Below are 114,537 nucleotides of genomic sequence, written 5' to 3' on the forward strand. Positions count from 1 at the left end.
CATGCCTATCCTTATCGCCATCCTTACAACTATCTTTTGACATGGTGACCTCGTGACGAAACAATCCACGAGATCTTCCTAGCCGACCAGATCAGCCCTCAGTGCGTGGTCGCCGGATGACGCTCACGTTACATGTGCAGATCGCCGACGCCTGGGCGGGCGACAACAAGCATGCCGCCGACCTGATCCGCCGCACGTTGGTGCTGCTCGCCGATCACGAATTGAATGCCTCGACCTTCACGGCGCGCTGCGCCGCCTCGACCGGGCTCAATCTCTATGACGCCGTCATCGCCGGGCTCGCCGCGCTGAAGGGTCCGAAGCACGGCGGCGCCGGCGTATTGGCGTCACGGCTGGTGAAGACGCTCGTCGACCAGGACGTCGAACCCGTGATCCGCGAGCGTGTCGCGCTCGGCGAGCGCTTCGCCGGTTTCGGCCATGGCGTCTACCGGCGCGGCGATCCTCGTGCGCAGTCGCTGTTGGATGCGCTCGCACGCACCGGCGCCGCGCGCAAATTCACCAGGGAGGTTCCGGAGCGGATCGCGGAGGCGACCGGCGAGTTCGTCAATATCGACTATGCGCTGGCCGTGCTGGTGCACAGCCTGCGGCTTCCGGTCGGCAGCGAGCTTGCGCTGTTCGCGATGGCGCGCAGCGTCGGCTGGATCGCGCATGCCAGCGAGCAATTGCAGCACGGCCGGCTGATCCGCCCGCGCGCACGATATGTCGGGCCGGCGCCCGGACGCAGCGCGGCCGCCAAAACCATTTGAGATGCGTAGCCCGGGTGAAGCGCCAGCGTAACCCGGGACCGCCGGCGACCATTGATAGGGATGTCCCCGGTTGCGCGGAGCCTGTCATCGGGCGCGCGTTCGCGCGACCCGTTGGCTCCACCCAGGCTACGTGCCGGACTTTGCCGCTGGCTCGATCACGCCGCGCCGGCGGCGGATGATCCAGAGCACCAGCGTCAGGATCAAGGCGCCGCCGATCACCGCCAGGATCCAGATATGCTTGCCGACATGATGGTGATACGGCAGCCCGCCATACTCATGCAGCGCCGAGATCGCGAGCACGCCCGGCAGCACATGCACCGGCGCCCAGAGCAGGACCGCGGGGATATTGACGCTGTAGAAGCGCACCGGCGGCATATCCAGCGCGCCGGCGGTGAGCGGCACGAAGGCGCGGAACGGCGGCACGAAGCGCGCAAAGAACACCGCGAGCGTGCCCCAACGGTGGAAGAATGCCTCGCTCTGCTCGATCAGGCGCGGATAGCCGGACAGCGGCCATGCGCTCAGAATCTCGCGCTGGCGGCGATGGCCGATCCAGTAGGCGGAGCCGTCGCCGAGCAGGGCGCCTGCGGCGGTGGCCGCCAGCACGGGCCAGAGCTTCAGCTCGCCGCCGGGGATCAGCGCGCCCATCGCCAGGATGATGGTCGAGCCCGGCACCAGCGACCCCGCCACCGGAACCGCCTCCAGAAAGGCGGCCAAAAACAGCGTCAGATAGGCAAGCCACGCATGGGCCGAAACGAAAGTGATCAGGGGGTCGAGGAATGTGGTCACAAAATTCCCGCAGCTCACGGTCTTGCCTGACCTCCAGAGCTAACAACTCGCCGCTGGCGTGGAAAGGGATCGCGGCAGGCCCTCGCGGCAAAGTGCAGCGCGATTCGCAGGGCAGCCCTCCAAAAACCGCGTCCAGCACCTATCTTTATGAAAGGACAACGGAACTTTGATCGTGCCGCGGGCTTCTGCCGGCGGTTGCACTCTGCTAGGCTTGTGCAGAGCACCCAATCCGCAGCCAAACGAATAATCTGGTTTCGGGATTCCCGGGACCTCGGAGGACGAATGACGACCGCCGCCCAGACCACATTGGAAGACACCGTCGGCTTGCCCGACATGAAAGTATCGGTCCGGCAGGTGTTCGGCATCGATAGCGACCTTGAGGTGCCGGCCTATGCGGAAGTCGACCCGCACGTGCCGGAGGTTGATGCGGATTACCGCTTCGACCGCGCCACCACGCTCGCGATCCTCGCCGGCTTCGCCAGGAACCGCCGCGTGATGGTCACCGGCTATCACGGCACCGGCAAGTCGACCCATATCGAGCAGGTTGCAGCGCGGCTCAACTGGCCCTGCGTGCGCGTCAACCTCGACAGCCATATCAGCCGTATCGACCTGGTCGGCAAGGACTCCATCGTGGTCCGGGACGGCAAGCAGGTCACCGAGTTCCGCGACGGCATCCTGCCCTGGGCGCTGCAGCACAATGTCGCGCTGGTGTTCGACGAGTATGACGCCGGCCGGCCTGACGTGATGTTCGTGATCCAGCGCGTGCTGGAGGTCTCCGGCCGGCTGACGCTGCTCGACCAGAACAAGGTGATCAAGCCGCATCCGGCGTTCCGTCTGTTCGCGACCGCCAACACGATCGGCCTTGGCGACACGTCGGGCCTCTATCACGGCACCCAGCAGATCAACCAGGGCCAGATGGACCGCTGGTCGATCGTCACCACATTGAACTACCTCGCCCATGACGAGGAAGTCGAGATCGTGCTCGCCAAGGCGAAGCACTATCGCAGCCAGGAAGGCCGCGACATCGTCAACAAGATGGTGCGGCTCGCCGATCTCACCCGCAACGCCTTCGCCAATGGCGATCTGTCGACGGTGATGAGCCCGCGCACGGTGATCACCTGGGCGGAAAACTCCGAGATCTTCGGCGATATCGGGTTTGCCTTCCGCGTCACCTTCCTCAACAAGTGCGACGAGCTCGAGCGGCCGCTGGTGGCTGAATTCTATCAGCGCTGCTTCAATGCGGAGCTGCCCGAATCCGCTGTCAACGTAGCGCTCAGCTAAGGACCAACGATGTCGTCCCGGACAAGCGAAGCGCGATCCGGGATCTCCCGAGCGAGCGCTCGCGCTCGTCGCGATAACCCCAGGACGTGGTTGTTGCGAAGATTGGGGCCGCCATCGCGCTCAACAACTTCTTCCTGTGGTTATAGGTCCCCGCCTTCGCGAGGACGACGGTGAGATCGAGATGACCATCTCCAACTCGAAATTCCGCGGAACGAAGGAAGCGCCGACCGAGCCGTTCAAGCGCGCGGTGACCTCGTGCCTGAAGGCGATCGCGAAGGCGCCGGAGCTCGAAGTCTCCTTCGCCGCCGAACGCCCGGGGCTTGCGCCCGGCAAGGCGCGACTGCCGGAGCCTGCGCGCAAACTGACCAAGCGTGACGCCGCGATCGTGCGCGGCCACGCGGACTCGATCGCACTGAAGCTCGCCTGTCACGATCCCAAGGTGCATCGCAAGCTGATCCCGGGCAATCCGCAGGCGCGCGGCGTGTTCGAGGCGGTCGAGCAGGCGCGCGTCGAGGCGATCGGCTCGCGGCGGATGGCGGGCGTTGCGAAAAACCTCAACGCGATGCTCGACGATCATTTTCACCGCGGCAAGTATGACGAGATCACCGACCGCGCCGATGCGCCGCTGGCGGATGCGCTGGCGATGCTGGTGCGCGAGCGGCTGACCGGACTGGCGCCCCCTCAGGCTGCGCGCAAGATGGTCGACCTTTGGCGCCCGCTATTGGAAGACAAGATCGGCACGCGGCTCGATAAACTGGCGCGATTCACCGAGGACCAGGCCAGGTTCGGCGACCTCGTGCATGATCTGTTGTCGGCGCTCGACCTCGGCGACGAGCGCGACATGGACTCCGACGAGGACGACAACCAGGATGAAAATCCGGATGGCGAGAGCGATCAGTCCGGCGCCGAAGGCTCGCCTGATTCCGACGCCGCGCAGGAGATGAGCGCCGACCAGGCGCAGACGACCTCGGAAGAGATGTCCGAGAGTGCGATGGAAAGCGCGCAGGCGTCCACCAGCGACACCTTCGACGACGGCGAGCTCGGCGACGACGAAACGCCGGGCGAGGCGACGCGGCCGAACACGCGTGGCGGCAACGAGCCGCGCGGTCCCGAATATCACGCCTTTGCACCGAAATTCGACGAGATCGTCGCGGCCGAAGACCTCTGCGACCATGACGAGCTGGAGCGCCTGCGCTCCTATCTCGACAAGCAGCTCGCGCATCTGCAGGGCATCGTCGCGCGGCTGGCCAATCGGTTGCAGCGCCGCCTGATGGCGCAGCAGAACCGCGCCTGGGAATTCGACCTCGAAGAGGGGATTCTCGATCCCGCGCGCCTGTCGCGCGTCGTCACCGATCCCTATCACCCGCTGTCGTTCATGCGCGAGAAGGAAGCGACCTTCCGCGACACCGTGGTGACGCTGCTGCTCGACAATTCCGGCTCGATGCGCGGCCGTCCGATCACGGTCGCCGCCACCTGTGCGGATATCCTCGCGCGCACGCTGGAGCGCTGCGGCGTCAAGGTCGAGATCCTCGGCTTCACGACGCGCGCCTGGAAGGGCGGGCAGTCCCGCGAAGCCTGGCTCGCCGCCGGCAAGCCGCCGAATCCCGGCCGGCTCAACGATCTCCGTCACATCATCTACAAGTCAGCCGACGCGCCGTGGCGGCGGGCGCGGAAGAATCTCGGCCTGATGATGCGCGAGGGCTTGCTCAAGGAGAACATCGACGGCGAGGCGCTGGACTGGGCGCACAAGCGCCTGCTGGCGCGTTCCGAGCAGCGCAAGATCCTGATGATGATCTCCGACGGCGCGCCGGTCGATGATTCCACGCTGTCGGTCAATCCCGGCAACTACCTCGAGCGGCATCTGCGCCACATCATCGAGGAGATCGAGACCCGCTCGCCGGTCGAGCTGATCGCGATCGGGATCGGCCACGACGTCACGCGCTACTATCGCCGCGCCGTCACCATCGTCGATGCCGAAGAACTCGGCGGCGCCATCACCGAGAAGCTCGCCGAGCTCTTCAGCGAGACTCACGGCCCTGCTCCCGCGGAACGCCGGCCCAGGCGGCTGCATTCTTGAACATCATGACATGACGCGCCGCGCCAACGGATCGTCTCATCCCGAGGAGCGGCGTCGCCGCTGCCCCTCGGACGACGAGGAAGCTGCCGGGCCTCATGGTTCGAGACGGCGCGAATGCGCCTCCTCACCATGAGGGATGGAGATCTTTCCCGCCGCCGCTTCCTGGGCATCGCCGCGGCGGGTCTTGCGACCACGGCGCTGCCATCCGCGGCGCGCGCGCAGACCGTTATCGAGCCGCCGACGAAACCGATCCTGCCGAGCGAGTCCACGGTGGCGGCGCCGGTCTCGATCGATGTCAATGCGCGGCCGCTGGCTTCCTTCGACATCCGCGATCGCTCGCATGTCAGGTTCGGCACGCTGGAGTATCGCAGCGGATTGGTGCTGACCTCCTCGTTTCGCGGCTTCGGCGGCCTGTCGGCGTTGCGGCTCGATGCAAAGGGCGAACGCTTCATCGCCGTCAGCGACCACGGTAGCTGGTTCACCGGCCGCATCGTTTACAAAGGCCGCGAGATGACGGGGCTCGCCGATGTCGAGGCGGCGCCGCTGCTCGGCCCGGATGGCAGGCCGATCACCGCGCGCGGCTGGTACGATTCTGAATCCATGGCGCTCGACGGCTCGTTCGTTTATGTCGGGCTCGAGCGTGTCAACCAGGTGCTGCGGTTCGATTTCGCCAAGGGATTCACGCGCGCACGTGGCGAGGTGGTGCCGCTCCCGCCGGCCGCGAAACGGCTTCCGAACAACAAGGGGCTGGAGGCGCTGGTGATGGTGCCGCAAGGCCAGCCGCTGGCGGGAACGCTGATCGCGATCTCTGAGCGCGGCCTCGATGCGCGGGGCAACATCATCGGCTTCCTGGTCGGCGGCAAGACGCCGGGGCAGTTTTCCGTTCGCCGCACCGACAGTTTCGACATCAGCGACGCGGTGCTGCTGCCGTCCGGCGACCTGCTGCTGCTCGAGCGCAAATTCTCCTGGGTTGGCGGCGTCGGCATCCGCATCCGCCGCGTCGAGCTTGCGTCCGTGATGCCGGGCGCCGTCCTCGACGGTCCTTCGGTCTTCAACGCCGATCTTGGCAACGAGATCGACAACATGGAGGGCATCGACGCCCACACCACGGCCGAAGGCGACACCGTGATCACCATGATCTCCGACGATAATTTCTCGATGATCCAGCGTACGCTCCTGCTGCAGTTCACGCTGGTGGAATAGGAGACTGGTTTCGGGGTTGGCAAACCCGGCGGCCAGCGGAACGGTTCTTGCAGCGCCGCGGCGTCAATCGAAATCGAGAGCCATGATGCGCAAGTTGTTTTCCATTCTCATCGCCGCGAGTTTGTTTGCCGCAGTTGCACAGGCGGAGACCTGGCCCTCGCGCCTGATCAAGGCGACGATCCCGTTCGGCGCGGGGAGTGCCACCGATGTGGTGCCGCGCCTGGTGTTCGATCGGCTATCGGCCGAGCTCGGCCAGCCCTTCGTGATCGAGAACCGCGCCGGCGCCGGCGGCACGCTCGGCACCGGCCTCGTCGCCAAGGCGGAGGCTGACGGCTACAACGTGCTTGCGCATTCCTCGGCGCTGACCATTGCGCCGGCAATCTTCCCGAATCTCTCTTTCGACGCGACCAAAGACCTTTCATCCGTGCTGATGATCGGCTCCAGTGCCAATGTCATGATCGTGCCGAAAGAGCGGCCCTGGAAAACCATCCAGGATTTCATTGCCGACGCCAAGGCGAAGCCCGGCTCGATCTCCTTTGGTTCGGTCGGCGTCGGCAGCGCCGTACATATCAGCGCGGAGAAATTCCTCCTCGCCGCCGGCATCGAGGCCACCCACGTGCCCTATCGCGGCGGTCCCGAAGTGATTGCCGACATCCTGGGCGGGCGCATCGATCTCTATTTCTGCCCGCTCGCGACCGCGCTGCCCCTGATCCGCGACGGCCAGGTGAAGGCGCTGTTGGTGTCGACGCCGAAGCGCGCCGCCGATTTGCCCGATGTGCCGTCTCCGTCGGAGATCGGTTTGACCGGCGCCGACAGCATGAGCTGGTTCGGGATCTTCGTGCCGGCGAAAACGCCGCGCGACATCATCGACAAATTTCACGCTGCAGGCATGAGGGTGTTGAATGATCCGGCGACGCAGGCAAGCCTGAAGAAGCTCGGCGTCGAGCCGATGCCGATGACATCAGACCAGATGGACGATTTCATCAAGCGCGAGACCGCCGCTAACCTGGAGTTGATCAAGGCGGCCGGAATCAAGCAGTAGCTGACAGCTTGAGACGGGGCCGGGGCGTCGCTAGATGAAAGGGCAGTTTCCCTCCTATCCGGATCCCCACATGAGCGCCCTGTTTTCCCCGATCGAGCTGCGCGGCCTGAAATTACCCAATCGGATCATGGTATCGCCGATGTGCCAATATTCGGCAGAAAACGGCGAGGCCAATGATTGGCATTTCACGCATATCAACATGCTGGCGCTATCGGGCGCGGCGATGTTCTGCATCGAAGCCACCCATGTGGAGGCCATCGGGCGCATCACGGCCGGCTGTCTTGGTCTCTACAACGACGCCACCGAGGCCGCGCTGAAGCCGATCCTGGCCTCGGTGCGCAAACATTCGAAAGCAGCGGTCGCGATGCAGCTTGCGCATGCCGGCCGCAAGGGATCGAGCCATCGGCCCTGGGATGGTGGGCAGTTGATCCCGTTGTCCGAAGGCGGCTGGCAGACCGTGGCGCCATCGGCGGTGCCGCACAAGGAAGGCGAGGCGGTGCCGCTGGCGCTTGATGAGGCCGGGCTCAAGCGCATCCGCGACGATTTTGTGACGGCCGCCAAGCGTGCCGACCGGCTCGGCATCGACGCGCTCGAACTGCATGGCGCGCACGGCTATTTGATGCATCAGTTCTTGTCGCCGATCTCGAACAGGCGCACCGACCAGTATGGCGGTTCGCTCGAAAACCGCATGCGCTTCCCGCTTGAAGTGTTCGACGCGGTGCGTGCCGCATTCCCGGATCGCAAGCCCGTTGGCATCAGGGTGTCGGCGACTGATTGGGTCGAGGGCGGCTGGGACGTCGCGCAGACGATCGAATTCGCCAAGGAATTGAAAAAGCGTGGGGTCGACTGGATCGATGTGTCCTCCGGTGGTGTTTCGCCATTGCAAAAGATTCCGCTGGGCCCGGGCTATCAGGTCCCGTTGGCGCAGGCCGTGAAGGAAGCAACTGATGTCACCACGATGGCAGTCGGCCTGATCACGGAAGCCAAGCAGGCCGAAGAGATCGTCGCTTCCGGCAAGGCTGATATGGTCGCGCTGGCCCGCGGCATGCTCTACGACCCGCGCTGGGCTTGGCACGCCGCCGCTGAACTCGGCGGACAGGTTGACGCACCGCCGCAGTATTGGCGTTCGCAACCGTCGACGCACAAAGCGCTGTTCGGCGCGACGACGTTCGGGGCACGGTAAATCTTCACCGTCATTGCGAGCGAAAGTGAAACGGCTATTCCGCTCTGCAATGACGAAAGCCACTATTCCGCCGCAACCGGGGTGGGTACTCTCGCTTGTGCATGAGATGCGACGGCAAAGTCGCACCAGAAACAAGCGAGAGGAAAGCCATGGAACTAGGATATTTCGCGATGCCCTCGCATCCGCCGGAGTGCGGATTGAAGGAGGGCCACGATTGGGACCTGCAGGTGCTCAGGTGGCTGGACGAACTCGGCTATCAGGAAGCGTGGATCGGCGAGCACCACACCGCGCCCTGGGAGCCGCATCCGTCTCCGGATCTGTTGGTCGCGCAGGCGTTGCTGCAGACCAAGAACATCCGCATCGGTCCCGGCGGCTTCCTGCTGCCCTATCACCATCCGGCTGAACTCGCGAACCGCGTCGCAATGCTCGATCATCTCTCCAATGGGCGGCTCAATTTCGGTGTCGCTGCAAGCGGCCTGCCGAGCGACTGGGCGATGTTCAATGTCGACGGCATGTCCGGCCAGAACCGCGACATGACGCGCGAAGCGCTCGAGATCATCCTGAAGCTTTGGACCGACGATGCTCCGTGGACATACAAGGGCAAATACTGGACGGTGACGAAACCGGACACGATGTTCGATTTCCTCAAGCCCCACCTCAAGCCGAAGCAGGCACCGTATCCGCCGATCGGGGTCGCCGGCCTGTCCAAGAACTCTGACACGCTGAAGCTGGCGGGCGAGCGCGGCTTCATCCCGATGAGCCTCAACCTCAACCCGGCCTATGTCGGCAGCCACTGGGATTCGGTGGAGGCGGGCGCAGCGAAGACTGGTCGCAAGCCGAGCAGGCAGGATTGGCGATTGGTGCGCGAAGTCTTTGTCGCCGACACCGACGAGGAAGCCTGGCGTCTGTCGACCGGCGACATGATGGGGCGGATGATGGGCGAGTATTTCCTGCCGCTGCTCGGTCACTTCGGCTTCAAGGACTATCTGAAAGCCACGCCCGACGTGCCGGACAGCGACGTCAACGTCGAATATTGCGCCCGCCACAACTGGATCGTCGGCTCGCCCGCGACCGTCACCGAGAAGATCGAGAAGATCTATCAGGAAGTCTGCGGCTTCGGCGTGCTGCTCGTGTTCGGATTCGACTACAAGCACAAGCCGGAAGCCTGGCACCACTCGCTGCAACTGTTGAAGCAGGAAGTGCTGCCGCGGCTCAAGCATCTCGGCAGCGAGTTCGGCCGCGCAGCGTAGCAGAAGCGATCGCAGAGCATAGCGTGGGCAAAGGGACTACATCCACCGCAGCTCACCACAAGTGACGATGAAAGCGTGCCCACCATTGCGAGCGGAATGCTCGATGGTGGGCACGCTGCGCTTTGCCCACCCTACGAGAGCTGCGAGTCTGCAGAAAATCGATAATCGCGGTAACTAATCGCCGTTATCAGCGCAATTTGCGGTGAACATGGGCCGCCGACATGTGCAGCGCCACATGCGAACGGTATCTTTCACGCTATCGGAAAGAGGCGTAGCCTGATCATTATCATGGGGGATCGGCACGATGCGGTCCCGCGTACGAAAGTTCGCCCATGTTCTCGAGCGCCTTGGCCTTGCCATGGCGGGAGCCGCGAGCGGCCTGTTCGTGGCGGCCCTTGTCGGGTCAGGCATCTCTGCCTTTACGTCGCAGGGATTTCTTCTGCTCATGATGATCTGCGGCGCAATCGGCTTCTATCTCGGCATCGACACGCCGCCACTGCCATTCCAGCCGCCGAGCGATCAATCCTCGCGCGGGAATATCGATGCGGCGGAATTCATGAGTGCGGTCGGGACGTTTCTTGCGGCACTGGTCGCCTTCGTCTCGGTGGTCCTCATCGTGCTTCGCATCGAGCCGCATGTCGCCTGGACGGTTGCGATCATGATCGGATGGGTGTTCGGCGTCGCCATGCAGATTGTCGCCGGCACGATCGCGCGTATGCGCTAGGTCGAAGCTGCCGACGGGGCTCGGATGCATTAATTGTATATAATATCAATGACTTAATTTCTGAAGCGGCGGCTGCCTGTCGATCGGGCATGTGCGCTTTCGGTCCTTGCGAAGATATTTCTTGAGCGACGCTCATTTTCGCGCTATCAAATGAGCATTGCTCAAATTCATCCGGAGGCCGCTCACATGGAAACACTTGTCCTGCAACTGACCCGGCAACTGACCACGACCTTCTTCGAGGATGTCCTCAAGTCCGTCCTGGAATTTGGCAGGTCGATCGCCCGCGTCATCACCGCGCCGATCAATCGTATTGCCAACGCCTGCGACGTTGCCGGCGTGCTCGAACGCCGCCGGTTTGCAGCACAGATCCGGCGTCGTGCGCGGCAAATGCAGCGTCCCCGCGGGCGCTGGCCGTTCGGTTCGCTCAGCGAGCTCACCTGAGACGGCCGAACGGTCCAATTCGCCTCGATTGCGGAGCCGGTTCCTAACCAAGAAATCACCATGCTCCGCATTGTCGCCGGCCAACATGGCCGCACCACAACCAGGCACAAGGTCTCGTACATCTTTGCCGTGCATGGTCAGCCGATGCCGCGACTTGCGACGTCGAACCGCGAGGCAATCAAGAACACTAATAGCAACGGCATCACTGCTTAACTTTCGCTTTTCCTGACCCCGATAACCCCAAAACGAATTTTACAAGGCCAAGGACTTTCGGCCGAACTGCCCAGGAACCGGTTATGATCAAACAGTTGATGTCGTCCCGCCGTTTCGCGCCATTGTTCTGGGCGCAGTTCTTCTCGGCCCTTAATGACAACGTCCTGAAGAACGCGCTGGTCATCATTCTGCTCTACGGCGCGACCGCCGGCGAGAATGCGTCGCTGGTAACACTTGCCGGCGCCGTTTTCATCTTTCCCTTCTTCGTATTGTCGGCGCTCGGCGGTGAGCTCGCGGACAAGTATGTGAAATCGGTCGTCGCCCGGCGGCTGAAATTCCTCGAGATCTTTGCTGCCTGCTTTGCGGCGGCCGGCTTCTTCCTGCATTCGGTGCCGCTTCTGTTCGCCGCGCTGGCGCTGTTTGGCACGGTCGCGGCGCTGTTTGGTCCGGTGAAATACGCGATCCTGCCTGATCAGCTCTCGGTTGGCGAGCTCGCCACCGGCAACGCGCTGGTCGAAGGTGCAACTTTCCTGGCAATCCTGATCGGCACCATCGCCGGCGGCCTGTTCGTCGCGGGCGCGAGCCACATGGGCTGGATCTCGCTTGCCGTGGTCGGCCTGTCCGTCCTGTCCTGGGCGTTCGCCGCGCGCATTCCCGCCACCACGCCGTCCGCACCCGAACTCGCCATCACCGCCAATCCGTGGACGTCCACGGTGCGGCTGCTCAAGTCGCTCTATGCCGAGCCACGTCTGTGGGACGGCATGGTGATCGTGTCCTGGTTCTGGCTCGCCGGCGCGGTCGTGCTGTCGCTGCTGCCCGCGCTGATCAAGGAAGGCGTTGGAGGCACCGAAGGCGTCGTCACTTTGTGCCTTGCGACCTTTGCGATCGGCATCGCGACCGGCTCGTTGATTGCGGCACAGCTCAGCCACGTCAGGCCCAATCTCGCGCTGGTGCCGATCGGCGCCATCATCATGGGCGTCGTTGGTCTCGATCTCGCCGCGGTGATCGGCGCGACCGTGCCGGGCAACGGCGTGACCGCGGCAGCGTTCGCGACCTCGTTTGGCGGGCTGCATATGCTGGTCGGCTTCTTCCTGTTCGCCATCGGCGGCGGCCTGTTCGTGGTGCCGGCGTTCGCCGCGGTGCAGGCCTGGACCGCGCCATCGGAGCGCGCCCGGATCATCGCGGCCGGCAACATCCTGCAGGCCGGCTTCATGGTGGTGGGCTCGCTGTTCGTCGCGCTGCTGCAATATGCCGGGCTTTCGATCGCCTGGATCTTCTTCGGCCTTGCCGTCGCGAGCTTCGGTTCGGTGTGGTTCGTGCTCAAGAAGTGGGGCAAGGAGGGTGTGCGCGACTTCGGCGCCTTGCTGTTCCGTGCGCTGTTCCGCGTCGAGGTTCGCGGCATTGAGAATCTGCCGCCCGCGGGCACGCGCATGCTGATCGCGCCCAACCATGTCAGTCTGGTCGACGGCCCGCTGCTGCACGCGACGCTGCCGATCGATGCCAGCTTTGCGGTCGATACCGGCATCGCGAAGGCGTGGTGGGCCAAGCCGTTCCTGAAGATGGTCCGTCACATTACCGTCGATCCGACCAAGCCGCTCGGCGCGCGTGATCTGATCAAGCTGGTCGCCTCCGCTGAACCTGTCGTGATCTTCCCCGAGGGCCGCCTGACCGTGCATGGCTCGCTGATGAAGGTCTATGACGGCACCGCGATGATCGCCGACAAGGCCGATGCCGTGATCGTTCCTGTCAGGATCGAGGGCGCGCAGCGCTCGCATCTCAGCTATCTCAAGAATGGCGAGATCAAGCGCTCCTGGTTCCCGAAGGTGACGATCACGATTCTGCCGCCGGTCAAGCTGCCGATCGACCAGTCGTTGAAGGGCAAGGCCCGCCGCAATGCCGCCGGCGCTGCGCTGCAGGACATCATGATCGAGGCCATGGTGAAGAACGCCATGCTCGATCACACCCTGTTCGAAGCGCTCGCCCATGCCCATCGTGACCGCGACACCGGCAAGGTGGTCGTTGAGGACGCGCTGGGCACGAAACTCACCTATCGCAAGCTCATCCTTGGCGCGCAGGTGCTGAGCCGCAAGCTCGAGCAGGGCACTGCCGTCGGCGAGAACATTGGCGTGCTGCTGCCAAACTCGGCCGGCGTCGCCGTCGTCTTCATGGCGCTGCAAACCATCGGCCGCGTCCCGGCGATGCTCAACTTCTCCGCCGGCCCCGTGAATGTGCTCTCGGCGATGAAGGCGTCGCAGATCAGGACCGTGCTCACCTCCCGCGCCTTCATCGAGAAGGGTAAGCTCGACAAGCTGATCGCGGCGATCGCTCCGGAAGCCCGCATCGTCTATCTCGAAGACATCCGCGCGACCGTCAACGCGCTCGACAAGATCCGTGGCCTCTTGGCTGGCACCGCGCCGCGTGTCGCGCGCAGGGCGGATGATCCCGCCGTGATCCTGTTCACCTCGGGCTCGGAGGGGACGCCGAAGGGCGTCGTGCTCTCCCATCGCAATATCCTGGCCAACGCGGCGCAGGCGCTGGCGCGGGTCGATGCCAATGGCAACGACAAGGTGTTCAACGCGCTGCCGGTGTTCCATTCGTTCGGACTTACGGGTGGCATGATGATGCCATTGCTCGCAGGGATTCCGATCTTCATGTATCCGTCGCCGCTGCATTACCGCATCGTGCCGGAACTGATCTACCAGACCGGCGCCACGATCCTGTTCGGCACCGACACATTCCTCACCGGCTACGCCCGCTCGGCGCATGCGTACGACTTCCGCACGCTGCGGCTGGTGCTGGCGGGCGCGGAGGCGGTGAAGGACCGCACGCGGCAGGTCTATATGGAGCGCTACGGCATCCGCATCCTCGAAGGCTATGGCGTCACCGAGACCGCACCGGTGCTCGCCATGAACACGCCGATGGCGAACCGCCCCGGCACCGTCGGCCGGCTGTCGCCCCTGATGGAATACCGTCTCGATCCGGTCCCCGGCATCGAGGAGGGCGGCCGGCTCTCGGTGCGCGGGCCGAACGTGATGCTCGGGTATCTGCGCGCGGAAAATCCCGGCGTGCTGGAGAAACTCGTCGATGGCTGGCACGACACTGGCGACATCGTCACCATCGACGCCGCGGGCTTCATCGCCATCAAGGGCCGCGCCAAGCGGTTTGCGAAGATCGCGGGCGAAATGGTGTCGCTGTCGGCGGTGGAAGCGATGGCGTCCGCGTTGTGGCCGCAGGCGATCTCGGTCGCGGTCTCCATTCCCGATGCGCGCAAGGGCGAACGCATCGTGCTCCTGACCACGCAGCGCGATGCCGAGCGATCTGCGATGCAGCGACAGGCCAAGGCGACAGGCGCCTCCGAGCTTGCCGTGCCGGCCGATATCCGCGTCGTCGACAAGGTGCCGCTGCTCGGCTCCGGCAAGACCGACTATGTCGCGGCGATCGCGTTCGCCAAGGAACTCGCTGCCGCGGCGCCGCCGCCAGCAGAGCCGATGGCCGACGTGGCGTAAGGTCTGCTTCATTGCGAGGAGTTCCGTAGCCCGGATGGAGCGCAGCGAAATCCGGGCCGCTCGATCCGACGGGATGAATCCCGGATTGCGCTGCGCTCCATCCGGACTACGATTCGACCAATCAACAATGATGCCGGCCAACGAAACGGCGGCCGGAACTCCGGAGGAACTCGATGCCTCTCCCGCTTGATCCCGTGATCGAGAAGATCATCCCGCTGCTGCCGCTGCGCGACCCAAAGGTCATGACGCCGCAGAGTGCGCGGCAGCAACTCCGCGATCTCGCTGCCGCGCGCGCCGCGATCCCGCCGCCGCTGGTCGAGCATGTGAAGGATATCAACGTGGCCGGCGGCGCAGGTCCGCGGCCGGCGCGGGTCTATCGCAACGGCAGCGGGACTGCACCAACGGTCGTGTTCTTCCACGGCGGCGGCTGGGTCGCGGGCGACCTCGAGACCCATGACCGGCAGGCGCGCAACCTTGCCATCGAAACCCGCGCGGTGGTGGTCTCCGTCGACTATCGCCGCCCGCCGGAGACGCGTTTCCCCGGCGCGTTCGAGGATGCCTTTGCCGCGGCGCGCGACGTGGTCGGCCGCATCAAGGAATTCGGCGGCGACGTAGCTCGCGTCGGCGTCGCCGGCGACAGCGCCGGCGGCAATCTCGCAGCCGCCAGCGCGCTCGCCTGCCGCGATGCCGGGATCAGGCTCGCCGGCCAACTGCTGGTCTATCCCGTCACCGACGTCGTCGGCAATTTCGCCGACGCTGCGGAGAATGCGCGGTTTCCGTCGCGGGCCGAGAATGCGGAAGGATACTTCCTGTCGCGCGCGGTGATGGAGTGGTTCTGCGGGCATTATCTCGAAGAGCGCGCACACGGCGCGGATTGGCGGGTCTCGCCGCTGCGGGCGAAGGAGTTGAAGGGCGTCGCACCCGCCGTTGTCACCACCGCCTGGTTCGATCCGCTGCGCGATGAGGGCGTCGCTTACGCCAACGCGCTGCGCGAGGCTGATGTGCCGATTACGCACCATGACGGGCAGGGCCTGATCCACGGCTATTTCGGCCTCGTCGACGCCTCCGAGGCCGCGCGAGCCGAGGCGCAGCGCGCGCGGACGGACTTCAAGGCGCTGCTCGACAAGGGCGCATATCATTAACCGACGGCGCGAACGCCCTTCGCGAATGGGCTGAGGCCCAGCCATTGCTGCATCGAGCGGGCGATCGCCTTGTCGCCGGTGAGCTCGATGCCGCCGTTTGCCACCTCGCGCTCGAGCGTCGAGATCCCCATCCACACCGCGGTCATCGTGCGCAACGGGCACGTCACATAGAGATCGACCTCGTAGCCGGGATCGGTCAGGCAGAGGTCGACGATGGCGCCGTCGATCACCAGCCACCAGGATCTGCGGCCCGACAGCTCCGGATAGATGAACTCGATGGTGCAACGGCGCGGCGGCAACGGCTCGGGGCGCAGATTCCGCCGCATGTCCCACATCAATAGCGACGGATCGAGATTCTTCAGCGACAGCGAGGACTCGACCCAGCGCTGGGCCCAGAAGCCGAGCGACATGATCACCTCGCGCAAATCCTCGCCGGCCTGCGTCGGCCGATAGTCCATCACGCCCGGTTGGCCCGATGGCGTCACACTGATCAGCCCGGCCACCTCCAGTTCCTTCAGCCGCTTCGACAGCAGCGAGGGCGACATCCGCGGCACGCCGCGGCGGAGGTCATTGAAGCGCGTGGTGCCGCACAGGAGTTCGCGCAGCACCAGCACGGTCCAGCGGTTGCAGACGATCTCGGCTGCCATCGCGACCGGGCAAAACTGCCCATAGCTTCCACGCTCGGTCCTGTCAGGCAATCGGCTTCTCCTGAAATGCGGTAGTACAAATATGCTAGCGCGGACCCGGCACCAGGCCGGAAGACGCGGCGGAAAATGTAAGCAATTCAGACGTGCTCTCGCCCCTCTCGGCGGTCACGGCGTCGCAGTACAGTTCCTGAACTGGAGCGCCCTTTGCGGCGGAATTAGGCTCTCTCACGGTGGATATTCTCAACGATGGAGAGTGTCATGAGCAGCAACGCAGCACACAGTCTCGATGCGTCAAAATCGCGCAGCGCGGTCGAGATCGCAGAGGAGCTTGGCCCGATCTTCGCGCGACGCGCCGAGCAGCAGACGGATGAGGACAGGTTCGTCGCCGAGGATTTCGCCGACCTGAAGGCCGCAGGCCTGGTTGAGGCCGGCGTGCCGGCCGAGCTTGGCGGCGGCGGCGCCGATGTCGACGAACTTGCCGAGATGCTGCGCACGCTGGCCCATTACAGCGGCTCGACTGCGCTCGCCTTCTCCATGCACACCCACCAGGTCGCGATTCCCGCCTGGCGCTGGAAGGTGCAGAAGGCGGCCCCCGTCGAGCCGCTGCTCCGGCGCATCGCCAATGAGCGCATCATCCTGTTGTCGAGCGGCGGCTCGGACTGGATCGGCGGCTCCGGCCGCGCGGAGAAGGTCGACGGCGGCTATCGCATCACCGCGCGCAAGGTGTTTTCGTCAGGCTCGCCCGCCGGCGACCTCTTGATGACGACCGCGGTGCTGGAAAGCGAAGGCGAGCCGGCAACGGTGCTGCATTTTGGCGTGCCCATGAACTCGCCGCATGTGAAGGTGCTCGACAATTGGCGCACGCTCGGCATGCGCGGCACCGGCTCCAACGATGTTGTGATCGACGGCCACATCGTGCCGGAGGCCGCGGTCGCGGCGAGACGCAAGGCCGGCGAATGGCATCCGCTGTTCCAGATCATCGCGACCACCGCGTTCCCGCTGATCTACTCGGTCTATCTCGGCGTTGCCGAGAGCGCCCGCGACATCGCGATCGCAACCGCGAAGCGCAAGACGCCGGACCAGCATGCGATCCGGCTCGCCGGCCGTATGGATACCGAGCTCGCGGCGGCGCGGCTCGCGCGTGAATGGATGCTGGCTGCCGTGCGTCTCAACGCGCCGTCGGCTGCGACCGTCAACCAGGTGATGATGGGCCGTCAGCTCGTCGCGCGGCATGCGATCGCGGCGGTCGAATATGCGATGGAGCTCGCCGGCGGCGCCGGCTTCTATCGCGCCACGGGGCTGGAGCGGCGCTTCCGCGACATCCAGGCGGCGCGCTACCATCCGCTGCAATCGGGCCCGCAGGCGCAATATGCGGGATCGATGGCGCTCGGTCTGCCGGTCGACCGGGTGTATTGAGCACCGCGTTGATGACGACAACTCGCGGTCGCGCCGCGCTCGTTGTCGCGAGGCAGGCAATCCGTCACGCCGCCGCCGGCGTCGAATGGATTGCCGCCGCACTCGCGCAACACATGATGATGACGGCCCATGCCGGCGCGACGTTTTCGCTTCTGATGTCAAAGAGCCGAGGGGACGCGCGCCGTCGTCCTCGCGGCGGAAGACGTCCGAGGCTTGCGGCCGTTTCACCCTCTTGAGGAACGAATCGTAGGGTGGGCAAAGCGAAGCGTGCCCACCGCCACGAGCCGAGTACGGAGGGTGGGCACGCTGCGCTTTGCCCACCCTACGCTTCTGATTTGCCCGTCGGGCAATTACACACCACCGTCGTTCCCGCGAAAGCGGGGACCCATAACCACAGGTGATTGTTGTGGCGCGAGCAAGCGGTTGCGGCGGAGCAGACTACAAACGCTTGTGGTTAGGTGTCCCGAGTCCCGGCTACGCCAAGGCTTCGCTGCGGCGCGCAAGCCCGGGACGGCGGGAGAGGGCTCGGTCGGCTGCGTCGACCGTGGCTGCCTCCCGGTTTTGATCCTGATCGAGCTCAGCAGCATCGCGGCGACGATCATCACCAGGATTCCACCAAGGCTGAGCGCAATCTGCATTGCAAGCCCATCCGAGATGTCGAGCAGCGCCACGTGGCTGGCGAACGCCAGCAGAACGCCGAGGCAATAGATTGGAAGCGAGTTCGCGCCACAGCGTATCGCGCCGCGCATCACCGGCGTCGCCAGCCCTCGCCAATTGTGAGGCACAAACCATGCAGCCAAAACCGCAAGAGCCAGAAAATGCAGCAGTCGCAATGGACTGAGATTCGATTTGTCCATTGGGAAAAGCAGATTCGTCAGGGTCTGCGGGAGCAGCGGTTCCAGCGGCTTGATGCTCGAGCTCAATGCGACGATCAGGCTGAAAACCAGATAGAGAACGGCCAGGACCAGCGCCGCGCGCGAGGTCACCCACGGCCGGAATCTGTTTCCCTCGATGACCCACCAGGCGCCAAGCACAAGCAGAAGCTGCCAGGCAAGGGGATTGAAGAACCAGACGTTGTGCGGCCAGGCGGGCACGGTCCAGCCGAAGACGTGCACGAGCCCATAAAGCAACACCGAGGCGCCAAGCGTCACGTTCGGTACGCGCAACAGCAGCCACAGAAGCGGCGCGAACAGGACGTGATAAATCACGAAAACCGGCAAGATGTCGGTGTTGACGGGACGGTATTGCAGGATCGCAGCGTGCGCGAGCGCCGCGCCCGGATGCTCCAACAGGATGCGCGTATTGGTCGCGTCGGCAAGATGGTCGCTGCCTGCAAGGTAAACCATGATGACGCAAGCGAGCGTGAGCAGCAAAGATGCAGCATATATGTCCCATCCTCGCCGCAGCGAACGGCTGAGCACGCCGCTCCAGCCCTCGCGCTGACGCGCCCTGCCGTAGGCCAGCGCGCAGGTCACGCCCGACACGAACATGAATACTTCCGCGGCATCGCTGAAGCCGTAGTGGCGCAGTGTCAGCCAACTTCCGATGTTGTCGGGGACATGGTCGAGAAAAATGCACCATAGTGCGATGCCGCGGCAGGCATCGATCCGCAGGTCGCGGCCAAACCCCTCGAGTTCCGGCGGCGACTCGTCAGCCAATCGCTTCGAGATGTGAGTTCGATCATGCATCTGGTTACTCTGTCCAGCGTGCGAGCGCGCTCTCGGTCGGACACAGGTCGACGAGACAGCCGATGCGGTTACGAGGCCCGGCTATCGGATGGCTTGGGCTTCTTTCGTGGCGGGGCGGTCGTCCCCACCGCTAACCCGATCACCAGGGCCGGCAGGATCGCCGGCGTCGCAATTCGCTTCCCGGATTTCGTCGTTCGCAACCGGGATCAGAAGCTGCTGTCGCATTTCGGCGAGGCGGGCGCGGCAATATTCGCGGTAAAGCAGGTCTAATATGATGGACATGATCGAATCCTCGCTTGATCATCACCGTCGACATCCCACGCATTTCGCCCGCGGCCGAAAATGACCTGTGCCGGGGGAGTTGGTTTCCGACGAGATCTGATGACGATTTTCGCGCCGCCAAAGTACGAAACGAAATCGGTATCAGCGGACATCCAAGTGCTGCAGATCGATCTGCACCGCGGATCGTTGAGTTCGATCAATCGCGAACAACGTGGTAAAGCTGAACCAGCGCTTGCAGGCACCGGCGATTTCTAAAAATGGGCGTGATGGCGGCAACGAGAAATAGAGTTGTCACGGCTATCTCTCCTTAAAGGAGATTTTTGACGTCGACTTTCGCAATAATATTATGGGTCTAATTTTCTGGCCGCCAAGTGAGCCAATTCACATCAGCATCGATCACGGGTGAGTGAGACTAGCAGGCGGACGCTGTGGTTTCTTGGACTGCTGCGCACCGCATAAACGAAGGTTGGTGCGCGAATTGCAAACTACACATGCCGGCATCATTGTTGGAGCGCTTTATCCGAATGTTTTATCAACGCTGGGAGAGTGGCCATGTCTACCGGCGCAACCGATTTCGTATCGTATCGATTCTCGACGCGCGAGCTCCCGGAGCGGATTCGCATCCCGATGTGGCGCGAGAATTTTGGTCGAACCATAGTCCACGCCGATATCGAGCCTTCATCGGAGGTGCCGTTTCAGGCCGAAGCGACATTACACGCCCTTCAGGGGTTGCGCATGCTCTCCTTGAAGGGTTCAGCAATGCGCTTCAAGCGGTCGCAAACGAACATTGTTGATGGTGATGACTCGATCGGCCTCATCGTCAGTCTGCCCGGCAGGAGTCAGCTATCGCAGCGCGGCCAGGAGTTCGAGCTCCGCGGCGGCGATGCAACGGCGATTCTGCATTCGGAGCCCGTCGCTGTCACCTATCTGGAAGGATTGCAATTTGGTCTGGCCTTGCCGCGCGATGCGCTTGCGTCGCGCGTGACCGAGGTCGACGACCTCACCATGCGGCCGATTTGTCGCCGAACCGAAGCGCTCCGACTTCTCATGACTTATGTGAAGTTGGCATTGAAGGAGGACGCTCTAGCTGCCCCTAAGCTACGTGATGCGATCGTTAGTCACATCCACGATCTCGCGGCGCTCGCAATCAGCGAGCACGCTCCCTTGGGCGAGAGCAACGCGAGCGCAGTCATGGCTGCGCGCCACAGCGCCGCCCTCGACCATATCGCGGCGCACTTTCAGGACCCGGAGCTCACCCTGGAGGTGGTAGCCGATAGGCAGGGCATCTCTCCTCGTTATCTGCAGCGCCTGATGGCGTCATCCGGAACGTCGTTCACGGGGCGCGTGAATGAGTTACGGCTCCAAAAGGCGTTTATGCTGCTGTTCCAGCCCCAGGACAACGCGCGGCGAATTTCCGACATCGCGCTGGAAGTCGGCTTCTCGGATATTTCGCATTTTAACCGGCTATTCCGCGCCCGCTTCGGCGATTCGCCACGCCGCGTGCGCAGCCGGAGGGGGTAATGGTGCGTGACACGTGACCCCGATCCGCGGGTGCCGCGAGCAGTGCGGCGCTGGCGTCGCGCAACACTTGCATCTGTCGTAGGGTGGGCAAAGCGCAGCGTGCCCACCGCCACGAGCGGAGTGTCGATGGTGGGCACGCTTACGCTTTGCCCACCCTACGCGGCTGCGCTCACTCAATCATTGCCGATGGTTTCGCCGAACAGCTCCCAGGTTTCGCCATTGAAGCGCTGCAGGCGCATGGCTTCGATCGGGAAGTAATCGGTCGGTGATGTCCTGAGCTTGATGCCGGGCAGCAACATCGGCAGCGTCACGTCGAGATTGGCGGCCTGCTTCATGATGTTCTCGTGCGTCAGCTCGTCGCCGCACTGCTTGAGCACCTGCACGGTTGCTTCCGCCACGACATAGCCGTAGACGATGAGCTGGTCCTGCATGTTGCCGTCAGGAAAATAGGTCTTCATGAACGCAAGCCATTCCTGGACGTCCTTGTCGTCCTTCCACTGTGGATCGTTCGGATCCTTCAGCGAGTAGGACGAGATGATCCCTTTCGCATGGTCGAAGCCGGCGGGCTTCAGCACCGAGGAGACCGAGGTCGAGGTCGCGGCCAGGAAGAACATGTCCGGCTTCCAGCCGATCTCGCCGACCTTGCGGATCGCCTGCGCCGCCTGTTTCGGGATCGCATGCATGAACAGCACGTCCGCGCCGGATGATTTCAGCTTCACGATCTGGCTGTCGATGGTCGGATCGGTGGATTCATAGGTCGCTTCCGCCACGATCATCTTGGCGTGCTCCGGCCCCAGCCCCTTCTTGAAGCCGTTGCCGTAATCCTTGCCGGCGTCGTCGTTCTGGTAAAACAGCGCGATCTTCGCGTCCGGCTTGTTCTTCAGCACGTATTTTGCGTAGACCGCGGTCTCGGCCTGGTAGGAAGGCTGGAAGCCGATCGAATAGGGGAAGTGCTCGTGGTCGCCCCACAGCGTCGCGCCGGCGCCGACGAAGAGCTGCGGCACCTTCTTGTCGTTGAGATATTTGCGTACGCTCAATCCCGTCGGCGTGCCCAGCGGGTTGAGGATCGCGGCCACTTCCTCCTGCTCGACCAGCTTGCGGGTCTGCTCCACGGTCTTGGGCGGGCTGTAGGCATCGTCGAGGCTGATCAGGTTGATCTTGCGTCCGTTGAGGCCGCCCTTGTCGTTGATCATCTTGAAATAGGCGAGCTGGGTCTTCGCGATGACGCTGTAGGCCGAGGCCGGCCCGCTGTAGGGCGAGGTCTGGCCGAGCCGGATCTCGGTGTCGGTCACCCCCGGACCATATTTCTTCTCCGCCGCCGCGGCCGCCGATGTCACGAGCGCCGCAATCGCGACGAGCGCCTGCCATTTCATTGTCTCTCTCCCTTGCTCTTTGTTCTGCTTGTTGTCGGATCGAGCCCGCCGCACGCGCGGCGTGTCGACACGATGAGCAAACCAGCCGGCGGAGACCGTGACAAGCGCGCGGGCAGGGAGGTTGCGTCGCGGCGGATGCATGCGATTACCGGCGCATGCCGCGGGAAGGAATTACGCTTGCGCCCGTCATTCCGGGGCGCGCGAAGCGCGAGCCCGGAATCCATTTCGCCGTCTACGCCTGCGGCCCGATGGATTCCGGGCTCGTCCTTCGGACGCCCCGGAATGACAAGCGCGGTTTGCGGGTCGAGCCGGAGACGACGGCGCCACACCTCACGCCGCTTCCGGCGGGGCCTGCTCGGTCGGCGCTTCCGGCATTGGGAAGGTCTTGTACTGCTTCGGCAGGTTGATCGGCCGATAGTCCTTCACCGCGTCCATGCGCTTGATCACGGATTCGTGGATCACGGCATCATCAGGGATCAGCCGCGGCTCGGCGTCGGGGATGTAGAAGCCGAAATGCGATTTGCGCTCCGGCCATTCCTTGTAGGTGGCCTTCTTCGGCAGGTATTCCATCATGCGCCAGCCCCAGGTCATCGGGTCGTGCATCTCGCCCGCGACGTCGGGCTTGACGTAAGTGAACGGGCTGCCCCTGCGCTGCACGCCCCAGGCGAGCTGCTTCACCATCTGCATGTTCACCGTGAGCCCGGACTTCGTGGCCTCCTCTAACATCCAGAGCAGCGGATATTTCGACAGCGCGCTTTGCGCTTCCGGATAGCCGCCGCCGATGTCGCCATGCGCGCCGGCGAACCACACCTGCAAAATGTCCTGAGCTTCGGCCTTCTCATCGGGGATGAAGCGGTTGCTGAAGAAGAGCTGCGGCTCGTCATACTTCTTCAGGCGGAACATGCAGCGCCGCTCGTCGATCGAGATCGCCTGGCGGAAGATCCTGATGCTCGGATTGTGCAGCGTGAAGGCGAGCTCTTCCAGGCTCGGCCAATAGAGCCGGTCCGGCCTCGGCACGAAGACGCTCGCGACCGTATCCCAAACGCCGACGAAGCGGATGGTCGGCCAGCGCACGGAGAGAATGCGCGCGAACTGCGCCGCATTGTCGTAGCGGTCCTTCGGCAGCGGCCCGAACTCGTCGCTCGCCGGCCGTTGCAGCCTGGCGTCCGTGCCCGCTTTGCCGTCATCGGAGAACTGCTTGTAGGCGGTGAGCCCGCTGCCGGCGAGGTTGACCTGTTCCGGCGAGATCAGCCCGATCTTGTGGATCAGCCCGGCCAGCACCCGCACGGTATAGGCGCCGCGCGAGAAGCCGAACAGGTAGACCGCATCGCCGTCCTGGTAATGGTGGACCAGGAATTCATAGGCCGCGAGCACATTGTCATCGAGCCCGTAGCCGGTGGTGAGCCCCAGGATCGCATTGAAATCCTGCTTCAGCTTGCGCCACGGATCCGGCCGCGCCAGCGTGCCGACGCCGGGATCGTAATAGACGAACTGCCGCGGCGACGTCTTCTCCGTCTTGCGCAGGCAGCGATAGAGCTTCAGGACGTTGGAAATGTTCTCGTTGATCTCGTTCCCGGTCCCATCGCAGCAAATCACGATGTTTCGCATGGCGTGCCCTCCCCTGCTACCTCAGCGAGTATAGCGCAGATTCGGGAATTTGGATGACGCCGCTTGCCCGCGATCGGTGCGTCCGGCGCAAGCGCAACGCGATCCCCCACGAACGATTCTCCGAATTTGCGGTTGCGGTGACTTGTCAAGACAACCAAGCCGGGGCAAGTAGTAGATCTTACGTGGTGGCAGGGGACAAAGCTTAATCCCGAACGTCTTGTTTGGCGGATTTGGTTTGACGGATTTCATGGATGGCGTGAGGTTCGAGCGCTGCGGTTTCTGGCGCCGCGCGCTGGCGTGGCTGATCGATGCCGTCATCGTCGCGCTGATCGTGCAATTGCTGGCTTATGCGCTGTTTCCGCTGACTGGTGGGCGGGTGCAGTATGTCAGCGGCTTTGCCTTGAGCTATTGCGACAACCTCGATGCGGTGCCGGACGGCGTCGCACTGCCGATCGGCTTCAAGGTCGCTTCGATCACCGCTTGTTCGCACGGCGTGTTTTCGCTCACCTCGGCGCGCATTCTCACGATCTCCGAGGTTCAGCAGGATCGTGCGGTGACGGTGAGGCAGATCCTCCATCTGCTCGACGAGCAGGGCAAACCGTTCATTGGGCCGACGCTTGACAGCGTGATGGTGGTGGTCCTGCTGCTGTTGCGTTTCTGGTTCGATCTTGGCCGCGGCACGCCCGGCCGCCGGATCTGCCGCATTCGCCTCGCGGATGCCGTCAGCGGCCGGCGTCCGCCGGCACTTGCGGCGGTCGGCAAGCGCTATGCCGCGCAGGCGCTGCCGCTGTTCCCGCTTGTCATCTGGGAATCGCTGCGGTGGCTGATGATGAGCGACCCGGAACAGATCGGTCGGGTGTGGTCGACCGTGTACACTTTTGCACCCGCCGTGGCCGTGTTGATCGCGCTGACCCAGGCAATCCCCGCGATCGTCAGTCGCAGGGAGGCCTACTATGACCGCTTCGCGGCAACCAGCGTGCTACGCCTCGATACGAGTGGCGCGTTGATCCCGCTTGCCGTCGTCGGCCCGCTTGTGCCGCCGCCATTGCCGCTGCCGGGCAGCTATTTCGTGCGGCACTGGCGCGGCCAGCTCTCCCTGCCAATCGCCTATTGGGTCAACGGCACCATTCTTGGAATCGTTGTCGCCATCATGACCCGCATGTTCAGGGCCGCCGTCGTTTTCTATGCGGACGCGCATCCGCTGGCGTGGCTGGCGGCGGTCGCCGGGGTATTGCTGCTGAGCCTTCTGTTCACGGTATGGCAGTTCGTCGGCATCTGGCGCTCGGCGACACGCTACATCGAAAGCGGCCGGGGGTTCTGGGGCGGCGCCGCCAAGACGATGATAGTGCTGGCCGTGTTGCGCCTTGCCTATGATCTCCTGTTCATGACCGGGCCGCAGCTTGCCGGTACTTACGAATACGTCGTGGACGACAGGCTGGTCGGCCCGCATCAGTTCGAGGTGGTGGCGGACGGCGAGGGGCTGGAATTCACCGGCGGTATCACCTTCGGCGTCGCAGACGAGCTTCAAAACCTGCTCGATGCGGGCAAGGTGAAGTGGGTGGTGCTCAATTCGAACGGCGGCCGCATCCGCGAAGCGCAGAGGATGTCTGACATGATCAAGGCGCGCGGACTGTCGACGTCGGTCGCGGAAAGATGCCTGTCCGCCTGCACCATCGTGTTTCTCGGCGGCAAGGAGCGCATGATGAACGACGACGCACTGCTCGGTTTCCACCAGCCGACATTCCTCGGCATGACCGCCCGCCAGCGCCGCGACGCGATCGCCGAGGAGGTGACGCGCCTGCAGAGCCTCGGCCTGAGCCGCAATTTCGCCGAACGCGCCAATGTCATGCCGCCAAGCGGCATGTGGTATCCCGAACCCGACGAATTGCTGCGCGAGAAGGTAGTGACCCTGATCATAGGGCCGCCGCCTGAGCTCGCATCGCCTCCGCCATCGACGCGCAGCCCATCCTGGGCGCTGACCGCACCACCCGCGTCGCCATCGGTGTTTCCGCCGCCCGGTGCCGTGCAGATTCCGGCCGACGTGATGAAGCGGCTGACGCCGGATGCCGCGTCGGACGGAATGAAGGCCGGCGAGGGCACGGCGAAGTAGCGAAGCGGAGTGTTTCGACTGCTTAGACCGGGGCGCATACCGAGTAGTCCCGGGTGCAGCCGTTCACAACAAAATGGCCGGCTCCTTCGAGCCGGCCATTCGAAACTCTGAGCCGTTAAGCTGGCGTAACCGAGTCTACGCTCAGCTCGCCTTCTTCTCCGCAGCCGCTGCCTGCTTCTTCTCGATCTGCCGCTTCAGCTCAAGCGCGCGCGGCGAGAGATGTGCCGCATTCGCCTTCCGAAGGAACGCATCGAGGCCGCCGTTGTGGTCGACGCTCTTGATCGCATTCGAGGAGACGCGCAGGCGGATGTTGCGGCCGAGCGATTCCGACTGGAAGGTGATGTTGCAGAGGTTCGGCAGGAAACGCCGCTTGGTCTTGATGTTCGAGTGGCTCACCTTGTGGCCCACTTGCGGGCCCTTGGCCGTCAGTTCACAGCGCCGCGACATTGTTCAAATCCTCTTCCATCCCCGCTTAACCAACAGCGCGCGCCGCGCGCGGCGGGGGTCCAATTCAACGTCCATTTTCCAGGAACGGCGGACGTATAGGGGGTGAGCCGCAAAGCGTCAAGGTTTTATAGCTTTCAGAGCCTCGTTCCCTGGCTCCGAAACCCTTAGTTCGGCACGTTTTCTTTGCGCCAGCCGGTAAAACGCTATGGAGCCCAAAACCTGCACGTTCACAAGGCTGTTCAGCGGTTTAACCTACCATATAAAGGGCGTATTCAGGCTCGTAAGGTGGTTCCGTTTTCGCCCGCGTTGCTTGCCGGTCATTTCTTCCCAAATGATCTCTGGCGCCGACGACAGGATCGTTAAGTTTGTGAGCATTTTCAGCAGTTTTCTGCCCTCCGTGAGGGAATCCTGGCTGTTGTGCGCCGGCGCGCTGTTCATGCTGTTGCCGGAGGGCGCACTCGCGCAGGGCCGGCTGGATGCGCAGTACGAGGCCTCGCTGGCCGGTATCGCTGTCGGCAAGGGAAGCTGGACCATCGAGATCGGCGACGACACCTTTTCCGCGATGGCGCAGGGCGGTACCGCCGGGCTGCTCAAGGCGTTTGCCGGCGCCGGCGGGGTGGGCGGGTCCCAGGGGCGCGTGGTCAATGGCGCGCTGGTGGCATCGGGCTATACCGTCAACTACAACAGCTACAAGAAATCCGAGGTCATCCGGATGGCGCTCGGCGGCGGCAACATCAGGGAAACCGTGATCGAGCCGGAACCGCCGGTCGATCCGAACCGGATCCCGGTCACCGAGGCCCACAAGAAGAACGTGTTCGATCCGATGACCGGCTCGCTGCTGCGAGTGCCGGGCACGGGCGAACTGATGAGCCCGGATAGCTGCCGCACCAGCGCGGGCATTTTCGACGGCCGGCTGCGCTACGATTTGAAGCTCGATTTCAAGCGCGTGGAAATGGTCAAGGCGGAGAAGGGCTATCAGGGCCCGGCGCTGGTCTGTGCGATCTATTTCACGCCGATCGCGGGCTATATCCCCGACCGTCCCGTGATCAAGTATCTCGCCGAAGCGCGCAACATGGAGATCGCCTTCGTGCCGATCGCGGGCACGCGCATCCTGATCCCGTACCGCGTCAAGATCCCGACGCCGTTCGGGCTGGCCATGCTGGAGGCGACGTCGTTCGTGACGTCGGCCACGCCGCCGCGGGTGGCGAAGACGCAGTGAGGCTGCGCACCGTCATTCCGGGGCATCGCGAAGCGATGAGCCCGGAATCCATTTCTCCGCTGGTGCATGTGGCCCAATGGATTCTCTGATGTGCAAGAGCACATCATAGCTCGTCCTGCGGACGCCCCGGAATGACGGAGAAACAGGAATCCTGTTGACTCTTTGCCGCTTCTGATTCGACTCCGCGTCTTAACGATTTTAAGGAATTTGCCCGGGCCGTGACCATCCTCAAACCCCATCTAGTGCTGGAACTGAAGCGCCGCCGCGACATGTTGCGGTGAACGGAGGAGAACAGCAGTGGAGTCAGCGATTCGGCCGCGATTCGTTCTAGACTCGTTCCGAAGCTTAAGCCGCGGCGGAGGGGCCGTCGCATTGTGAGACAATTTTTTGCGGAAGTGCCGGCACATGAACAGCTTTATCCCCCTCACCCTGAGGAGGTCGCGCGAGCGACTGTCTCGAAGGGCGAGGGCCCCCGATGCCTATGGCAAGCGGGAATGCATGGATATATCCGGACCTCATCCTTCGAGACGTGCGTTCCGCGCTCCTCAGGATGAGGAACTGAGATAGCGTTCGCGGCCGACAAGCACCAAGAAAAGTACCAAGAACATCATGGCTCTTTCCTCTCCTCCCTTCGCCCATGAGCGCGCGCCCGGCGCCGGCGTCACCGCCGTGCTCGGGCCGACCAATACCGGCAAGACGCATCTCGCCATCGAGCGCATGCTTGGGCATTCGTCCGGGCTGATCGGGCTGCCGCTGCGGCTCTTGGCGCGCGAGGTCTACAACAAGATCGCCGATCGCGCTGGGCCCGAGAGCGTCGCGCTGATCACCGGCGAGGAGAAGATCAAGCCGAAGTCGCCGCGCTTCTGGGTCTCGACGGTCGAGGCGATGCCGCGCGATCTCGACGTCTCGTTCCTTGCGGTCGACGAGATCCAGATCGCGGCCGATCTCGAGCGCGGGCATGTCTTCACCGACCGCATCCTCAATCGGCGCGGCCGCGATGAGACGCTGCTGCTGGGGGCTGCGACGATGCGTCCCATCATCGAGCGGCTGCTGCCCGGCGCCTCCATCATCACAAGGCCAAGGCTCTCGACGCTCGAATTCGCCGGCGACCGCAAGATCACGCGGCAGCCGCGGCGCACCGCGATCGTCGCGTTCTCGGCGGACGAGGTCTATGCGATCGCGGAATTGATCCGCCGCCAGCATGGCGGCGCGGCGGTCGTGCTCGGCTCGCTCTCGCCGCGCACGCGCAATGCGCAGGTCGCGATGTTCCAGAACGGCGACGTCGATTACCTCGTCGCCACCGACGCCGTCGGCATGGGGCTGAATCTCGACGTCGATCACGTCGCCTTTGCCTCCGACCGCAAATACGACGGCTATCAGTTCCGCCGCCTGACGCCGGCCGAGTTCGCGCAGATCGCCGGACGCGCGGGGCGCGCGACGCGCAATGGTACCTTCGGCACCACGGGACGCTGCGCGCCGTTCGAGCCGGAACTGGTGAACGCGCTGCAGAACCACACCTTCGACAGCGTGAAAATGCTGCAATGGCGCAATTCGAAGCTGGATTTCTCCTCGCTCGGCAGCCTGCAGGTCTCACTGTCGCTGCCGCCTTCGCATGAGGTGCTGACGAGGGCGCCGATCGCGGAAGACATGCGCGTGCTCGACCATGCCGCGCGCGATGCCGAGGTGCGCGACATGGCGCATGGCGCTACCGCCGTCGAGCGGCTATGGGAGACTTGTCAGATACCCGATTACCGAAAGCTGTCGCCGGCTGCCCATGCCGAGCTTGTGACCACGGTTTACGGCTTCCTGATGCAAAAGGGGCGTATTCCCGATGCATGGTTTGCCGCCCAGGTCGATCAGGCCGACCGCGTCGACGGCGACATCGACACGCTGTCGGGCCGGATTGCTCAGGTGCGCACCTGGACCTTCGTGGCGAACCGGCCGGACTGGCTGTCCGATCCCGAACATTGGCAGGGGATCACGCGCGAGCTCGAAAATAAATTATCCGATGCGCTGCATGAACGGCTCACGGAGCGTTTCGTTGATCGGCGTACCAGTGTATTGATGCGCCGCCTGCGGGAGAACTCTGTTTTGAATACTGAAATCGGCAAGACCGGCGAAGTCATCGTCGAGGGGCATGTGATCGGCCGGCTCGACGGATTCACTTTTGCGCCTGACGCGGCGGAAGCGGGCTCAGATGCCAAGGCGCTGCAGGCCGCAGCGCAGCAGGTGCTGGCGCGCGAGATCGACACGCGGGCCGAGAAACTGAGCGCCGCACCGGACGAAACCTTCGTGCTGACCTCCGACGGCACCATCCGCTGGACCGGCGATGCGGTGGCCAAACTCGTCGCGGCCGACGACGCGCTGCATCCGCGCTTGCGCATCATCTCCGACGAGCGGCTGACCGGCGCGCCGCGCGAGGCCGTGCAGAACCGGCTCGATCTCTGGCTCAAGACGCATATTACGAAATTGCTCGGGCCGCTGTTCGACCTGTCGAAGGCGGAGGATCTGCAAGGCATTGCACGCGGCATCGCGTTCCAGCTCGTGGAAGCGCTCGGCGTGCTGGAGCGGACCAAGATCTCGTCCGAGATGAAGGATCTCGACCAGCCCTCGCGGGCGACGCTGCGCAAGTATGGCGTGCGGTTCGGCGCCTATCACATCTACTTCCCGCAGCTCCTGAAGCCGGCGGCGCGGGCGCTGGCCTCGCTGCTCTGGGCCGAGAAGCAGGACAATGTCGATCTCTCGGCGCTCTCCAATGTGCAGCATCTGGCGTCGAGCGGGCGCACCTCGTTCCCGATCGACAAGGCACTGCCGCGCGATGCCTATCGCGTGCTCGGCTACAAGCAGTGCGGCGAGCGCGCGGTGCGCGTCGACATCCTGGAGCGGCTGGCGGACCTGATCCGTCCCGCGCTGGCCTGGCGCGAGGGCTCGGCCGGCGAGAAGCCCGCGGGCGCGTTCGACGGCCGCGGCTTCGTGGTGACGCAGGCGATGACCTCGCTCACCGGCTCGGCGGGCGAGGATTTCGCCTCGGTCCTGCGCGCGCTCGGCTATCGCATGGAACGCCGCCCGCCCCCGCCGCCGAAGCCGGTGGAAGTGGTCGAGACAGTGTCCGCCGAGACCCCGCCGGTGGAAGCGCCCGCCGAGGCTGCGGCGGAGGCACCGGTGGAAGAAGTAGCCGCCGAGCTGCCCGCGTCCGATGAGGTTAGCCCGTCAGCGGCGCTCTTGCCCGAAGTTACCCTGGCGCCCGCGCCGAGCGAGGAACCAGCGGCTGCCGCCGCAGAGCCCATCGCTGAAGCGCAGCCGGAACCGGAAGCGACTGAGGCGCGGGCAGAGCCGGTGGCTGAAGCGCAGCCGGAGCCTGAGGCGATCGAGCCGCAGGCAGATCCAGTCGCCGAAGTACAGGCGGAGTCAGCCATTCCCGTAGAGGTCCCTGCCGACGCGTCGGCAGAGCCGATGCCAACGGAGGCTATAGCCGAGGCTGCAGCCGGTGCCGAGGAAGCCGCACCTGCCGAAGCAGTCGCCGCGCCCGCCGCAGCCGAGACCCCGGCCGAACCGCAACTGGTCGAAGTCTGGCGCCCCGGCGGCCGCTCCGAGGAGCGTCGCCCGCGCCATGACCGCAACCGCCACCGCCATCAGCCGCGCGAGGGCGCGCAGGGCGCGGCCGCAGCGGGCGAAGGTGCCGATGGCGCGCAGCGCGACCAGCAGCGCCGTGGCCGCCGCCATCACGAATTCCGCAAACCCCGTGAGGACGCGCCCCCCGCGGAAGCAGCCGCTGCAGCCGCCAGCAATGGCGCCCCGCGCGAGGACAAAGGCGGGCGCCGCGAGCGCTTCGAGGGCAAGGGCCGCGACCGCGACAATGATCGCCGCCGCGATAAATTCTCCGGCGACCGCAAGGATCGCGACCGTGGCGACCGCGAGCGCGGCGGCCGTGATTTCCGCGACAAAGGCGGCCGCGACAAGGGGCGCGAGAGCGGCCCGGCGCTCCGCCAATATGCGAGTTCGGCGCCGCGCGAACGCGAGCGCGCGATCGATCCGAATTCGCCGTTCGCAAAACTCGCGGCGCTGAGGGAACAGCTCGCCGGCAACCGCAAGGATTGAGCCGCGCCAAACAGAGAACATGAGGCCGATTGGAGCGTCAGCGTCTCGATAAATGGCTGTGGCATGCGCGGGTGGTGAAGGCGCGCACCAGCGCCGCCGCGCTGGTCGAGGCCGGCCATGTCCGCATCAACGGCGTGCGCGAGAGCACGCCCGGACACGCGGTCAAACCGGGCGACGTGTTGACCATCGCGCTCGATCGCAGCGTGCGCGTGCTGAAGGTGATCGGCTTCTCCGAGCGGCGGGGCGACGCCACCGCCGCACGGGTGCTGTATGAGGATTTGCAGAGCCGCGCCGAGTGATTATCTCGGGGAGGCGATCAGTTGCCTGAAAACACGGCGCCGAACCGGCTTGCTTATCTTGCAGCAGCGGTTCTCCTGCGCTACGCAATTTTTGAAACGCAACCCTGAAAGAATGAATCCGCTTTCGGAGTCTTTGGTTCGGAGTCCTGGATGACCTACGTCGTCACTGAAAACTGCATCAAGTGCAAATATACTGATTGCGTCGAGGTCTGCCCCGTCGATTGTTTCTACGAGGGTGAGAACATGCTGGTCATCCATCCCGAGGAATGCATCGATTGCGGCGTCTGCGAACCGGAATGCCCGGCGGATGCGATCAAGCCGGATACCGAGCCGGGCCTGGAGAAGTGGCTCGAGGTCAACAGCGAATACGCCAAGAGCTGGCCCAACATCACCCAGAAGAAGGACTCGCCCCCGGACGCCAAGGAGTTCGACGGGCAGGAGGGCAAGTTCGAGAAATATTTCTCTGCGAACCCCGGAAGTGGCGACTGATTCGCGCGCTGCCCTGCCGGATCGATACCGTATTCAGGCGGGGAATCGCGCCATCGTTTAACCCTAATGACAGGGTTATGACCGTTAGCATCTGCAGGCGGCAGGATTCGGCCCTAAATCATTGATTTTTGCGGAAAATGTGCTATATTAGGCACATTGCCAGAGCCGAACCCGGCCATCCCCGATCCTTGGCCCCGTTCGTTTCCGCAAAAACATCGAACAGGGGCGTGGCAGTTTCCGCGCGCAGGCTGTGTCACAGAAAACGCGTAAAAAGAGTGCTTCCAAATCGTCAAAGAAAGCCGCTGCAGTTGCCCGCAGCGCAGTCAAAGGTCGTGCCAGGGCGTCCGTGAAGGAGGCCCGTAAGGCTGCGGCTACAAAGTCCTCGAAGAACAAAAGAAGCGTGATGCCAGAAAAGACTGCCAAAACTGCCGCGAAAGCGACAGCTCCCAAGACCATTGCTTCGAAAGTCGCCGCCAAGACCGCCCCTAAGGCCGCAGCGCCTGCGCCAAAGGCCGCCGTCAAGCCGGCCGCGAAGCCGGTTGCGGCCCCGCGCGTCGAGGAGCCGAAGAAGGTTGTCACCCAGCGCCAGGGCTTCAAGGCCAACGAATTCGTGGTCTATCCGGCCCATGGAGTCGGCCAGATCCTCGCGATCGAGGAGCAGGAGATCGCGGGCGCCAAGCTGGAACTTTTCGTCATCAGCTTCATGAAGGACAAGATGACGCTTCGCGTGCCCACCGCGAAGGTCGCCAATGTCGGCATGCGCAAATTGTCCGACCCGGCGCTGGTCAAGAAGGCGCTGGAGACGCTGAAAGGCCGTGCCCGCGTCAAGCGCACGATGTGGTCGCGCCGGGCGCAGGAATACGAAGCCAAGATCAATTCGGGCGATATCGTCGCGATCGCGGAAGTGGTGCGCGATCTCTATCGTTCGGAATCGCAGCCCGAGCAGTCCTACTCTGAACGCCAGCTCTATGAAGCGGCGCTCGACCGGCTGTCGCGCGAGATCGCGGTGGTGCAGCACTCGACCGAGACCGAAGCGATCAAGGAGATCGAGAGCCAGCTCGCCAAGAGTCCGCGCCGCGGCGCGGCCAAGGCTGAAGAAGCCGGCGCTGAGGGAGACGGTGAAGGCGATGCCGACGATCTCGACGGCGACAGCGACGACGCGACCGTCGCCGATGAGGCGGCATAAGCAGCCAGCAAAGATTTGCAGCGAAAAGCCCGGCCAAGCGGCCGGGCTTTTTGTTTGAGTGTCGCGAATTGAGGCCGAGGGGCCTACATCCAACTTCGCCTTGGAGCCCGCCCAGTTGCGGGACCAATCACCTGTACCTTGTCAGGCGGCCGGTCGCTGTGCGGCGGCCGGAAGAACATTCTGATTTAGCCTGAACAGGTTGCCGGGATCGTACTGCGCCTTAAGCGCCGCGAGACGAGCGTAGTTCGGGCCGTAGGCGCCGGACACGCGATCGCTCTCATCCTCCGGCATGAAGTTGACGTAGACGCCGCCGGTTGCGTGCGGCGCTGTTTCAGCAAACAGCTTGCGCGCCCAGGTAATCGAGCGTTGCTCGTCGCCCGGGTCACGCCACCGCGTATGGACGTTCATGACAAATCTGGCGTCGCGGTGGGGGAACGCCGTCGCGTCGACAGCCACGCGGCTGGTGGCGCCGCCGAGCTGACCAATGAAAATCTCGCACTCTCCGGTCGGCAGGCTCTTCGTATGGCTTACGAGCGTGTCGAAGAGGCCGTCGCTGAGCTCGGTGAAATTGTGCGACTTCCAGTAATTGTAGGCTCCGGGCGTGAGCAACGGGTCGAACGCGCTCTGCCAGCTCGCGAAGGGCTGCATGCCGATCACGTCGGCAACCGGCTCCCCAAGCGCGCGTAACGGTTCCAGGGCGCGGTTACCCTCGTCCTCGCCACCCGTGTAGCAGACGGCGAACGCGACGATCTCCTTGCCGTGCATCTCGGCAGGCAAGAATGGCAGCGGTGGCGCCTGTCGGAGCACCACCCAGATCGTGAGCTCGTCCGACGCCTTGGCGGCGACGTCGCGGTAGCCCGCAAGGAGCTCGTTCGCCCGTGCAAAGGGATGGATGATGAGTCCAGCCAACACCATTGGGCCGACCGGATGCAGGCGAAACTCGAACGAGCTCACCGCGCCGAAATTGGCACCGCCTCCGCGCAGCGCCCAGAGCAGGTTAGCGTCCTCGGCCTCGCTCGCCCGCACGAGTCCGCCGTCGGCCGTCACCACGTCGGCCGAGATGAGGTTATCAGCGGCAAGCCCCAACTTGCGGCTGAGCCAGCCGAAGCCGCCGCCCAGCGTTAATCCCGCAACGCCAGTCGTCGAGTTGATGCCGAGGGGGGTGGCAAGGCCAAAAGCCTGCGCCTCCTTGTCGAATTCGCCAAGCGTTGCGCCTGGCTCTACGCGCGCAGTGCGGTTAAGCGGATCGATCCGGACCGAACGCATCAGCGAAAGATCGATCAGCAGCCCGCCTTCACAAACGGCATTGCCTGCGATGTTGTGACCGCCGCCACGCACGGCGAGCAAGAGTCCGTGGTCGCGCGCAAACCGCACGGCGCGCATGATGTCTGCAGCTCCTTTGCAGCGTACGACTGCGCCCGGGTGGCGGTCGATCATCGCATTCCAGATCGTGCGTGCCTCCTCGTAGCCCGGCTCGTTGGGCAGGCAGACATCGCCCCGCAATGTTTGCCGAAAGGCATCTATCGCATCGCTTGCAAACGCAATCGCCCCGCCCTGCAGCGAGGCCAGCCGGATCTCCGTCATGGCATCTCCTCCGTAACTAGCGGTGACTGTTTTTCGGGCCAGCATTTTCTGGCCGAGATCAATAAAGAGGCGGGCGCCGCTGATAGCTGTCATTCACAGCCGAGGTAGCGCAGAAACGTCTTTTGCCGTCCGTTCGACACAGCGAACGGAGAATTTCCGCCTGGACGTTAGTCCAACCCGGTCAAGGAATGGTTCAACGACGGAATGCATCGCCCGGACGAGATGTGGCGGGGCTTTTTAGCGCGGAGGCAAGCTGCACAGGCGCAACGAATGGCAGTCGCTTGGCATCAACCGGCTTCATGGTGCTCTCTTCTCTATCGATAACGCGGTCAGCTTTTTCCCGAGGTCTACGCGCGCGTTCTGCGACAGGGATGCCGAAGTGATCTTGAAGATGCCGCAGAAACACGGCGGCGATGGCACAAACCGCATAGTCCGAAGTGTCAGAATATCTGCCACTTCTTCCCGAAACAAAAACCGAGTGTTGCTGTTCTGGCACAAGTTTCGCGGGTGAAATCTTCTATGCTCGCGGGTGGAATTGGAATGCAGACACAACCGTCGCAACAAGTCCATCGGCCGTCCGATCCTTAAGCGACGCCGAAGAGGGGGAACGATATGAAGAAGTTTTTGCTGGGCACTGTAGGTTTGATTGCACTCGGCGCGACCGCTCCGGCGCTGGCCGCTGATATGGCGGTCAAGGCGCCACCGGCTCCGCTTCCGGTGATTTACAACTGGAGCGGCTTCTACGTCGGCGCCAATGGCGGCTGGGCCCAGAGCCGCAATTGCTGGAATTTTATCGACGCTTTCGGTGGCGTGTTCAGTGACGGGTGTCGTGAGCGGTCCGGCGGCGTGGTCGGCGGGCAGATCGGATATCGGTGGCAGTTTGGCGGCGGCTGGGTGGCCGGCGTAGAGGCCCAAGGGGATTGGGCCGATCTCCGGAACACGCGCGCCAGCCTCATCGATCCGTTTTTCTCGACGCGCGTGAAAACCGACGGCATCGGCCTTTTCACCGGCCAGATCGGCTATGCCTGGAACACATCACTGCTGTACTTCAAGGGCGGCGCGGCGGTGACGAGCAACCGCTTCAGCGTACTCGACACGCTTACCGCCTTTGAATTTGCCTCGTTCAGTTCGACCCGCTGGGGTGGTAGCGTGGGTGTCGGATATGAGTATGGCTTCGCACCGAACTGGTCGGTCGGTGTCGAGTACGACCACCTTTTCATGGGCAATGCGAACAATTCGTTCTCGGTGGTCAATCCCATCGTTGTCGGCGCGATCAATCGGATCAGCCAGGACGTGGACATGGTCACGGTGCGCGTGAACTACCACTTCAACTGGGGCGGCTATGCCCCACCGGTTGCTGCCCGTTACTGATGGACTGTTAATCTCCAGCAAACTTTAAGCCCCGGGCATTTACCGGGGCTTTTTGTTGAGCCGGCCCGCTGTTTGCCCCGCGCCGGCGACGACAAAAATCTTGATCTATATCAATTGCATCCCCGCCTCGCGCACAAAGCTATTGGAAGGAAGACGGCCTCGGCGCCGGTCCGTCGGCTCATTGCCTTGTGACGGCTTGGCTGTCGAGGTTCGCGCAGGGGGGAGACGCGGGTTCTGCCGATGAGAATAGGCATGGACGCAATCAAGCTGCCGATCTGGCTGCGCATTGCTGTGGTCGCCGGGCTGCTTGCTCTGGCCGCGGGTGCAAGTCTGTTCGCGTACCGCTGGTATGTCCGGCCGGTGACACTCTCGATCGCGGTCGGGTCTTTGGATGGCGAGGCGCCAAGAGTTGTATCCGCGCTCGCGAGCCGGCTCACTGAGGTGAACGCGCCGGTCCGGCTCAAGGTTGTCGAAACCACTGGCGCACTCGAATCCGCCAGCGAGTTCGCCTCGGGCAAGACTGACCTCGCGGTGGTCCGCGGCGACGTCGGCGACCTGTCGCAGGCGCAAGCAATCGTTGTCCTGGCTCAAGCGGTGGCGTTGCTGGTCGCACCACCGGGATCGTCGATTACCGACATGACCGGCCTGAAGCGCGTCACTGTGGGGGTGGTTGGAGGCGAGACCAATCAGAAGATCGTCAGCGTGCTGACCAAGGAATACGCCCTCGATCGCGCCAATGTCGTGTTCAAGAACCTTGCGCCGGCGGACACGCGCCGGGCGGTCGATAGCAAGGAGGTGCGCGCCGTCCTGTTCGTGATACCCGTGACCGAGAAGTATTTGTCGCTGGTGCGAGGGCTCTTCACCCAGAGCGGGAAAGCCGCTCCGGTTCTGATCCCGATCGACGCTGCGGGAGCAATTGCCGAGAAGGAACGCGCGTACGAGAGCTTCGACATCCCCAAGGGTACGTTGCGGGGCTCCCCTCCGATTCCGGCAGATGATGTCACGACGCTGAAGGTTTCGTTCTACCTGGTTGCCAAGAAGTCGCTTGATAACGACCTGATTGCTGAATTCGCGCAAGCCTTTACGAACGCGCGAAGAGACCTGTCGGGCGAACTGCCGATCCTGGCGCAGATGAAGGCACCTGACACCGATCCCGGCGCCTATCTTCCGGTTCATCCAGGCGCCGCAGAGTTCTACAACGGCACCCAGCAAAGCTTCCTGGACAAGTGGAGCAACGCGATTTTTCTGACTCCAATGGCACTGGGCGCGCTTGCCTCAATCCTGGCGGCGGCCTGGAAATTTCTCCGATCAGGCGAACTCAAGACCAAAGAAGCGGCGCTGGATTCGCTTTATGTGTTGGGACAAAGGATCCGAAAGGCTGAAACGGAATCGGAGCTGTTCGAGATTGAAAATCAAATCGACGAGGTCCTGCGTGCGCAGCGTGCCAGAGCGGGAACGGACGACGAAAGCGCGCTTGATGCGGCTACGCTCAATGTCGCCGCCCATCGTCTGGAGAACCTCATCCATGATCGCAAGGCGGCGCTGGCTGCAGAAAGCCCAGAGCCCAGGTTGAAAACCAGGCCGTGAGGGTTTTGGCAACCGGGTCTGAGTTCGTCGCCATGGATTGCATTGGCGACGGTGCGTGAGTGTCTTCAGCTCCTCATGAAGCCTTCGCACTCGGCTTCCGCCCATGCGAGGGTCTTCTCCATCGCTTCACCTTGCGAGTAGCGTAGGCACATCTTGGTCAGCGTCGCCTGCGAGTAGATTTGCTGCGCGACTTTGGGCGGTGCTGGCGAGGCCGCAATTGACAGCTTTTGATGGTTATAGGGATTTGGATAATGATAGAGCGTGCCCTTCGGCGGCTCCGCTTCCGCCCAAACCTCCAGCGTCGTGAGGTTCGCGTAGGCCGGCAGGTCATAGCCGCCGCTGGCGACCACCAGCCTCTCAATCGATGACGGCTGCGAAAGATGCACCAGCAAGCTCTTGGCGGCCGCCTTGTTCTTCGAGAATTGCCAGATGGTCCAGAAGAAAGGCACGTAAGGCGCGAAGCGGCCCCTTGGGCCGGACGGAAAGCCGTGGGTCCAGCATTGCTTGGCAACTTGCGGAGCGTCGCGCTTGGCGACCGCCCAGGCGCTCGGCGGGTTCATGATCAGCGCGCCCCTGCCGGAAATCAGCCATTTGTTGTTGGAGGCGTCGTCCCACGCCGCGACGTCTGATGGCAGGAAGGCGATCAGCTTCTTGTAGAAATCGAGGGCCTGCCGAACGGCGTCCGTCTTGACAGTCAGGTTGCCCTTGGCGTCGACGAGTTCTGCGCCGAACGACTGGAAGACGGCCCCGGCGGTATCGGTACTGTCCGCGGTCTCGCCGAGACCGATGCCGAAGGGGAAGCCGCCCTTCTGGCAGGCCTCGGCAGCCTTGAGGAATGTATCCATGGTCCAGTTGTCCGCTTTCGGCGGGCTGCCGGCCGGATACATCTCCTGCACGTCGATATCGGCGTATTTCTTCATCAGGTCGATACGCGAGCAGGGACCCTTGATCTGGCTGCCGACGCAAGACGGAACGCCGAGCCACTTGCCGTTGGCTTGGCTGAGATATTCGACCGTGTAGTTGACCGCGCCGTTCTGCTTGACGATCGGCGCCATGATGTCGTTGACGGGCTCGAGGAGTTCGGCATTCGCATGCGGCAGCCAAGTCGCCATAACCAGGACATCGTGGCCGGATCTGGCTTGCGCTTCGGCGGAGACGGTCAGGAGGATCTTGTTGCCCTGGCTGGTGATGTAGTCGATCTGAGCCTCGACCTTTTCCTTCGCGGCCCATTCATTGACGAGATCGGTCAAGGTCTTGTTAGCGCCCGGCACCCAGTGGTCCCAGAAACCCATCGATAGTTTGCCGGCGGCGTAGGCGCCGCGCACATATGGCGCAGTGATGAGCGCTGCGGACGACATGGCAGTCGCACTTACAAATTGTCGTCGCGAAAGCTTTCGTGACATTGTTCCCTCCATGCTGGCCAATTGGTGTTTGTTTTTTTGCGCTTCGTCGCAATGCGCGGAAAAGCGAGCGCGCAAGCCTATGGTGACTTGCTTCGCGTGAGATTGAACAGAATTGATTGATCAAAACACTGCATCGCTAAACGACCCGCGGCAGCAGCGCATTATTGCGGAATTCAATGCCTAAAGTTGTATTGGAGCAAGCTGTATAATCCGACAGCCACTCTGTCCCAACGTTTCTTTCCGTCATCGGATCGCTTCAAAACCAAGAAGCGAAAGACTTACAGCTCCGATTGGGCTGCGCCGCGTTCTGCCTGGTCGCGATGGAGGAACGGTCGCTCGCCGGCCAGTCGAGATAACGGGGAACCTTGCCATGGCGGCTGCGCCCGGGCGACTGTGCCGGGGTCAAGCCATGCCTTTCCAGGACCTGTCCCTGTTGGCCCCGGATCAGATCAGAGGCCTTCTCGGCTATCATGAGAACACATGCATTTATGTGCCCAGATACGATTGTTGGCATGACTGACGCGTCGACGATCCGAAGCGAGGTCGCGCCAAGGACGGAAAGCTGGCTGTCCACGACGCGACCGATTCCGCAGGTGCCGCACGGATGGTTTGCGGTGATCGCCGTGCTTCGAATCCACTGTTCAACGTCGCCGTCCGATTGGACGCGCGAAGGTCCGGCTGATTTTCCCGCCAGCGCGGCAACCGCCGGATGAGCGGCCAATTCGAGACCGATTTTTGCTCCGCGCAGCAACGTCGCGAGGTCGTCCGGGTGCTGGAGGAATCCATTGCGGATCCTCGGTGCATCAAGCGGGTTGGTCGATCGCAACGCGACCTCGCCGCGACTTTTTGGATGCAGCAATGTTGGACGGATCGCAAAGCCGTCTTCAAAAGCCGGACGAATCCCCGGGAACCAGACGTAGGGCTGAGCGGCCGTCCCCCGAAACATGAATTCGATGTCCGGCGCCTCGAGCGAAGGATCGGTCTTGACGAACCCGAAGAGATACCTGGGAAGCATTGTCCCAGGTCCGGTCCCAAATAGATAAGCTCGGACCAGGGCTAGCGAAATTCGGTCAAGGCGCATCGTCCTGTGGAAGGCACCCGGCGTGGGGCGGCTCCAGTTGAACCATGCAGCAAGGTGATCTTGCAAATTCTGGCCTACCGGCAGATCGATAAGCGTTTCGATCCCAAGAGAGGCGAGATGCTTCGTCGGCCCGATACCCGACAACATGAGCAAATGTGGCGTGTGATACGCGCCCGCACACAGTATGACCTCTCGATCCGCCATCACGTAGGCGCTTCGCCCACCGCTGACGTACCGCACTCCCACCGCTCGGGTACCCTCAAAAACGATTTGAGTCGCTTGCGCTCTGGTATGAAGTACCAGATTTGCGCGCTTCAGCGCGGATCGAAGGTAGGCTGAGGCTGTCGTCTCTCGACGGCCTTTCCATGTGGTATTTTGGATTATCCCGAACCCCTCGTGCGTTTCTCCATTGAAGTCGTTCGTGAATGTGAAGCCGAGGTCGCGCGCAGCGGCGAGCCAGGCGTCGAACAGCGGATCGCTTGAGCGCGAGAACTCGACGTGTATCGGCCCCGATCCGCCGCGCAAGACGCTTCCTCCTTCCTGCCACGTTTCACAACGTTTGAAGTAAGGGAGAACATCGCTGTAGGACCATCCTTGGGCGCCCGCGCGAGCCCAGCCGTCATAGTCGGCACGATCGCCGCGCGTGAATGCCATCACGTTGATCGAGTGAGATCCGCCCAACACTTTCCCGCGCTTTGCGGGAATCACGCGGCCATTGAGCCCGGCATCAGGCTCGGCCATCAGGCCCCAATCGTAGATCCCATACTCATGAAGCTTTCCTAGTCCGATCGGAATGCGGACCAGCGGATTTCGGTCGTATCCACCTGCCTCGAGCAAGAGAACAGTTGAATTAGCATCCTCGGAGAGACGGCTCGCCAATACACAGCCCGCGGAGCCTGCTCCAACAACGATATAATCGTACGATCGTCGTTTCAATTTTTCGACCCTCCAGAGCGCGATGCTCGCACAAAGCAATGCAATGGCCCTGTCGTCAGAAGTAATCGATCATCAAGACTCAACAAGCCAGATGCCGTAGCGTTGAATGCGACGTCCTATGTGAATCGTCATTCGGATCGATTTCCACTTTGCAGGTTACGTTTCAGATGTAACGGAGCTTGGTTCCGGACGCCGAAACGGAAAGCTCCTCGGACAAGCCGTCCATAAGAGGAACGACCGCTCGCCGGTCAGTCGAGATGACGAAATGGAGGAAACTACCGGCGCACAACGAGCGCTGATCAGTTGAGCTCGATGCGGACGCCTTTGGCGCCGTTGAGCAGCCGCCTCAAATGATAGCTGGCGAGCGGATCATCGGCATGCGTCCCGACCAGTGCGGCGAAAGCCGGCATGGCCGCGGCGTCGCCCGACTCGAGCTTGGCAAAGGCGATCGCATATTGCGTTGTGGCTGGCGCATCGAATTCCGTCGCCGGTAAAGGCTCGTGGGCGCGCAACGGCTCGCTGCGTCCGCGCAGGACAAGATCGCCAACGGGGCGTCCCTTGAAGTCCTGCGCCGCGCTTGCGACCGCGCCACTGACGCAGATCCGCGTGCCCAGCGCCTTGTTCGCGGCTTCCAGCCTGGCGGCGGTGTTGATCGTGTCGCCGTAGGCCGTGTAATCGAAGAAGCGGTCGCCGCCGAAATTGCCGACCAGCGCGGGACCGGCGTGCACGCCGATCCGAGTGGCGCCGAAATTCACGCCTCTCTGTTTCCAACGCCCGCGAAACGCCTCCGCCCATTCGTCGAGCGCCTGTGCGCAGGCGATCGCGCGGGTCGCGTAGTCGGGCTGGTCGCCAGGTGCATTGAACAGCACCTGGATTGCATCACCGATCACCTTCGCCACCGTTCCCTCATGCGCGAAGACGACATCCGTCAGGCCGCCGACATATTCGTTGAGCATTGCCGCCAGCACCTCGGGTACCGCCGTCTCGACGAGCGAGGTAAAGCCCGTGATATCGGTGAAGATCACGGCGATCTCGCGCCAGCGCACCTCCATGTCGTTGCCGGCGTCCCCGGCGGCAAGGCGCTTGGCGATCTCGGGCGAGAAGTAACGCGACAGCGAAGCGTGGGCGCGCTCCGCTTCCATCTGACGGCGACGCGCCTCGCGCAGGATCTCGATGTGACGCATCGTCTTCCGGATCGTCGTTTCCAGGTCGACGAAATCGATGGGCTTGGTCAGGAAGTCGAATGCTCCGCGATTCATCGCGGTGCGTATGTTGCTCATGTCGCCATAGGCCGAGACGATGATGGTCGACTTCTTGTCCTCTGCCTCCTGCAGTCTCGCCAGCAGCGACAGGCCATCCATGCGCGGCATGGCGATGTCGGAAACCACAAGATCGACATGGGGATGCTGCTCGATCGACTGAAGGGCTTCAAGGCCGTCACGCGCGAAGACGAAGCTCACCAGTCCGTCGCGGATCTGCCGGCGGAATTTCTGGAGCACGAGCGCCTCCAGATCCGGCTCGTCGTCGACTACGAGGATGGTGGCGGTCATGCGGATTGTTCCAGCCTCGCGTCGATCTCCTGGCGGACCTCACCGAAGTCGATCGGCTTGGTCAACAGGCCCTCCGCGCCTCGCTCCAGCGCCCTCTTGCGCGTCGCGGCGTCTCCGTAGGCCGTGATCATGACCACGGGAACGTCAGGCCGCCGGGCGCGGACCTCCGGCAGCATCTCCAGCCCGTTCATCCCGGGCATATTGATGTCGGAGAAAATGAGAATCAGCGAGTGCTCGCCGACGTCGGTGATGCGTCTCAGGGCTTCCGACGCCGACCCCGCGAAATCCATCACAAACCGCTGGGCGCGAAGATCACGGCGAAATTGCTGGCGGAACAAGGCCTCCACATCGGGCTCGTCATCCACCACCAGAACCATCACACTCACGGCTAACCTCTGTTACTATCCGAAAAATTGCTTCTGCGCGGCAGCAGGATGGTGAACTCGGTAAACTCGCCGGGCTCGGTCTCTACATTGATCGTGCCGCCATGCTGCTTCACGATGATGTCATGGCTCATGGAAAGTCCGAGGCCGGTGCCTTCCCCTGGCGGCTTGGTCGTGAAGAACGGGTTGAACATCTTCTCTTTTACCTCGGGCGGAATGCCGACGCCGTTGTCGCGGATGCGGATTTCGACGTATTCGCCACGGCGGAGTGTGCTGGCGCTGACCTTCGGTTCAAATCCAGGACCATTTTCGCTGCCGCGCTTGGCGACCGCATAGAAGCCGTTGGAAATCAGGTTCAGCAGCACCCGAGTGATCTCCTGCGGGAACACCTCGATCGTGCCGGCGTCCGGATCGAGGTCGCGCCTGAGGGTAACGTTGAACTGCGGCTTCTCGGCGCGCGCGCCGTGATAGGCGAGGTTGAGACTCTCCTCGACCAGCGCGTTCACGTCGGTCGGCCGGTGGTCGCCGCCGCCCTCTCGCGAATGTAGGAGCATGTTCTTGACGATGGAATCGGCGCGTTTGCCGTGCTGCACGATTTTTTGCAGATTGTCCTTCAGGAGCCCGCTCAGTTCATCGATCTCGCCGCGAATGCTGTCAGCGAGTGACGCTGATGCCAGCAAATCGCTCAGCTCGCCCGTCAGTTCCGTGGAAAGTGCGGCAAAATTGTTGACGAAGTTGAGCGGATTCTTGATCTCGTGCGCAATGCCGGCCGTGAGCTGACCGAGGGAGGCGAGCTTCTCGGTCTGGATCAGGCGCCCCTGCGCGGCGCGCAAATCGTCGAGGGATTTTGCAAGTTCCCTGGTGCGGGCCTGCACTTGCTCGAACAGCCGCACATTGCCGATCGCAATCACGGCCTGGTCGGCGAAAGTCTGCAGCAGTGCGATCTGCTTGTCGGTGAACGGGTGCACCTCGTTGCGGCGGAGCACGATCGCGCCGATGCTTTCGCTCTCGCGCAACAGCGGCACGCTCAAGATGGTGCGGTGGCCCATCCGGAGCGCAAGCTCACGACCTTCCGGGAAGTCGGCATCGTTACGCAGATCAGCGACGTGCACCGGGGTCTGGTCGATGAAGGCGCGGCCTGCAGTCCAGTTGCGATTGATCGGCCATTTCTCAAGGTGAATCAGAATCGGCCCGTGATGGGCGCAAAATCGCAGGTCGTCGCCGTCCTTTAGCACCACGGCGGCGTCATAGGCATCGCAAAGCTCGCAGGCGCTTTCGACGATTGCCTTCAATGCCGGTCCGACATCTGTCGGCGAGGAGGCAATCACCTTCAGGATGTTGGCGCTGCCGGTCTGATGGGTGAGGGCTTCCTGGAGATCGCGAGTCCTGGCCTGCACTTCGTTGAACAGCCGCGCGTTTTCGATCGCGATCACGGCCTGATCGGCAAACGTCCTGAGCAGTGCGATCTGGTTGTCGGCGAACGCGCCCGCTTCGGCGCGCGAAACACCGATCGTGCCGATCGCAACGCCTTCGCGCAGCATGGGCACGACAATGATGCTTCGATATCCTCTGGCGCGTGCCATGTCCCTGACGGTCTGGGGGACATCGGGTTCGGTTTCGATATCGGTGCGAAACGCGATGGTTGAGCTCTGCGCGACCCGGCTGTGAATCCCCGAGGATGTGAGCGGGGTGGGGAATGAATTCTCGATCTCCCTGTCTCCGGCTTCGCTTCCAGCAGTACGAGCTGCGAGATGAAGCATGTCGCCGACAACGCGTGTGACAAGCCCCGTTTGGCCCCCGAGCAGCCGCCTCGCACTTTCGGCGATGGCGTCGAATACCGGCTGCACGTCGGTTGGCGAGCTCGCGATGACGTTGAGAATTTCGGCTGTCGCGGTCTGCCGTTCCAGCGCTTCCCTTGTCGCGTTGAACAGGCCGACATTCTTGATCGCGATCACGGCCTGGTCGGCGAAGGTCTGCAACAGCCGGACCTGGTGCGCGCTGAACGTGCCGGTCGCCCGGCGCGTGGTGATGATGATACCGATGACCTCGCCCTCGCTCACCAGCGGGGCGAACAACATGCTGCGATAGCCGCGTGCACGGGCGACGTCCCGTGCGGCCGGCTCGAGCTCGGTGTCGGGCAGTTGCGCGGCCGTACCGCCCGCCACGAGCTGGTAGGGCGGGAATTGAGCGAAGGGCATTGGAAACGCCGCCTGCAGCGCAAGGTCGCCGGCGGGATCGGTGGGGGTGAAGGCCGCCAGATGGGCGGCGCCGCTCGCATAGCGAAGCACCGCGGTGGAAAAGCCGCCGATCAGCCGGTTGGCGTTGGCCGCGATGGCCTCGAACACCGGCTGCACGTCGGACGGCGAGCTTGCCATCACATTCAGGATATCGGCAGTGGCGGTTTGCCGCTCCAGCGCTTCCCGTGTCTCGTTGAACAGACGCGCGTTCTCGATCGCGATCACGGCCTGATCGGCGAAGGTCTGCAGCAACTGCACGTGATCGGCGGCAAACGCGCCCGGCTCGGCACGCGTGACGCTGATCATGCCGACGGGCGTTCCCCTGTTCATCAGCGGCATGAACAAGACGCTGCGGAAACCGCGCAGCCTTGCCAGCTCCTTGTTCAGTTGCGGGACATCGTCGGCCTCGCTGTCCGGAAATTGAACTGTCTTGCCACCGCGAACCAGGGCAAAGGTCGGAAAGTCCGCGATCTGTCGCGGGAATGATGACTTCAATCCTTCGTCCGCTGCGGGACTGATCGGCGTGTACGCCACCAGATGAAGCTCATCGCCGATGAATTGGAGCACGGTGGCGGAGAAGGCCCCGAGCAGGCGCTTGGAGCTGGATGCGATGGCCTCGAACACCGGCCGGGCATCGGAGGGAGAGGCCGCGATGGTGCGCAGGATCGCAGCTCCGGCGCTCTGGCGATCACGGGCAATCGCAAGCTCGCTTTGCAGGCGTGCATTCTCGGCGGCACCCGATCGCAATTGCTGCTCCAGCTCGTCGATCCTGCGCCTCAATTCGGCGGTCATATCCTGGGAAAGCGCGGTCATTCGTGATCCGGTTCAGCACCGCTGCGCAAGCTGGCGCAATGCACGGCCGACGGAGGCCGGCCAGCCAAGGTTGCCGCATTATCACACCCCGCCCGGCCGGGGGCCAGTGCCCGCGGCGTGCCGGCATCTTCGCTCGAAAGCGCTCCGGTCACCTCACCTGGCGCTTTTCCAGCTTTCGGGCCAGGGTCCGGCGGTGCATGCCGAGCCGCCTTGCGGCTTCGGAAATGTTGAAATCGGTTTCGATCAGGGTCTGGTGTATGCGTTCCCATTCCAGGGTCTTGATCGAGGTGGGACGCGCGGCCACTTCGACATCGGCGTTGCCCTCGGCCTTGCGGAAGGCGGCTTCGATGTCGTCAGTGTTGGACGGCTTGGCGAGATAATGGCAGGCGCCGAGCTTAATGGCTTCCACCGCGGTGGCGATGCTGGCAAATCCGGTCAGCACGACGATCAGCATCTCGGGATCGTGCACATGCAGCGCTTCCACGCAGGCCAGCCCCGAGGCGCCGCCCAGCTTGAGGTCGACCACGGCATAGCCGAGCGTTTTCTCTTCAAGCACTTTCCGGACCTCGTCGAGCGAGGCCGCCACGACGACCTGATAGTCGCGCCGCTCGAACGAACGTTTGAGCGTGCGGGCAAAGCCCTCATCGTCCTCCACAATCAAAAGCAGCCGTTCATCCGTCAAGGCTGCCTCCGATCGCAAGCGTTGCCAGGGGCAGTTCGAGGCTGATGGTTGCGCCTCCCTCTGCATTGTTTCGCGCCGTCACGACCCCGCCGAGCTTGCGCACGACGTTGACGACCAGGAACAGGCCGAGGCCGCTTCCCGGGCGTCCCTTGCTCGACTGGTAGGGCTTGCCCAACTGCGCCAGCATTTCCGGCGCAAAGCCCGGTCCGCGATCGGTGACCGACAGGACGAGCCGGTCATCGGCGCGCTCGGCCGCGAGCTCGATCCAGTCGCGCGACACCTCGGCGGAATTGTCGAGGACGTTGAAGATCGCCTGCTTGAGCGCGACCTCGGAGACAACAGGCAGGTCGGTGCCGAACTCGTTCCGGAAGTACAGCGTGGCGGACGGGCGCGTGGTGCGCCACTCCTGGACCAGCGCCGCGAGAAATGCAGTCACGGTCGTCGGCGACGATTCTTCGCCGCGCGCCTCGCCGGCCGAGACGAGAATACCCGTGACGATCGACTTGCACCGTTGCAGCGACGTCTCCATCTCGAAGAGATCGTCCGAGAGCTCCGGATTCGATGTGAGGGCCGGCATGCGGCGCCAGTCGCTCAGGATCACCGACAGCGACGCCAGCGGGGTGCCGAGCTCATGCGCCGCCCCGGACGCAAGCAGGCCCATCCGGACGATGTGATCCTGCTCGGCGGCATGCTGGCGCAGCGCGGCCAAATTCGCATCGCGTTTCCGCAGGTTGCGGTTGATGCGCGTCACGAACACCACGAGCAGGACGGCATTGAGCGCAAAGCCGATGAACATGCCGGCAACATGAAGGCTGAACGGATCGCTGAAGCCGTACTGCGGCAGCCCGAGCGGGCGATGGGCGACGGTCAGCCCGGCGAAGCTCAAACAGGCCAGTCCGACCAGCGACCCGGTCGAGCGGGCGTCGAGCAGGACCGCGCCGAGGGTCACCTGCAGAAGGTAGAGCGATGTGAACGGATTGGTCGCCCCGCCGCTCAGATAGAGCTGGCCGGTCAGTGCGGCGACGTCAAGCATCAGCGCGAGCAGGAGTTCGCGATTGTTGATTTCCGCCCGATACCGTACCCAGACCAGGCTCAACAGGTTGAGCGCCACGAGGGCTGCGATCACGCCGGCCATCGGCAGGATCGGCAGCGCAATGCCCAGCCACCGGTCGACGAACGCGATCGTCACGATCTGGCCGATCACCGCGGTCCAGCGGAGCTGGATCAGCAGCGCCATGTTCTTGCGGTTGGTCGTGTCGTCGGTCGATTTTGGAGCATCCAGCGCGACCGGGGCCGTGCCAGCGCCGGCCCTGGCCGGCAGCGTCATGGCCTCGTCCGCCGTTTTCCCGTGGTCATGCTGATCCGATATGCGCTCGAGCATCTGGGCCCGTCTTGCGAGATAAATTGCGTGCGGCGGCCACCAGGCTCCGCACGGCATCGCGCCGCGCATCGAAGTCGCGGACATGGTCCCTGCCGCGCAAAGCGCGCAGGAGTGCAGCCGCCAGCATAATGGCCATGGCGAACCATGTCAGCGCGTAAATCAGGTGGTTGTTCGGGAACCTGACCACGGTTAGCCCGCCGATCGGGTAGCCGCCGGGGTTGGGGGCCGCGTCGGCATCGATGAAGAATGGCGCGACCTGCGACAGTCCGCGCGCTGTGGCGATCGCAGCGACATCGCGCGAGTACCAGCGGTTTGCCGCCGGGTCGTTCGTGCGCAGGAAGGCCCCCTTTGGCTCGGTGATCCGCAGCAGGCCGGTGATGCTCACCGCGCGGGGCGGATTTCCCTCGCGCCGCGTTGAAGGATCTCGCCGCTCCGGGGGAACAAAGCCGCGATTGACCAGGACCGTGGCTCCGTCCGTCGTCTGCAGTGGCGTCAGGACCCAGAAGCCGCGGCCATAGTCGGTCACGGCCGCCACCAGCGTCTCGCGCTCATGCAGGAAATGGCCGCTGACGGTCACGCGCCGGTATTCGTCGCTTGACGCGGTGATCGCGTGCCACGACGAGGGCGAGGGCAGCGGCTGAGGGGCTGCATGCTGGCGCTGCTCGACCCGGTCGATCAGCGCCAGCTTCCACGTCCTGCGCTCAAGCTGCCACACGCCGAGCGCGGTCAGCGCGACGACGCCCAGCGCCGCGAGGGCGACCAGTAGCAGCGAGAGGGCAGATGGGCGCGCCGTCACTGCATGGTGCTCATGTCATGCCCCGGCATCATGTTGACGTTGAGGTGATGCATGACCCACAGCGTTCCGGTCAGCCCGATCACCACCATGATGATGGTGAAGATCAGCGCCATCATGGTCCAGCCGCCCTCGGAGCGGGTATTCATGTGCAGGAAATACACCATGTGGACCACGATTTGGATCGCCGCCAGCACCGTGATCGCAAGCCCGGTGAGCTGCTTGTCTCCGAGCACGCCGCTCATCACCAGCCAGAACGGGATGGCGGTGAGGATGACGGAGAGGCCGAAGCCGATCAGGTAGCTTTCGCGCGAGCCGCCGGCATGGTGCTCGCCATGGCCGTGCGCGTCGGGTGCGGGTTGCAGGGCGTGAGTGTCGGATTTCATCGGAGCATTCCCATCAGGTAGACAAAGGTGAACACGCCGATCCAGACCACGTCGAGGAAGTGCCAGAACATGCTGAGGCACATCAGGCGCCTGCGGTTGGCCTCGATCAGGCCGTAGCGGGCGACCTGCACCATCAATGTCACCAGCCATACCAGGCCGAAGGTGACGTGCAGGCCGTGGGTGCCGACCAGCGTGAAGAAGGACGACAGGAAGGCGCTGCGCTGCGGCGTCGCGCCCTCGTGAATCATGTGGGCGAATTCGAACAGTTCAATGCTGATGAACGCCAGGCCGAACAGCCCGGTTATCACGAGCCAGGCCTGCATCGCGCCGACGCGCGACTTCTCCATCGCCAGCATCGCGAAACCATAGGTGATCGACGACAGCAGCAGCATCGAGGTGTTGACCGCCACGAGCGGCAGGTCGAACAGGTCCTTGGGCGCCGGGCCTGCCGCGTAGTTGCCGCCGAGCACGCCAAAGGTGGCGAACAGCATCGCGAAGATGAGACAGTCGCTCATCAGGTAGATCCAGAAGCCGAGCATCGTGCTCGCGCCTTCGGGATGATCGTGCTCGTCGACGACGTAGAAGACCGGTTCGGAGCTTTGTGGAGGGACGACGGCGAGTGTCATGACTTGGCTCCAGCGGCAAGCGCGTGCGTGCGCGCATCCTCCACCCGGACGACCTCATCGGCCGGAATGTGATAGTCGCGGTGATAGTTGAAGGTGTGGCCGATTGCGACCGCGAGCAGGGCGATGAAGCTCACTGCGGCCAGCCACCAGATGTACCAGATCAGGCCGAACCCCATCGCCGTGGCCAGCGCGGCGAGGATGACGCCCGTGCCGGTGTTGCTGGGCATGTGGATCGGCTTAAACCCGGTGAGCGGACGCCGATAGCCGCGGCGCTTCATGTCCCACCAGGCGTCGTTGTCATGGACGACGGGGGTGAAGGCGAAGTTGTAGGCCGGCGGCGGCGACGACGTCGCCCATTCCAGCGTGCGTGCATTCCACGGGTCGCCGGTCACGTCCTTCAGCGCTTCGCGCTTGAGCACGCTGACTGCGATCTGCACCAGGAAGGAGATGATGCCGAGGAAGATCAGGAACGCGCCAATGCCGGCGATGACGAACCAGATCTGCAGGCTTGGGTCATCGAACACCCGCAGGCGGCGGGTGACGCCCATCAGGCCGAGCACGTAGAGCGGCATGAAGGCGAAATAGAAGCCTGTCACCCAGAACCAGAACGACAGCTTGCCCCAGAACGGATCGAGCCTGAAGCCGAACGCCTTCGGAAACCAGTAGGCGATGCCGGCAAATGCGCCGAACACCACGCCGCCGATGATCACGTTGTGGAAATGCGCGACCAGGAACAGGCTGTTGTGCAGGACGAAGTCGGCCGGCGGTACCGCCAGCAGCACGCCGGTCATGCCGCCGAGCACGAAGGTGAACATGAACGCGACCGTCCACATCATCGGCAATTCGAAGCGGATGTGGCCGCGATACATCGTGAACAGCCAGTTGAACATCTTCGCTCCCGTCGGGATCGAGATGATCATGGTGGTGATGCCGAAGAAGGAATTCACGCTGGCGCCCGAGCCCATCGTGAAGAAGTGATGCAGCCAGACCAGATAGGACAGGATGGTGATGACGACGGTGGCGTAGACCATCGAGGTGTAGCCGAACAGGCGCTTGCCGGAGAAGGTCGAGGTCACCTCGGAGAAGATGCCGAACGCCGGCAGCACCAGGATGTAGACCTCGGGGTGGCCCCAGATCCAGATCAGGTTCACGTACATCATCGGGCTGCCGCCGAAGTCGTTCGTGAAGAAGTTGGTGCCGATGTAGCGATCGAGCGACAGCAGGGCCAGCACCGCCGTCAGCACCGGGAAGGAGGCGACGATGAGGACGTTGGTGCACAGCGAGGTCCAGGTGAACACCGGCATCCTCATCATCGTCATGCCGGGCGCACGCAGCTTGACGATGGTACAGATCAGGTTGATGCCCGAGAGCGTCGTGCCGACGCCGGCCACCTGCAGCCCCCAGATGTAGTAGTCGACGCCGACATCAGGACTGTAGCCGATATTCGACAGCGGCGGATAGGCGAGCCAGCCGGTGCGGGCGAATTCACCGACGAACAGCGAAATCATCACCAGCACCGCGCCGCCGACCGTCATCCAGAAGCTGAAATTGTTCAGGAAGGGGAACGACACGTCGCGCGCGCCGATCTGCAGCGGCACCACATAGTTCATCAGCCCGGTGACCAGCGGCATGGCGACGAAGAAGATCATGATCACACCATGGGCGGTGAAGATCTGATCGTAGTGGTGGGCGTTGAGATAGCCTTCGGAGCCGCCAAAGGCGATCGCCTGCTGCACGCGCATCATGATGGCGTCGGCAAAGCCGCGCAGCAGCATCACGATGCCGAGGATCATGTACATGATGCCGATGCGCTTGTGGTCGACGGTGGTGAACCACTCGCGCCACAGATAGCCCCACAGCCGGAAATAGGTGACGGCGCCGAGCAGGGCGACGCCGCCCAGCGCCACGACGACGAAGGTGCCGACGACGATCGGTTCATGCAGCGGCAGCGATTCCAGTGTCAGGCGGCCGAAAATCGCTTTGGCGAGGGAGGAAGTATCGAACATGCGGCGCTCTTTAGGAGTCTGATTTCGGACGCGGTCCGAGAAGAAGGGAACTTGAGGATGGATTGGCGGGCGAGAACAGCGGACGCTTGAGGCCGGCCCCGCGCAGCGGCGTCGTGTCGAACGGGACGGTGCTCTCCGGCTCGGATTGCCCCTTCAATTCGTCGACCGAGCAGATGCCCGCCACGTAGGTCGGCTCGGGCCCGAACACGGCGCCGCGGCGGGCATATTTGTCGTAAGTCAGCGGCAGCGTGTTGTTCAGTCCTTCGCGCCCAAGCCCACCCTTGGCGTCGATCGCCATCATCTCGCTCGCGCACATCTTGCCGGGCTCGACGCACATGTTGACGATCGCCTTGAACAGGTCGCCATCGACCGAGCCGTAGCGGCGAACCGGTTCGTTGGAGCTCGGACGTTCGAGCGCGAGATATTCGTTGCGGCCGAGCATGTCGCCGCTTGCCTTCACCTTCGCGATCCATTTGTCGAAATCGGCCGCCGTCAGGCTGTGGAACGCGAAGTACATCCCGGAGAAGCCAGCGCCGCTGTAATTGGCGGAGAAGCCTTTGTAGACGCCGGGCTTGTTGGTCACGGCGTGCAGCTTCGTCTCCATGCCCGGCATGGCATAGACTTGGCCCGCCAGCGCCGGGATGTAGAAGGAGTTCATCACGGAGGAGGCCGTGATGCGGAAACGAATCGGGCGGTCGACGGGAGCTGCGAGCTCGTTGACGGTCGCGACGCCGTACTCCGGATAGATGAACAGCCATTTCCAGTCGAGCGCGACCACCTCGACATTGAGCGGCTTGTCCTGGGCCTCGATCGGGCGATCGGCGTCAATGCGGCCAAGCGCGCGGTAGGGGTCGAGCAGGTGGGTGGCCATCCAGGTCAAAGCGCCCAGGCAGACGATGATCAGGAGCGGCGCCGACCAGATGACGAGCTCGAGCTGGGTGGAATGGTCCCAATCGGGCTCATAGCGGGCTGATGTGTTCGACTGCCGGTAGCGCCAAGCGAACAGCGCGGTCAGCGCCATCACCGGCAGGACGATCAAGAGCATCAGAACGGTGGAGATCACGACCAGGTCGCGCTGTTGCACGGCCACGTCGCCGGCCGGGGCGAGCACGACAAAATCGCAACCTGAAAGAGCGGCTGCGAGTGGCAGCAACGCAAGAATCCTCAAGACACGCACGGTGGAACCTTGTTGGAAATTTCCTATGTGAAACAGGGGGTAGCTGCGATGCAACAAGGAGGACATTGGACAATTTGTCCAATGTTGCAGTGCGCAATGGCGGCTCAAACAGCGCCTTTGAGGTCGCTAACGGCAAGACCGCCTGGCGGCCGCCTCAATCAAGAACGGCATAAGGCATAAGGCGCGATGGCGATGACACAGGCCCCTGCAATGGCTCACGGCCACCCGATGACGGCAGGTCACGAACCGGCGCGCCCCGGGGAGATCGCCATCGGCGTCATCATCGGCCGCACGTCCGAATTCTTCGATTTCTTCGTCTATGCGATCGCGTCAGTGATCGTGTTTCCGCGCCTGGTGTTCCCATTCGCGAACGAACTGACCGGGACACTTTATTCTTTCGGCATCTTCGCGCTTGCCTTCGTGGCGCGTCCGCTCGGGACCGTCATCTTCATGACGGTCGACCGCCATTACGGCAAGAGCGCGAAGCTGATCATCGCGCTGTTCCTCTTGGGGACTGCGACCGTCGCACTCGCCTTCCTGCCCGGCTACGACACGATCGGCGTCGCCGCGATCTGGCTGCTGGCGCTGGCGCGCGCCGTCCAGGGCCTGGCCTGGGGCGGGGCCTGGGACGGTCTTGCCTCGCTGCTCGCTATCAATGCGCCGCGGCATCACCGCGGCTGGTACGCCATGGTGCCGCAGCTCGGCGCGCCGCTTGGACTGATCGTGGCGAGCGCCCTGTTCGCGTTCTTTGCCGGCAACCTGTCCGCGGAAGATTTTTTCGACTGGGGCTGGCGCTACCCGTTCTTCGTCGCGTTCGCGATCAACGTGGTCGCCTTGTTCGCACGGCTGCGCATGGTGGCGACTCCGGAATATGATTCGGCATTCGAAAGCCGCGAGCTGCAGCCGGCCCGCATCGTCGACACGGTTCGTGACGAGGGCCGTAACATTCTGCTCGGCGCCTTCGCGCCGCTGGCGAGCTTTGCGCTGTTCCACATGGTCACGGTGTTTCCGCTCTCCTGGGTCTTCCTGTTCACCCGCGAAAGCCCAGTGCGGTTTCTCATCATCGAGATGATCGGTGCCGCGTTCGGCGTCGTCGCGATCGTGGCTTCGGGAGTGATCGCCGATCGCGTCGGCCGAAAATTACTGCTGACCGGTTCGGCGATCGCGATCGCGGTCTATAGCGGCTTCGCCCCGCAACTGCTCGATGCCGGCGCCGTCGGTGAAACCATCTATATGGTGCTCGGCTTCATTCTGCTGGGCCTGTCTTTCGGCCAGTCTTCGGGAGCGATCGCCTCCAGCTTCGCGCCGATGTACCGCTACACCGCCTCGGCGCTGACCTCGGACCTCGCCTGGCTGTTCGGCGCAGGATTTGCGCCGCTGGCCGCGCTCTTGCTCGCGACCCATTTCGGCCTGATCTCCGCCGGTGCCTATCTCTTGTCCGGCGCGGTGTGGACGCTGCTGGCGCTCTGGCTGAGCGGGCTGCGCGAAAACATCATCGAGTAAAGGGCGTCGGGGAAGGGCTGTCACTCCACCACGATCTTAACGCGATCGCGAGGCTTGACCTGGGCGTGGGCGTCCAGCCCGTTGAGGACGCGGAAGCGCTCGGCCGGGTGGTCGACGCCGCCCATGCGGTGCGAGAGCGATTCCACGGTGTCGCCGGGCTGCACGGTGATGACCTTGATGCGCAGCGGGCGCGCGGCCTGGATTTCCTCGAGCGTCAGGCGGCGGAACGAATTGACGGTCTCGCGCGCATTGCGCTCGCTCTCGGTCGTCTTCTGCTTGGCCGCGAAGATGAAGCGATAGACGTCGCTGCCGAAGCGCAGCGCGTAGACCTTGAACTGCCATTGGTCGCCCCGCGCGGTGGCGGACGCCGCCGGGAAGCCGTTGACGGTGATATCCTCTGTGGAAGCCTTGTCGACGCCTTCCATCCAGCCGGAGTTGAGATAGTCGCCGAGCGACTGCTCCGCCGGCACCCGCACCACGTCGAACCGCATCGCCTGCGAGCCGCCTTCGCGCACGCCGATCACCGCCTGCGCAGTGTTGTCGAGCGTGAAGTTCTCGGGTGCCTGGAAGGTGAAGGCGAGCTTGGGGTGCAGGAAGCGGCGGCCGCGGACGAAACCTTCGCTCGGATCTTCGCCGTAGACGATGTTGTCGATCGCGGCGAGATAGGTCTCGCGGTCGCGCTCGGCACCTTCGGGCGCCGTATATTGCCGCGCCGCGGCCTGCGCATTGGAGACGCGTTCGGGCGTTGCCGGATGCGAGGACAGGAAATCCTGCGCGCGCGGATCGAACGAGGTCTTGCCGACCTTCAGCGCCGCATTGCGCTCCATCGCGGTGAGGAAGCGCGAGGCGCCATAGGGGTCGAAATGCGCGCGCGCGGCGATGCCGACGCCGATGCCGTCGGCCTCGAATTCCTGCTGGCGCGAGAAGCTCGCCATCGTGAGCTTGGTCTTGGCCAGGGCCAGCGCAGTGAGGTCGGGATCGTTGCTCATGTCGGTGACGACACGCGTCACCACCGCCGCCTGCCGCGCCTGGTCTTCACGGATGGAGGCGTGCTTAGCCAGCACATGCGCCATCTCGTGGCTCAGCACGGACGACAACTCCGAGGTGTCGCTGGCGAGCGCGATCAGGCCACGCGTGACATAGAGCTGTCCGGTCGGCAGCGCGAAAGCGTTCACCGCGCCGGAATTGAGGATCGTCACCTTGTAACCCTGGTCGGGACGGTCGGACGCGGCGACCAGCCGATCGACTGTCTTGCTGATCAGGCCCTCCAGCTTTGGGTCGTCATAGGCGCCGCCATAGGTGGCAAGGATCCGCTCATGCTCGCGTTCGCTCGCCGGCGTCTGCGCCACCGTGGGCTTCGGCTTTGCCGGTTGGGGCGTCGCGACCGGAGCTGCGGTTTCGAACCGGCCGATGCCGAGGTTGCCGCAGGCGGACAGCAGGGTCGCCGCGCACAGGAGCGCCGGCGCAGCCGAAAGGCCGCGGCCCGTCCTGTCCCGCCGTCCCACACCCTCAATCACGTCAGCTACTCTCAAGCTGCCGGAAGATATCATGGTCCGACCGGCCGGATCATGACCCCATCCCTGTTTGCGCCCTGTTTGCGCATGATCTCTTGGAAGAACGAGCCTCCACGTCCCGGATCATGCTCTCATCTGTTTGCTTGAGCACGATCTTTTCGGAGAACCGCTTCCCCTTTTCATGCCCTTAGTTCCCGCCAAGCACTTCCAACTGCCCCACCCGGAGCAGTTCGATCCGTGGCCCGTTGCGCGCTTCGACCCAGCCGCGGACACGAATCCGTCGATTTTCCAGGGACTTAGGCGCAAGCCCGGCGGCCTCGAGCGCGGGGATCATGCGCCTTGGAATAGTCACAGCAAAGTCCCGTGTCCAGTTCCGGCCAAAGTTGAGGTAGGTGGTTGCTCCCGCCTGACGGACGGACAAAACCTTCCCCTCGACCACCGCAAAGCGCCCGATCCCCGCCAAAATATCGCCCGGACTTTCCGCGTTTTTTATGGCAGAGGCGTCGGCCCAAGTTCCCCTTTTGGCCTGCCTCGCCTCGGCCTCGGCCGCAAGCAACAGGGTGGCGCAATCCCGGTTCGAGACATCAGGCGATACCATCGCCTGGCCCTGCTTCAATAGTTCGCTTTGTACGGCCGCGTCGGACCCCGAGACAAAGACGAAGGCCGCCTGGCGTCCATAGCGGTCCGGCACGTCGTCCTCGCCCTGCAGCGAGATGTCGCGTCCCATCACCAGCGCCGACAGGGCTGCGGCCCCTTTCTGCCGGTCCGCAATCTCGATGCCGGCGAGGCGGATCTCGCGGCCGTCCTCAAGGCGAAAGCTGCGCGCGTCGGTCACGGACACGACCCGGCCCTCGCCCTGGGCTTCGAAAGCGCATCCCGCCGCGCGGGCCGAATCGGTTACCACTGTACTGATGAGGCACAACAGCAACATTTGTGCACAAAATTTCGTGTGATGCGCTGTCACTTTGTGGCCCCGTGTCATGACGCCGCTGCTAGCCGACTGAATTAGGACATGATTTTCCGCAACGACGTCGGTCTCCGTCCGACACTATCCCCGGGGCATTTTGACTTGAGGCCGATTGCGAGCATAAGTAGCACCCCATCGGCGGGGACCAGCAATGAAGCCGGAGCGCTGGGTTTCGCGCAAGCCAGTCTTGCCGCGCGTCCCGGCACAACAGGAAAGATAAGTGCTGCATGAACTCGTTTTTTCGGCGGCAGTTGACCGATTACGTTGAATACCATCGTGACCCCTGGAATTGCGTGATGCATGTGTTCGGCATCGTGTTCCTGTTTCTGGCGGCCATTCTCCCCCTCAGCCTGTTGTCCTTCACCCTGTTCGGAGTTGAGGTCAGCGCGGCCGTGATCGCTGTGCTGCCGGTCCTGTTTTATTGGTTCTTGCTCGATCTGGCGCTTGGCGCCGGAATCTTTTGCGGGGCTGTCGTTCTGCTGTCACTGGCCGCCTGGATCGTCAGTCATGTGACCATCACCGGCCTGTGGTCGCTTACGGCGGTCCTCCTCGTCGTGGGAGTCGCCTCGCAGATCATCGGGCACCAGGTGTTCGAACGCAGGAAACCCTCGATGGCTGACCATCCCACCCATCTGCTGCTCGGACCGATGTTCGTGATGGCGAAATTATTCATCGCGCTGGGCTTTCGGCACGATCTCGCGAGTATTATCCAGCCTCCGCAAGATTCCCTGTCGTATTCCCAGTAGCTCCAGCCGTACTGCATCCCACCGCATGACACGAATCCTGGTTACAGGCGGTAACGGCTTCATTGGCAAGCACCTGGTCTCGGCGCTTGTCGCGCAAGGCAGCGACGTGCGCGTGCTTGATCTGCAGCCGCCGTCGCGAGCGTTACCGAAGGTCGAGTATGTCAAGGGATCGGTGCTTGACCGCGACCTCGTGCACAGCGCCATCGACGGCGTCGACGAGGTCTATCACCTTGCCGGGCTGCCCGGGATGTGGCTGCCGCGGAAGGCCGATTTCCACGACGTCAACTGTGGCGGCACCGAGGTCGTGATCGGGACCGCGTGCAAGCGTGGCGTGAAGCGGCTCCTGCACTGCTCCACCGAATCAATCCTGTTCCGCGCCTCGCGATCGGACGATCGCCTGGCCGACGATGCGCTATTGCCCGACAACATGCCGGGGCCCTATACGCGCTCGAAAATGCTCGCCGAGCGCTACGCGATGCAGCAGGCGGCATCGGGATATCCTGTCGTCATCGGCTGCCCGACGATGCCGATCGGGACCCACGACCACAATTTCACGCCGCCGACGGAGATGCTCCGGCTGTTCCTGAACCAGCGCGTGCAGCTCTATCTGGACTTCGTCGTGAACCTGGTTGACGTGCGCGATGTCGCGGCAGGGCTTATCCTCGCCATGGAACGCGGGCAGTTCGGACATCGCTACATTCTCGGCGGCGAAGGCATCGCGCTGAAGCAGGTGCTGCGGATCATGGCGCATGTCCGGGGCCGCCGCACGCCGCGCCTTGCGATGAATGGCCGCCTCGCTGAGATCACCGCGGGCCTCCTGGAGTTCGTTGCCGATCACGTGACCCACCGGCCGCCATCCGGTACGGCTGAAGGGGTGCGGATCGCGCGGCGGGCCGAGGCGCTGTCGATCGAAAAAGCGCAGCGTGAACTCGGCTATGCGCCGGGGCCGGTCGAGCCTGTGCTTCGCGAAACCATTGCGCATCTGCTTGGCTCCGGTCACAATCAGGCGGAATGGGAACCGGCGTCGAGCCCGGGCGCCCAATCGTTCAATACCACGCGCCGGTTTGGCGTCTGATCCAATCGCCTGATACGGTTGCAATATGTCGCAAGACCCTGGTCAATGGTTCGCGTTTGTCTGGAGCGGGTGGACCGCCACCTGGCCCACCCAATTGCTCGCCATTATCTGGATTCTGTGGGTCACGAGCTGGGTCGTGGCGTCGGTGTGGTCCGGCCAGACCAAGAAGCATGTCATGACCTCGGAGTCGCTGAGGTACCGCATCCCCATCCTCCTGGGCGCGATCCTGTTCCTGCCGTGGACCGGAAGGATCCTGGGTGAAAAGCCGCTGTGGCAGTTCGGCAGCCTCGGCATCTATGTGATGGCGGTCCTGACGCTTGCCGGAATCTCCTTCACGTGGTGGGCGCGAATCCACCTCGGACGGTTCTGGTCGAACGCTATCACGCACAAGGAAGGCCACCACGTCATTGACACCGGGCCGTATGGCCTTGTGCGCCACCCGATCTATACCGGCCTGATCGCAGGAATGCTGGTCACCGGCATTGCCGTCGGGACGGTGACGGCGATCCTCGGGGCAGTGCTGATCTCGCTCGGCATGGCGCAGAAGGCCCGCATGGAGGAGGTATTTCTCAGCGCCGAACTCGGCGCGGAGGAATATGGCGCCTATCGCCGGCGCGTTCCGATGCTGATCCCGTTCATGCCGGCCGGCTAGCGCAGGATAGTTTCTGCCTAAATCGGCGTGCCGTAGCCCGGGTGGAGCGTCAGCGTAACCCGGGACATCTGCTTCAGCGTTTGCGAGTGGCCCCGGGTTTGCGCGTTCCGCTCCACCCGGGCTACGTGCAGAAATCCGTCACCGTGGTCGCGGCGAGGACTTGTCGCCCGAAGCCTGGCCCCGCGACGAGCGGGGAGCGGGACTTGTCGGTCGCTTTGCCGGCTCCGCAGCCGTCGCCGTCGTGGCGGGCTGCTGTGCGATCGGCATCAGGTGACGCGGAATGACGATGCGCTGACCGGCGGTCAGCGGGGCGTTATCCGGTAGCTGATTGGCCTGGGTGAGCGCCCACAGCGGGACGTGGTTCGCCGTGGCGAGGCTCTGCAAGGTGTCGCCGGCGCGGGCGAATTGTGGAATCCCGCTGTCCCACAGCTCGAGCGGCGCATCCGGCGGAACAAGGTAGCGCAGCGGTGCCGTCTCACCCTTGACCTGCATCGGTGTCGTGCCGAGTTGCACAACCGCGTTCACCAACTGGTCGTGGATGGTGTCCATCTTGTCGATGTTGATGTGGGTGACTTCCTTGTGGTCCTTCATGTCGTAGCTTGCATAGTGACCCTGATAGCCTGGCTCCGCGACGACATCGCCGCCCCCGAGCACGCTGTCAGACATGAAGATATTGATGAAGCGCTCGACATTGAGCGGCACGTTCCCCGTTGCGTGCGCCGGATCGATGATGACAATCAGGCTGACCGGGATGTTTTCTTCCTGCAGGACTTCGGCCAAGATCACGGAGCAAAGCCCGCCCATCGAGTGCCCGATCAGGACGATCGGAAGAGGATCTTCCTTGTATTCGCGAATCGCCTTGGCGGCGACGAGCCGGCAGATGGTGAACTCATAGACGTCGGCCTGGACGCCGACTTTCTCGAGGCGGCTGGTCAACCAGTCCATCCCGCGCGAAAAGATCGGACCCATGGCACCGCGGAAAAGATAGGCGCGCACGCGTGGCGTCGGCGCGGGCTGCTCCGCGGCAGGTGGTGGCGGCGGCGTGGCCACCGCCGTAGCCGTATTGGTCTGTTGTTTTGCGTATGCGGTCGGGCCGGCGAGCGTCAAGTTGCAACTGGCCGACAGAAAGCAGGCTACTAGGATTACCCGGAACACAATGGCCGCAATCGGTCTCGGATTGATCATGCGCCTTTTGCCCGTGATTTCGGCGCGCAGATACGCCGGCTCTCGATCGCCGGCAGGCCACTTGCCCGCGTTCACGATGAACTAGCGCGCTGGAATTGGCGGAATTGCGGCGCAACCTGCGCGCCGCAACCCGATACGCCGGGGATCAATTCCGGGCTGCAGCCGCGCTGGCTGCCCGTGGTGCGGCGGTGCCGGCGCTTGCCTCACTCGGCTGCCGTCGCCTCGTCGGCGATGCCGGACTCGGTCGACCGAAGACGACGGCGTCAATCTCGCCGATCACCTTCTGCTGCATGATCTGGTTCTTTTCGATCGTCAGGTGCCCGACACCCGGCACGCTCGCCACATTGACGTTCTCCAGCGTGCCCTGGAATCCCCTCGTCCGTTCGACCGGCGTGCCGGCGCCGTTGGCGACGTAGAAATTGACGTATCGTCCGACGCGTCCGGAAAGGCTGGTGTGGAACACCGAGTCCAGCCCGATTGCGAGCTTCACGGGAACGCCGAGCTGGTCCAGCCTCCCGACCATGTCGGGCAGGGAGGTCGCGCCCGAGGAGTGGCCGACCAGGATGATGGTCTTGGTCTTGCCGCTTCGGTATTCGGCCGCGGCCTCGTTGGCGAGCGACGACCAGAATACGTAATTGCTGATGGTCACCTGGATGCCCTGGGCCTGCAGCTTGGCGGCAATTTGATCCAGTCCCAGCGAGAAGATGTTCAACACCCCTCGGAGCATATAGACGTGCGCGGTGGAGGCGCGAGCGGCCGCCGATTCCGGCGCAGCCTGCGCCGGGCTTGCGACGACCGGAAGCAGCAGCAGCAACAGCGCGGTCGCGATGGCGCGCAGCCGCGGAGACAAATGCCGGCCGACCAGTCCAGTGTGGCCGCGATATGCGTTCATGGCTCCTCCTCGAAGCGCTACCGAATATTGCCGATGACCGTAACCCCGGCGCGCTCGCAACCGCAACAAAAGCGGTACGCGTAGCGTGGCTTTACTGTTGCGGCGTGTCTCGGGAGCAACACGATCTGCGGGATTCGTTAATGTTTGTCGTGAGCTAGGGGAATGGGCGGGAACTTGGCGAGAACATGGCGACCGTCGGGAGGCAAACGAAATTAGCGGCCGGGCACGCGCTTTTGATTGCGGCATATCCGGCGCGCTTACGGGCTCGATTTACAAGCCGCTGCTTGGGGCGGCGATCCGCGGTCAAAGCGCTGCTTGGTCCGGCCGCCGCGACCACAAACTTCGATGAACATCGAGATATTTCGTGCGGCTGACAACGCCGAAGATCATTCCGCTTAGCGGAAAACCAAAGATGGATTCATGCGTTGCCGCGGCTTGCTGCCATCAATCCCATGCGGCATGATCGCGCCGCAAAATGGTAGACCACAGTCAATGTGGCTGACGAACCGGGAGGGCTTCATGAAACGAATTCTGTCAGGCGCGTTCGCCTGCATGCTGGCGGTCTCGGCCACCGCGGCGCTGGCGCAAAGCAAGCCGCCGCCGCTCAAGATCGGTGGCATCCTCGACATGTCGAGCCTCTACGCCGACATCACCGGCCCCGGCAGCGAAGCCGCCGCCAAGATGGCGGTGGAGGATTTCGGCGGCGAGGTGCTGGGGCGCAAGGTCGAAGTCGTCGTCGGCGACCATCTCAACAAGGCCGACCTCGCCGCGAACATCGCGCGCGATATGCTCGACAACCAGGGCGTCGAGATGATCTTCGACGTCGCGGCTTCCGCCACCGCGCTTGCCGCGGGCGAGATCGCCAAGGCGCGGGGCAAGATCATCATCTTCAACGGCCCCGGCTCGATCCGCCTCAGCAACGAGGCCTGCGGGCCCTACACCGTGCACTATGTGTTCGACACCTTCGCGCAGGCCAATGTGACGGGTCTCGCGGCGGTGAAGTCCGGCCTCGACACCTGGTTCTTCCTGACCGCCGACTACGCCTTTGGGCAGGATCTCGAGAAGGACACGACCAATGTCGTGGTCAAGACCGGCGGCAAGGTGCTGGGCAGCGTGCGCCATCCGCTCAACACATCGGATTTCTCGTCCTTCCTGCTGCAGGCGCAGGCCTCGAAGGCCAAGGTGGTCGGGCTTGCCAATGCCGGCGGCGATACCATCAACGCGATCAAGCAGGCGGCCGAATTCGGCCTGGCCAAGAGCGGCCAGAAACTCTCGCCGCTGCTCGCCTTCGTCACCGACATCGACAGCGTCGGGCTCGACACAGCTCAGGGGCTGCTGCTTGCCGAAGCCTTCTATTGGGACCTGAACGACGAGACCCGCGCGTTCACCAAGCGCTTCATGGAGCGCACCAAGCGCGTGCCGACCTCGGCGCAGGCCGGCGTCTATTCTTCCGTCACGCATTACCTGAAGGCGGTGAAGGCGGCGGGCACCACGGATTCCGCGGCTGTCATGAAGGTGATGAAGGAGACCCCGATCAACGACATGTTCGCCAAGAACGGCAGGATCCGCGAGGACGGCCGCATGGTGCACGACATGTATCTGTTCGAGGTGAAGAAGCCGTCCGAGTCGAAGGGACGCTGGGACGACCACAAGCTGCTCGCGACCGTTCCGGGCAACGAGGCGTTCCAATCGCTGGAGAACTCGCGCTGCCCGCTGGTGAAGAAGTGACGCGAAACGTGGTCGTCATTGCGAGAAGCGCAGCGGACGAAGCAATCCATGCCTCCGCAAGCGGCGAGATGGATTGCTTCGCTTGCGCTCGCAATGACGGCGGGGGATATGATGTCGAGAACCAACAACCAAGAAAGCGAATCCCATGACTGAAAACAGCATCGTCCTGCAAAACCTCGACAACGGCCTGCTCACCATCACCATGAATCGTCCGGAGCGGCGCAATGCGCTGAACCCGGATATGACGCGCGGCCTGGTCGAGGCGGCGGGGCGGGCGGCCGAGGATCACGAGGTGCGCGCGGTGCTGATCAAGGGCGCCGGCGGCACCTTCTGCGTCGGCGGCGACGTGAAGTCGATGGCGGAGGGCCGGGCGCCGCTGCCGTTCGAGGCCAAGCTTGCCAATCTGCGCCGCGGCATGGAGGTCTCGCGGATCCTGCATCAGATGGCAAAGCCCGTGGTGGCGCAGCTCGATGGCGCTGCGGCCGGCGCCGGGCTCTCGATCGCGCTGTCCTGCGACCTGCGCGTGGCGAGCGAGTCCTGCAAGATCACCACCGCTTTCGCCAAGGTCGGCTTCTCCGGCGATTATGGCGGGACCTATTTCCTGACCCAGCTCCTCGGCAGCGCGAAGGCGCGCGAGCTCTATCTGACCTCGCCGGTCCTCACCGCACAGGAGGCGCATGCGCTTGGCGTCGTGACAAAGGTGGTGCCGGATGCGCAGATTGACGCCGCCGCACGCGAGCTTGCGATGTCGCTGGCACAGGGACCGTCGATCGCGCTCGGCTTCATCAAGCGCAACATCAACAATGCCGAGCATCTGTCGCTCGAGGATTGCTTCGATGGCGAGGCGATCCATCACACGCGCTGCGGCGAGACCGCCGACCACAAGGAAGCGGCCAAGGCGTTCGTCGAGAAGCGCAAGCCCGTCTTCAAGGGCGAGTAGGGATGGCCGGCTATCTCGGGCTGCGCCAGATCTGCCTGGTGGCCCCACAGCTCGGGCCCGTGATTTCTGACATCGCCGACATCATGGGCCTGAGCGTCTGCTATCGCGACGGCAATGTCGCGAAATATGGGCTGGAGAACGCGCTGCTGCCGGTCGACACCATCCTGCTCGAAGTGGTGGCGCCGTTCCAGCCGGGCACGGCCGCGGGCCGCTTCATCGAGAAGACCGGCGGCCGCGGCGGCTACATGGCGATCTTCTGCTGCGACGATCCCGACGCGCGTGGCGCGCATGCCAATGCCATCGGCGTGCGCACCGCGAACGTCATCACGCATGCACCCTATCACGGCGTGCAGCTCCACCCGCGCGACTGCCGCGCTGCCTTCATCGAGTTCAACCACACCGATGGCAGCGACGATGTTCTGGGGCCTTATCCCCCGGCCGGGCCGGAGTGGCAGAAACACATCCGAAAAGATGTGACGCAGGCGCTGACGGAAGTCGAGATGCAGAGCCCGGAGCCGCAAGCGCTGGCGCAGCATTGGGGGCGGATTCTTGATTGGCCGGTGAACGGCGAGGCCGAGTTACGCCTGCCGAATTGCAGCTTCCGCTTCGTCAACGGCGAAAGCGAGATCATGAGCGCGCTCACGTTCAAGGTCGCCGATGTCGCGAAGGTCCGCGACGCTGCCGGGAAGAAAGGTCTGAACGTCGCCGGCGATGAATTCTCGTTGGGTGGGGTAACGTTCCGCCTGATGCACTGACTTGTAGGGGTGGGCAAAGCGCAGCGTGCCCACCATTCACGGTCTGTGCAAGAGAAGGTGGGCACGCTGCGCTTTTCCCACACTACGCGTCGGCGCAAGCGGCGTTACCGCCCCTTGAAATTCGCGATGCGGCGCTCGGCGCTGGCTTTGACGCCTTCCTTGAAATCTTCGGTGGTCCGCAGCCTGGTCTGCTCGATCAGTTCATGGTTGGTGGCTGCGAGCACGCGGTCGGCAAAATCAGCGCGCATGGTGGCGCGGGTGGAGATGAGGCCGAGAGGGGAGCATTCGGCGATCTCCTGTGCGAGCTTGAGCGCCTCTGATCGTACCTGGTCCTGCGGCACCAGTACATTGGCGAGCCCCCAGCGATAGGCCTCCTCGCCGGTGACGCGGCGGCTGGTGTAGAACATCAATTCCGCGTTGTTCTTGCCGATCAACTCAGGCAGCGTGAATGTCAATCCGAAGCCGGGATGGAAGCCGAGCTTGGTGAAGTTCGCCGAGAAGCGCGCCTCGGGGCAGGTGACGCGGAAGTCTGCGGAGACGGCAAGTCCGAGTCCGCCGCCGATGGCGGCGCCGTGGACGGCGGCGACGATCGGCTTCTTGTTGCGGAAGATGCGCACCGCCTGCACATAGAGATGGTTGATCGGCAGATTGGCGGCCGGATCGGACTCCGCGCGCGCTTCCTGCTCCTGCCGTGCCGGATCGCTGAAATTGGCGCCGGCACAGAACGCCTTGCCTTGGGCGGCGAGCACACTGCTGCGGATCTCGATGTCGCGGTCGAATTCCTCGAGCGCATCCGCGATCTGATTGATCAGCGCGACGTCGAAGAAGTTCAACGGCGGTTTGCGGATTTCGATCAGGCCGACATGGCCCTGCTTCTCGACGCCGATATCGGTATATTTGCTCATGAGCGTTCCCCTTTGAATTAGCGCAGGCCGGCCGCGCGCCTAGCGCAAACCAAGTCCGCGCGCAACGATGCCGCGGAGCACTTCCGTGGTGCCGCCCTGGATCGTCAGTTTCGGCGCCGTCCTGATCGCGAACTCGAGCTGCTTCTCCAGCGTCTCGCGGTTGGATGCGGTCTCCTCGACGAAGGCGGCGAGGTCGCGCACCCGGTGCGGCAATTGCTGCTCCCATACGGTGCCGATGTCCTTGACGATGGACGCCTCCACCACCGGCTCCTTGCCGGCCTGCAGCATGCCGGCGACCGAGACCGACATGCGGCGCATGGTGTGTAGCTGCGCCACCAGGCGGCCGATGCCTTCGGCGCTGCGGGTGTCCGGCTTGTCGCCGACGGCGCGCACGAGTTCGGTCAGCACGTAGTAAGTCTCGAGGAAGCGCTCGGGGCCGCTGCGCTCATAGGCGAGCTCGCTCGTCGCCTGCTTCCAGGCGCCGTCAATCTCGCCGAGCACGTGATCGTCGGGCACGAAATAGTCGGTGAAGACGACTTCGTTGAATTCGTACTGCCCGGTGATCTGGCCGATCGGATTCACCTGAATGCCTGGTTGCTTCATCTTGACCAGGAACTGGGTCAGGCCGTGGCGGCGATTTTCCTTGGTCGGCGGCGAGGTGCGGAAGATCGCGATCATGTAGTCGGCGATATGCGCCGAGGAGGTCCAGATCTTGCTGCCGTTGATCAGATAGCCGCCATCGGTCTTGGTCGCGCGCGTCTTCGCCGCGAACAGGTCCGAGCCGGAATTCGGCTCGCTCATGCCGATCGCAAAGCACAGCTCGCCGCGGCAGATGCGCGGTAGGATGTCCATCTTGACATGCTCGGGCGCATATTTCAGCAGCACCGGTCCGCTCTGGCGGTCGGCGACGAAGAAGCGTCGTGTCGGCGCGTTGGCGACTCGCATTTCCTCGGTCACCACATAACGCTCCAGGAACGAGCGCTCCTGGCCGCCATATTTCTTTGGCCAGGTCATGCCGAGCCAGCCCTTGGCGCCGACACGGCGCGAGAATTCCGGTGCGTCGGTATCTTCGCGGTTGGGCTTGTTCGGATCAAAGGTGCCGGCGGCGATCTCTTCGGCAAGGAAGGCGCGCACCTCTTTACGCAATCGCTCGCATTCGGGCGGCAGGCGGATCGGATCGAAACGTAGGGCTGCAGTCATGGCTCTTTCCGTAAATCAGCGCGAGGCCACCAGCGGCCACAATTCGTCGGCGCCTCTGGCGGCGACGCGCTTGCCGAGCTCAACCGCCCAATGGCTTTCCGAGCCGAAGTCGTCGCGCCAGGCCAGCGCGCGCAGCGAATAGCGGTGCAGGATGTGCTCGATGGTGAAGCCGATCGCGCCGTGCACCTGGTGCGCGATGGCGCCGCCTTTCTCCGCCGCCTCCGCGCAGCGGATCTTGGCGGACGCTGCTTCGAGGTACACCGCGTCGTCGAAGGAGGTCGCGTTCGCGATGGCGTCGGCGGCAGAGGTAGCGGCGGCGAGCGCGGCGGCCGATTCGCCAGCGAGGCGTGCGAGATTGTGCTGCACCGCCTGGAATTTCGAGATCTTCTTCTCGAAGGCGACGCGCTCATTGGAATAGCGCACGGAAATGTCGAGCATCGCTTCCAGCGCGCCCGCGATCTGCAGGCTGCGGACCACGCCGCCCATCAGCATCAGCGTCGCTTGGCCAAACCCCTTGGGCGCCGGCTTGATCGTAACAGGCTCGACCTTGTCCAGCGTCACGGTGTCCGAATTGTCGTAGCCGACATTGAGGCCGGCCTCGATCCGGCCTTTGGCAGCGTCGACCAATGCGATCGAGATGCCGCCATTGTTGCCATGCGCCAGCACCGCGAAATGCTTTGCTGCTTTGGCAAACGGCACGCCGCGGGCGCGGCCGGACAGGCTGCCATCGGCATTGAGCGTGATGCGATCCTTTGGGCTCCCGGGGATCACCGTCATCTCGCCGTCGGGAGAAGCGATCTTCGCTTGCGCGAGCAGCCAGCCAGCCAGCATGGTCTCGGCGAGCGGGACCGCGACCGCAAACCGGCCGGCGGCGTTGAGCACGGCAAAACCATCGGCCAGACTCGCGCCGGAGCCGCCGAGATCGTCCGGCACCCAGGCAAGCGGCAGGCCGGCCTCGCTCAGCGCCTGCCAGAGTGGCGCTTTCCAGCTTCCCGTCTTGTCACTGTTGATGGTCTGGGCGTCGGCGAGATCGGCAAAGATTTTCTCTGCGGTCTCGACGACGATATTCTCACTCTCCGCCACGGCGTTCCTCAAGTTATGGAATTTGGCACGTCTCGGACGCGCCAAACTGTCGCGCCAAGTGCATTCCGTTCTTGCGCTTTATGATGCGGAAAAGCCATAGCCGTGACAAGCGCTGTCCGCAGGGCCGCCTGCGGCGGCGGCATGCGAGCCATAGTGCGGAAAGAGAAATTCCACGCAACGGAGTTCTGGCTTGTCGCGCTGGGTGCGCGATATGGTATGCCAGCGCCGGAACGTTTTGAGCGCAAAAGCTAAAGAGGGAGTGCGGATGTCGAAGGATGGTTTGTATGCAATCGTAACGGGCTCGGCGTCCGGCCTTGGGGCCGCGACCGCGCAGATCCTGGCCAAGGTCGGCGGGCGCGTCGTCGTCAACTATTCCAACAGCAAGAAGGAAGCCGAGGAGACCGCCGATCTCTGCCGCAGCGCCGGCGCCGAGGTCGTGGTGGTGCAGGGCGACGTGTCGCGCGACGAGGACTGCCGCAAGATCGCTGCTGCCGCGGCATCCTGGGGCAGGCTGGATGCGCTCATCAACAATGCCGGCACCACCAAGCATGTCGCGCACGACAATCTCGACGGGCTCTCGGCGGAAGATTTCCAGCGCATCTACGCGGTGAACACGATCGGGCCGTTCCAGATGGTGCGCGCGACCCGTCCGCTGCTTGAAGCCGCCGCGAACGCGTCGGGGCGCGCCTCGGCGGTGGTGAATGTCTCGTCGGTCGCAGGCATCTCCGGCGTCGGCTCCTCGATCGCTTATGCTGCAAGCAAGGGTGCGCTCAACACCATGACGTTGTCGCTGTCGCGCGCGCTCGCGCCGCTCATTCGCGTCAACACGGTCTGTCCCGGCTATATCGATACGCCCTGGTTCACCAAGGGCCGCGGCGAAGCCGGCGCCAAGCAGGTGCGCGATGCTGTCGTGGCGAGGGTGCCGCTGAAGGTCGCCTCAACGGCCGAAGATATCGCGCAGCTCGTCTGCTTCCTGGCGACGCCGGCCTCGGGCAACATGACCGGCGAGTGCGTGCGCATGGATGCGGGGATGCATCTGATCGCATAATCGTCGATTGCGAGAGCACTGCGGTGGGGTGGGCAAAGCGCAGCGTGACCACCATCCACGGACCGTGCGAGAAAGGTGGGCACGCTGCGCTTTGCCCACCCCTACGTGCGCGCTCAAAGCGGCGAACGACTACCGCCTGCCGGGATCGGGAATGACGCCGCTCGCCACCAGCCGGTTCCAGATGAACAGCACCACCAGCGCGCCGATCGTGGCGGTGATGAAGCCGGCGCCCTGGTCGGGGCTGTAATGGCCGATGGCCTGACCTATCCAGGTTGCGAGGAACGCGCCGGCAATGCCGAGCACCGTGGTCAGGATAAACCCGCTCGGGTTGTTCGGTCCCGGCGACAGGAACCGCGCGATGATGCCGGCGACAAAGCCGACGATAATGATCCAGAGAATGCCGCTCATGGCGGTCGTCCTTTCCTGAAACGAGAGATCACCGCTTCACACGGTCGCAATTAGATCCGCCTCGAGATTTCATCGTCGTTCGGCAACCGGCCGTCCGGCGTCAGATGATTGATGGCGTCGGGCAAATACTGGCTCAAGCCGCGGAGCAGGTCGTCGCGCGACATTCCGCTCTGCGCGGAGATCTGGTCGATCTGGTCGGCACCCAGCGCATTGGCGAGATCGCCCGGCGCGACCTGCTTGTTCGGGCCGTTGCTGACCCAGGAATCGGCGTGGTCACCAAGGCCCTTGTCCTGGAGTTGCTTGAGGAGATCGCCGAGCCCGCCGCTCAGGACGGTGCCGGCCGCACCACCCGCGAGCAGTCCGCCAAGGCCGCCCTTGAGAAGGTCGCTCAGTCCGCCGCCGGCGGGACCGCCGGGAAGGCCTGCGGCTACGACGTTGCCGGGCGAGGGAGCGGGTGTCTGAGGTGGCGTCGGCGTCGGCGCCTGCCGTGGGGCCTCGCCGGGCTGATTGGTGAAATGCTTGACCGCCTTCCAGGCCAGCAGTGCCAGGATGGCCATGGTCATTGGCGACATGCCGCCCTTGTCGGATTCGGCGCTCGGCGTGCTGGGCCCGCGCGGGCCATTCTGCATGCCGTTGAGTACGTCGAGTAAACCCATCGTCTTCTCCCGCGTATCTGCCCCGCGCCGAAAACATAACGGCGGCCCATGACGGTTACAAGGCACGGCCGCAAGCTGCGGCTTCCGTTCGGTAGGCACAAAATACCAACTCTGCTATCGATTATGGTCACGAGGTTGAACGGCGGATGAATGCTTTAGATCGACCGATCGGGATCGCCGGCGCCGGCAGCATCGGCTGTTTTGTCGGCGGCATGCTGGCTGCCGCCGGCCGCAAGGTGGCGCTGTTGGCGCGGCCGCGCGTGATCGATGAAATCAGGGGTAACGGGCTGCGGCTGACCGGCTTCGACGGGTCGGAGCAAAGGCTTGCCGCGAATGAAATCACGCTGTCGGACGATCCCTCGATTTTTGACGACGCCGGCACGGTGCTGGTCACGGTCAAGAGCGCGGATACCGCTGATATGGCCGACATCATCGCCGGCCACGCGCCTGAAGACGCTGATATCGTCAGCCTGCAGAACGGCGTCGGCAATGTCGGCCTGTTGCGCCAGCGTTTGCCCGGGCGAAAGGTGCTGGGCGGGATGGTGCCGTTCAACGTCGTCGGGCTCGGCGAGGGCAGGTTTCACCGCTCGACATCAGGCGCGATCGTCGTCGAACGGGATGCGGCGGGCACGGCGCTACGATTATCGGTGCCGGGCCTTGCGATGCGCGCCACCGACAATATTGACCGCGTGCAGTGGGGCAAGCTGATCGTCAATCTCAACAACGCGCTGAATGCGCTCTCCGACGTGCCGCTGCGCCGGCAGCTCGCGCAGCGAAGCTGGCGAAAGCTGTTCGCCGACCAGATGGCGGAGGGGCTCGCGGTAATCAAGGCGGAAGGCATCAGGCCGGTGTCGCCGACGCCGATTCCGCCTGGGCTGATGCCGCCGCTGTTGCGGCTACCTGATGCGATCTTCGGGGCACTGCTCGGGCGCACCATGAAGATCGATCCGCAGGCGCGCTCCTCGATGTGGGAAGATCTCAAGCGCGGGCGCCGCACCGAGATCGATTATCTGCAGGGCGTCATCACAGATATCGCCGACCGGCGCGGCCTGAAGGCGCCGCTGTCGCGGCGTATCGTCGAATTGGTCAAGCAGGCCGAGGCGGCGGGCAAGGGCTCGCCTGGGTTGACGGTCGAGCAGATCCGAGGCTGATGCCTTGAAAAGGCGCCGGTCCCGCACGAATTTCAATGAGGACATGATGGAGGAGGATCGATGAGACGGATCGCCACCGCAGTGTGGTCGGTTGCGGCCGTGGCTCTAGGTTCAGTCGCGGCGTCCCATGCCGCGCCGCCGACGGTCGTCCCTTCGCCGGGCTATGACGCACGATTGCAGGAGAGCCGCGCGGCATCGCGGGCGCCGACCTTTGATCCGGTTGCGCCTGCCCGCAAGCCGGTCGCGCCGCACCGCGCCAAGCGGACCCATCCGCGCTAGTTAGGGCACGTCGTAGCCCGGGTGGAGCGAAACGCAACCCGGGATCTTTGCCTTAGGCGGGGGCGGCCCCGGGTTACGCTTTCGCTTCACCCGGGCTACTACAATTCCGAATGGATCAGCTCCGCTGCTTCGCCTTGGCGGGCGGCGCCGGCGGCTGCGGGGCGAAAATCTTCTTGAACTCGTTCCAGCTCGCGGAGACCCGCGGCCAGTCGCAGGAAAACGAGTCCTTGGCGCATTTTGCGGCTCTGATGCGCTCGGCCCGCTTGACCGGGCTTGCCACCGGCACCGGCACCCGCACCGTCTCGGTCCGCAATGTCACCTTCTGGACGTCCGGCTGCGCGGGCGGTTGCATTGGCGGTTGCTGCGCTTGCGCTTCCTGCTGCTGCTTCAAGGCGAGCGCCGCGGTCATGCTCTCGCGGCGCTGCTTTTCCAGATAGCGTGCATATTCCTGGTCGATCTTCTTCTGCTCCTCCGGCGTCGGGTTGGGGCCGGAGATGTCGAATGAGCGGTCCTGCAGGAAGTCATAATAAGTGTAGCCGCCGCCGGGCTTGCGGCGGCCGGCGAATTTCGCGTTGCAGTCGCCAAGCTGCGAGGTCTTGTCTTCCTTGGTCTTCGCCTTCTCGGCGACGTCGGCGCATTCCTCGAAATCCCTCGGCGTGCCGCGCCACCATTGCGCGTCGACGCGCGCGGGCGCAAGCACGGCTGCACCGGCGGTGGCGGCAACACTGAGCATTAGCAAACGCGAGGCGATCACAGAGGCATTCCCAGCCAGATTCGGACGGGCGAGAGAGTTGGGCGGATTGTCGTCATTTTGATGGCGCTTGTCACGGTGGAACCGTGCGTCCACAGGGTGTGGGCGAGGTCTCATAGCGCACCCGGTCACGCTTGGCTTCGATTAAAATTTTCAAGAAATTTCAAGGCGAAGGACGGCACGCAAGCTGGCCGCGGTCGTTGTCGCCGCGATTCACACAGTGGGCTTGGGTCCGGATGGAACCCACGCGACAGCGACGAGGATTTCGCTTACCTCGCCCGGCCGCCACCGTTTTCCGCCCCGCCCAGGATGCAGAACCACAGCGGCGTCTGCTCGGAACGTTCTCAGGCGGCCTTCACGGTCGCGAGGAATTTTGACACTTCATTGCGCAGCAGCTCCGACTGCCGCGACAATTCGCCCGCCGCATCGAGCACATTCGATGCGCTGCCGCCGCTCTCCTCGGCGGCATGCGTGACGTCCTCGATATTCTCAGACACGTCCCTGGTGCCGACGGCCGCCTGCTGGATGTTGCGCGAGATCTCGCTGGTGGCGGCGTCCTGCTGCTCGACGGCGGAGGCGATCGCGGTCGACACTTCGCCCATCGAGCGGATCACGCCGACGATATCGCCGATGGCGCTTGCCGACTCCGTGGTCGATTGCTGGATGTCGCCGATCTGCGCGGCGATGTCGGCCGTCGCCTTGGCGGTCTGCTCGGCGAGCGATTTGACCTCCTGCGCAACCACGGCAAAACCGCGCCCGGCGTCGCCGGCGCGCGCCGCCTCGATGGTGGCGTTGAGCGCGAGCAGGTTGGTCTGGCCGGCAATGTCGGTGATGAGATGGACGATGGTGCCGATCTGCTGGGCGGCGGCCGAGAGCTTCTGCATCTTGTCGCCGGCGGCATTGATTGCCGCAGTCGCCTCCGTCGCGATCCGGGCCGAATCGGTGACGCGCGCGCCGATCTCGCGGATCGAATTGGTGAGTTGCTCGACTGCGGCGGCGACCGCGTTGACATTCGTCGTTGCCTCGCGCGAGGCGACCGTGACCAGACCCGACTTCGCCGAAGTGCGATCGGTCGCGCCTTGCAGCGATTGCGCCGCCGCCTGCAGCTCGGTGGATGCGGAGGCGACAATGCCGACGACGCCGCCGATCGCGGTCTCGAAATCCGTCGCCCCAGCCGGTCCAGCATCTGGCGCCGGTCGCGGCGTTCGGCCTCGGTGTAGACGGCAAGCGCAATATCCATGTCGAGCAGCGCCGCGTTGACGATCGCGCGCTGCATCGCGGCCTGCTTCGCTGCGGAGCCGCGACTCAGCATGCGCACCGGCATGCGGATCGCGACCTCGCTCACGAGATCCGACAACAGCGCATTGTAGCCGCCGATATACCAGCTCGGCTCGAGCCCGAGCTTGTTGTGAATCTCGCCGATCCGCGTCACGGATGCTTCATAGTCGGCGTCAAAGCGTCCCTCCAGAATGATGGACCAGTGCTTTATCTGCATCTGCTTGGCATGCATCATGTGCTCGCGGCTGCGGAAGAAGCGCGCGGTCTGCGCGAAGCGGCTGACGTGATCGTAGAAGCGGTCAAGGATCCCGGGCAGCGCATCGATGACGAGGCTGCGCGCCTCGCGCAACAAGGCAGTGGTGTGATGGTCGATGCGATGGAAGGCGAGACGGGTGGCAAAGCCGCCGGCGCTATTCACAGAGTGCTCCGGATGGGGAAGGAGTGAGGTGGGGACGGCCGAAAGCGGCCGCTCCGGATTCTTGCGCGATTCGAGCCAGATGACCTTGATCTGGATCAAGCAAGGCAGGTCAGCCGGTTAACTTGTTGTTCACATCTGGCGCGCGCGTATTCGCGGAAGCGGCCCTTCGACCAGGTACGGACAGCGCGCCGGAACCCTTTCTCACGCGATCAGCCGCGAGCGGCGCCGACCGCCGCGGAGTCTGGCGATCGGACTTTCAGTCTGCTATGAGGTGCCGAAGCTCCGAGAGAGGGGTTCGCGGTCCCGTAGCTCAGCCGGATAGAGCGGCGGTTTCCTAAACCGTAGGTCGGAAGTTCGAGTCTTCCCGGGATCGCCATTCTTCCGGACGCAGGAAACCCGATAAAGACGGGCAGTTCTTGACGTACTGCATCCGTTCCGCCGATTTCAGGACCTCTCCTACTTCACCAGCGAACAGCCGCCTTCCGCCATCGGCCGGAATGCCTCTTCGGCCGGGATCGTCGCGATCAGTTTGTAGTAATCGTATGGGTATTTGGACTGCTCGGGCTTCTTGATCTCGAACAGATAGAGCGGGTGGATGACCCGGCCGTCCTGGCGGATGGCGACGTCGCCGAAAAGCTTGTCTTTGCCTCTGAACTTCTTCATTTGGGGCACGACCTGTTTGGCATCGTCGCTTGCCGTTGCGGCGACCGCGTTGAGATAGGCCAGAGTTGAGGCGTAGACGCCGGCTTGATTGCCGCTGGGCATCTTGCCGTTCATGCCCGGTCGCGCGGCGAATCGCTTGGCGAAGGCGCGGGTGTCCTCGTCCATGTCCCAGTAGAAGGCTTCCAGGAGCTGAAGTCCCTGCGCGACCTTCAGTCCCATGCCGTGCACGTCATTGATGAACAGCAGGAACGCGACCAGTGTCTGGCCGCCTTCCTGGATGCCAAACTCGGCAGCCTGCTTGACCGCGTTGATGGTGTCGCCGCCGGCATTGGCGAGCCCGATAACCTTGGCCTTGGAGTTCTGGGCCTGCAGCAGGAACGACGCGAAGTCGGAGGTGCCGAGTGGATGTTTGCTCGAGCCCAGCACCTTGCCGCCGTGCTTTTCGATGTAGCTGGTCGCTTCCGCCTCGATGCCTTGCCCGAGAGCATAGTTCACCGTGACGAAGTACCAGTCCTTGCCGCCGCGCTGCATCATAGCTGCCGCGGTAGTGTTGCCGGTGGCCCAGGCGTCGTTGACCCATTGAATGGTGTTGGGCGAGCAGGCCTTGCCTGTCAGGTCAGAGCTTGCCGTCGAAGACGCCAGGAAGGTCATCCGCGTGCCGCGAAGCAGCGAATTGATGGTGAGGCCGACGGCCGAATTCGGTACATCGACGATCGCATCGACCGCCTCGACGTCGAGCCATTTGCGTGCGATCGCGGACCCGACATCCGCCTTGTTCTGGTGATCGGCATAGACGATCTCGACCTTGCTGTTCTTGCCCCCGCCGGCGAAATCCTCCGCCGCCATCCGCGCGGCTTCCACCGAGCCCATGCCGTTGGTGTCCTGGAAAATGCCGGAGATGTCGTTGAGCACCCCGATGCGCGCGATGCTGTCGGAGATCTCGGCGCTCGCTGCGCTCGCCGTCAGGTTTCCGAGTAGCACAAGGGTCCAGCCCAACCGCTTCATCATCCTCTCCTCAGTCATGTCTTCGCGCAGCGATCTCTTCGCGCAGCCGATCGTTGCTCAGACCTGCCGTTCCGGCAGGCGCAGCACCAGCCCGTCGAGTTCGAGCGTCATCTTGATCTGGCAGGACAGACGGCTGCTCGGTAGGCGGTCGCAGGCGGTGCCGTCGAGCAGGGCGTCTTCCTCGTCGCCCATCGCGGGGAGGCGCGCCAGCCAGCCATCGTCGACATAGACATGGCAGGTGGCGCACATGGCGTTGCCGCCGCATTCGGCCAGAATGCCATCCAGCCCATGACGGGTTGCGGCCTGCATGGCGCTCTCGCCGTCGCTGATCTCGACCCGATCGCTTCGGCCGTTGGGACGAATGAAGGTAATCGCAGTCATCGCGCCTCTCGTCAGGCCGGAGTGATGGTAACGGGCAGGCTGTCAAGCCCGCGCAGCGTGTTGTTGAAGCGGCGCTTCGGCTCCCCCATGATCTCGATTTTCGCGACGCGGCGAGCCAAGGCCGACAGCATCACCTCGCCTTCGAGGCGGGCCACGAGCTGGCCGACGCACATGTGAATGCCCGAGCCGAAGCCGACATGGCCGCTGGTGCGTCGGTTGATGTCGTAGCTGTCAGGCTGGTCCCAACGCCTCGGATCGCGGTTGGCCGCGCCGAGGAACATCAGGACCTTCTCGCCCTCGCCGACCGGCGCGCCGCCGAGTTCGACCCCTCTCGTGGTGGTGCGGAAGAAGGTCTGGACCGGGCTTTCGAAGCGCACCGCTTCCTCGAAGGCGTTGCGCGCCAGTGTCGGATTATCGCGCAGCAATTGCCATTGATCCGGAAAGCGGGCCAAGCAGTAGATGGCCGCACCGAGGCCGTTGACGGTCGTATCGAGGCCGGCCGACAGCAGCGAGCGCACCAGGAGCGGCGCTTCCGCGGCAGTGATCTCCCCTTCATCGACGCGCGCGTGAATGCAGGCGCCAAAGCCGCTGGGTGCGAGGTTTTCGCGCTGGCATTGCTCGGCGATGTAGGCCTGGTGCGGCGCCGAACGTTCGATCGCCTCCTGCCGCAACTGGTTCGGCGGACCGAACGCGTTGAACACCAGGCTGGCATAGGGGAGCAGATGCTCGCGGCCTTCGGCCTTCAGTCCGAGCGCATCCGGGAAGACGGAGAGTGGATAGGCTTCCGCCAGATCCTCGATCGCATCGAAACTGCGCTTGTCGAGTAGCGCGTCGACCCTTGCTTCGGCGGCAGCAGCGAAGCCGTCGCGCACTTGCTTCATGACGCTCGGAGACAGCACGCGGCTGAGCACGGCGCGCATCCGGGTATGGGCGGGCGGATCGGCTTCGAGAATCAGGCTCGGCGGCCGCCAGGGTTTTTCCTTCTTGAAATCGCTCAAGCCCACGCCGCGGCTGGAGCAGAAGGTCGCAGGATCGTTCAGCACCGCATGGACTTCGGCGTAGCGCGCAACGCCGTAGACGTTCCACTTATCCAGATACACGACCGGCCCCGCTTCCCGCAGGACCTCATGGATCGGGAAAGGATCGGCAAAGAACTCGATCGCAAAGGGATCAACGTCCAGATGCGGAACGGCGCTGGTCGTGGAAGAGGAGCCGAGTGTGCTCATTCAAGTCCTCCCTCTTGCTTGCCCTATCGCATCAGCCGGAATTTTCCACCATCCACTTTGATGAGAAAGGCGGAACGCTCGTCGTAGCCATTGTGGTCGGTCGGACTCATGGTGGAGAGGCCGTTGTTCAAATAGACGTCCTTGCCGCGCTCAAGCTGATCGCGCAGTGCAGCCCGGAATTCTGGCGTACCCGGCTTGGCGGCCTTCAAGGCGTTTGCCGCCGCCCTCTTGAACAGCGCGACGGCATCCCACAAATGCGCAGCGAAGATGTTCGGCTTCTGTCCATTGGCCTTTTCGTAGGCAGAGACAAGTTCTTCTCGCACCAGCCGGAACGGATCGTTTGCCGGCAGGTCCTCCGCGATGGTGAACGCTTCCCCGGTAAACACCGCGCCTTCGACATTGGCGCCACCGAGCTTGATGAACTCTTCGGTCGCGACGCCATGGGTCTGGAAAATCTTGCCGGCATAGCCCCGTTCGCGGAGGGCTTGTTGGGGCAATACGGCCGGCGTGCCCGCGGATGCGACGAACACCGCCTCCGGATTGGTCGCCATCACCTTCAAGGCCTGGCCCGTGACGCTGGTGTCGGCGCGCGCGTAAACTTCATGCGTCGTCACCGTCAGGCCAAGCGTCGGAGCGAGCCGGCTGACCTCCTTGTAATAGCCTTCGCCATATCCATCCGAAACCCCGATATAGCCCAGCGTCTTGATCCCCGATTTCGCGATATGTTTGAGGATGGCCGCGGCCATCAGGTCATCGTTCGGCACGACCTTGAACGCCCATTTGCGGCGGTCGTCCATCGGCTGGACGATGGCCGTCGCAGCCGCCAGCGAGATGATCGGGGTTTTCGATTCCATGGCGATATCGAGCATCGGCATCGTCACTGGTGTCAGCGACGATCCGATCAGGATGTCGACGCCGTCCTGGATCACCAGGCGCCGGGCGTTTCTGGACGCCCTTGGTGGTATCAGATTCATCGTCGAGCGGGATGTAGACGACTTTTTCGCCGCCGATCTCCTTCGGCAGTGCCGCAACCGTTCGCATCTGTGGTTGTCCGAGCGCCGAGCCCGGTCCGGACGCGGAGACAACGATCCCAACCTTGATGTCCGCATTCGCGCCCGAGGCGCAGAGAACCGCGGTCACGAAGATCCAAAGCCCGGCAAGGCCCAGCCTCATTGTAGTCCCTCCCGCAAGAATTCTTTTTCAAGGCGCGCGGATACGCCGAGGACGTCAGGCACATCCGCGCTCTGCAATTATCGCCTGTCTCGCGGTGTGCGTCTGTCCCCCTGATTGGTGACACATGCCGGCCCAAAAGGGGTGCGGGATGTCGCAGGAGACGCTTCAAACCCGCGGATGTTGCTGATAGGCTTGAAGAAAAATTCGGAGGAAGCGATGGGGACAGGAGCGATGGAACCGGGAGATTCGTCAGGCGTCCTTGCGCCGATGGTGCTTGCCATCGGCCGGCCTTCGTTCTCGCAGGTCCTGATGGATACGGTTCGGGCCGTGGCCGGTGTCGGCCATTGCATGGTGTTTGCCTTTGAGACGGAGCGGACGGCGCGTTGCGCGCTGGGAATCGGAAACATCGGCATCGGGCCGGACCTCGGCGCCGCGTATTCCGAGCACTTTCATCTGGCCGATCCGAACCGGGAGACGATCCTGCACCAGCGAGCGGCGCCTCGCCCGATCGTCCTGCCGAGCTTTTCCCGCCGCATGTATAGCGACAGCTATCGGAAGATGTTTTTTGAGGATGCGGAGATCGTGGACAAGATCGCTGCCGCGATCTGGGTCGACAGCGCCTGCTTCTACGTGAACTTCTACCGGACCACGGAGCAAGGCCGGTTTACGCGCAACGAAGCCGCACGTCTCTGCAACATGGCGCCGGCCATCACCGCGATCGTGGCGCGCCACTGCCAGGAGGAGATTGTCGCAGAGGCTCCGACAAAACTGCAGACGCTGTTTTCGACCCGCGAGCCGTTCCTCAAGCTGACCGGCCGGGAAAAGGACGTCTGCTTGCGGATCCTGTCGGGCTATGGATCCGAGGCGATCGCGGCGGATCTCGGGATCAGCCTGCACTCGACCTTCACCTATCGCAAGCGAGCCTACGAGAAGCTTGGTATCTCCTCGCAAAACGAACTGTTCAGCATTGCATTGCGCCTGATGGCGCTGCCCCGCTCCGCGCACTAGCCGGGAGTTCCTGTCCCCAACCAGCGGGACAGACGTCCCTCCGACTCCTCGGATACCCTTTGAGGAATACCCGGAGGGCCAAACCGTGAGCACTGCGCCTCGTATCGATATCGACGTCGCGGCATTCTGGAGCGATCCCTATCCGATGCTTGCGAATTTGCGTCGGGATGCCCCGATCGCATTAGTGCCGCAGCTCGGCAGCACGCTGCTCTGCAGTCGCGATGACATCTTCATCTCGGAAAAGCAGATCGACGTCTTCTCATCGCACCAGCCCGCAGGCCTGATGAACAGGCTGATGGGCCACAACATGATGCGCAAGGACGGCGAGGCGCACCTGTCGGAGCGGAAGGCGATCTTTCCTGCGGTATCTCCGAAGACCGTCAAATCTTACTGGACGGCGCAATTCAAGGCCCATGCCGACCGCATCATCGCCGAGCTCGAGCCCGCGGGTGCATGCGATTTCGTGCGCGACTTCGCGCTGCCGTTCTCGGCGGAGTGTTTGAAATCGATCACCGGGCTGACCAACATGCGCTTTCAGGACATGAACGCGTGGTCGCAGGGGATGATTGACGGCATCGCCAATTATATTGGAGACCCCGCCGTCGAGGCGCGCTGTCACGCCGCGACTTCGGGCATCGATGCGGCCATCGACGACATGCTGCCGGTGCTCAGCAAGAAGCCCGATCAAAGCCTGCTCGGTGTGATGCTCGCGTCCGGCATGCCGATGGAGAGCGTGCGCGCCAACATCAAGCTTTCGATCAGCGGTGGTCAAAACGAACCGCGCGACGCGATCGCCGGCACCGCGTGGGCGCTGCTGACGCACCCAGATCAACTGAGATCGGTGATGGATGGCAAGATTCCCTGGATGCAGGCATTCGAGGAATATGCCCGCTGGATCTCGCCGATCGGCATGTCGCCGCGCCGCATCGCCAAGCCGTGGAAAATCCGTGACGTTGCCTTTGAGCCCGAGGATCGGGTGTTCCTGATGTTCGGCTCGGCAAACCGCGACGAAAAGCATTTCGAACGCGCTGATGAGTTCGACCTTGGCCGCGACACCAGCAAGAGCATCGCGTTCGGCGCCGGCCCGCATTTCTGCGCCGGCGCCTGGGCCTCGCGCGCCATGGTCGCCGATGTTGCGCTTCCGGCTGTCTTTGCCAGACTGAAGAACCTCCGCATCGTCGAGAACGAGCCTGTGCGGATCGGCGGCTGGGCGTTTCGCGGGTTGCTCAATTTACCTGTTGCCTGGGGTTAGGCACCTCAAGAGATTCGCTTTCAACGGATAGCTACAGAGAACGGCACGTCCAGGTTTTTCCGACTGGATGCGACCGGCTGTCGCGGTGCGCGGATGGTAACGCTTGCTGCACTGCGAGGTGATCGGTTCGCAATTGAAGTCCGGCATCGCGCGGAGTAGCGTAGCGAATAGCGAACCTGGTTTTGGGAGCGCGCCGCGATGAAGGAATATCCTGAGAAGGAAAACCCTGAGCGAAAAATTCCTCGGCGTGATTTGCTTCGTCTGACCATCGCGGGTAGCGGCGCGGCCGCCGTCGGCGCGCTGTTGTCGCTATCGGCACCCGCGCAATCTGTCGATATGAAGGACAAGCGCAGGGCGCGCTATCAGGCCGATTCCGCTGAGGTTCGAGACTTCTACCGCGTCAACAGCTATCCCGGCGCCCGCTAGAGGGAGGCGTTCGTGCTGATCAGGAAGTCGGATCGTCGTCGAGGAAGTGCAAGGCCTGTTCTCGCGCAAGCGGACAGGCCAGGCGGCGGATTGGATCGCCGCACTTTTCTGAAGCGTTCGGGCATCGCTGCCGGCACGCTCGCGGCGCTCGGCGAGCTCGCGCTGAACGGCGTGCGCAAGGTGGAGGCCGGCCCGCCGCCGCCTGCGGGCGCGCCCGTTGAGACCCGCAAGAATATCTGCACCCATTGTTCGGTCGGCTGCTCCGTCATCGCCAAGGTCGCCAGTGGCGTCTGGATCGGGCAGGAGCCGGACTATGACAGCCCGATCAATCGCGGCTCGCATTGCTGCAAGGGTGCCGCGGTGCGCGACGACGTCCTGAGCGAGCGCCGCCTGCGTTATCCCGTGAAGCTCGTCAACGGCCAGTGGACGCGCATCTCCTGGGAGACCGCGATCAATGAGATCGGCGACAAGCTCATGGAGATCCGCCAGAAGGCGGGTCCCGATTCAGTCTATTGGCTCGGCTCGGCCAAGTTCACCAACGAGGCCGCCTATCTCAACCGCAAGCTGGCGGCGTTCTGGGGCACCAACAATTCCGACCACCAGGCCCGCATCTGCCATTCGACGACCGTCACCGGCGTAGCCAATACCTGGGGCTACGGCGCGATGACCAACAGCTACAACGACATCCGCAACGCCAGGACCATCCTGCTGATGGGCGGCAATCCGGCCGAGGCGCATCCGGTCTCGTTGCAGCACATCCTCGAGGGCAAGGAGCTCAACCGCGCCAACATGATCGTGGTCGATCCAAGGATGACGCGGACCGCGGCGCATGCGACCGAATATGTCCGGGTGCGCCCGGGCACCCACATCGCCACCATCTACGGCATGCTGTGGCACATTTTCGAGAACGGCTGGGAGGACAAGGAATTCATCAGCCAGCGCGTCTACGGCGACGATGAAATCCGCAAGGCGGCGGCGAAGTGGAATCCGAAGGAGGTCGAGCGGGTCACCGGCCTGCCCGAGGCGCAGGTCAAGCATATCGCCGAACTGTTCGCCAAGCAGAAGCCGGCGACGCTGATCTGGGCGATGGGGCAGACCCAGTTCGCCACCGGCACCGCTAATGTCCGCGCCAGTTGCCTGTTGCTGCTTGCCACCGGCAATGTCGGCATGCCCGGCGCCGGCGCCAACATCTTCCGCGGCCACACCAACGTGCAGGGCGCGACCGATCTCGGCCTCGATGTGACGACGCTGCCGCTCTACTACGGCCTTGCCGAGGGAGCCTGGCGGCATTGGTGCCGGGTGTGGGAAGTCGATTACGACTGGATGAAGTCTCGCTTCCCGAGCAAGCAACTGATGGAAACGCCGGGCATTCCGAGCACGCGCTGGTTCGATGCGACCTTGCTGCCGAAAGACCAGATCAGCCAGCCCAATCCGGTGCAGGCCATGTTCATCATGGGACATGGCGTCAACACCATCACCCGGATGCCCGAAGCGGTGCGCGGCCTCGAGAAGCTCGAGCTCCTGGTGGTGTGCGATCCCTATCCGACGGCGTGGTCCGTGGTCTCCGAGCGCAAGAACGGCACTTATCTGCTGCCGGCCTGCACGAGCTTCGAGATGGACGGCTCGCGCACCGCTTCCAACCGCTCGCTGCAATGGGGTGAGAAGATCGTCGAGCCGATCTTCGAATCCAAGAATGACTATGACACGATGTATATGTTCGCCAACAAGCTCGGCTTTGCCGACCTGATGTTCAAGAACATCAAGGTCGAGAACGGCGCGGTGTCGGCGGAGGACATTCTTCGCGAGATCAACCGCGGCGGCTGGTCGACCGGCTATTGCGGGCAATCGCCGGAGCGGCTCAAGGCCCATATGAAGAACCAGGCCAAGTTCGACCTGGTCACGCTGCGGGCGCCGAAGGACGATCCGGAGGTCGGCGGCGACTATTACGGCCTGCCATGGCCGTGCTGGGGCACGCCGGAGTTCAGGCATCCGGGCACGCCGATCCTCTACAACAACAATCTTTCGGTGAAGGACGGCGGCGGCAGCTTCCGCGCGCGGTTCGGCGTCGAGCGCGTCGTAAAACGCAAGGTGATGGAGAACGGGCAGGAGGTGGAGCGGGAGGATCATGACAATCTCCTCGCCGAGGGCTCCTATTCGGTTGGCTCCGACATCAAGGACGGCTATCCCGAATTTACCCTGGGCGTGCTGAAAAAGCTCGGCTGGGACAACGAGCTGACGCCGCAGGAAATGGAGATCATCCGGCGCGTCAATTCGGCCAACCCCGATACGGTGTCCTGGTCGCTCGATCTGTCCGGCGGCATCCAGCGGGTCGCGATCGAGCACGGCTGCTCGCCGTACGGCAACGGCAAGGCGCGCATGATCGCCTGGAACCTGCCCGATCCGATACCAGTCTATCGGGAGCCGATCTACACGCCGCGTCCGGATCTGGTTGCCGACTATCCGACCTTGCCCGACGCCAAGCAGTTCCGCATGCCCAATATCGGCTTCTCGGTGCAGAAGGCCGCCGTCGACCGCGGCATCTCAAAGCAGTTCCCGCTGATCCTGAGCTCGGGCCGGCTGGTGGAATATGAAGGCGGCGGCGAGGAGACGCGCTCCAACAAGTGGCTCGCCGAGCTGAAGCAGTACATGTATGTCGAGATCAACCCGGCCGACGCCGCCGAGCGCGGCATCAAGGACGGCGGCTGGGTGTGGGTGACCGGCGCCGAGAGTAATTCGCGGACCCGTGTCAAGGCGATGGTCACCGAGCGCGTCGGCAAGGGCGTCGCCTGGATGCCCTATCATTTCGCCGGCTGGTTCGAGGGCGCCGATCTCCGCAGCAAATATCCGAAAGGCGCCGATCCGATCGTGCTCGGCGAAAGCGTGAACACGCTGACGACCTATGGCTACGACCCTGCGACCGGCATGCAGGAGCCGAAGGCGACGCTTTGCCAGATCCGGGCCGCGTGAGAGGAACAGACGATGGCACGCATGAAATTCCTTTGCGACGCGGACCGCTGCATCGACTGCAACGCCTGCGTCACCGCGTGCAAGAACGAGAACGAGGTGCCCTGGGGCATCAACCGCCGCCGCGTCGTCACCATCAATGACGGCAAGCCTGGCGAGCGTTCGGTCTCGATGGCCTGCATGCATTGCACGGACCCGCCCTGCGCGGCGGTCTGTCCAGTGAACTGCATCTTCCCGACCGAGGACGGCGTCGTCCTGCACAACAAGGATCAGTGCATCGGTTGCGGCTATTGCTTCTACGCCTGCCCGTTCGGCGCGCCGCAATATCCGCAAGTCGGCAATTTCGGCTCGCGCGGCAAGATGGACAAATGCACCTATTGCGCCGGCGGCGGCGGACCGGAGGCGCCGGGCAGTGCCGGGGAATTCGCCAAATACGGCTCGAACCGGTTCGGCGAGGGCAAATTGCCGCTCTGCGCGGAGATGTGCTCGACCAAGTCGCTGCTGGCCGGCGATGGCGACATCATTGCGCAGATCTACGGCGAGCGGGTGCGCAAGCGGGGCTATGGTTCCGGCGCCTGGGGCTGGACCACGGCGTACCACGAGGACGTTGGGGTCTGAGCGGACAGGCTCATACGGCCTGCGATGAACGCGGGGATGAGAACAGGGTAACGGTCATGACGTTTCTCGCACGCTTTCGTCTGGCGACCTTGGTCCTGGCGCTGCTTGCTGTCGCCGTGGCGGCGCCTGTGCTCGCACAAAAGCTCAGTCCCGACGGCGCACCCAACCCGACCGCGAGCGTCACCAGCCAGCGCGAATTGCTGCAGCAGGTGCCGCGCATCACCGGCCGCATCGACATTCCCGACACCAAGGCCGGCGTGCTGATCCAGCCGGCGGGACGGACCTGGGACTATTTCCACCAGGTTCTGCTGCGCTGGGGCGGCGCGATTGTGATCCTCGGCACGGTGGCGTTGCTGGCGATCGCCTATCTGATCCTCGGGCGGCTCCCGATCTCAGCCGGGCGCTCGGGCCAGAAAGTGGTTCGCTTCAAGGCGTTCGAGCGCTTCGCGCACTGGCTGACGGCAGCGTCCTTCGTGATCCTCGGACTGACCGGGCTGAACATCACCTTCGGCAAGGCCGTGCTGCTGCCGCTCGTCGGGCCGGACACGTTCGCCGCCATCTCGCAGGCCGCCAAATACGTACACAACTTCACGAGCTTCGCGTTCGTGGCAGGCCTCGTCCTGATCTTGGTGATCTTCCTTAGGGACAATCTCCTGGAGAAGGTGGATATCGACTGGCTCAAGCAGGGCGGCGGCTTCATCAAGAACAGACACGCGCCGTCGGGCCGCTTCAATTTCGGCGAGAAAATGGTGTTCTGGCTGTCGATTGCGGCGGGCATTGCCGTGTCAGCCTCGGGATTCCTGCTGCTGTTTCCGTTTTATGGGACCGATATCCTCGGCATGCAGCTCGCGCAGGTGGTGCACGCCGTGACGGCCATCCTGTTCATCGCCCTGATCCTCGGCCACATCTATATCGGCACGGTCGGGATGGAGGGCGCGTTCGAAGCGATGGGCACCGGCGAGGTCGACCTCAATTGGGCCAAGGAACATCACGACCAGTGGCTCGCCAAGAAGCTGGCGGGCGAGGGGCGCGCCGAACCCACGGCGACGCCGGCGGAATAGCTGCTCATTTTCGGTCGCGATTGCCGCCGCGAGGCGGTTGCGCGTCGCGCTCGCGCAGATAGTCGTCGGTGGTGCGGACGGTCGGGCTCGCCACGCCGTAGGATTCAAAGCCCTGTTCGGCGACGAAGTTGACGCGGCAATCGTCGCACATCTTGATGACGTCGAGCTTGCGCGGCGAATCCTTATACATCCAGTGCTTGCCTTCGAGCTTGGCGACCACGCGCTCGATCGTGCTCTTGACGCCGAACGGCTTGCCGCAGCGGATGCACGAGAACGGCTCTTCCTCCTTGAGGATGCGGGCAGGGGCTCGTGCCGCGCCGAAATCAAGCCTCGGCACTAGCGTGATCACGTGCTCCGGACAGGTCGACTTGCACAGGCCGCACTGGACGCAGGCATCCTCCACGAAACGCAGCACCGGCCGCTCGGGATCGTCGCGCAACGCGCTGGTCGGGCAGGCCGATACGCAGGACAGGCACAGCGTGCAGCCGGACGCATCGACTTCCACGGCGCCGAACGGTGCGCCCACGGGCAGCGCGATGATATCGACAGGCGCTGGCGCGGCGCGATGCAATTCGCCGAGCGCAAAACGCAGCACGTCGCGTTTCTTTCCCGTGGCCCGGAAACTCGCCGGGCGCGGCGCCGATGGTAATGACGGGATTGCGCGCAATGTCTCGAGCAGCGTGTCCGGATCGTCGGTCTCGATGGTGGCGATCCTCTCCGTGCCGAAGCCGAGCCCGGCCAGGATCGGATCGGCGATCGCCATCGTCCGCGTCAGGCCCGCGACGTCATGGCGCGGTTTTGTCCGCAGCAGGAAGCGCATCGCGGACGCGCCATAGGCGAAGGCGGCAGCGATGCTCTCGAGCCCGATCTGCGTGACCTCGTTGACTGCGAAGGGCAGCATGTTGGCCGGCAGCCCATCACCGAACCGCGCCAGCGCGTCGATCAGCGGCGCGCCGTGTGCGTCGTCATGCACCAGCACGATCGCCTTTTCGCCGCCGGCTTCGCGATAGGCGATCAGCATCGCGCGCAATTTGCGCATCAGTGCGTCTTCCGGCGGCAGCGCGTAGGACGCGGCGCCGGTCGGGCAGGCCGCCGCGCATTGGCCGCAACCCGCGCAGATGTTCGGATCGATCGCGACATGATCGCCGGCCGGCGTGATTGCGCCTGCAGGGCAGAGATCGAGGCAGCGGGTGCAGCCGATGCGTCCCGAGCGCGAATGCGCGCACAGCTTGGCGTCGAACGTGACATAGCGCGGCTTCTCGAAAGTGCCGACGAGATCGCGTGCCTTGAGCACGGCCTGCAGCATCGCCGCGGGGGAAGCGGGATCGGCGCGGAGATAGCCGTCGCGCAAATCCGCAGCCGGGAGCAATGGCGCGCCGCCGGTGAGGTCGAGGATGATGTCGCAGTTCGATCGCGCATTGTTGCGGGCAGGGCCGAACAGCAGCGTGCTACGCGACGAGGGCGCGGCTTCGGCGAAATCGTCGACCGTAACCTCGAACGCGCCGAGATGGCCGCGCGCCGCGGTCACCTTTCCCTTCGCCACCGGGAATTCGTCATTGCGCGGCGGCGCGACGGCGGCGGGCGGTTCGATCAGAACAGTGACGTCGAGATGGTCCTTGAGCAGATTGCCGGCTTCGATCGCGGTCTCATCGCGGCCGCAGATCAGGATGACGTCGCCGCTTTCGAGCTCAACCGATGGCGCCGGCGGTGCAGTCTCGGCCGCCGCCGCAAGCAGCGCCGCCATTTTCGGTCCCGCGCGCGCGGCGTCATTGGACCAGCCGGCGGTCTCGCGGATGTTGGTGAATTGTATGGATTGCGTGCGGCCGCTTTCCTCAGCCACATCGGAAAACAGTGCCGCTTCCTGGGTGCAGGCGACCGTGAGCGGGCCGTCTTCAGCGGCGATGGCTCGGAAGCGATCGAGTTCGACGCGGCAGAGCTGCGTTGCCGTCGTCATTTCATGATGGCAGCCGCGACGCATAGCATCGCCGTCGAGTGGCATCGTACCCTCGCACGAGCAGACCAGAACGCGTCGCGCAGAATCAGCCATTGCGGTCACGGACTCTTGTGGCTGTGCGGTACGCCCGGCAAAACTGGCCGGGAATTTGTGGAAAGTATATACTGGCTGTCCGGCAAAATACGATGGCGGTATGGCCGAATTGTAGGGAGCATCCGATGAGCGCGCCGCGTGATTTCTGGCTCGCTTGCGGCCATCATCTGCTCGACCGCGGCGAGAACGACCGGCTGCGGGTCACCGACGACTTCCTGAAGGTCTATCTGGCTCGGCCCGAGTTGATGCCCCCACCGGAAGCCTGCGCGGCGGAGCAGGAGCTGCATCGCGCGCTGCTGCGTCACCCGCGGCGGTCGGTCGCAGCCGGGCATATCGAGGTGATCGCCGACGCCGATGCGCGCGAGAACTGGCAGACGATGATCGCCTGGCGGGATCACCTAGTGAAGCACGGAAGCCTCGAGGCCGCCTATCTTGCGATCGTCAGGCGCAATATTGCCTTTCCCCAGGTCCTCGTCGGTCAGTTGGTGCAGGTCATCCTGCGCAATGCGTTGGATGATTGCCGCGATGCTTTCATGCTGCGCGCCGCTGAGATGTTTTTCCGCCCGCAGAAGCTCATGATCGAAGGGGCCTCGGTCCTCGCCGTCGACGAGGAACGCGGCTCCGTAACCGGCCGGCACTCGGCGTCGCCGCTTATGGCGCTGCTCGGGTTGCCTGACGCCACCGAGGTCGACGTGCTGAACGAGTCCACGGCGGGCGGCTATTGGGAGCGCAGCGACCGGTTCGACATGGCGCTCGATCTGGCCGCGGGCGGGCGCGGTCTGGCCGCGCTTGGCGATGTCATTGCCTGCTGGCTTGCGCATCTGCTGGCGATCGAGGCCAAGGTCGAGCCCGTGGCGGAACTGCGCGAGGCGTCATGGAACTGGTATGTCGGGCTGAGCTCCGATGCCACCCGCATCGGCGACGCGATCTGGCATGGCGATGATCTCGATGACGGCTCGCGCGCCCAGTTGGTCGGCCTGTTCCGGCTGACGTTCCGCGATCCCGCCTGTATGATCGAAAAGGTCAGGGGCGACCCGGTCCATCTGCTGCTCGCCATGACCACCGACGGGGTGTTGCGGTTGAAGCCGCAAAACCTCATCACCGGCTTGCCGATTGCGAATGCGGAGGCAGTCAATTGATATCGACGGCGCTGGAGCGCATTTCCGTGGGAGTTGTGGTCGAGCGGCGCAAGGGCAGGAGTGCCTGGGCCGACTTCCTGTGGCGGCCGATTTCGGTTTTGGCCGGAAACCCGTCGGCCGACCCATGGACGCCGCTCGATAGGCAAGGAGAGGTGACGTTATTCTATGCTGGCGAGGCGGTGATCGAACTGCACCGCACCGAGACCGCCAATTATCGCGACAATCTCGCATCGGGCTCGCCCGCACTATGGGTCAACCTGCGCCCGACCGGCTCCGAGCCGCCTTACGAACTGCTCGCGGTCACCGCTGATCCGGCCGAAGGCGAGGCGTTCACCGACGCCGGCAGCAATCTGGTCGACGCGGTGCCGATGCCCGCAAGTATCGTTCAAATCGTTGAGCGATTTGTTGCCGCGCATCATGTCGAGCGCCCCTTCATCAAGCGGCAGCGCGATCGGCAGGGGCCGCCAACGTAGGATATGAGAGAGAACCGACCGTGGCTGAAGAGCACAATGTTTTCCTTCGCTGGGCGCGGCTGAAGCAGGCCGCGAAAGAGCGCCAGGATGCGGAGGCTTCTCCGACCGACAGTGAAGAAGCGGCCGCGTTGCCTGCGGCCGACGCGGTGAGCGATGAGCCGTTGGACCTCGCCAGCCTGCCGTCAATCGAATCGATCGCCGCCAATACCGATATTACCGCGTTCCTGCGCGCCGGCGTTCCGGCCGAATTGGCCCGCGCGGCGTTGCGCCGGGCCTGGACCAGCGACCCCGCCATTCGCGACTTCGTCGGCATCGCGGAGAACCAGTGGGACTTCAACGATCCGAACGCAATTCCGGGGTTCGGCCCGCTCGATCCAACGGAAAGCGCCGCCGATGTTCTGGCGCAGGTCTCGCGGCGGCTGGAGCAGATTCCGGATGCGCTTGTGGATACGACGTCGCCGGCTGGTCCGGTTGGTCCCGGCACGGCCGATTCCGGCGAGCCCGCTCCCGATCCGCCGCTCGCGACCGACGAGCCGTCGCTGGCTGATGCCGGTGCACAATCGAATGAAACGCCGGATTCGGGCGCGCAGGGCGAGCAAGCGCCTGTCGAGGAAGCGCAGGATTCTCCCCGAAAGCGGCGTCATGGCAGCGCATTGCCGCGCTAACGCTCGACGAAACGGCATGTCTTTTTGGATCGAACCATGACGGACTCAATTCCAAAGGGCGCTGCCGGGCGCGTTGTCGATGAGATCGACCGCGCGCGGGCGCAGGAATACGCGCTATTGGCGACCCTGCTGACGCGCAGCCCGGACGCCGAACTTCTTTCCCGTCTCGCCGCCCTGCGTGGCGATGCCAGCCCGGTCGGAATAGTGCATATAGCGCTGGCCGAAGCGGCGCGGCGGACCGATCAAGAGCGCGCGTCGCGCGAATTCTTTGCGCTATTTGCCGGGCTGGGGGAGGGGGCGCTGCTGCCCTATGCGTCGCATTATCTCGCCGAGACGCTGTATGGGCGGCCGCTGGTCCGGGTGCGGGAAACGCTTGATGGTCTCGGCATCGAAAAGACACCGGGGCGGAGCGATCCGGAGGATCACGCCGGATTCCTCTGCGAGATCATGGCGGGTCTGGCTGGCGGCAGCATCGCCGCGCCCGACGGCGCCGACCGCGACTTCTTCGAGCGGCATCTTTCGCCCTGGATCAGGCGCTTCTTCATCGACCTGGAACGGGCAAGATCGGCCGATTTCTATGCATCGGTTGGCGCGCTCGGGCGCACCTTCATCGACATCGAAGCCGAGGCGTTCGCACTTTCCGCCTGAACGCCGCTTTTGCCCGCGGCGGGGACTCATCCGCTGCGGAACTGTGGTACAAAATGACGTGAGGAGGAGAAACACGATGCGCGCGTTCGTCTTGGCCTGCCTGTTCGCCGTCGTCGTCGCGGTTGGAGCGGCGGTGATTCTCGACAATTTCGTGCAGGAATCAGCAACGACAGCCTTCGCCTTGCCGAGCGCTAGGGTTTAGCAGCGATGATCCGCAATCGGCGCGGGTCTCGAACCCTAGGCTGATAGCGCAGACTCATTTGAGTGGAGAGGGAGATGCCCTATGATCCGCTCAATGATTTCAGTTGTCGCTATTGCCGTTGTCATTGTTATTGGAACCTTGTTCTGGCGGCCGCATTCGCTTGAATTGACCGCTACGGCCATGCCGCCGCTGGCGCAACTGCATGCGATGGCCGGCGTCGAGAAATTGCCCGCTCAGGAGATCGACGATCAATCGTTGGTCTATCCGACACCGACGAAATAGATCGTTCTTCGCCGGAATCCCCGAGCACATCCAGTTGGCGTCCACCGCGGATCGTTGAGGCAATTCACAGCCGTGGAGGTTGTCCACGTGGGCCAACCGCGCAGATAACTTTTCGTCGCGCGGGTGATCAGGTACATCCAGGCTTCGTTCCCTTGCCGCCTGCGGCGGGGAGATGATGTGCTGGCATGTCCCAAGGCTTCACGGATGAAGAAGGCAAAGAATGTGCAACCGGGCGCTCCCGCCCTTGAAAAGGGGCTGGATCTTCTGGAAGCGCTGTCGGCCGAGGCGCGCGGTCTCAGCCAGAAGCAGTTGGCCGAGCGGGTCGGCCGTTCCGTCGGCGAGATCTTCCGCATGCTGGTGGCGCTGGAGCGTCGCGGCTATGTCACGCGCGATCCGGCGACGGGGGAATACACGCTGACCCTGCAACTGTTCCGGATCGCCTCGCAATTCCCGCCGACCGAGCGGCTATTGAAGGCCGCGCTGCCCGTGATGGAGCAGCTTGCCGGCCGCGTGCGGTTGTCCTGCCATCTCACCGTGCTGCACGGCGAGCAGTTCATGGTGATCGCGCGGATCGAGCCGGAATGGCTGATGGGCTGGTCGGTCAAGGTCGGCGCCGTGTTTCCGCTGACCCAGCAATATGCGTCGGCGAAGGTGCTCGCGGCATTCCAGCTCGAGGGCCGGCGCCAGGAGCTCGCGGAGGTCATCGCCGCGAACGACCGGATCAGCGGAAAGAAGGCGCTCGCGGCGCTGGATCGAATCTCGGAGGAGGGCGGCAACTTCTCCAACGACGACGGCTATACCCGTATCCTCGCCTATAGCTGCCCGATCGTCGAAGCGTCAGGCCGCGCGGTCGCTGCGCTGACCGTGCCACTGGTGCGGGAGGGCCGCATCTCCGCCGGCGAAGCCGCCACCATCGCCACCGAGTTGCGCGCCGCCGCGAAGATCGTGTCGGAGAAGATCGGCGGCGTGCCTTAGCAGCCACGATGCAGGTGTGCTCCCTCCCCCTGGAAGGGCCCTGCAAGGGGGAGGGCGGGTTGGGGGTCAAGCCCCGGGCGCAAGTGCTCGTGGAGAGAGACGATCCCCACCCGGTTTGCGCGTTGTACGCGCAAACCGACCTCTCCTTTTCAAGGGGAGGTGAAGCGGACTTCTCTCTAACCTACCGTCATGCCGGCATCGACGACCCAGGCTGCGCCGTTGACATGCGCGGCGGCGTCGGAAGCGAGAAACGCGACGACATCGGCGATATTCTCCGGCTTTCCATGTGGCGCACCGCCGCTTCGCCGTGGCGCGACTGAGCGCTCGCGCGCCTGGTCCTCGAGCTCCTGGATCATGCGCGACTCGATCGGACCGGGTAGGATCGCGTTGACCCTGATCTTCGTTCCCGTCACTTCCAGCGCCGCGGTGCGGGTCAGGCCGAGCACCGCGTGCTTGGACGCCACATAGCCGGCGAGCCCGGCACGGCCACGGATCGCCGAGGTCGATGCGGTGTTGACGATCGCGCCCCGGCCGCGTGGCCTCATCTTCGCCAGCACGTATTTGAGACCGAGGAATACGCCCTTCACATTGACCTGCAACAGCCGGTCGAACGTATCCTCAGGGTATTCGTGCAGCGGCGCGACCACGCCTTCGATGCCGGCGTTGTTGGCGAAGATGCCGATCGGACCAAGCTTCTGCTCGATCGTTTCGACAAACGCCGCCGTCTCCGCCGCGCTCGAGACGTCGGCGCGGATGGCCAGCGCATTGGCGCCGGCCGCCTCAACGAGGCGCGCTGTTGCCGCGGCCGCCGCTTCATCGATATCGACGATCGCGACGGCCGAGACGGTCCGGGCCAGCGCGAGCGCGATTGCCCTGCCGATGTCGCCACCGCCACCGGTGACGAGCGCTACTTCGCCGCTCATGATTTCAGGAAGTCGCAGCCGCCTTCCTCCAGCGGTCGCCACGCTTCGCTCGGCGGAATGGTCTTGATCAGCTTGTAATAGTCCCAGGGATATTTGGACTCTTCCGGCTTCTTGACCTCGAACAGATACATGTTGTGCAGCTTGCGGCCATCGGCGCGAACGCTGCCCTTGCCGAACAGGGGATCGTCGGTCGGCAGCTTCTTCATCTCCTGCACCACCGCTTTGCCGTCGCCGGAGGCTCCGAGCGCGTCGACGGCCTTGAGGTAATGCAGCGTAGCGGCATAGACCCCGGCCTGCAGCGCAGTCGGATAGCGGCCGCCGTTGCGCGGTGCGAAGCGCTTGGACCAGGCGCGGGTATCGTCATTGAGATCCCAGTAGAAGGATTCGGTGAACTGCAGGCCCTGCGCCGTCTTCAGCCCCAGCGAATGCACGTCGCTGAGATAAAGCACGGTCGCGACCACGCGCTGGCCGCCCTGCGGGATGCCGAACTCGACCGATTGCTTGATCGAATTGATGGTGTCGCCGCCGGCATTGATCAGGGCGATCACCTCCGCCTTCGAACCCTGCGCCTGCAGCAGGAAGGAGGAGAAATCCTGGCTGTTGATCGGCGTGCGCACGCCGCCGACGACCTTGCCGCCGAGTTTCTGCACGACGTTCTTGACGTCCGCCTCCATCGCGTGCCCGAAGGCATAGTCGGCGGTCAGCGTGAACCAGGTCTTGCCGCCGCTGCCAACGACCGCCCGCGCGGCGCCCGATGACAGCGCGTAGGTGTCGTAGGTCCAGTGCACGAGGTTTGGCGAGCATGATTTGCCGGTGAGATCGGACGAGGACGCGCCCGACACCAGGAGCGTCTTGTTGTTCTGCTGCACGACGTTGCGCACCGCGAGCGCCACCGAGGAATTCGGCGCGTCGATGATGGCGTCGACATTGTTGCGGTCGATCCATTCGCGCGCGATGTTGGCGGCGAGATCGGCCTTGTTCATGTGATCGCCGCTGATGACTTCGATCGGCCGGGTCATCTTGTGCGGCGCGGCCTGAAAATCCTCGACCGCCATCTTCGCCGCCAGCACCGATCCGGGCCCGGTGACGTCGGCATAAAGGCTCGACATATCCGTGAGCACGCCGAGCCGAAGCGGCCCGGGCTCCTGCGCTTGTACACTGAGGCTCGTGATGCCCAATGCCATACCGCCAAGGCCGGCCAGCAGCCGGCGGCGATTCAACCAAAAACTCTTTATCATATCCAAAACCCTCCCTTGTGTGGCCCGCGCTCTCGCACGGATGTTTGTGCCCGCGCGTGCTTGGCGCGCGGGTCGATGTTGTCGTTCATGGAATCAGGCGCTCGATCAGTCGCCGGTCTTCGACCTCGAAACCGCCGCCATAGACCTCGGACACCATGAAATGCGCGCCCAGGATTTCCGGCTTGAGATCCGCGATCGGGTCGTATTCGCTTGAGTGCAGCGTCATTGTGGCGCGGCCTGGTAGCGGCGCGGAATATTTCAGCGGCGTGCGGCGATAGGCGATGTCGGCATAGGCCGTCTCCAAGCGCTCCGGATGCGGCAGGCGGCGGACATGGATCTCGCCGGCGGGCAGTTCGCTGCCGTCGACGATGCGGATGACCGGCGCCGTCGGGTCTGGCGTGAAGGAAAAATCCGCCAGCGCAATGCCGCGCCGCCTGACCGATCCGTTGATCGAGCCGTCCGGCTGCTCATTGAAGGTGTAGTGCGCATCCTTCTTGGTGTAGCCGAAGACTTCACGGCCGGCGCAGATACCCATCGGGTCGCTGCAGTACATGAAGATATGCGTCTCGGTGAACAGGCCCTTGTAGCGCACGGGAACGGTGATCATCAGATCGAACATCTGCCCGGCATGCACCGCCAGCGAATGGCCCGGCGACACCATGAAGCGGAAGGCGACGCGGTCGCTCGCGATCTCGAACGGGGTATCGGCGAGCAGGCTCGCCACTTTGCCCGGCGCGACGCGCGTCATGATCTCGACCGTCCGCAACGTGCAGCCCCACTCCACGGGATAGGCCGGCGAATAGGGTGGATTGACCCCGCTGTTCGCCTTCAACCGGTAATCGCCGAACATGCGGCGCCGCGGATCGTTGGGGTCGGTAATCAGGTCGGTCATCTGGGCTTGCTCTCCTTCGGCGGCATGCTCATCGCATGGCGCTCGCTTGCGTGTTCCGCATCAAGACCTTCTGCTGGTCGCCCATGACATGGGCGTGGAAGGCAATCGCGGCGTCGGACAGGTCGCGTTCCGGGGCATATTCCGGCGCGAAGTTACTGTGGCGGTCGACGCCGCGCACCAGCGTGGCGCTGTCGTTCGTTCCGACAACCTGCCGCACATGGGTCGGCAGATAGCGGATGGCAAAGCCGATCCGGCGCTTCGCTGACGGGTTCGGGTCGCTGCCATGGATCAGGCGGACGTGGTGCAGCGACATCTCGCCGGGCCGAAGCTGCAGCATCACGGCCTTGCTCTCATCGACGTCGACCGCGATCTCCTGCCCGCGCGTCAGCAGGTTGTCAGCGGCAAAGGTGTCGCGGTGGGCGACCTGCTCCAGCGTCTGGGTGTCGGGAATGACGCGCATCGCGCCGTTCTCGGCGGTGCTCTCGGAGAGCGCGACCCATGCGGTGACGATATCGGCGGGGTCGAGCCCCCAATAAGTCGAGTCCTGGTGCCAGGAGACGAAGCCGGGATCGCGGGCTTCCTTGATGAAGAACGAGGAACTCCAGCAGAGGATGTCGGGGCCGATCACGCTTTCGACCGCGTCGAGAATGGCCGGATGGCGGATCAGCCCATCGAGCCAGGTGAACAACAGATGGCTCTTGTGCCGCATCGATCCCTTCAGCAGGCCGTGCGCGGTCTCATGCGCCTCCAGTTTCCTGCGGATGCCTTCGACCTCGGCTGCCGACATGACCTTGATCGGCGCGTAATAGCCGTGCTCGCGGTAGTGGGCGATTGCAGCTTCGGGCAGGAGGGCCATGGTTTCCTCATTTCATATATGACTTCTTATTTGCATATATGAAATCAGATTTCAAACCCGAGTCAAGCCACGGGTGGCGGTTCCGCGGGCCTGATTGCGTCCGAATCGGGCCTAGAGGCGTCGTCCAGAAAGCGGTTGCCAGTGCCGCCGGGCGGCGAAAAGATGGAGTCAAACCGAAGAGGGAGTGCTCCGTCGTGCAAGTGAAAGACAAGGTCTGCGTCGTGACCGGAGCGGCTGGCGGTATCGGCGAGGCGTTGGCGCGGGCCTATGCCGAGGCCGGGGCACGCGGTGTCGTCGTCGCCGATCTCAGGACCACGCGCGAGCGGCTTGCGAGCGTCGCCGGCGATATCGACGGGCTGGCGGTGACCGCCGACGTCGGGCTGGAAGAGGACATCAAGGCGCTGGTGGCGGCGGCGGAAGCCAAATATGGCCCGGTCGACATTTTCTTCTCCAACGCCGGGCTGTCGCGCAAGGGACAGGAGACGGCCTCCGACGCCGACTGGGACGTGAGCTGGCGCGTGCATGTGATGAGCCACGTGTTCGCGTCGCGGGCGCTGGTGCCCGGCATGCTCGCGCGCGGCTCCGGCTATCTCCTCAACACGGCGTCGGCCGCGGGCCTCTTGGCCTCGCTCAACGCGATGCCGTACGGCGTGACCAAGAACGCCGCGGTCGCGCTCGCCGAGCATCTTGCCATCCAGTATGGCGACCGCGGCATCCGCGTCTCCGTGCTGTGCCCGCAGTCGGTGCAGACAGGCATGACCACGCCGGGCCCGAGCGCGGCGCGAGTCGATGGCGTGATGCAGCCGGCCGAAGTCGCGCGGATCGTGGTCGAGGCGATGGAGGAAGAACGCTTCCTGATCCTGTCGCACCCGCAGGTGCAGGAATACATGGAGCGGAAAGCATCCAATCGCGACCGCTGGCTCGCCGGCATGCGCCGCCTGCGTGACCGGATCTACGGCGCACCGTCGTCAGCATAAACACTCTTTCCGTCATTGCGAGCGAAGCGAAGCAATCCATGGTGCCGCTTGCGGAGATATGGATTGCTTCGTCGCTGTCGCTCCTCGCAATGACGAGCTCACGCGCCCTTCGGTGCGAATTCCTTTAGCAGGCCCGTGTAGCTCTTCACGGCTGGAAACGCATAGGCGCCGCGGCGCGAGGTCGTGAGCTTCAGGCCGACCAGCGCCTCGGCCTGCTTCACCGCGGCGGCGACGCCATCGATGACGGGTGCGCCAAATTTCTGCGACAGCGCGGCCGAAAGATCGGCCATGCCCGCGCAGCCCAGCACAATCGCCTCCGCGCCCGTTTCCAGCGCACGCTCGATCTCCGCGCAGAGCTTTTCCTTCGCACCGGAGCCCGGTCTCTCCAGATTGAGCACCGCGGACATTGCATGCCGTCACCGAGACCCGTTCGGCAAATCCATAGCGACGCACCAGCTCTTGCAGCGGCACGACCGAGCGCGGCGTCGTGGTGACGACCGCGATGCGCTTTGCGAGCTGGCCGGCAGTGACCAGCGCCGCCTCGCAAATGCCGACCACCGGGAATGGTGCCGCCGATCGCGCCGCATCCAATCCGGTGTCGTCGAAGCAGGCGATGATGCCGGCGTCGGCGTCCTTTGTGCTCAACAGCGCCTGGATCAGGCCGGGGACCGCGAACACCTCGTCGTAATACCCTTCGATCGAGACAGGCCCCATCGCCGAGGTGACGGCCGCAATCTCAGTGCCCGGAGATGCCACCGCGCGCGCCGCGGCGGCGATGGTCTCAGTCATCGTGACGGTGGTGTTGGGATTGACGATCAGGATTCGTGTCGGTGCCATGGCGCCACCGTAGCCCGGTTGGAGCTGCCTGGCAAAAATGGTCACGTCCCATGACCTTCCTCAAGGAGTCTGTGGCCGCGTGTGGGCCGCTGTGGCATGCTCGGCGCGACTTCCTCATGCCAAGTTGCACCGGGTCCTAACCCAAGGAGGACGGCCATGGTAACTTATGTCGTGCTGACGAAGTTCACCGATCAGGGAATCCGCAACGCCAAGGAGTCCCCGAAACGGGCGGAAGCTTTCAAGGAAATGGCGAAGACATTCGGCGTTAAGGTGAAGGAGATCGTCTGGACCCAGGGGCGATATGACGTCGTGACCTTCATCGAGGCGCCGGATGAGTCATCCGCGATGTCGCTCAGTCTGAGCCTCGGCGCGCTCGGCAATGTTCGCAGCGAGACGCTGCGGGCGTATTCGGCAGCCGAGATGACCAAGATCGTCGGCAACATGCTCTGACGATTGCATCCAGGTCGGTGCCGTCATCAAAGGTGGGTACCGTGCAGCGGCTTACTGCTGAGCCTGGTTCTCGAGCAGATGATCCTTGACGAGGCGCACGGCACCCCGCCGCCAGGAGTAGTCGGCGCCCATGCGAAGCCCGCTGTCGGCCTGAGAAACGACGGCGCCGGTCCGGGAGTCGCGGACCTGAAATCCGATCGTGTATTCGGTGCGGCTGACCCGCCGCACCACGCCGATCAGCGATTGGTCCGCGCCGAGCTTTGCGGCGATGCCGGCCTCGCAGCCGCCGCAGTCGCGCAGCGTGTGTGCCTTGACGGCTTCCGCGTTCGTGCCGCTGGTCTCGATCATGCGGTAGCGGCCCGATTGCGCGAACAGCTCGCGCACGCCGTAGGTGACATCGGCCAATTGTGCGGCATCCGAAGCCGCGACGCCGCTTGCCTGAGCGGCGGCGGTGGTATCTTCCAGTTCGAAGTCGAACACCGCAAGCGCGATCGGCGTCGACGCAACCGCCGGAGATGCGGCTAGCTGCGCCGCCAGCGCCGCGCGGATGTCGCGGGACAGGAAGGTCTCGGCGCGATTCCACGCCTCGTCATTGTCGCCCCGAAACGTGTAGCGCCTTTCGAACAGGATCCTGTTGGTATCGACGTCGATGACCGCCGCGCTTGCAAACTGGACCAGAGTGCTCATCTTCTGAACGGCGCCGGTGATCAGGACATTGGCGCCGCGTTGCGCGGCGGCCTGCATGCGCTCGGCGGACGTTGCCCGATCGTCCGTCGAGGGCGGGACGAGGCGGTAGTGCCCGTCCACCTCGACGTCGCGTCTCAGCGCGGCCATGAACGTTTGCAGGCGCCCTAGATGGGCGGCTGTCTGATCGATGGGCTCGCCCGAGGTGTCGAGATAGCCGAAGTCTTCAATCGTGACGCCCAGGGTCCGCGCTGCGGGCGCGCCGCTATCGGCACTGGCGGAACCGAAACCCAGCAAGAGCCCAAGCACAGTGACGGTCAGCAAATCAAGAGAGTATCGGCGCATCGGCGGACCTTTCAGCGATCATGTGGGCCTGAAGGCTATGCCGACCAGGTCTGCCGCCGAAGCTGAGCGCCTCCCGACGAGAGCCGGGAAAATTTCACGACGTCATTTTCGGGTTGCGGGCAACGCTTTGCGCCGCTTGCATTCTGCCGTTAAATGTATGGCTCCCGCTCGCAGAGCGGGAGTCCAAAATCATCCGCGCGAGGGGTATCCGCAAGATGTGGAACCACAGGAGCGATTTGAAGGTACGGTTGACGCTGCGCGTTGCGGCCGTATCGGCCCTCTGCTTTGCCGCCATCTCGGCCTATTTCCTCATCGATGCCGATAGGTCCGTGCGCGCCAGGATCAATGCGATCGCCGAAGTCGCGGCAAAGACGCTGGAGCTGCAACAAAACAAGCTCCAGTGGGTGAATAATCCGCGGTCAGGATTTCCCGACCTCGACAATGTCGCGACTGCGGTCATAACGCCCGGTCTCTGTCTCGCGTTTCGCGCAAGCGATGGCGATATCCGGCAGCGATTCTGCGGTGGTGCGCCGAACGAGAACAGCGCGCCGCCACAAATTTTCGCAACGTTCTATCGCGGCCTGTTTGATCCCGGTCGCGAGGCCACGCGACCTGTGATTTCTCGCGGCGCCATCGTCGGCGAAGCCGTCGTCTGGGTTGATCCAGCCGTGCTCACGGCCGAGGCCTGGCACGAAGCGGGCCGTCTGATGACCGTGCTTGCGATCGCGCTGCCGTTATTGTGCGCTCTGGTCTATGCGGCCCTTGCACGCGCACTTCGGCCAACGCGGTTGATCCTGAGCGGTCTTGAGCGGATCGCCGCAGGCGACCTCACGGCGCGCCTGCCGCCCTTCGATCTTGCCGAGCTTTCGACCATCCGCCACGTGTTCAATCACCTCGCGGAAAGCCTCGGCACGGCGCTGGCCGAGCGCAGTGAATTGACCCGCAGGCTGATCGCGCTGCAGGACGAGGAGCGCCGGCATCTGGCGCGGGAGCTGCACGATGAATTCGGGCAGTCGCTCACCGCGATCCGCGCGCTGGCGGCATCGGCTCGTCATACAGCGGGACAGGATTGTCCTGCCATGATCGCCGAATGCGACGGCATTGCGCGGATTGCGACCGACATGATGGAGACGCTGCGCGGCGCGCTGTTCAGATTGCGTCCGCCCGACGTCGAGGAACTTGGCCTGGCCGCAAGCCTGGAAGGTCTGGTCGCCGGCTGGAACGGGCGCAGCCGGGGACGGCCCCGCTTCGAGATCGCCTTTTCCGGCACGTTCGAGAATTTGCCCGCGGCGGTCAGCGCCAATCTCTACCGCATCGTGCAGGAGGCGCTCACCAACGCGGCCAAGCATGCAGGCGCAACGCGGGTCGTGCTGCGACTGGGGATGCGTGAAGCCGAGGCTCCCTCGGACGACGCCGCAATCGAGCTCGACATCGAGGATGACGGCCGGCTCAGCGATCCAGCCGTGAAATCCGGAATGGGTTTGCTCGGAATGCGTGAACGCGTCGCGGCATTGGGAGGGCGGCTGAGCTTCGAGGCCGCGCAAAACGGTGGCTTTGCCTTGCGCGTCGTTATTCCCGTCGCGCCGTCTCGCCAGCACGGCGTCGCCCTGGAGTGCGCGCCATGAATGGCAGCGGCCGAGCCATCATGCTGGTCGACGATCACGCCGTCGTTCGCGAGGGCTATCGCTCGATGCTGCAGAAGCAGCCGGGATTGCGCGTCGTTGCTGAAGCCTCCGATGGCGCCGAGGCCTATCGGCTGTTCAAGGCCACCGAGCCCGACCTGGTCATCATGGATCTGAGCATGCCCGGCATCGGCGGCATCGAGGCGATCAGGCGCATCAGGCAATGGGACAAGCGCGCCAGGATCCTCGTGTTCACGATGCACCAGAACGCGGCCTTTGCGGTGCAGGCAATCCGTGCCGGCGCCCGCGGCTATGTCACCAAGACAAGCCCGCCCGAGACGCTCGTGCACGCCGTGATGGATGTTCTGGCCGGAAAGATCGCCATCAGTCCCGATATCGACCATGAACTCGCGCTCAGCCGGCTTGCCGGCGAGGCCGCCGTCGCGGATGTCCTCTCCGCGCGCGAGTTCGAAGTGCTGCGCATGCTACTTGCCGAGAGGACGACCGAGGAGATCGCCGAGGCGCTTCACATCAGTCCCAAGACGGTGGCGAACCTGCACTCCCTGATCAAGGACAAGCTCGGCGTCGGCTCGGATATCGAGCTGGTCCGGCTGGCGCTGCGGCAGGGGATATTGACGCAGATCGATCTGGGAGAGGCGTGAAGGCAGCCGCTCACTCGAGCGCCTTCAAACGATCGAGTCCACCCACACCGCGAATGCATCGAGCACCTCGTCCATCACTTCGCGGTCGTTGCGGCCCGAACGGACTAGCACATGGAAGGAATGATCGGCTTCTTTCACGAGATGCAGCGTCGCCAATGATCCGAGCTCCTTGACCACCGGCTCGAGCAGCTTCAAGTCCGCCAACGCATCGCGCGTGCCCTGCAGGAACAGCATGGGGATTTTGATGTCAGCGAGATGCTTTGCCCGCTCGGTGGATGGCTTTCCGGCTGTATGCAGCGGGAAGGCGAGAAACACCAGGCCTCGTACGCCGGCAAGCGGCTTGACCGCCTGCGCCTGCGAGGTCATCCGCCCGCCGAAGGATTTTCCGCCGGCAAAGAGCGGCAGGCCGGCGCACCGCTCTGCGGCCTCTGCCACCGCAGCGCGTACGGTGGCATGCGCAATCGCGGGTGGATCTGGCCGCTTGCTGCCCTTCTCCATATAGGGGAACTGGTAACGCAACGTCGCGATGCCGCGCGCGGCGAGGCCCGTGGCAATCACCTCCATCGAGCCATGCGTCATGCCGGCGCCTGCGCCGTGCGCAAACACATAGATCGCGTGAGCCTGCGGCGGACGAAGCACCAGCGCCGAGACCGCGCCAGCATGGCCGATCTCGATCTTGAGGGACTGCGTGTCAGTTTTCATCGTCGTGATGTGTAGCCCGGGTGGAGCGTCAGCGTAACCCGGGACAGCTCGTAAACGTTGATGCAGAGGTCCCGGGTTGCGCTGCGCTCCACCCGGGCTACGAGGCTGCAGCTCATCTCATCAGGTAGCGACTGCGCCAATCAACGCAAGCAGCAAGTGCGACATGCCGCCACAAAAGGTCCGCGGGACATCGGCGACAGATTGTGCCAAAAGCTGAAAATGCTGCATGATACGCCACTTATCGCGACCATTGTCGCAGGGCTTGGACTGGCTTTTGTGTTCGGTGCCCTCGCCCAGCGGTTCCGGCTTCCACCGTTGGTCGGCTATTTGCTCGCGGGAGTTGCGGCCGGCCCCTTTACGCCCGGCTTCGTCGCGGACCAGGCGCTGGCAACGGAGCTGGCGGAGCTAGGCATCATCCTGCTGATGTTCGGGGTGGGCCTGCATTTCTCTCTCAACGATCTCCTGTCTGTCCGCGCCATCGCGCTGCCCGGTGCCGTCGTCCAGATCGCGGTTGCGACGCTGATGGGGCTCGGACTTGCTCAGGCCATGGGATGGTCGGTCGGAGCGGGCCTCGTGTTCGGGCTGGCATTGTCGGTCGCCAGCACCGTCGTGCTGCTTCGCGCGATGCAGGAGCGCCGGTTGATGGATACCGATCGTGGCAAGATCGCCGTCGGTTGGCTGATCGTGGAAGATCTGGCGATGGTGCTCGCGCTCGTGCTGCTTCCGGCCCTTGCGAGCGTGCTCGGTGGAAACGGCGATGCGCAGACCGCCGGTCCGCTCGCGGCGCGCCTTGGTCTTGGACTCACGGGCACATTGTTGCTCACAGTCGCCAAGGTCGGCCTGTTCATCGCCCTGATGCTGGTGGTGGGACGCAGGCTCATCCCCTGGATCCTGCATTACGTTGCGCACACTGGCTCCCGCGAGCTGTTCCGGCTCGCCGTGCTGGCGATCGCGCTCGGCGTTGCATTCGGCGCGACCAAGCTGTTCGACGTTTCGCTCGCGCTCGGCGCCTTCTTCGCCGGGATGATGCTGACGGAATCCCCGCTCAGCCAGCGCGCGGCACAGGAGTCGCTGCCGCTGCGGGACGCTTTTGCGGTGCTGTTCTTCGTTTCCGTCGGCATGCTGTTCGATCCGATGAGTGTGATCCGCGAGCCGTGGCCGCTGATCGCTACGATCTTCATCATCACCATCGGAAAATCCGTGGCAGCCTTCTTTATCGTGCTGGCCTTCAGGCATCCGGTCTCCACGGCGCTGACGATCTCCGCCAGTCTCGCCCAGATCGGAGAGTTCTCCTTCATCCTGGCGGAGATCGGCGTTGTAACCAATCTGCTCCCGAAGGAAGGTCGCGACCTGATCCTGGCCGGAGCGATCCTCTCGATCATGCTCAATCCGCTGATCTTCGCAGGTGTCGACTGGCTGATACCGCGCCTCGATCCGAGGCGGGCGTCGCCGAAGACCGCCGCTCCTGCCGCCCGCGAACCGATCCCGGTCACAAGCCTGACCGGTCACGCTATCCTGGTCGGCTACGGCCGGGTCGGGAACATCGTCGGCAGCGCCATGAAGGAGGCGGGCCAACCGTTCCTCGTCATCGAAGATGCCGATGCGATCGTCGCTGGGCTCAAGCAGAAGGATATCGAGGCGATCATGGGCAATGCCGTCCGCGCCGACGTGCTCGCCGCCGCCAATCCATCCGCGGCCCGATATCTGGTGGTCGCGATTCCCGAAGCGTTCGAAGCCGGACAGATCGTCCAGCAGGCGCGCGCCGCCAATCCGCAGATCCGAATCATCGCCCGCGCGCATTCGGACGCCGAGGTCGATCATCTCACGCGACTGGGCGCCGATACCGTCATCATGGGCGAGCGCGAGATCGCACGGGCGATGATTGAAGACCTGCAGCGTCAGCCGCAAAGGCGGCAGGTGGAACCGCAGGACGCGCCGACCGTGATCGCTCTGCACGGTGTTCCAAATGCGCCGGCAGATCGCTAGTATACCGCCGCTGCGCGTGGGGATGCAGGCGGTAGAAGAGGGGTCAGAATGGGCGCGAGTTCTCTGACGGAGCTGAAGCGGATCATCGAAGGCGAATCCATCGACGGGATCCAGTTGTTGAACAGTCCGCACGACAACCCGATCTGTTCGCTCTCTTACGATGAAAGCATTTCCTGTATCGCGGTCGTGTGGCGGAAATACGCGACCAGCGCTCAGCTTCGCTTCATTCATGAAATCATCCTTGGCATGCTCACGCAGCATGCCGCCGACAGGATCCTGGGCGATGATTCGGACTTGCCGATCGTCCACGCCGAAGATCAGAAGTGGATCGTAGAAGATTGGCTGCCACGGGCGCGGGCGGCGGGTCTCAAGGCCGTCGCTACCGCCGTGTCGCTGACATTCTTCGGCAAGGTCTCAATCGGGAGCATCCATTCGAAATTGGCCAAAGAGATTGCGATCAAGGATTTTCACAACATCCACTCGGCCCGCATGTGGCTCGGCAGCCTGAGCCCGCAGCAATTGGCATAGCCGCGCCGAGCCTGACACCACCTTGTGCGGGAAAAGGCGGTACCTTTCCTCCGCTGAAGCGCGCGTCATTTCGCGGCGCGCTTCTCGACGTGCGTCGCGAGCCAATCGATCAGCCAGTCGGCGACTTGAAGGTTGTTCTTGTCCTGCATCAGCATGTGCGAGTTGCCGTGAATGCCGACGTCCGGCAGCGCGACGACTTCAGCGTCGACGCCGGCGGCCTTCGCGGCCTGGACGAAGCTTCTGCAACCTTCCAGCCGCTTGCTCCACACCTCCGACTGGCTGACGAAGTCGCCGAACAGGACCAGTGTCGGGATCTGCTTGAGCGCCGTCATATCAAAGTCGCCGCCCGGACATGCTCCCGGCTCGATCGAGATGATGGCAGTTATTCCCTTCGGGCTCATTGCGGCCGTCTGGAACGGGAAGATGCCGGATTGGGAATGGCTGACGAGCACCGTCTTGCCCAGACGCTCAGACAGTTCGGACAGCGCCTTCACGGTCGGGACCGGCGGCGTCATCGAATAGTGCCAGTCCGGCACCATCTGCTTCCAGAACTCGTCCTGCGCCTCCAGCGGAAACTGCAGTCCGGGAAACACCTTTGGATATTCGGTGCCGAAGCGGAAGATCGCCCAGGCCGGCTCATGACCGGCTGAGATGAAGGCCGGCAGCGTGTCGGGTGCGGCCTTCCCGGTCTTCACGACGTTGACAGCGACGGGGCTCGCGGCCGAACGCCCGCGCCAGGCTTGATCGATGACGTAAACGGAAAAGCCGCGGCGCAGGAGATATTCGTCCCAGCCCATCCGGCCGTCGGGTGTCGTCTCCCAGCTCTTGCCGGTCAGACAGCAGCCGTGGATCAGCGTGATGGAATAGTCCTTGGGCTGCAGCGGGGTCTGGTAGCGGACATACATCTGGTCGACGGTGATCGTGCCCGTGGCGCCGAACGTCGGAACGGTCGAGAGCGCGTCGCTCTTCACCTCGCGGCCGCCGACAAAGAAGCTGCCCTGCTTGGCGACGGTGAGGGGCCCGGATGGCGGCGCCTCCGCGGCGTGGCTTGCCGCGAGAAAATTTCCCGAAACAATGAAGGCAAGGACCAGGCGCTTCAGCATGGGCGTTTCCTCGATATGTTATGTTTTTTTGAAAACGTGACGTCGGTACTAGATTCTTATTTTGACGCGTTTTCTTCACGCGAACCGGTGTCCACTTCGCTTGAAAACGCTCTATGATTGCACTCCCCACATTCGCACGGTGCGGCGCTCGATCAGGCGGAAGACCAGATTTTCGACGAAGAGGCCGATCAGGATTACCGTCAACAGGCCGGCGAACACCGCCGGGATATCGAGCACGGTGCGGCTTTCATAGATGAACCAGCCGAGCCCGCCCTTTCCTGACGCGACGCCGAACACAAGCTCGGCGGCGATCAAGGTGCGCCAGGCAAACGCCCAGGCTACTTTCAGTCCGGTCAGGATCGATGGAAAGGCGGCAGGGATCAGGATCTTCAACACGTAAGGCAGGCCGCGCAGTCCATAATTGCGCCCGACCATCCGCAGCGTCGGCGACACCGCGAGGAATCCCGCATGGGTATTGAGCGCGACCGCCCACATCACCGAATGCACCAGCACGAATATCAGGCTCGCCGCGCCGAGCCCGAACCAGATCAGCGCCAGCGGCAACAAGGCGATCGCCGGTAGCGGATTGAACATCGCGGTCAGCGTTTCCAACAGGTCCGTCCCCAGCCGCGTGTTGATAGCGAGCGCTGTCAAGATTCCTGCCAGCGCAATTCCGATCGCATAGCCCAGCAGCAGCACCTGCAATGAAGTCCAGGTGCGCGCGAACAGCGAGCCATCGATGATGTGATCGAACAGGGCCTTCAGCGTGTCGGATAGCGTCGGGAACAGCAGCGCGTCATCGAGATAGCGCGCATAGGCTTCCCAGATCAGGGCCAGCACGATCAGGATAAGGCCCTTGCGCAGCGCGGCATTGTTCCAGAGCCGTTCGGCAGCAGACAATTGCCGTTCGACCTCGGGCTCGTCCATGCCGTCGTTCATGACCGCGGGCGAACTCAGGATGATGCGCGGTGCGTTCATGAGGCAGTCTCGTGATCGGCGCCGGCGCCTTCCGCTGAAAACAGGAGGTCGTCGATCTGCTTCTCCAGTTCGCCGGCGCGCCGGCTGTCACCGCCGACGGCGGCCACGTCCTCGATCTCGGCCTTGACGCGACCCGGATGCGGCGAGAGCAGGAGGATGCGGCTGCCGATCCGGATCGCCTCCGCGATTGAATGGGTCACGAACAGCACAGTGAAGTGCGTATCGGCCCACAATTGCAGGAGCTCGTCCTGCATGCGCCGCCGGGTCAGCGCATCCAGCGCGGCGAAAGGCTCGTCCATCAGGAGGATGTCGGGCTCCATCGCCATGCCGCGCGCGATGGCGACGCGCTGCTTCATGCCGCCCGAAAGCGTGTGCGTGTAGCTGTCCGCGAATTTGGTCAGGTTGACCTTGTCGATATAGGCACGGGCGCGCTCATTGGCCTCGGCCTTGGAGAGCTTGCGCGCGACGCGGAGCGGAAACGCGACGTTCTCGGCGACCGTCTTCCATGGCAGGAGCTGGTCGAACTCCTGGAACACCATCATGCGGTCGGCGCCGGGGCCGTCGATCTTGCGGCCGTTGATGCGGATGGCGCCTTCGCTCGGAAACAGATAGCCGCCGACCGCCTTGAGCAGGGTTGACTTGCCGCAGCCGGAGGGGCCGAGCAGCACGTAGCGGTCGCCGCGCTCGACACGAAACTTGACGCGATGGGTGGCGGTCACCAGCGATTGCGGCGTCTTGTAGCGCAGCGTGACACGGTCGACATGGAGAAGCGGCTCAGCCATGTCCTTGCCGATGCTGGAGGCAGCAATGCCTGCGCTCAATCATGGAAATCTCCCAAACGACGGATCACGAACCCTGCAGGTGATGGATCGCCGGCGCGTAATAGTCCTTCCAGCTCGCAGGCTTGGTCTTGATCAAGCCGATCCTGTTCTGGAATTCGGCGAACTTCATGCTGTTGCGCGGCGCCAGCTCGAAGATGTTCTGGGGATCGCGCAGCATGCTCTCGACGAACTCGGGCGGGAATTTGAGATTGTCGGCCTTGATATAGGTCTGCGCCATGCCGCGCGGATCGTTCTTGACGAGATCCATGACTTCAGACAGCGCTGCGAGCAGCGCCTTCGTCGTCACCGGGTTCTTCTCGAAATAGGCCGCCGAGCCCCAGATCGTGCCGAACACATGCGGGCCGCCGAGCACGTCATAGGAATCGAGGATCTTGCGCGCCTTGCCGCCCTCGCGCTCCTGATACATGAACGGCGCCGAGGTGAAATGCGCTGAAATCTGCGACTTGCCTGATAGCATCGCGATCACGCCATCCGGCGGCGAGATGAACACGGTCAGATGGTCGAGCCGCGCATATTGGTCGATGCCCCAGAGCCGGGCCGCCTCCATCTGCAGCACGATCGCGTGATAGGACGTCTTCACCCCGGGCAGGCCGATGCGGTCATTGTCGGTGAAATCGGCGACCGACTTCACCGCGGGATTGATGGTGTCGAGCTGCATCGGCTGCGTGGTGATGGCGCAAAGCGCCTGGTACTTGCCCTTCGTCTTGTCCCACAGCGTGAGCAGCGAGGTCAGCGCGCCGCTGGTCATGTCGGCGTTGCCCGAGATCACCGCGTCGGAGGTCGCGGTGCTGCCGCTGACGACGCGCATGCTGACATTAGGCTTGTCGATGCCGGCCGCCTTCAGATGCTTGTCCAGCAGGTTCAATTCCATCATCAGGGTCAGCGGCAGATGACCCATGCCGGGCTGCCGGACGATCCTGATCTGTCCTTCCTCCGCGCGCGCCGGCGCTGACGTTCTCACGATGAGCGCCGGAGCTGCGAGCAATGCAGCGCTTCCCATAAGGGCGTGTCGTCGCGTGATGATCAACTGCCCCTCCCTCGATCTCTGTTGTCGTGTTTGTTGTTACGCCGCCAACATCAGACCCGGCGCATGGCAGATGTCAACGGTTCGCGCGCGTCGGAAGCGCGGCCACGCGAAATTCTTCTTGCTTGGATTTGCGAAAGATATCGGAATGCTAGCTTTTCGATATCACACGATGCACGGAGGCGATCAGTCGGCTTCGCGGCTGCGAACGCTTAGCGCAACGGGACGATCTTCGCCTGTGCCTTGGCGCGTTCGTTGACCGTCTTCGACGGCACCAGATGCGGTGCGTCCACGCCGCCGAGGTTGCAGGCGACGTCGATGAAGCGCTGCATCAGCGGTGGCATGTTGCGATCGCGCGTCGCGATCATGAGCCAGCTCTCGGCATCGATACCTGCGATCGGGCGGCTGGAGACGCCGGGTATCGCCATGCAGGTATAGCATTCCGGCAGCACGGCGATGCCGAGCCCCGCCGAGACGAGGCCGAGCACGGTGTTGAGCTCACGCGCTTCCTGCTCGATGCGCGGCGTGAAGCCGGCCGCGCCGCACAGCGTCATCAGATGTTCATGCATGCCGCAATTGACGATCGGTTCGACGCCGACAAACGGCTGATCGACCAGCTCGGTCATCTCGACCGGGGCGGTGGAGGCGGCGAGGCGATGGGTCGACGGAAAGAACAGCCGCGACCGGTCGCGCCATAACGGCATCAGCTTGATATTGCGGTTCTTTTGCAGCACGGCCGGCGGCCGCAGGATGCCGAAATCGATCTGATCGTCGGCGAGCGCTGCGAATTGCGAGCCGGTGCCCATGTGCTGCAATTCGATCTGCACGTCGGGATAGCGGCTGCGGAAGGCGCGCAGCATCTGCGCGAAGGCTTCCCGCATCGGAACCGAGCTGGTGAAGGCGAGCCGGATGGTACCGGCCTCGCCTCGGCCGGCGCGGCGCACCGCCTCGGTGGTCTGCTCGAGCTGCTTCACCGCGCGCCGCGCATTGTCCAGCAGCACCTCGCCAGCAGGCGTCAGTTCGACCTTACGCCGATTGCGGCTGAACAGGGTCGTCCCGACCTCGGCCTCGATCGCCTTGATCTGGATGCTGAGCGGCGGCTGGCTGATGTTCAGGCGTCGGGCGGCGCGGCTGAAGCTGAGCTCTTCGGCCACGGCAATGAAATAGCGAAGCTGGCGATAATCCATCTTCTTATAGTCAAAACGTATAGCCGGGCTGTCAATATCATATTGGACGGAATGGGCCGGCTGCGCCTACACCGGCGGAAACCAGAGATAACCCGAGGAACGCCCTGCTAGAGGCCCTTGTCCCATGATCATCGACACGCATCTGCACTACTGGGAACGATCCACCCCCGCGCGGCCGCACGATCCCAACGGGATCCATTGGGGCGAGGAGATGCTGGCGGAGGATCTTCTGAAGGAGGCCGACAAGGCCGGCGTCACCCATATCGTCCAGGTCACGGCGTCGTTGATGGGCTACGACAACCGCTATTCGCTGGAAGCGGCGGCCAAACACAGGGATCGGGTGGTGGGGGTGTTCGGTCGGTTCGATCCGCTGCTGCCAGACAATGAGGGCCGGCTGAAACAGTTCATGGCGCAGGAGCGCATGCTGGGCGTGCGCATCACGCTGCACCAGCCGCCCTACAATAGCTGGCTGCGGCAGGGCCTGCTGAATGATTTCCTCGCCGCGATAGAAAAGCTCCAGATCCCGCTCGAACTGTTCGCGCCGTACCAGACCGAAGAGCTGCACGACATGGTGAAGCGCTATCCGGGCATCCTGATCATGCTCGACCATATGGGGCTGCGCCGCATGCCGCCCTACACCGACCGCTACTGGAACTGGCCCGAAATCCTCAAGCTCGGCGAGCAGCCGAACATCTGGATGAAGGTGTCGTATTTTCCAGAGGCCGCGCCGGACGACGAGAAATATCCGCATCCGACTTCGAAGCAGCGCTTCCGCGAACTCTACGAGCATATCGGTCCGGACAAGATGATCTGGGGATCGAACTATCCGCCGGTGCTGCGCGCCTGCACCTATCCGCAGTCCGTGACCTTCATCAGCGAGGAATGCGATTTCCTCAACGAAGCAGATCGCAAGGCGATCTTCGCCGGCAACTTCATCAAATACATCAAGCAGGCCGGCGGCCGCGATCTCTTCAAATGACAACTGGAGTGGCAAGGGAGGCGAGGCGATGATTGGATTCCAGATTTGCAAACGCGCGCGCAAAGTCGATGCGGATACCGTCGCAAAATTCCGCGAGCTGCCGGTCGCCAATATCAGTGACTCCATGTCGCGGATGACCGCGGGCGGCGCGGCGCTGCGGCCGGTCCACAAGGAGGGCGTGCTCGCCGGTCCGGCCTTCACGGTGAAGACACGCCCCGGCGACAATCTGATGGTGCACAAGGCGATCGACATCGCCGAACCCGGTGATGTGATTGTGGTCGACGGCGGCGGCGACCTCACCAATTCCCTGATCGGCGAGATGATGGCGGCGCAGGCCGAGCAGCGCGGGATCGCTGGTATCGTCATCTACGGTTCGATCCGCGACTATGACACGCTCCACGCCGGCACGTTCCCGGTCTATGCCGCCGGCGTCACCCATCGCGGCCCCTACAAGGATGGACCCGGCGAGATCAACGTGCCGATCGCGATCGACGGCATGGTGATCGCGCCCGGTGATCTGATTGTTGGCGACGGCGACGGCATTGTCTGCGTGCCCTTCAATGTGACGTCAGAGGTGCTGAAGGCGACCGAGGCCAAGCACCAGGCCGAGATCAAGCAGCTTGCGTTGATCAAGGAGGGCAAGCTCGATCGCTCCTGGGTCGACGCCACGCTGACCCGGCTCGGTTGCAGGATGGACGTTTGATAGCCACGTCGCACGCGACGTTCGCAAGGGAGCATGCCGTGTTTGCTTTTTCCGGATCGTTCCACCCCAACGGCTGTTCGTGTTGCGGCAGCCCGCAATCTTTCCAGGCCATGATGGCTTCGGGTAGGTCTTTTTCGCCTCCGACCAATATCGAGGCGACGGAAGGGCTGCGCCGCGCACAGGCCCCGAGCGGGCCGATCATCGACTGCCACGGCCATTACACCACGGAGCCGCAGGCGCTGCTCGATTGGCGCAAGCGTCAGATCGCGGCGATCGGAGATCCCTCGCAGATGCCTTCGATTGACGAGCTCAAGGTCAGCGACGATGAGTTGCGGCAGTCGGTCGAAGGCGCGCAACTGCGGCTGCAGCGCGAGCGCGGCACGTCGGTGACGCTGTTCTCCCCGCGCGCCTCGGGCATGAGCCATCATATCGGGGACGCGGCGGTCAGCGAGGCCTGGTCGCGAGTCTCGAACGACCTGATCTATCGGCTGACAAAACTCTATCCGAAGAATTTCATCGGCGTCTGCCAATTGCCGCAGTCGCCCGGCGTCGCGCCAAAGAACTGCATCACTGAGCTGACGCGATGTGTCGAGGAACTCGGCTTCGTCGGCTGCAACCTCAATCCGGACCCGAGCGGCGGCTACTGGAAGGATCCGCCGCTGACCGACCGCTGGTGGTACCCGCTCTATGAGAAGATGGTCGAGCTCGACGTGCCCGCGATGATCCATGTCAGCGCCGCCGCCAATCCGGTCTTCCACACCACCGGCAGCCACTACATCAACGGCGACACCACCGCCTTCATGCAGTTCCTGATGTCGGACCTGTTCAAGGATTTTCCGACGCTGAAGCTGATCATCCCGCATGGCGGCGGCGCCATTCCCTATCATTGGGGGCGCTACCGCGGCATCGCGCAGGACCAGAAGCGACCGCCGCTGACCGAAAGCGTGCTCAGGAATGTGTTCTTCGACACCTGCGTCTACCATCAGCCCGGCATCGACCTGCTGACGAAGGTGATCCCGGCCGAGAACATCCTCTTTGCCTCGGAGATGCTGGGTGCGGTGAAGGGCATCGATCCCGAGACCGGTTTCAACTACGACCACACGCGACGTTACATCGATGGCTCGACGCTGCTGAGCGGGGACGACAAGCGCGCGATCTTCGCCGGCAATGCGCGGCGCGTGTTCAGCCGCATTCCCGCTGACTTCTTCAACTGAGCGGGGGCGCGCATTGATCACGGACTCGCAGGTTCATCTCTGGGAAGCGCATCGTCCCGATCGACCTTGGCCGGCCGAGCAGATCGGCAAGCCGTCCTTCGTCGCTGTCCCCGGCGCGCGGCCGCACCGCCCCGAGCCGCTCGGCGCGGATGAATTGATCGGGATGATGGACCGGACCGGCGTCGACCGCGCGGTGATCGTGCCGCCGTCTCCGGTCGGCGATTCCAACGATACGGCGCTGGAAGCAGCTCAACGGTTTCCCGAGCGGTTCGCGGTGATGGGCCGCTTCAACCCGGATGCCGCCGGCGCGCGCGAGCGCCTGCAGACCTGGCTCGACCAGCCGGGGATGCTCGGCATCCGCATGACCTTCTACAAGCCGCAATGGGCGCGGTGGCTCGTGCCCGGCAGCATCGAGTGGTTCTGGTCGGACTGCCAGCGCCTGGGCATTCCGCTGATGGCGCTCGCGCCCGGC

Annotated in this window: 99 protein-coding genes, 1 tRNA gene and 5 pseudogenes (1 of these 105 only partly in view); 57 read left to right on the plus strand and 48 right to left on the minus strand. The window is 63.7% G+C overall.

Going from position 1 to position 114,537, the window contains the following annotated elements; genetic code table 11:
* Positions 1-128 precede the first annotated feature (128 nt).
* Positions 129-764 (plus strand): annotated as a pseudogene (locus tag ACZYOF_RS04075) (citrate synthase); the annotation flags it as partial.
* A gap of 126 nt (positions 765-890) precedes the next feature.
* Here ACZYOF_RS04075 and ACZYOF_RS04080 read toward each other — a convergent pair.
* Positions 891-1,550 (minus strand): DedA family protein, encoded by a 660-nt coding sequence (locus ACZYOF_RS04080; RefSeq protein ID WP_282530862.1) that lies wholly within the window; start codon positions 1,548-1,550, stop codon positions 891-893.
* A gap of 282 nt (positions 1,551-1,832) precedes the next feature.
* Here ACZYOF_RS04080 and cobS point away from each other — a divergent pair, with 282 nt between their 5' ends.
* The 10 genes from cobS to ACZYOF_RS04130 all read left to right on the plus strand — a co-directional run bounded on the left by cobS (position 1,833) and on the right by ACZYOF_RS04130 (position 15,612).
* On the plus strand, positions 1,833-2,831 hold the full coding sequence (gene cobS, locus ACZYOF_RS04085) for a cobaltochelatase subunit CobS (protein ID WP_130577697.1): 999 nt from the start codon (positions 1,833-1,835) through the stop codon (positions 2,829-2,831).
* A gap of 181 nt (positions 2,832-3,012) precedes the next feature.
* Positions 3,013-4,908 carry a cobaltochelatase subunit CobT gene (gene cobT, locus ACZYOF_RS04090; protein ID WP_394567036.1) on the plus strand — a complete coding sequence of 632 codons (1,896 nt, stop codon included), beginning with the start codon at positions 3,013-3,015 and terminating at the stop codon, positions 4,906-4,908.
* Positions 4,909-5,022: 114 nt separating this feature from the next.
* The gene (locus ACZYOF_RS04095; protein WP_463714887.1) at positions 5,023-6,111 is read left to right on the plus strand and encodes an esterase-like activity of phytase family protein; all 1,089 of its coding nucleotides are present in this window, start codon (positions 5,023-5,025) and stop codon (positions 6,109-6,111) included.
* Positions 6,112-6,196: 85 nt separating this feature from the next.
* The gene (locus ACZYOF_RS04100) at positions 6,197-7,153 is read left to right on the plus strand and encodes a Bug family tripartite tricarboxylate transporter substrate binding protein (protein WP_463714888.1); all 957 of its coding nucleotides are present in this window, start codon (positions 6,197-6,199) and stop codon (positions 7,151-7,153) included.
* A 70-nt stretch (positions 7,154-7,223) separates the two neighbouring features.
* A complete protein-coding gene (locus ACZYOF_RS04105; protein WP_282530858.1) occupies positions 7,224-8,336 on the plus strand; it encodes an NADH:flavin oxidoreductase/NADH oxidase in 1,113 nt (370 codons plus the stop codon).
* Positions 8,337-8,485: 149 nt separating this feature from the next.
* Entirely contained in the window at positions 8,486-9,586 is a 1,101-nt protein-coding gene (locus ACZYOF_RS04110) for an LLM class flavin-dependent oxidoreductase (protein ID WP_463714889.1), read from the plus strand.
* 304 nt (positions 9,587-9,890) lie between these two features.
* Positions 9,891-10,310 (plus strand): hypothetical protein, encoded by a 420-nt coding sequence (locus ACZYOF_RS04115; RefSeq protein ID WP_130577700.1) that lies wholly within the window; start codon positions 9,891-9,893, stop codon positions 10,308-10,310.
* A gap of 186 nt (positions 10,311-10,496) precedes the next feature.
* A complete protein-coding gene (locus ACZYOF_RS04120; RefSeq protein ID WP_282530857.1) occupies positions 10,497-10,751 on the plus strand; it encodes a hypothetical protein in 255 nt (84 codons plus the stop codon).
* Positions 10,752-11,047: 296 nt separating this feature from the next.
* Positions 11,048-14,470, plus strand: a complete 3,423-nt coding sequence (locus ACZYOF_RS04125; protein WP_463714890.1) for an acyl-[ACP]--phospholipid O-acyltransferase — start codon at positions 11,048-11,050, stop codon at positions 14,468-14,470.
* Positions 14,471-14,643: 173 nt separating this feature from the next.
* The gene (locus ACZYOF_RS04130) at positions 14,644-15,612 is read left to right on the plus strand and encodes an alpha/beta hydrolase (protein WP_463714891.1); all 969 of its coding nucleotides are present in this window, start codon (positions 14,644-14,646) and stop codon (positions 15,610-15,612) included.
* Here ACZYOF_RS04130 and ACZYOF_RS04135 read toward each other — a convergent pair.
* Positions 15,609-16,259 carry a winged helix-turn-helix transcriptional regulator gene (locus ACZYOF_RS04135; RefSeq protein ID WP_463714970.1) on the minus strand — a complete coding sequence of 217 codons (651 nt, stop codon included), beginning with the start codon at positions 16,257-16,259 and terminating at the stop codon, positions 15,609-15,611. The two genes, ACZYOF_RS04130 and ACZYOF_RS04135, sit on opposite strands and share 4 nt — an antisense overlap.
* A 258-nt stretch (positions 16,260-16,517) precedes the next feature.
* Here ACZYOF_RS04135 and ACZYOF_RS04140 point away from each other — a divergent pair, with 258 nt between their 5' ends.
* Positions 16,518-17,675: an acyl-CoA dehydrogenase family protein gene (locus tag ACZYOF_RS04140; RefSeq protein WP_463714892.1), complete on the plus strand. Its 1,158-nt coding sequence runs from the start codon at positions 16,518-16,520 to the stop codon at positions 17,673-17,675.
* A 350-nt stretch (positions 17,676-18,025) separates the two neighbouring features.
* Here ACZYOF_RS04140 and ACZYOF_RS04145 read toward each other — a convergent pair whose 3' ends face one another.
* On the minus strand, positions 18,026-19,363 hold the full coding sequence (locus ACZYOF_RS04145; protein ID WP_463714893.1) for an OpgC domain-containing protein: 1,338 nt from the start codon (positions 19,361-19,363) through the stop codon (positions 18,026-18,028).
* Between the two features lie 93 nt (positions 19,364-19,456).
* Here ACZYOF_RS04145 and ACZYOF_RS04150 point away from each other — a divergent pair, with 93 nt between their 5' ends.
* From ACZYOF_RS04150 to ACZYOF_RS04160, 3 genes are all read left to right on the plus strand, one after another.
* Positions 19,457-19,633: a hypothetical protein gene (locus ACZYOF_RS04150; protein ID WP_282530553.1), complete on the plus strand. Its 177-nt coding sequence runs from the start codon at positions 19,457-19,459 to the stop codon at positions 19,631-19,633.
* A 111-nt stretch (positions 19,634-19,744) separates the two neighbouring features.
* Positions 19,745-19,900, plus strand: coding sequence for a hypothetical protein (locus ACZYOF_RS04155; protein ID WP_463714894.1), 156 nt, complete (start codon positions 19,745-19,747; stop codon positions 19,898-19,900).
* Positions 19,901-20,197: 297 nt separating this feature from the next.
* Positions 20,198-21,166, plus strand: a complete 969-nt coding sequence (locus ACZYOF_RS04160) for a helix-turn-helix domain-containing protein (RefSeq protein WP_463714895.1) — start codon at positions 20,198-20,200, stop codon at positions 21,164-21,166.
* 173 nt (positions 21,167-21,339) lie between these two features.
* Here the strand turns inward: ACZYOF_RS04160 and ACZYOF_RS04165 are convergent, their stop codons facing one another.
* Both ACZYOF_RS04165 and ACZYOF_RS04170 read right to left on the minus strand, forming a co-directional pair.
* Positions 21,340-22,539 carry an ABC transporter substrate-binding protein gene (locus ACZYOF_RS04165; protein ID WP_130577707.1) on the minus strand — a complete coding sequence of 400 codons (1,200 nt, stop codon included), beginning with the start codon at positions 22,537-22,539 and terminating at the stop codon, positions 21,340-21,342.
* A gap of 330 nt (positions 22,540-22,869) precedes the next feature.
* Positions 22,870-24,147 (minus strand): T6SS phospholipase effector Tle1-like catalytic domain-containing protein, encoded by a 1,278-nt coding sequence (locus tag ACZYOF_RS04170; RefSeq protein ID WP_463714896.1) that lies wholly within the window; start codon positions 24,145-24,147, stop codon positions 22,870-22,872.
* Between the two features lie 247 nt (positions 24,148-24,394).
* Here ACZYOF_RS04170 and ACZYOF_RS04175 point away from each other — a divergent pair, with 247 nt between their 5' ends.
* On the plus strand, positions 24,395-26,257 hold the full coding sequence (locus tag ACZYOF_RS04175; protein WP_463714897.1) for a COG3904 family protein: 1,863 nt from the start codon (positions 24,395-24,397) through the stop codon (positions 26,255-26,257).
* A 141-nt stretch (positions 26,258-26,398) separates the two neighbouring features.
* Here ACZYOF_RS04175 and rpmB read toward each other — a convergent pair whose 3' ends face one another.
* Positions 26,399-26,704, minus strand: a complete 306-nt coding sequence (rpmB, locus tag ACZYOF_RS04180; protein ID WP_130583826.1) for a 50S ribosomal protein L28 — start codon at positions 26,702-26,704, stop codon at positions 26,399-26,401.
* Between the two features lie 367 nt (positions 26,705-27,071).
* Here rpmB and ACZYOF_RS04185 point away from each other — a divergent pair, with 367 nt between their 5' ends.
* The 5 genes from ACZYOF_RS04185 to ACZYOF_RS04205 all read left to right on the plus strand — a co-directional run bounded on the left by ACZYOF_RS04185 (position 27,072) and on the right by ACZYOF_RS04205 (position 33,995).
* Positions 27,072-27,923 (plus strand): DUF3108 domain-containing protein, encoded by an 852-nt coding sequence (locus ACZYOF_RS04185; RefSeq protein ID WP_463714898.1) that lies wholly within the window; start codon positions 27,072-27,074, stop codon positions 27,921-27,923.
* A gap of 609 nt (positions 27,924-28,532) precedes the next feature.
* Complete coding sequence (locus tag ACZYOF_RS04190; protein WP_463714899.1) at positions 28,533-32,021, plus strand: helicase-related protein; 3,489 nt, start codon at positions 28,533-28,535, stop codon at positions 32,019-32,021.
* Positions 32,022-32,050: 29 nt separating this feature from the next.
* Positions 32,051-32,320: an RNA-binding S4 domain-containing protein gene (locus ACZYOF_RS04195; protein ID WP_394569649.1), complete on the plus strand. Its 270-nt coding sequence runs from the start codon at positions 32,051-32,053 to the stop codon at positions 32,318-32,320.
* Between the two features lie 150 nt (positions 32,321-32,470).
* Positions 32,471-32,809 carry a ferredoxin FdxA gene (gene fdxA / locus ACZYOF_RS04200; protein WP_130584213.1) on the plus strand — a complete coding sequence of 113 codons (339 nt, stop codon included), beginning with the start codon at positions 32,471-32,473 and terminating at the stop codon, positions 32,807-32,809.
* 403 nt (positions 32,810-33,212) lie between these two features.
* Entirely contained in the window at positions 33,213-33,995 is a 783-nt protein-coding gene (locus ACZYOF_RS04205) for a CarD family transcriptional regulator (RefSeq protein WP_394569648.1), read from the plus strand.
* 141 nt (positions 33,996-34,136) lie between these two features.
* Here the strand turns inward: ACZYOF_RS04205 and ACZYOF_RS04210 are convergent, their stop codons facing one another.
* Entirely contained in the window at positions 34,137-35,579 is a 1,443-nt protein-coding gene (locus tag ACZYOF_RS04210; RefSeq protein ID WP_463714900.1) for an FAD-binding oxidoreductase, read from the minus strand.
* Positions 35,580-36,191: 612 nt separating this feature from the next.
* Here ACZYOF_RS04210 and ACZYOF_RS04215 point away from each other — a divergent pair.
* Positions 36,192-36,950: an outer membrane beta-barrel protein gene (locus ACZYOF_RS04215; protein WP_463714901.1), complete on the plus strand. Its 759-nt coding sequence runs from the start codon at positions 36,192-36,194 to the stop codon at positions 36,948-36,950.
* Between the two features lie 252 nt (positions 36,951-37,202).
* On the plus strand, positions 37,203-38,537 hold the full coding sequence (locus tag ACZYOF_RS04220; RefSeq protein WP_463714902.1) for a TAXI family TRAP transporter solute-binding subunit: 1,335 nt from the start codon (positions 37,203-37,205) through the stop codon (positions 38,535-38,537).
* Positions 38,538-38,602: 65 nt separating this feature from the next.
* Here ACZYOF_RS04220 and ACZYOF_RS04225 read toward each other — a convergent pair whose 3' ends face one another.
* The 12 genes from ACZYOF_RS04225 to cyoA form a co-directional block, all read right to left on the minus strand.
* Positions 38,603-39,940: an ABC transporter substrate-binding protein gene (locus ACZYOF_RS04225; RefSeq protein WP_463714903.1), complete on the minus strand. Its 1,338-nt coding sequence runs from the start codon at positions 39,938-39,940 to the stop codon at positions 38,603-38,605.
* A 256-nt stretch (positions 39,941-40,196) separates the two neighbouring features.
* The gene (locus tag ACZYOF_RS04230; RefSeq protein ID WP_463714904.1) at positions 40,197-41,957 is read right to left on the minus strand and encodes a GMC family oxidoreductase; all 1,761 of its coding nucleotides are present in this window, start codon (positions 41,955-41,957) and stop codon (positions 40,197-40,199) included.
* A 299-nt stretch (positions 41,958-42,256) separates the two neighbouring features.
* Positions 42,257-43,507 (minus strand): adenylate/guanylate cyclase domain-containing protein, encoded by a 1,251-nt coding sequence (locus ACZYOF_RS04235; protein WP_463714905.1) that lies wholly within the window; start codon positions 43,505-43,507, stop codon positions 42,257-42,259.
* Positions 43,504-43,893 (minus strand): response regulator, encoded by a 390-nt coding sequence (locus tag ACZYOF_RS04240; RefSeq protein ID WP_130579234.1) that lies wholly within the window; start codon positions 43,891-43,893, stop codon positions 43,504-43,506. Before ACZYOF_RS04240 ends, ACZYOF_RS04235 begins: the two co-directional genes overlap by 4 nt.
* 2 nt (positions 43,894-43,895) lie before the next feature.
* On the minus strand, positions 43,896-46,940 hold the full coding sequence (locus ACZYOF_RS04245; RefSeq protein WP_463714906.1) for a GAF domain-containing protein: 3,045 nt from the start codon (positions 46,938-46,940) through the stop codon (positions 43,896-43,898).
* 148 nt (positions 46,941-47,088) lie between these two features.
* Positions 47,089-47,622 carry a response regulator transcription factor gene (locus ACZYOF_RS04250; protein WP_463714907.1) on the minus strand — a complete coding sequence of 178 codons (534 nt, stop codon included), beginning with the start codon at positions 47,620-47,622 and terminating at the stop codon, positions 47,089-47,091.
* Positions 47,612-49,003, minus strand: a complete 1,392-nt coding sequence (locus tag ACZYOF_RS04255; RefSeq protein ID WP_463714908.1) for an ATP-binding protein — start codon at positions 49,001-49,003, stop codon at positions 47,612-47,614. Before ACZYOF_RS04255 ends, ACZYOF_RS04250 begins: the two co-directional genes overlap by 11 nt.
* The gene (locus ACZYOF_RS04260) at positions 48,975-49,799 is read right to left on the minus strand and encodes an SURF1 family protein (RefSeq protein WP_463714909.1); all 825 of its coding nucleotides are present in this window, start codon (positions 49,797-49,799) and stop codon (positions 48,975-48,977) included. The genes ACZYOF_RS04255 and ACZYOF_RS04260 overlap by 29 nt, the downstream gene beginning before the upstream one ends.
* The gene (gene cyoD / locus ACZYOF_RS04265) at positions 49,796-50,182 is read right to left on the minus strand and encodes a cytochrome o ubiquinol oxidase subunit IV (protein WP_130579242.1); all 387 of its coding nucleotides are present in this window, start codon (positions 50,180-50,182) and stop codon (positions 49,796-49,798) included. The genes ACZYOF_RS04260 and cyoD overlap by 4 nt, the downstream gene beginning before the upstream one ends.
* Entirely contained in the window at positions 50,179-50,808 is a 630-nt protein-coding gene (cyoC, locus tag ACZYOF_RS04270) for a cytochrome o ubiquinol oxidase subunit III (RefSeq protein WP_463714910.1), read from the minus strand. Before cyoC ends, cyoD begins: the two co-directional genes overlap by 4 nt.
* Positions 50,805-52,814, minus strand: coding sequence for a cytochrome o ubiquinol oxidase subunit I (gene cyoB / locus ACZYOF_RS04275; RefSeq protein WP_463714911.1), 2,010 nt, complete (start codon positions 52,812-52,814; stop codon positions 50,805-50,807). The genes cyoC and cyoB overlap by 4 nt, the downstream gene beginning before the upstream one ends.
* A 10-nt stretch (positions 52,815-52,824) precedes the next feature.
* Positions 52,825-53,991 (minus strand): ubiquinol oxidase subunit II, encoded by a 1,167-nt coding sequence (gene cyoA / locus ACZYOF_RS04280; protein WP_463714912.1) that lies wholly within the window; start codon positions 53,989-53,991, stop codon positions 52,825-52,827.
* Between the two features lie 186 nt (positions 53,992-54,177).
* Between cyoA and ACZYOF_RS04285 the strand changes: the two genes are divergently transcribed.
* Positions 54,178-55,494 (plus strand): MFS transporter, encoded by a 1,317-nt coding sequence (locus ACZYOF_RS04285; protein ID WP_463714913.1) that lies wholly within the window; start codon positions 54,178-54,180, stop codon positions 55,492-55,494.
* A 20-nt stretch (positions 55,495-55,514) separates the two neighbouring features.
* Here the strand turns inward: ACZYOF_RS04285 and ACZYOF_RS04290 are convergent, their stop codons facing one another.
* Together ACZYOF_RS04290 and ACZYOF_RS04295 are read right to left on the minus strand one after the other, a co-directional pair.
* Positions 55,515-57,011 carry a M48 family metalloprotease gene (locus ACZYOF_RS04290; protein ID WP_463714914.1) on the minus strand — a complete coding sequence of 499 codons (1,497 nt, stop codon included), beginning with the start codon at positions 57,009-57,011 and terminating at the stop codon, positions 55,515-55,517.
* A gap of 184 nt (positions 57,012-57,195) precedes the next feature.
* A complete protein-coding gene (locus tag ACZYOF_RS04295) occupies positions 57,196-57,990 on the minus strand; it encodes a thermonuclease family protein (protein ID WP_463714915.1) in 795 nt (264 codons plus the stop codon).
* A 212-nt stretch (positions 57,991-58,202) separates the two neighbouring features.
* Between ACZYOF_RS04295 and ACZYOF_RS04300 the strand changes: the two genes are divergently transcribed.
* Genes ACZYOF_RS04300 through ACZYOF_RS04310 form a run of 3 tightly spaced genes read left to right on the plus strand, consistent with a single transcriptional unit; the run spans position 58,203 to position 60,448 of the window.
* Entirely contained in the window at positions 58,203-58,721 is a 519-nt protein-coding gene (locus ACZYOF_RS04300; protein WP_282530529.1) for an Mpo1 family 2-hydroxy fatty acid dioxygenase, read from the plus strand.
* 25 nt (positions 58,722-58,746) lie between these two features.
* Positions 58,747-59,796, plus strand: coding sequence for an NAD-dependent epimerase/dehydratase family protein (locus ACZYOF_RS04305; protein WP_282530528.1), 1,050 nt, complete (start codon positions 58,747-58,749; stop codon positions 59,794-59,796).
* A 25-nt stretch (positions 59,797-59,821) separates the two neighbouring features.
* On the plus strand, positions 59,822-60,448 hold the full coding sequence (locus tag ACZYOF_RS04310) for a methyltransferase family protein (protein ID WP_130579256.1): 627 nt from the start codon (positions 59,822-59,824) through the stop codon (positions 60,446-60,448).
* Positions 60,449-60,586: 138 nt separating this feature from the next.
* Here the strand turns inward: ACZYOF_RS04310 and ACZYOF_RS04315 are convergent, their stop codons facing one another.
* Positions 60,587-61,633 (minus strand): LysM peptidoglycan-binding domain-containing protein, encoded by a 1,047-nt coding sequence (locus ACZYOF_RS04315; RefSeq protein WP_463714916.1) that lies wholly within the window; start codon positions 61,631-61,633, stop codon positions 60,587-60,589.
* A gap of 145 nt (positions 61,634-61,778) precedes the next feature.
* Positions 61,779-62,525 (minus strand): hypothetical protein, encoded by a 747-nt coding sequence (locus ACZYOF_RS04320; RefSeq protein WP_463714917.1) that lies wholly within the window; start codon positions 62,523-62,525, stop codon positions 61,779-61,781.
* Between the two features lie 519 nt (positions 62,526-63,044).
* On the opposite strand from ACZYOF_RS04320, the gene ACZYOF_RS04325 reads away from it, so the two are divergent.
* The 3 genes from ACZYOF_RS04325 (at position 63,045) to ACZYOF_RS04335 (ending at position 65,948) form a co-directional block, all read left to right on the plus strand.
* Positions 63,045-64,253, plus strand: coding sequence for an ABC transporter substrate-binding protein (locus ACZYOF_RS04325; RefSeq protein WP_463714918.1), 1,209 nt, complete (start codon positions 63,045-63,047; stop codon positions 64,251-64,253).
* A 145-nt stretch (positions 64,254-64,398) separates the two neighbouring features.
* Entirely contained in the window at positions 64,399-65,193 is a 795-nt protein-coding gene (locus tag ACZYOF_RS04330; protein ID WP_463714919.1) for an enoyl-CoA hydratase, read from the plus strand.
* A gap of 2 nt (positions 65,194-65,195) precedes the next feature.
* Complete coding sequence (locus tag ACZYOF_RS04335; RefSeq protein WP_463714920.1) at positions 65,196-65,948, plus strand: VOC family protein; 753 nt, start codon at positions 65,196-65,198, stop codon at positions 65,946-65,948.
* Between the two features lie 104 nt (positions 65,949-66,052).
* Here ACZYOF_RS04335 and ACZYOF_RS04340 read toward each other — a convergent pair whose 3' ends face one another.
* The 3 genes from ACZYOF_RS04340 to ACZYOF_RS04350 are packed head-to-tail and all read right to left on the minus strand — an operon-like array spanning position 66,053 to position 69,136.
* Positions 66,053-66,853 (minus strand): enoyl-CoA hydratase/isomerase family protein, encoded by an 801-nt coding sequence (locus ACZYOF_RS04340; protein WP_463714921.1) that lies wholly within the window; start codon positions 66,851-66,853, stop codon positions 66,053-66,055.
* 39 nt (positions 66,854-66,892) lie between these two features.
* Positions 66,893-68,053, minus strand: coding sequence for an acyl-CoA dehydrogenase family protein (locus tag ACZYOF_RS04345; RefSeq protein ID WP_463714922.1), 1,161 nt, complete (start codon positions 68,051-68,053; stop codon positions 66,893-66,895).
* Between the two features lie 15 nt (positions 68,054-68,068).
* On the minus strand, positions 68,069-69,136 hold the full coding sequence (locus ACZYOF_RS04350) for an acyl-CoA dehydrogenase family protein (RefSeq protein ID WP_463714923.1): 1,068 nt from the start codon (positions 69,134-69,136) through the stop codon (positions 68,069-68,071).
* Between the two features lie 265 nt (positions 69,137-69,401).
* On the opposite strand from ACZYOF_RS04350, the gene ACZYOF_RS04355 reads away from it, so the two are divergent.
* Entirely contained in the window at positions 69,402-70,184 is a 783-nt protein-coding gene (locus tag ACZYOF_RS04355) for an SDR family NAD(P)-dependent oxidoreductase (protein WP_130583800.1), read from the plus strand.
* Between the two features lie 129 nt (positions 70,185-70,313).
* On the opposite strand, the gene ACZYOF_RS04360 is transcribed toward ACZYOF_RS04355, so the two are convergent.
* Together ACZYOF_RS04360 and ACZYOF_RS04365 are read right to left on the minus strand one after the other, a co-directional pair.
* Entirely contained in the window at positions 70,314-70,592 is a 279-nt protein-coding gene (locus tag ACZYOF_RS04360) for a GlsB/YeaQ/YmgE family stress response membrane protein (RefSeq protein WP_130583799.1), read from the minus strand.
* A gap of 50 nt (positions 70,593-70,642) precedes the next feature.
* Positions 70,643-71,248: a YidB family protein gene (locus ACZYOF_RS04365; RefSeq protein WP_463714924.1), complete on the minus strand. Its 606-nt coding sequence runs from the start codon at positions 71,246-71,248 to the stop codon at positions 70,643-70,645.
* 146 nt (positions 71,249-71,394) lie between these two features.
* On the opposite strand from ACZYOF_RS04365, the gene ACZYOF_RS04370 reads away from it, so the two are divergent.
* Together ACZYOF_RS04370 and ACZYOF_RS04375 are read left to right on the plus strand one after the other, a co-directional pair.
* A complete protein-coding gene (locus tag ACZYOF_RS04370) occupies positions 71,395-72,399 on the plus strand; it encodes a 2-dehydropantoate 2-reductase (RefSeq protein WP_463714925.1) in 1,005 nt (334 codons plus the stop codon).
* 60 nt (positions 72,400-72,459) lie between these two features.
* Positions 72,460-72,678 (plus strand): hypothetical protein, encoded by a 219-nt coding sequence (locus ACZYOF_RS04375; RefSeq protein WP_463714926.1) that lies wholly within the window; start codon positions 72,460-72,462, stop codon positions 72,676-72,678.
* Between the two features lie 115 nt (positions 72,679-72,793).
* On the opposite strand, the gene ACZYOF_RS04380 is transcribed toward ACZYOF_RS04375, so the two are convergent.
* The 3 genes and pseudogenes from ACZYOF_RS04380 to ACZYOF_RS04390 all read right to left on the minus strand — a co-directional run.
* The gene (locus tag ACZYOF_RS04380) at positions 72,794-73,411 is read right to left on the minus strand and encodes a hypothetical protein (protein WP_282530515.1); all 618 of its coding nucleotides are present in this window, start codon (positions 73,409-73,411) and stop codon (positions 72,794-72,796) included.
* Positions 73,412-73,773: 362 nt separating this feature from the next.
* A pseudogene (locus ACZYOF_RS04385) lies at positions 73,774-74,313 on the minus strand (methyl-accepting chemotaxis protein); the annotation flags it as partial.
* 377 nt (positions 74,314-74,690) lie between these two features.
* A pseudogene (locus ACZYOF_RS04390) lies at positions 74,691-75,125 on the minus strand (protoglobin domain-containing protein); the annotation flags it as partial.
* A gap of 299 nt (positions 75,126-75,424) precedes the next feature.
* On the opposite strand from ACZYOF_RS04390, the gene ACZYOF_RS04395 reads away from it, so the two are divergent.
* A tRNA-Arg gene (locus ACZYOF_RS04395) sits at positions 75,425-75,501 on the plus strand.
* Positions 75,502-75,581: 80 nt separating this feature from the next.
* On the opposite strand, the gene ACZYOF_RS04400 is transcribed toward ACZYOF_RS04395, so the two are convergent.
* From ACZYOF_RS04400 to ACZYOF_RS04415, 4 genes and pseudogenes are all read right to left on the minus strand, one after another.
* Positions 75,582-76,793 (minus strand): ABC transporter substrate-binding protein, encoded by a 1,212-nt coding sequence (locus ACZYOF_RS04400; protein ID WP_463714927.1) that lies wholly within the window; start codon positions 76,791-76,793, stop codon positions 75,582-75,584.
* 57 nt (positions 76,794-76,850) lie between these two features.
* Entirely contained in the window at positions 76,851-77,174 is a 324-nt protein-coding gene (locus ACZYOF_RS04405) for a 2Fe-2S iron-sulfur cluster-binding protein (RefSeq protein ID WP_463714928.1), read from the minus strand.
* 11 nt (positions 77,175-77,185) lie between these two features.
* Entirely contained in the window at positions 77,186-78,400 is a 1,215-nt protein-coding gene (locus ACZYOF_RS04410) for a cytochrome P450 (RefSeq protein ID WP_463714929.1), read from the minus strand.
* Positions 78,401-78,423: 23 nt separating this feature from the next.
* Positions 78,424-79,573, minus strand: a pseudogene (locus ACZYOF_RS04415) (ABC transporter substrate-binding protein).
* 231 nt (positions 79,574-79,804) lie between these two features.
* Here ACZYOF_RS04415 and ACZYOF_RS04420 point away from each other — a divergent pair.
* From ACZYOF_RS04420 to ACZYOF_RS04445, 6 genes are all read left to right on the plus strand, one after another.
* Positions 79,805-80,581, plus strand: a complete 777-nt coding sequence (locus tag ACZYOF_RS04420) for a helix-turn-helix transcriptional regulator (protein ID WP_463714930.1) — start codon at positions 79,805-79,807, stop codon at positions 80,579-80,581.
* 85 nt (positions 80,582-80,666) lie between these two features.
* A complete protein-coding gene (locus ACZYOF_RS04425; RefSeq protein ID WP_463714931.1) occupies positions 80,667-81,833 on the plus strand; it encodes a cytochrome P450 in 1,167 nt (388 codons plus the stop codon).
* Between the two features lie 198 nt (positions 81,834-82,031).
* The gene (locus tag ACZYOF_RS04430) at positions 82,032-82,259 is read left to right on the plus strand and encodes a formate dehydrogenase (protein WP_463714932.1); all 228 of its coding nucleotides are present in this window, start codon (positions 82,032-82,034) and stop codon (positions 82,257-82,259) included.
* 12 nt (positions 82,260-82,271) lie between these two features.
* A complete protein-coding gene (locus ACZYOF_RS04435; RefSeq protein ID WP_463714933.1) occupies positions 82,272-85,226 on the plus strand; it encodes a formate dehydrogenase subunit alpha in 2,955 nt (984 codons plus the stop codon).
* A 12-nt stretch (positions 85,227-85,238) separates the two neighbouring features.
* Positions 85,239-85,841: a formate dehydrogenase FDH3 subunit beta gene (gene fdh3B / locus ACZYOF_RS04440; protein WP_463714934.1), complete on the plus strand. Its 603-nt coding sequence runs from the start codon at positions 85,239-85,241 to the stop codon at positions 85,839-85,841.
* A gap of 56 nt (positions 85,842-85,897) precedes the next feature.
* Positions 85,898-86,902: a formate dehydrogenase subunit gamma gene (locus ACZYOF_RS04445; protein WP_463714935.1), complete on the plus strand. Its 1,005-nt coding sequence runs from the start codon at positions 85,898-85,900 to the stop codon at positions 86,900-86,902.
* Between the two features lie 4 nt (positions 86,903-86,906).
* Here ACZYOF_RS04445 and ACZYOF_RS04450 read toward each other — a convergent pair whose 3' ends face one another.
* The gene (locus ACZYOF_RS04450) at positions 86,907-88,901 is read right to left on the minus strand and encodes a 4Fe-4S binding protein (RefSeq protein ID WP_463714936.1); all 1,995 of its coding nucleotides are present in this window, start codon (positions 88,899-88,901) and stop codon (positions 86,907-86,909) included.
* Positions 88,902-89,074: 173 nt separating this feature from the next.
* Here ACZYOF_RS04450 and ACZYOF_RS04455 point away from each other — a divergent pair, with 173 nt between their 5' ends.
* The 7 genes from ACZYOF_RS04455 (at position 89,075) to ACZYOF_RS04485 (ending at position 93,333) form a co-directional block, all read left to right on the plus strand.
* On the plus strand, positions 89,075-90,088 hold the full coding sequence (locus tag ACZYOF_RS04455) for a DUF6352 family protein (protein ID WP_463714937.1): 1,014 nt from the start codon (positions 89,075-89,077) through the stop codon (positions 90,086-90,088).
* Entirely contained in the window at positions 90,085-90,561 is a 477-nt protein-coding gene (locus ACZYOF_RS04460) for a DUF3305 domain-containing protein (RefSeq protein ID WP_463714938.1), read from the plus strand. Before ACZYOF_RS04455 ends, ACZYOF_RS04460 begins: the two co-directional genes overlap by 4 nt.
* 20 nt (positions 90,562-90,581) lie before the next feature.
* Positions 90,582-91,226 (plus strand): DUF3306 domain-containing protein, encoded by a 645-nt coding sequence (locus ACZYOF_RS04465; protein WP_463714939.1) that lies wholly within the window; start codon positions 90,582-90,584, stop codon positions 91,224-91,226.
* A 36-nt stretch (positions 91,227-91,262) separates the two neighbouring features.
* Positions 91,263-91,874 carry a TorD/DmsD family molecular chaperone gene (locus ACZYOF_RS04470; RefSeq protein WP_463714940.1) on the plus strand — a complete coding sequence of 204 codons (612 nt, stop codon included), beginning with the start codon at positions 91,263-91,265 and terminating at the stop codon, positions 91,872-91,874.
* Between the two features lie 76 nt (positions 91,875-91,950).
* Positions 91,951-92,076 carry a hypothetical protein gene (locus ACZYOF_RS04475; RefSeq protein WP_282531786.1) on the plus strand — a complete coding sequence of 42 codons (126 nt, stop codon included), beginning with the start codon at positions 91,951-91,953 and terminating at the stop codon, positions 92,074-92,076.
* Between the two features lie 81 nt (positions 92,077-92,157).
* Complete coding sequence (locus ACZYOF_RS04480) at positions 92,158-92,358, plus strand: hypothetical protein (RefSeq protein ID WP_463714941.1); 201 nt, start codon at positions 92,158-92,160, stop codon at positions 92,356-92,358.
* 204 nt (positions 92,359-92,562) lie between these two features.
* Complete coding sequence (locus tag ACZYOF_RS04485) at positions 92,563-93,333, plus strand: IclR family transcriptional regulator (RefSeq protein WP_463714942.1); 771 nt, start codon at positions 92,563-92,565, stop codon at positions 93,331-93,333.
* Between the two features lie 176 nt (positions 93,334-93,509).
* Here ACZYOF_RS04485 and ACZYOF_RS04490 read toward each other — a convergent pair whose 3' ends face one another.
* From ACZYOF_RS04490 to ACZYOF_RS04505, 4 genes are all read right to left on the minus strand, one after another.
* Entirely contained in the window at positions 93,510-94,256 is a 747-nt protein-coding gene (locus ACZYOF_RS04490; protein WP_463714943.1) for an SDR family NAD(P)-dependent oxidoreductase, read from the minus strand.
* A complete protein-coding gene (locus ACZYOF_RS04495) occupies positions 94,253-95,476 on the minus strand; it encodes an ABC transporter substrate-binding protein (protein ID WP_463714944.1) in 1,224 nt (407 codons plus the stop codon). Before ACZYOF_RS04495 ends, ACZYOF_RS04490 begins: the two co-directional genes overlap by 4 nt.
* 103 nt (positions 95,477-95,579) lie before the next feature.
* Positions 95,580-96,386, minus strand: coding sequence for an acetoacetate decarboxylase family protein (locus ACZYOF_RS04500; protein WP_463714945.1), 807 nt, complete (start codon positions 96,384-96,386; stop codon positions 95,580-95,582).
* Between the two features lie 28 nt (positions 96,387-96,414).
* Positions 96,415-97,242, minus strand: a complete 828-nt coding sequence (locus ACZYOF_RS04505) for a phytanoyl-CoA dioxygenase family protein (protein ID WP_130582009.1) — start codon at positions 97,240-97,242, stop codon at positions 96,415-96,417.
* Between the two features lie 194 nt (positions 97,243-97,436).
* Here ACZYOF_RS04505 and ACZYOF_RS04510 point away from each other — a divergent pair, with 194 nt between their 5' ends.
* Positions 97,437-98,219 carry an SDR family oxidoreductase gene (locus ACZYOF_RS04510; RefSeq protein WP_463714946.1) on the plus strand — a complete coding sequence of 261 codons (783 nt, stop codon included), beginning with the start codon at positions 97,437-97,439 and terminating at the stop codon, positions 98,217-98,219.
* Positions 98,220-98,317: 98 nt separating this feature from the next.
* Here the strand turns inward: ACZYOF_RS04510 and ACZYOF_RS04515 are convergent.
* Positions 98,318-99,056, minus strand: a pseudogene (locus tag ACZYOF_RS04515) (aspartate/glutamate racemase family protein).
* Between the two features lie 156 nt (positions 99,057-99,212).
* Here ACZYOF_RS04515 and ACZYOF_RS04520 point away from each other — a divergent pair.
* A complete protein-coding gene (locus ACZYOF_RS04520) occupies positions 99,213-99,506 on the plus strand; it encodes a GYD domain-containing protein (RefSeq protein ID WP_130582007.1) in 294 nt (97 codons plus the stop codon).
* Between the two features lie 51 nt (positions 99,507-99,557).
* On the opposite strand, the gene ACZYOF_RS04525 is transcribed toward ACZYOF_RS04520, so the two are convergent.
* On the minus strand, positions 99,558-100,535 hold the full coding sequence (locus ACZYOF_RS04525) for a DUF3280 domain-containing protein (protein WP_130582006.1): 978 nt from the start codon (positions 100,533-100,535) through the stop codon (positions 99,558-99,560).
* A 215-nt stretch (positions 100,536-100,750) separates the two neighbouring features.
* On the opposite strand from ACZYOF_RS04525, the gene ACZYOF_RS04530 reads away from it, so the two are divergent.
* Both ACZYOF_RS04530 and ACZYOF_RS04535 read left to right on the plus strand, forming a co-directional pair.
* Positions 100,751-102,160 (plus strand): sensor histidine kinase, encoded by a 1,410-nt coding sequence (locus ACZYOF_RS04530; RefSeq protein ID WP_463714947.1) that lies wholly within the window; start codon positions 100,751-100,753, stop codon positions 102,158-102,160.
* Entirely contained in the window at positions 102,157-102,819 is a 663-nt protein-coding gene (locus tag ACZYOF_RS04535; protein ID WP_463714948.1) for a response regulator, read from the plus strand. The genes ACZYOF_RS04530 and ACZYOF_RS04535 overlap by 4 nt, the downstream gene beginning before the upstream one ends.
* Positions 102,820-102,843: 24 nt before the next feature.
* Here the strand turns inward: ACZYOF_RS04535 and ACZYOF_RS04540 are convergent, their stop codons facing one another.
* The gene (locus ACZYOF_RS04540) at positions 102,844-103,521 is read right to left on the minus strand and encodes an alpha/beta hydrolase family protein (RefSeq protein WP_463714949.1); all 678 of its coding nucleotides are present in this window, start codon (positions 103,519-103,521) and stop codon (positions 102,844-102,846) included.
* Positions 103,522-103,740: 219 nt separating this feature from the next.
* On the opposite strand from ACZYOF_RS04540, the gene ybaL reads away from it, so the two are divergent.
* Both ybaL and ACZYOF_RS04550 read left to right on the plus strand, forming a co-directional pair.
* On the plus strand, positions 103,741-105,507 hold the full coding sequence (ybaL, locus tag ACZYOF_RS04545) for a YbaL family putative K(+) efflux transporter (protein WP_130582002.1): 1,767 nt from the start codon (positions 103,741-103,743) through the stop codon (positions 105,505-105,507).
* A 48-nt stretch (positions 105,508-105,555) separates the two neighbouring features.
* Positions 105,556-106,035, plus strand: coding sequence for a hypothetical protein (locus ACZYOF_RS04550; protein WP_130582001.1), 480 nt, complete (start codon positions 105,556-105,558; stop codon positions 106,033-106,035).
* Positions 106,036-106,100: 65 nt separating this feature from the next.
* Here the strand turns inward: ACZYOF_RS04550 and ACZYOF_RS04555 are convergent, their stop codons facing one another.
* From ACZYOF_RS04555 to ACZYOF_RS04575, 5 genes are all read right to left on the minus strand, one after another.
* A complete protein-coding gene (locus ACZYOF_RS04555; RefSeq protein WP_282531773.1) occupies positions 106,101-107,138 on the minus strand; it encodes an alpha/beta hydrolase family protein in 1,038 nt (345 codons plus the stop codon).
* Between the two features lie 111 nt (positions 107,139-107,249).
* Positions 107,250-108,116: an ABC transporter permease gene (locus ACZYOF_RS04560; protein WP_463714950.1), complete on the minus strand. Its 867-nt coding sequence runs from the start codon at positions 108,114-108,116 to the stop codon at positions 107,250-107,252.
* Positions 108,113-108,898, minus strand: a complete 786-nt coding sequence (locus tag ACZYOF_RS04565; RefSeq protein WP_282531788.1) for an ABC transporter ATP-binding protein — start codon at positions 108,896-108,898, stop codon at positions 108,113-108,115. Before ACZYOF_RS04565 ends, ACZYOF_RS04560 begins: the two co-directional genes overlap by 4 nt.
* A gap of 64 nt (positions 108,899-108,962) precedes the next feature.
* A complete protein-coding gene (locus ACZYOF_RS04570; protein WP_282531772.1) occupies positions 108,963-109,919 on the minus strand; it encodes an ABC transporter substrate-binding protein in 957 nt (318 codons plus the stop codon).
* A 275-nt stretch (positions 109,920-110,194) separates the two neighbouring features.
* Complete coding sequence (locus tag ACZYOF_RS04575; protein ID WP_463714951.1) at positions 110,195-111,169, minus strand: LysR substrate-binding domain-containing protein; 975 nt, start codon at positions 111,167-111,169, stop codon at positions 110,195-110,197.
* A gap of 124 nt (positions 111,170-111,293) precedes the next feature.
* Here ACZYOF_RS04575 and ACZYOF_RS04580 point away from each other — a divergent pair, with 124 nt between their 5' ends.
* From ACZYOF_RS04580 to ACZYOF_RS04595, 4 genes are all read left to right on the plus strand, one after another.
* Entirely contained in the window at positions 111,294-112,148 is an 855-nt protein-coding gene (locus ACZYOF_RS04580) for an amidohydrolase family protein (protein ID WP_463714952.1), read from the plus strand.
* A 28-nt stretch (positions 112,149-112,176) separates the two neighbouring features.
* Positions 112,177-112,851 (plus strand): RraA family protein, encoded by a 675-nt coding sequence (locus ACZYOF_RS04585; RefSeq protein WP_463714953.1) that lies wholly within the window; start codon positions 112,177-112,179, stop codon positions 112,849-112,851.
* A 113-nt stretch (positions 112,852-112,964) separates the two neighbouring features.
* Positions 112,965-114,065 (plus strand): amidohydrolase family protein, encoded by a 1,101-nt coding sequence (locus tag ACZYOF_RS04590; RefSeq protein ID WP_463714954.1) that lies wholly within the window; start codon positions 112,965-112,967, stop codon positions 114,063-114,065.
* 13 nt (positions 114,066-114,078) lie between these two features.
* On the plus strand, positions 114,079-114,537 hold the 5' portion of the coding sequence (locus ACZYOF_RS04595; RefSeq protein WP_463714955.1) for an amidohydrolase family protein. 447 nt of this gene lie beyond the right edge of the window; 459 of the gene's 906 nt are visible here — the first part of the coding sequence; it begins with the start codon at positions 114,079-114,081; the stop codon falls past the right edge of the window.

This window comes from Bradyrhizobium sp. LeoA1Lang, assembly GCF_055413685.1.

Bases quoted from the DNA above. Each gene is read 5' to 3' on its own strand.
- cobS (WP_130577697.1), top strand. From the start codon at position 1,833: ATGACGACCGCCGCCCAGACCACATTGGAAGACACCGTCGGCTTGCCC.
- cobT (WP_394567036.1), top strand. From the start codon at position 3,013: ATGACCATCTCCAACTCGAAATTCCGCGGAACGAAGGAAGCGCCGACC.
- ACZYOF_RS04095 (WP_463714887.1), top strand. From the start codon at position 5,023: ATGCGCCTCCTCACCATGAGGGATGGAGATCTTTCCCGCCGCCGCTTC.
- ACZYOF_RS04100 (WP_463714888.1), top strand. From the start codon at position 6,197: ATGCGCAAGTTGTTTTCCATTCTCATCGCCGCGAGTTTGTTTGCCGCA.
- ACZYOF_RS04105 (WP_282530858.1), top strand. From the start codon at position 7,224: ATGAGCGCCCTGTTTTCCCCGATCGAGCTGCGCGGCCTGAAATTACCC.
- ACZYOF_RS04110 (WP_463714889.1), top strand. From the start codon at position 8,486: ATGGAACTAGGATATTTCGCGATGCCCTCGCATCCGCCGGAGTGCGGA.
- ACZYOF_RS04115 (WP_130577700.1), top strand. From the start codon at position 9,891: ATGCGGTCCCGCGTACGAAAGTTCGCCCATGTTCTCGAGCGCCTTGGC.
- ACZYOF_RS04120 (WP_282530857.1), top strand. From the start codon at position 10,497: ATGGAAACACTTGTCCTGCAACTGACCCGGCAACTGACCACGACCTTC.
- ACZYOF_RS04125 (WP_463714890.1), top strand. From the start codon at position 11,048: ATGATCAAACAGTTGATGTCGTCCCGCCGTTTCGCGCCATTGTTCTGG.
- ACZYOF_RS04130 (WP_463714891.1), top strand. From the start codon at position 14,644: ATGCCTCTCCCGCTTGATCCCGTGATCGAGAAGATCATCCCGCTGCTG.
- ACZYOF_RS04135 (WP_463714970.1), bottom strand. From the start codon at position 16,259: ATGGCAGCCGAGATCGTCTGCAACCGCTGGACCGTGCTGGTGCTGCGC.
- ACZYOF_RS04140 (WP_463714892.1), top strand. From the start codon at position 16,518: ATGAGCAGCAACGCAGCACACAGTCTCGATGCGTCAAAATCGCGCAGC.
- ACZYOF_RS04145 (WP_463714893.1), bottom strand. From the start codon at position 19,363: ATGCATGATCGAACTCACATCTCGAAGCGATTGGCTGACGAGTCGCCG.
- ACZYOF_RS04155 (WP_463714894.1), top strand. From the start codon at position 19,745: ATGACGATTTTCGCGCCGCCAAAGTACGAAACGAAATCGGTATCAGCG.
- ACZYOF_RS04160 (WP_463714895.1), top strand. From the start codon at position 20,198: ATGTCTACCGGCGCAACCGATTTCGTATCGTATCGATTCTCGACGCGC.
- ACZYOF_RS04165 (WP_130577707.1), bottom strand. From the start codon at position 22,539: ATGAAATGGCAGGCGCTCGTCGCGATTGCGGCGCTCGTGACATCGGCG.
- ACZYOF_RS04170 (WP_463714896.1), bottom strand. From the start codon at position 24,147: ATGCGAAACATCGTGATTTGCTGCGATGGGACCGGGAACGAGATCAAC.
- ACZYOF_RS04175 (WP_463714897.1), top strand. From the start codon at position 24,395: ATGGATGGCGTGAGGTTCGAGCGCTGCGGTTTCTGGCGCCGCGCGCTG.
- rpmB (WP_130583826.1), bottom strand. From the start codon at position 26,704: ATGTCGCGGCGCTGTGAACTGACGGCCAAGGGCCCGCAAGTGGGCCAC.
- ACZYOF_RS04190 (WP_463714899.1), top strand. From the start codon at position 28,533: ATGGCTCTTTCCTCTCCTCCCTTCGCCCATGAGCGCGCGCCCGGCGCC.
- fdxA (WP_130584213.1), top strand. From the start codon at position 32,471: ATGACCTACGTCGTCACTGAAAACTGCATCAAGTGCAAATATACTGAT.
- ACZYOF_RS04205 (WP_394569648.1), top strand. From the start codon at position 33,213: ATGCCAGAAAAGACTGCCAAAACTGCCGCGAAAGCGACAGCTCCCAAG.
- ACZYOF_RS04210 (WP_463714900.1), bottom strand. From the start codon at position 35,579: ATGACGGAGATCCGGCTGGCCTCGCTGCAGGGCGGGGCGATTGCGTTT.
- ACZYOF_RS04215 (WP_463714901.1), top strand. From the start codon at position 36,192: ATGAAGAAGTTTTTGCTGGGCACTGTAGGTTTGATTGCACTCGGCGCG.
- ACZYOF_RS04220 (WP_463714902.1), top strand. From the start codon at position 37,203: ATGGACGCAATCAAGCTGCCGATCTGGCTGCGCATTGCTGTGGTCGCC.
- ACZYOF_RS04225 (WP_463714903.1), bottom strand. From the start codon at position 39,940: ATGTCACGAAAGCTTTCGCGACGACAATTTGTAAGTGCGACTGCCATG.
- ACZYOF_RS04235 (WP_463714905.1), bottom strand. From the start codon at position 43,507: ATGACCGCCACCATCCTCGTAGTCGACGACGAGCCGGATCTGGAGGCG.
- ACZYOF_RS04245 (WP_463714906.1), bottom strand. From the start codon at position 46,940: ATGACCGCGCTTTCCCAGGATATGACCGCCGAATTGAGGCGCAGGATC.
- ACZYOF_RS04255 (WP_463714908.1), bottom strand. From the start codon at position 49,003: ATGCTCGAGCGCATATCGGATCAGCATGACCACGGGAAAACGGCGGAC.
- cyoD (WP_130579242.1), bottom strand. From the start codon at position 50,182: ATGAAATCCGACACTCACGCCCTGCAACCCGCACCCGACGCGCACGGC.
- cyoC (WP_463714910.1), bottom strand. From the start codon at position 50,808: ATGACACTCGCCGTCGTCCCTCCACAAAGCTCCGAACCGGTCTTCTAC.
- cyoB (WP_463714911.1), bottom strand. From the start codon at position 52,814: ATGTTCGATACTTCCTCCCTCGCCAAAGCGATTTTCGGCCGCCTGACA.
- ACZYOF_RS04285 (WP_463714913.1), top strand. From the start codon at position 54,178: ATGGCGATGACACAGGCCCCTGCAATGGCTCACGGCCACCCGATGACG.
- ACZYOF_RS04295 (WP_463714915.1), bottom strand. From the start codon at position 57,990: ATGACACGGGGCCACAAAGTGACAGCGCATCACACGAAATTTTGTGCA.
- ACZYOF_RS04300 (WP_282530529.1), top strand. From the start codon at position 58,203: ATGAACTCGTTTTTTCGGCGGCAGTTGACCGATTACGTTGAATACCAT.
- ACZYOF_RS04305 (WP_282530528.1), top strand. From the start codon at position 58,747: ATGACACGAATCCTGGTTACAGGCGGTAACGGCTTCATTGGCAAGCAC.
- ACZYOF_RS04310 (WP_130579256.1), top strand. From the start codon at position 59,822: ATGTCGCAAGACCCTGGTCAATGGTTCGCGTTTGTCTGGAGCGGGTGG.
- ACZYOF_RS04315 (WP_463714916.1), bottom strand. From the start codon at position 61,633: ATGATCAATCCGAGACCGATTGCGGCCATTGTGTTCCGGGTAATCCTA.
- ACZYOF_RS04320 (WP_463714917.1), bottom strand. From the start codon at position 62,525: ATGAACGCATATCGCGGCCACACTGGACTGGTCGGCCGGCATTTGTCT.
- ACZYOF_RS04325 (WP_463714918.1), top strand. From the start codon at position 63,045: ATGAAACGAATTCTGTCAGGCGCGTTCGCCTGCATGCTGGCGGTCTCG.
- ACZYOF_RS04330 (WP_463714919.1), top strand. From the start codon at position 64,399: ATGACTGAAAACAGCATCGTCCTGCAAAACCTCGACAACGGCCTGCTC.
- ACZYOF_RS04335 (WP_463714920.1), top strand. From the start codon at position 65,196: ATGGCCGGCTATCTCGGGCTGCGCCAGATCTGCCTGGTGGCCCCACAG.
- ACZYOF_RS04340 (WP_463714921.1), bottom strand. From the start codon at position 66,853: ATGAGCAAATATACCGATATCGGCGTCGAGAAGCAGGGCCATGTCGGC.
- ACZYOF_RS04345 (WP_463714922.1), bottom strand. From the start codon at position 68,053: ATGACTGCAGCCCTACGTTTCGATCCGATCCGCCTGCCGCCCGAATGC.
- ACZYOF_RS04355 (WP_130583800.1), top strand. From the start codon at position 69,402: ATGTCGAAGGATGGTTTGTATGCAATCGTAACGGGCTCGGCGTCCGGC.
- ACZYOF_RS04360 (WP_130583799.1), bottom strand. From the start codon at position 70,592: ATGAGCGGCATTCTCTGGATCATTATCGTCGGCTTTGTCGCCGGCATC.
- ACZYOF_RS04365 (WP_463714924.1), bottom strand. From the start codon at position 71,248: ATGGGTTTACTCGACGTACTCAACGGCATGCAGAATGGCCCGCGCGGG.
- ACZYOF_RS04370 (WP_463714925.1), top strand. From the start codon at position 71,395: ATGAATGCTTTAGATCGACCGATCGGGATCGCCGGCGCCGGCAGCATC.
- ACZYOF_RS04375 (WP_463714926.1), top strand. From the start codon at position 72,460: ATGAGACGGATCGCCACCGCAGTGTGGTCGGTTGCGGCCGTGGCTCTA.
- ACZYOF_RS04380 (WP_282530515.1), bottom strand. From the start codon at position 73,411: ATGCTCAGTGTTGCCGCCACCGCCGGTGCAGCCGTGCTTGCGCCCGCG.
- ACZYOF_RS04400 (WP_463714927.1), bottom strand. From the start codon at position 76,793: ATGAAGCGGTTGGGCTGGACCCTTGTGCTACTCGGAAACCTGACGGCG.
- ACZYOF_RS04405 (WP_463714928.1), bottom strand. From the start codon at position 77,174: ATGACTGCGATTACCTTCATTCGTCCCAACGGCCGAAGCGATCGGGTC.
- ACZYOF_RS04410 (WP_463714929.1), bottom strand. From the start codon at position 78,400: ATGAGCACACTCGGCTCCTCTTCCACGACCAGCGCCGTTCCGCATCTG.
- ACZYOF_RS04420 (WP_463714930.1), top strand. From the start codon at position 79,805: ATGGAACCGGGAGATTCGTCAGGCGTCCTTGCGCCGATGGTGCTTGCC.
- ACZYOF_RS04430 (WP_463714932.1), top strand. From the start codon at position 82,032: ATGAAGGAATATCCTGAGAAGGAAAACCCTGAGCGAAAAATTCCTCGG.
- fdh3B (WP_463714934.1), top strand. From the start codon at position 85,239: ATGGCACGCATGAAATTCCTTTGCGACGCGGACCGCTGCATCGACTGC.
- ACZYOF_RS04445 (WP_463714935.1), top strand. From the start codon at position 85,898: ATGACGTTTCTCGCACGCTTTCGTCTGGCGACCTTGGTCCTGGCGCTG.
- ACZYOF_RS04450 (WP_463714936.1), bottom strand. From the start codon at position 88,901: ATGCCACTCGACGGCGATGCTATGCGTCGCGGCTGCCATCATGAAATG.
- ACZYOF_RS04455 (WP_463714937.1), top strand. From the start codon at position 89,075: ATGAGCGCGCCGCGTGATTTCTGGCTCGCTTGCGGCCATCATCTGCTC.
- ACZYOF_RS04470 (WP_463714940.1), top strand. From the start codon at position 91,263: ATGACGGACTCAATTCCAAAGGGCGCTGCCGGGCGCGTTGTCGATGAG.
- ACZYOF_RS04475 (WP_282531786.1), top strand. From the start codon at position 91,951: ATGCGCGCGTTCGTCTTGGCCTGCCTGTTCGCCGTCGTCGTCGCGGTT.
- ACZYOF_RS04480 (WP_463714941.1), top strand. From the start codon at position 92,158: ATGATCCGCTCAATGATTTCAGTTGTCGCTATTGCCGTTGTCATTGTT.
- ACZYOF_RS04485 (WP_463714942.1), top strand. From the start codon at position 92,563: ATGAAGAAGGCAAAGAATGTGCAACCGGGCGCTCCCGCCCTTGAAAAG.
- ACZYOF_RS04490 (WP_463714943.1), bottom strand. From the start codon at position 94,256: ATGAGCGGCGAAGTAGCGCTCGTCACCGGTGGCGGTGGCGACATCGGC.
- ACZYOF_RS04500 (WP_463714945.1), bottom strand. From the start codon at position 96,386: ATGACCGACCTGATTACCGACCCCAACGATCCGCGGCGCCGCATGTTC.
- ACZYOF_RS04505 (WP_130582009.1), bottom strand. From the start codon at position 97,242: ATGGCCCTCCTGCCCGAAGCTGCAATCGCCCACTACCGCGAGCACGGC.
- ACZYOF_RS04520 (WP_130582007.1), top strand. From the start codon at position 99,213: ATGGTAACTTATGTCGTGCTGACGAAGTTCACCGATCAGGGAATCCGC.
- ACZYOF_RS04525 (WP_130582006.1), bottom strand. From the start codon at position 100,535: ATGCGCCGATACTCTCTTGATTTGCTGACCGTCACTGTGCTTGGGCTC.
- ACZYOF_RS04530 (WP_463714947.1), top strand. From the start codon at position 100,751: ATGTGGAACCACAGGAGCGATTTGAAGGTACGGTTGACGCTGCGCGTT.
- ACZYOF_RS04535 (WP_463714948.1), top strand. From the start codon at position 102,157: ATGAATGGCAGCGGCCGAGCCATCATGCTGGTCGACGATCACGCCGTC.
- ACZYOF_RS04540 (WP_463714949.1), bottom strand. From the start codon at position 103,521: ATGAAAACTGACACGCAGTCCCTCAAGATCGAGATCGGCCATGCTGGC.
- ybaL (WP_130582002.1), top strand. From the start codon at position 103,741: ATGCTGCATGATACGCCACTTATCGCGACCATTGTCGCAGGGCTTGGA.
- ACZYOF_RS04550 (WP_130582001.1), top strand. From the start codon at position 105,556: ATGGGCGCGAGTTCTCTGACGGAGCTGAAGCGGATCATCGAAGGCGAA.
- ACZYOF_RS04555 (WP_282531773.1), bottom strand. From the start codon at position 107,138: ATGCTGAAGCGCCTGGTCCTTGCCTTCATTGTTTCGGGAAATTTTCTC.
- ACZYOF_RS04560 (WP_463714950.1), bottom strand. From the start codon at position 108,116: ATGAACGCACCGCGCATCATCCTGAGTTCGCCCGCGGTCATGAACGAC.
- ACZYOF_RS04565 (WP_282531788.1), bottom strand. From the start codon at position 108,898: ATGGCTGAGCCGCTTCTCCATGTCGACCGTGTCACGCTGCGCTACAAG.
- ACZYOF_RS04575 (WP_463714951.1), bottom strand. From the start codon at position 111,169: ATGGATTATCGCCAGCTTCGCTATTTCATTGCCGTGGCCGAAGAGCTC.
- ACZYOF_RS04580 (WP_463714952.1), top strand. From the start codon at position 111,294: ATGATCATCGACACGCATCTGCACTACTGGGAACGATCCACCCCCGCG.
- ACZYOF_RS04585 (WP_463714953.1), top strand. From the start codon at position 112,177: ATGATTGGATTCCAGATTTGCAAACGCGCGCGCAAAGTCGATGCGGAT.
- ACZYOF_RS04590 (WP_463714954.1), top strand. From the start codon at position 112,965: ATGGCTTCGGGTAGGTCTTTTTCGCCTCCGACCAATATCGAGGCGACG.